This is a genomic window from Chelativorans petroleitrophicus (assembly GCF_025398195.1).
In the GTDB taxonomy this organism is placed as follows: Bacteria; Pseudomonadota; Alphaproteobacteria; order Rhizobiales; family Rhizobiaceae; genus Chelativorans; species Chelativorans petroleitrophicus.
Map to the genome: position 1 here is coordinate 1 of NZ_JAODNV010000001.1, position 109,604 is coordinate 109,604.

Here is a 109,604-nt window from a genome sequence, read left to right on the forward strand (position 1 = left end):
CTACAACATCACCCGATACGTCTGGCACGAGAAAAGAGCGGCGGCCGCATGATGCGGCACCGCGCTGAGGCCGTCCGGCCGTCGAAATCCAAAGTCGTCATCGCATCACAGCGCCGTCGTTCCGCTGAACATCATCTTTCAAGCCGACCTGGACCGGTAATTAGAGGTCTCCACCTGCTCATAGGAAAGGGCCGCCCCGACGGGGCGGCCCCGTGAATTCCATTCCTGCGGCGGCCAGCGGATTCGGCATCCGAGCCGCGCCGCGCGTCATGCGCTTTAGCCGAGAGGCTGCTCCCGGAAAAGGCAATCCGCCGAGGCCACGCTGGAATTGAAATCACTCGACATCGGATCACCTCCTTTCGGTTCGTTGAACATGGGCCCAGTGTGGATGGCGGGAGCCGATCATGCAAGGGCGCGGAGGCTTTTTTGTTCTCCAGCGTCTCGCGCGCGAGTGGGACATCCCGCCTACAAGCCGCGAATGTTAATCAGCTTGTTTCCTTTCGCCACCATCTGGCGAATATTGAGCTCAAGGGCGGCGGCCTCACTGTTGCGGACTGTCTGGTGAACTTGCCGCGGAAGATGCGCGAAGCGGATTCCTCAGCTTTGAGTGATACTGCTGATAAATTCCGCATCAGGTTCATTGTTGGGTACACCCCAGCCGGGTGATATTCCGTTCACCTTGGCAATGGGCTTTCCGGCTTTAACGAGAGTTTGCGCTCTTCCCGGCACTTTTGCTCCGCCGGTAGGTTTCCTGCCCCCGTTTTTCTTACCCATACCCGCCAGACCGAACCCTGCGTCTGCCCAATTGCCCTTAACGATGGACGAACCAATCTGCCACTTCTCCCCCCAATCGGGTATGGCAGCCATTGCTGTATCTATTGCCTCTAGGGTGCGTCCTTCCTCCAACAGTTTTATCGCGTCCGTAAACTGGCAGGCATTTCCAATGCCGGGGGAATTGTAATAGAATTCGGTAAGGTCACCCTCGCTAATGCCGTCGATCAGATCGGAGAGCAGATAAGGTATCCTCAGTAGCGCTCCGAACTTGCCAACTTTCGTAAACCAGTTGCGCAACTTATCCAGATTCTTGGCATGCTGGTAGGTGGGGCGGAGCCGTCTTATGATCTTCGCCTTGCTTCGCTCTATTTCTTCCATGGAAGGCGGTTTTCCGTCACGCCGTGACGTTTCGCGTGCGTCGGAGCGAGCGGCGGCTTGCACCCATGGGTTTGAGGGCAAGCTTTCTTCAAACTGCTTGCGTGCCTCCTCAAGGATCTCAAAGGGTTTCAGTTCTACCGTTTGTCCGTTCTTGTCCTTTACCGTCATGGTTCTGCTTGTGTAAGCAGTTCCCGCACGGCAGCATTTCAAGCTGCTTTTCCTTGGTGCGGAAGTAGTAGTCATCGCTACCATCTTCCGACGTTGCCAAAAACTCTTCGAGTATAGACGGCTCTATTTTCCATTGTCCTTTTAAAAAATTCCAATAATATATAGGATGTACCTGCGGACGCGGCGGCAGGTAGGTGGCGGATTTCCTGACTAACTCAGCGAAGCTAAGCGCCGTTTTCTCCATGAGGGTTTGCAACGCCACGATCTCCGCGACGAAGACGGGCTGCGGCGTCGTATCCATGCGCAGAGAGTCCTGGAAAGACGAGACCAGCTCATCCCTTGCCTTGACCGGATCATCAAGCTTCAGCTCTGGCCAGCCCTTTTCGATCCCGATGTACCACGCTGCATGGAGCTTCAACTCGTTGGCAGGAAATTCCCGGCTGAGGCTGGCGAATGTCTGCACCAGCTCGAGCACCTCCGATGTATCATATTGTTTGCCAGTAAGCCGCTTGACCACCGTCGACATCGCATGCAGAGAGCCGAAGGGGAACGCCGTATCTATGCCTAAGCGGTCATATGCAGATCGTATAAGCTCCTTGCGGCCGGCCTTGTCTTTTTCCGGGTAAAGCGTACTCATGTAATAGCTGTCGGCGATCTCCTCGAGCGAGAGTTCGCTAACCCGGATTGGTACTTTTGTAAGCGGGTCCAGATCGAAGCTTCGTGTTGCCTCTTCGAAAACGCGCTTCTCTTCTCGGAATCTCTCCGGGCTCTGAACCGACGTCAGCACATTGTTGATATCTTTCTCGAAAGCCTCCATTGGATCTTTTGGCAGCTCATGTCCGAAGACTTCATCGAAATCGGTGTCGGGAGTGCTCTTCGCCTGCAGCACGCCATATTTCGCCCTCAGGATCGATGCGGCTGCCTCGACATAAGGCCCCACCTTCTCGCCGTGCAGCCCTTTCGCGGCTGCGAGCTGCCTTGCCACCTCCTGGCAAGGATCCTCTCCTTCCGCCTCGCCGCTCTGCCAGGCAAGAGCCAGCCTCTTGAAGGCCAGCTTGAGTTGAAGTGTGTCGGTCTTTTCGAAGCTTTGTTGTGTTCTGTCCAGCACCACTGCAGCAACGACATCGTGTTCGACCTGATCTAGCAGGCTGCTGTGACTCTCGCCGGAGTGCCTCGCCGTTCTCACCCGCGCCTCAGTCCGCAAACGAGACGACTGCGAAAGTACAGCTTGCTCTTGCGGGCGCGCACGGGTTCCACCTGCCTTAAAGATCTGCGGCAATGGTGCGGGTAGTTCTCCCAGGCTCGATTTGCCGGGCTTACGCATAGGACTATTCGTCTGTCCTGACGGATGATCCGCGCTTTCAGTGAAATTTTCGGAACGCACCAGGCCTGCATACGCCCCGCTTATCATTGCTAGCAGCATGAGCGCCTTCAGCTGCGTCGTTGCGGATGCGGCCTGCTTGGCCCGGCGCGTGGAAAGGGTGGCGCCCGTTGGGCAGGAGAGGCGCGGGGCTGGAGCTTCGATAATGGGAAGAGGCATCTCAGACGCTGCCGGCATAGCCGGTTTGCCGCTTCCGGATGTGTGGAGCGGCTTTCGCGGTTTCCGATGAATTTTTGCCTCATATGTACCGGTGGATTTTCGCCACTCCTCCACCGGATTGAACTTTGTCCCACGTTGAATGTGGATGGAATACTTCGGCATAGGAAACCACGAACAACAAGAGAACAGAAAATTGCCCAGCGAATGAGCGTATAACAAGTCTTCCCTATGAAAGAATTGGTTCTGGTTATGCTGGTCTGTCGAGTGCCGCAAACTGAGAGGATGGTGTGGGGATCGTCGCTGCCGCCAGGTATGAAGACACGAAGTTTGGCGGCAGGGTGCGGAACGCGGAAGTGAAAAGCGGCCGTGACCGGCCGCTTTTCTGATCCTCGGTTCAGGTCTTTCTGAACTGGGAAATATCCGGCTTCCCGGAATGGCTCAGGCGAGCTCCTTCTTGTTCTGCCTGTTTCCGATCAGGTCTTCCACCACGCTTGGATCGGCCAATGTCGAGGTGTCGCCGAGGGACTGATAGTCGTCTTCGGCGATCTTGCGCAGGATGCGGCGCATGATCTTGCCCGAGCGTGTCTTGGGCAGGCCGGGTGCGAACTGGATCTTGTCCGGCGTGGCGATGGGGCCGATTTCCTTGCGCACGTGCTCGATCAGCTCCTTCTTCAGGGCCTCGGAACCCTTTTCCCCAGCCATCAGGGTCACATAGCAGTAGATGCCTTGGCCCTTGATGTCGTGCGGATAGCCGACGACGGCAGCCTCAGACACCTTCTCGTGCGAGACGAGAGCCGATTCCACCTCAGCCGTTCCTAGCCTGTGGCCGGAAACGTTGAGCACGTCATCGACGCGGCCCGTGATCCAGTAGTAGCCGTCCTCGTCGCGGCGGCAGCCGTCTCCGCTGAAATACTTGCCCTTGTAGGTGGAAAAGTAGGTTTCCACGAAGCGCTTGTGGTCGCCATAGACGGTGCGCATCTGCCCCGGCCAGGAATCGACGAGGCAGAGATTGCCGGCTCCCGGCCCGGTGATCTCGTTGCCCTGATCGTCCACGAGCTGTGGCTGAATGCCGAAGAATGGCTTGGTCGCCGAGCCCGCCTTGAGGTCGATGGCGCCGGGCAGAGGAGAGATGAGAATGCCGCCGGTTTCCGTCTGCCACCAGGTGTCGACGATCGGGCAGCGCTCCTCACCCACCACGCGGTAGTACCACTCCCATGCCTCCGGATTGATGGGCTCGCCCACCGTTCCAAGAACGCGCAGGGATTTGCGCGAGGCTTTCTTGACGAAATGGTCTCCCGCGCCCATCAGCGCGCGGATGGCGGTGGGGGCGGTGTAGAAGATGTTGACCTGATGCTTGTCCACCACCTCCCAGAAGCGGGCTGCATCGGGATAGTTGGGCACGCCCTCGAACATGAGCGTGATGGCGCCGTTGGCGAGCGGCCCGTAAACGATGTAGCTGTGGCCCGTCACCCACCCTACATCCGCCGTGCACCAGTAGATGTCGCCGTCGTGGTAGTCGAAGACATACTGGTGCGTCATGGAAGCAAAGACGAGATAACCGCCGGTTGTGTGGAGCACGCCCTTCGGCTTGCCGGTCGAACCGGAGGTGTAGAGGATGAAGAGCGGATCCTCCGCCTTCATCTTCTCCGGTTTGCAGTCGGGCTTCTGGTTCCTCGTTTCCTCGTGATACCAAAGGTCGCGGCCCTCGACCCAGTCGATCTTGCCGCCCGTACGGCGCACCACCAGAACGTGGCGCACCTTCGCGCCCGCCTTCTCGGCGATGGCGATGGCCTTGTCGGTGTTCTCCTTGAGCGGGATCTTGCGGCCGCCGCGCACGCCCTCGTCCGCGGTGATCACGAAATCGGATTCGCAGTCTTGGATGCGCCCCGCCAGCGAATCGGGCGAGAAGCCGCCGAAGACCACCGAATGGATGGCGCCGATGCGCGCGCAGGCGAGCATGGCGTAAGCCGCCTCGGGGATCATGGGCATATAGATGGTCACCCGGTCGCCCTTCTTGACGCCGCGCGCCTTCAGGGCATTGGCAAGCCGGCACACATGCTCATAGAGCTCCCGGTAGGTGATTTTCTTGTCGTCGTAGGGGTTGTCGCCTTCCCAGATGATGGCCGTCTGGTTACCGCGCTTTTTTAGGTGCCGGTCAATGCAGTTATAGGAAGCGTTGGTGACACCGTCCTCGAACCACTTGATCGAGACCTTGCCCGAAAAAGTCGTGTTCTTTACCTTGGTGTAGGGCTTGAACCAGTCGATGCGCTTGCCGTGCTTGCCCCAGAATCGGTCAGGGTTCTTGATGCTGTCCCTGTACCATTTCTCATACGTTTCGGCGTCGATCAGCGCGTGTTTCTTCCATGCAGGTTTCACGCGATGAACATAGGCATCGGACATGATTTCTCCTCCGACAAGAACCATTCGGAGCGTGGCTCCAGACTGCGGGGGCGGCCCCCTCATACCGCATGAATTACTATCACTCGGCCCGTAATCGCAACATTAGACGATGGGCGGCCTGCCGCAAAACTGGCAGCAGCCAGCGAAGAAGGCTGCTAATATCATGAAAACAAAGGAACTTTTGCATCTCGGAAGTATTTTCTCTCTGGACAATCGAGCCTTAAGGATACAGGCTTGAACGGCGCAACATTGGCTGGAAAGGACTGATATGCGCACCAGGGAAACGGAACTGATGCTGATGGGCTACGGCCTTACCACGGCGAAGGTCCTCTATCATCTTCCTGACCATCCGCATCTGCTGCAGACATTCATCTGGCAGCATTACGACATCGCGCCGCAATTTCCGGCTTTGCACCGCTTCATCGATTTCTGGCGCGAGAAAATTGACGGGCCGCTTCATTCGGTCACCTACACCCATCGCCGGCTGGTCTCGCCCACCGAATGGCGCAATGTGACCGGAGAGCTGGTGCTCCACTGAGCCGGGGCGACCTCAGCCCCGGCTGCCGAAGATCGCCGATCCCACTCGCACGCTGGTGGCGCCGAAGGCGATGGCCGTTTCGAAATCGGCCGACATGCCCATGGAAAGCTTGTCCACGTCCGCCTCCCGCGCAAGCTTTTCAAGCAGCGCGAAATGGGGGCCGGGATTCTCGTCGACAGGCGGAATGCACATCAGACCCTCGATGCTAAGTCCATGCGTCTCGCGGCAGCGGGCCACGAAGGCCACCGCCTTGCGCGGGTCGATACCGGCCTTCTGTGGTTCAAGCCCGGTATTCACCTGGACGTAAAGGCGCGGGCGCCGCCCTTGCTTCGCCATCTCCGCGGCGAGAGCGGTCGCGATCTTTTCGCGATCCACCGTCTCGATCACGTCGAAAAGGGCAACGGCATCTTTCGCCTTGTTGGATTGCAGCGGCCCGATGAGATGAAGCTCGATGTCGGGAAAGTCCCGTTTCAGGGCCGGCCACTTGGCCTGCGCTTCCTGCACGCGGTTTTCGCCAAAGACGCGCTGGCCCGCCTCGATGACCGGCAGAATGTCCTCCCGTCCGAAGGTTTTCGAGACGGCCACGAGCACTATGTCCTGCTCACTGCGGCCCGCCTCGCGCGCGGCCTGAAAAATTCTGTCTTTGACCATGCGCAGGTTTTCGGCGGCGGTGTTCATGGCTTGGGCAAAATCCTCCAGCATAGGGGTTCGCTCCGGCGAATCGTCGGCGTGCAGTTGACGGTCGCCGCAAACCGTGGTGAAGGTCCGCCGAAGCATTCTCCTTTCTATGTGAAAAACCGGGCATGGCAACCGAACGTTACAATCCGCGCGTATCCGAACCCCGCTGGCAGAAGGCCTGGGAGGAGGCGCGCCTGTTCGAAACCAGCAACGACGATGGGCGGCCGAGCTACTACGTGCTTGAGATGTTCCCCTATCCGTCGGGGCGCATCCACTTCGGCCATATCCGCAACTACACGATGGGCGACGTGGTGGCCCGCTACAAGCGCGCCAAGGGCTTCAATGTGCTGCACCCGATGGGGTGGGATGCGTTCGGCATGCCGGCCGAGAATGCGGCCATGCAGAACAAGGTCCACCCCAAGCAATGGACCTACGAGAACATCGCGGTGATGCGCGACCAGCTCAAGCGGATGGGCCTGTCGCTTGACTGGAGCCGAGAGTTCGCCACCTGCGACGTGGACTATTACCACCGCCAGCAGATGCTCTTCCTCGATTTTTACGAGAAGGGGCTGGTGACGCGGAAGACCTCCAAGGTCAACTGGGATCCGGTGGACCAGACCGTGCTCGCCAACGAGCAGGTGATCGACGGGCGGGGCTGGCGCTCCGGCGCTCTGGTGGAGCAGCGCGAGCTGGCGCAGTGGTTCTTCAAGATCACCGATTATGCGGAAGATCTGCTCACCGCGCTCGACGCGCTAGACGGGTGGCCGGACAAGGTGCGCCTCATGCAGCGGAACTGGATCGGCCGCTCCGAGGGCCTCCTGATCCGCTGGGCGCTGGTGGAGGACACCGCTCCTGAAGGCGAGCGGGAGCTGGAGGTCTACACGACGCGGCCGGATACGATCTTCGGCGCCTCTTTCATGGCCGTGGCTCCGGACCATCCGCTGGCCAGAAAGGCCGCTGAAAGGGATCCCGATCTCGCCGCGTTCGCGGCTGAATGCCGCCGCGTCGGTACCTCCGCCGCCGTGCTGGAGACCGTGGAGAAAAAGGGTTACGATACGGGAATCCGTGTCCGCCATCCCTTTGATCCTGAATGGACGCTGCCCGTCTATGTGGCCAATTTCGTCCTCATGGAATATGGCACCGGCGCCATTTTCGGCTGCCCCTCGGGCGACCAGAGGGACCTGGACTTCGCCAGGAAATACGGCCTACCGGTCATTCCGGTGGTCATGCCGGAAGGTGCCGACCCGGCCGCCTTCAGAATAGAGGACGAGGCCTATTCCGACGACGGCGTGATGATCAATTCACGCTTCCTCGACGGCATGTTCAACACGCAAGCCTTCGAGGAAGTGGCAGACAGGCTGGAGAAGGCGGAGCTGCACGGGCGGCCGGTAGCCCAGCGCAAGGTGAATTTCCGCCTGCGCGACTGGGGCATTTCGCGCCAGCGCTACTGGGGCTGCCCCATACCGGTGATCCACTGCGAGGCATGCGGCGTGGTGCCCGTGCCGAGAGAGGACTTGCCCGTCACGCTTCCGGACGATGTCGAGTTCGACACGCCCGGCAACCCGCTCGACCGCCATCCCACTTGGCGACATGTTAAGTGCCCGAAGTGCGGCGCTGACGCGCTGCGCGAGACGGACACGATGGACACCTTTGTCGATTCGTCATGGTATTTCGTGCGCTTCACCGAACCGCATGCCGACACGCCCACCGTGCGCGAGGCGGCGAAGAAATGGCTGCCCGTCGATCAGTATATCGGCGGCGTCGAGCATGCCATTCTGCACCTGCTCTATTCGCGCTTCTTTGCCCGCGCCATGCGCGATACCGGCCACCTGGATCTGGCGGAGCCCTTCAAGGGCCTGTTTACCCAGGGCATGGTCGTGCACGAGACCTATCGCGCGCGCGACGGCCGCTGGCTGACGCCGGCGGAAGTGCGCATCGAAGGCTCGGACAATGGACGCAGGGCCTTCGAGATCGCGACAGGCGAGGAGGTCGTCATCGGGCCGATCGAGAAGATGTCCAAGTCCAAGCGGAACACGGTGAGCCCGGAGGAGATCGTCGATTCCTTCGGGGCCGATACCGTCCGTTGGTTCATGCTCTCGGACTCGCCGCCCGAGCGTGACCTTGAATGGTCGGATGAGGGTGTTGCCGGTGCTCACCGCTTCGTGCAGCGGATCTGGCGGCTGGTGAACGATGCCGCGCCCGCGTTGAAAGGCGTGGCGCCGCGCCCCGCCCGCGAAGGCGCTCCGGCGGTTATTTCCAAGGCGGCGCACAAGGCGCTAAAAGTGGTTAGCGAAGACATCGAGCAGCTCGCTTTCAACCGTGCCATCGCGCGCATTCATGCGCTGGTGAATGATCTGCAGGCGCCCTGCGCGGCGCTGGCGGGTGCGGATGCGGCCACGCTGGCGGCCGCGCGCGATGCTGTGGAAATCCTGATCAGCCTCATCGCACCCTTCATGCCCCATCTTGCGGAGGAGTGCCGCGAAAAGATCGGCGCCGAAGGCTTCGTGGCGGCCAGCCGCTGGCCGGACTATGATGCGGAACTGGTGGTGGATGATCAGATCACCGTTCCGGTGCAGATCAATGGCAAGAGGCGCGGCGACTTGACCATCGCCCGCGAGGCGGACCAGGCTCAGGTGGAAAAGGCGGTGCTCGAACTCGATTTCGTGCAGAAGGCGCTGAACGGAGGAGCGCCCCGCAAGGTGATCGTTGTGCCGCAGCGGATCGTCAACGTGGTGGTGTGAGCGAGGGAAGCCGGTGATCCTGAAGATACGTGCCCTGATCGTCATCGCCACCGCCCTGGCCGCAGGGCTGGCGGCCGGATGCACCGTGCGCCCCCTGCTTGGCACCGAACCCGGAGAGGCGGGTGAGGAGATAGCCTCCACTCTCTCCTCCGTGTCTGTGAAACCTGTGGATACGCGCGAGGCCCAGGAGGTACGCAATCACCTCATTTTCCTGTTCCAGGGCGGCGATCCCCAGCCGGCCGATCCGACCCACACGCTGGATCTTGCGGTTTCGCGCCGTGTGACCTCAGCCGTTCAGGTCCAACGGGGCAACGAGAACGAGCCCACTGCCGGCACGGTTACGCTGATAGGCCAATACCGGCTAACCGATGCGGCCACCGGTGAAGTCGTTGCCCAGGGGCGGCGCGAGGTGAGCGCCGGATTCGATCGCCCGCGCCAAGAATATGCCGTGCTGCGCGCCCAGCGTGATGCGGAAGACCGTGCCGCGCGCGAGCTAGCGGAGCTGATCCGGCTCGCGGTGGCGCAGGATCTGGCACGGCTGGACGTACGTTAGTTTTGTTGTGCTATAATGTTTTCGTTGCACTTATTTGCTTAGGAACAAAGCACGCCGACCCGAACAGTCCGATCGTCATCGCGCCGTCACACTTTTCGGTGAAACAGCCGCCAACGGAGTGCTTCGCTGATGGACCTTCATACCACGCTCATTTCGGCTGCCGGAGTCGTGGCAAATCGCGTGTTGGGGCGTGGCGTTTCATCGGCGCAGGAACCTCCGCATATCGTCGATCAGCTGATCGCCGAGCGTACGACGCATCTGTCGCAGCATCCTTTGTGGCCGCTTGCGCGGCCTTTTCTGTTTCGCTTCCTTCACTACCGGCAGGCCGTGGCAATGGCCGATGCGATCGCCGAAATGCCGGGCCAGGAGGCGATGGCTTTCGTCAGCAACCTGCTGTCGCTTAATATCTCCGCGCGCGGGAATGAACGCATTCCGGCAAAGGGTTCCTTCATATTGGCGCCGAATCACCCGACCGGCATTGCGGACGGCATCGCTATCTTCGACCTGCTGAAGGATATCAGGCCCGATATGGCGATCTTCGCCAACCGGGACGCGCTGCGCGTAAATCCCAATTTCCGGGAGCTCATCATTCCGGTCGAGTGGCGGCCGCAGGAAAAATCGCACGCCAAGAGCCGCGATACGCTGGAGGCGACGGCCAAGGCCTTCGCGGAGGAAAGGGCGATCGTTCTTTTCCCGTCGGGCAGAATAGCCTACTGGCATGAGGACCGGCTGACGGAGCGGCCATGGCAGCCCTCCGTCGTGGCGCTGGCGCGGCGCTACGAGGTGCCGATCGTGCCGGTCAACATGTCCGCACGAAACTCGGGCCTGTTCTATCTATTATCCAAATACTCTACCGAACTGCGCGACATGACGCTATTCCACGAGCTCCTGAACAAGAAGGGCCGTGCCGTGCACATGATCGTCGGAAAGCCGATTGCGCCCGATCTTCTGGAGGGCGATCCGGCCGAGGTGGCGGCAAGACTTCAGATCCATACGGTGGAGCATCTGGCGGAGAACCCGGACGCGGAATTCTCCGCTTAGAAATCCGTCAATTCTGCCTGCCCTGTCCGGCAGAAGGTGGACGCGGCGTGTCAGGCTGCGCCGCCGCGCGCTCACCAGGTGCGTTCCCGGACCAGCTGATCCAGAATGATCGCCAACAATTTCTTGGAATGAAAACAAGGCTCCTTGGCGCTCGACACCGCGGTCCTCGCGTCGCAGAACGTCTAGTTGAACTAGCGGGTTTATCTGCGGTGCTCACGTCAGCGCCGAAAGAGGAGTTGAAATGGATATCTCGGATGAACGTCTTGCGCTGACACACAAGCTCTATGCCCTGACCATCGACTACTGGCACGACGTCGATACCAACTGGGGCCGGAACGCGCCAGAATACTATACGCCAGACGGTCTCTTCATTGGGCCTGCCGCAACCTATGCCGGCCGAGAGAAGATCCGCGCCTTCTACAAGTGGCGCGAGGACCGCGGCGCCCGCACGGTCGTGCACAGCGTCCATAATTTCCAGGCTCTGCCGGAGGGGCCGGACAAGGCCCGGTGCCATTGGTTCCTGATGCTTTACGCCGCCGACGGCAAGCCGGTGCTGCCCACCCATCCGCCGGTCCAGATCGCGTACATGACCGATCATCTCGTGCGCGATCCGAAGGAGGGCTGGCTGCTCACTTCGCGGAAGTTCGAGAACTGGTTCGTGGGCGGGACACCGACCACCAACCCCAATCTTGATGACGAGTGAGCCGACCAGGCTCCACGAACAGGAGATAAAGAGTTGAGTGAGCAATCTGCACGCAAGGCAAGCAAGGCCGTCTTTCACGAAATGTCGCCGCAGGAGGTTTCAGCGGACGGCAAGGCGAAGACCTGGATCACGCGCGGCGGAAACTTCGCCGTGTGCTATTCGGAGGTCGAGCCGGGCGCCGTTCTGGCCCGCGAGAATAACCCGGAAGAGTACATGGTCATCCTGCCGCCGGACGGAACGACTGCCACGATCGAGGCGGGGGAGGAGAAGGTGGAGGCGGGCAGTGAGTCGCTGACCATAGTGCCGCCGGGCCCAAGCCGCATCGTGGCGACGTCCAAGGGCGTTATTGCGCGAATCTTCTCGAAGGCGTCAGAAGACATCATGGTCAAGGCGTGGAACGCCGAAGTCTATGCCGATGGCGCGCCCGAGCTCGCTCCGCCACACCTGTGGCCGGAGCCGTATGACGGCTACAAGCTGCGGCACTATCCGCTGGCGCAATATGCCAAGCCCGGCGGAGAGCGCATCCAGCCGCGCGTGTTCCGTTCGACCAACATGCTCGTCAACATCTTCGCGCATTACTACACTCGGCGCGACACCACCGCGCTCAGCCCGCATTGGCACGACGATTTCGAGCAGGCCTCGCTCTGCCTCAACGGCCGCTGGATCCATCACCTGCGCTACAATTGGGGTTCCGACCTCTCCAAGTGGTGGCCCGACGATCATGAGGAGATGGACACGCCTTCCGTGATCATCATCCCGGCGCGCGCGATCCATACGAGCCGCGACGTTGGCCCCGACGGACCGGAATCGTCGCTTTATGACATCTTCTGCCCGCCGCGGCTCGATTTCGCCAGCAAGAAGGGCTTCGTCATCAATGAGGACGAATATCCGCTGCCGGAGAATGCGGACCAGCGCGAGGTCAAGACCGGCGGCACGCTCCTGAGCTGGCAGAAGCCGGCCTAAGCGCTCCTCGCCGGCAAGCAAACGCTCGACAGTGCTTTTGGCCATCACCGCCCGGTGGTGGCCGTGCGCGGACTCTACGCCGTGGAGGAGCTGGAGGAAACGGCGGCTGATCGCTCCGCTAGCGAAGAAAAGGTGCTGTCGGGTACTGTCAGCTCGTCGGCAGTGAAGACTGAAGCCGCTCAAGTAGCGCTTCGCGCCAGCCGAGCCCTTCTTCGACAGTGGCGGCTGGGCTGTATTCGCAACCGAACATTCCCCGGTAGCCACATGCCCGCATCACAGGGAGAAGCTCCGCATAGTCCACGCGCGAGGGCCAGGGTTCTGTTCGCGCCGGAACCGAGGCGATCTGCACATGGCCGACCGATGCGGCAACCTCGCGGAAGCGGGATGCCACGTCGCCATGCGCGCTTTCGATGTGGAAGCAATCGAAAAGGATTTTCAACCGCTCGTGGCCGACGTCGCCAATCACGCGCGTGGCAAGATCGAGGCTGTTCAGAAAATAGCCCGGCATGGCAGCGGTCGAGATCGGCTCGATGAGGATGGTGAGATCCGAGTTGCGAAGGGAGTGGCGCAACACGTCCAGATACTGGGTGTAGTCTCCTTCGCCTGCTGTTTTACCCGCGAGAACATGCACCGCGTGTGCACCGATCGCCTCGGCCACTGCGATCGCCGTATCGACGTCCTGTCGCGCCTGATCCCCCATGCCGGGGATCGCCGCGCAGCCGGCACTCGCGCCCATGCGCACATTGAGGCCCTGGACGGGAAGGTCTGCCCATGCCAGGGCCTCGCGCAGCGCATCGAGGTCGCAGGCCTGTGCATCGTCATGGAACTCTATCGCGTCGAAGCCGGCTGCCGCCGCCAGCCCTATGCGCTCCAAAAAGGGACGGTCCTTCCAGAGAAATCCCAGATTTGCGGAAAAGCGCCAGCTGCTGTCTTCCGTCATTGCAAGCTCCGGGGTTGCCGGCTCTGAAAGACCCTAAAAGCCGACGAGATCCCCGCCCTTGAGCTGCAGCATGGCGCGCGCTTCGGCGGGAGTCGCAACCTCGTAGCCCAGTTCCTCCACAAGCTGGCGAATTTTCGCCACCTGCTCGGCATTGCTCTTCGCCAGCCGCCCCTTGGCTATGTAGAGGCTGTCCTCCAGGCCGACGCGAATGTTCCCGCCCAACAGTGCGGCCTCCACGCCGAACGGCATCTGATGGCGCCCGGCCGCCAGCACCGACCAGCGATAGTCGGTGCCGAACAGGCGGTCAGCCGTCTCCTTCATGAACAGGAGATTGCGCAGGTCAGCGCCGATGCCGCCCAGAATGCCGAAAATCATCTGAATGAAGAAGGGAGGCTTGACGAGGCCGCGATCAACGAAATGGGCGAGGTTGTAAAGATGGCCCACATCGTAGCATTCATGCTCGAAGCGGGTGCCATGCTCATCGCCGAGCGTGCGAATCACGCGCTCGATGTCGAGGAAAGTGTTGCGGAAGATATAGTCCGTGGTCTGCCGCAAATAGGGCTCTTCCCAGTCATACTTCCACGTGTCGTATTTGTCGGCCATGCCGAAGATTCCGAAATTCATCGAGCCCATGTTGAGAGAGCACATTTCCGGCTTTGCAGCGAGCGGCGCTGCCAGCCGCTCTTCCAGCGTCATCTTCATGCCGCCCCCCGTCGTGATGTTCACGACAGCGTCGGTGGCCTGCTTGATGCGCGGCAGAAACTGCATGAAAACGGCAGGGTCCGGCGTCGGCCGGCCGGTTTGCGGGTCCCGCGCGTGAAGGTGCAGAATCGCCGCTCCGGCTTCGGCCGCCGCGATGGACTGCTCCGCGATTTCATCTGGCGTTACGGGCAGAGCTGGCGACATTGTGGGCGTGTGAACGCCGCCGGTAACCGCGCAGGTAATGATGATTTTGCTGTTTTCGGCAGCCATAGCATCCCTCCAAATACAATCCTACTTACAGCCTCGCCGGGATTGCGCGGAGGTGCTTTCGAATAAATTTCTCCTATCGAAAATGCCTTCACCGATGCTCGATCCCATTGGATACCGGCGTGAGAATGCTCCGTCACAACGCTGGAGACGATGGCCATGGACGGTGAACGCCCTTCCTTCCGCACCTTCCGGGAGCGGCTTGTCGCGCGCTCGAAGCTGATCGGAACATTCGTGAAGACGCCCACCACGCACGCGACCGAGATACTCGGGGAAGTGGGCTATGATTTCGTCGTTTTCGATCAGGAACACGCGCCGCTTGATGCCGGTGTGCTGGACATGATGATCCTCGGCGCGCGTGCTTCCAATGTTGCGAGCATCGTGCGCGTGCCTGCGGCCGACCCAGCCTTGATCCAGACCGCGCTGGACTGTGGCGCAACCGGCGTGATGGTGCCTCATGTCTCCTCGCCCGAGACGGCAAGGCTGATCGCGCGGGCCTGCCGCTATATGGGCGGCACAAGGGGGTTCGCCAACACCACGAGGGCCGGCGGCTTCGGTTCGGTGGGCTTTGCCGAACACAAGGCCAATCAGGACCGGCAGGTGACCTGCATTGCCATGATAGAGGATGTCGAGGCGGTGGATCGCATCGACGAGATTCTCAAGGTGGAAGGCCTGGACGCCATCTTCATCGGGCGCGGGGACCTCACCGCCGCCCTGAACGCCCCTTCCATGAACTCACCGGAAACGATGCGGATCGTCGAACCGATTATGGCTGCCGCCCGCGCGGCAAACGTCCCGATGGTCATGCTGTGCCCGGATCGCGCGGATGCCGAGCGCATGGCAGAGCTCGGCGCCTCGGCCTTCATGGTTCAGAGCGATCACGGATTCATGCGGCAGGCAGCCGCCGCCGCGCTCGCACAGCTCCGCAGCCTGTAGGCATGCGTTCCGCTGCGCGAAATAGCCTGCATCCATCCTTCCTCTTTTCGCAGCACGATTCCTATGATGCGGGATGCGAAGGATGAATATCGCGCAGGCTCCCAATGGAGAATGCCTCGCGGAGCGCCTTCCATGAGGAGGGAAACCCGTACCACGGTGGCCTGCCTGCAGAGTGAGGCTGCTATGACCGGGGCGGGAAGGAGGAGACATCATGAAAGCTGCCCCAACAATCGGGGGGGATAGCCGCGTTGCGAGAGTACCGGCTGCCCCGAAGATGCGTTGCCGGACGAATTCGCGGCGCGGCCTCACCGATCTTTCAGGTCCTTCCTATCCGCCGGTCGAGGCGGCCTGCCGGGTCCTCGAAGTACTTCGCGCCGTCAACGATCTGAGGATCGCGAAGATCAATGTGGTCCACGAGATCACGGGTATACCGAAGCCGACCGTGGTCAGGATGCTGGAGACGTTGATGGCGCAGGGCTACGTTGCGCGCGACAACATGTGCGGCGGCTATCGCGTGACGCACAAGGTGCAGGATCTGGCATCTGGCTACGATGGGGTGAACCGGGTAATCGAGACCGCCCGCCCCTTCTGCATCGACCTGACACGGCGGATCAATTGGCCGATCGGTCTCGGGGTGCCCGACGGGGACGCCGTAGCGATCAAGTTCTGGACGGGAACGATCAGCCCCTGGGCCCACACGAATACGGTGCTGGGGCTTCGCCCCGACTTTCACAACTCGGCAATGGGCCGGGCCTATCTCGCCTTTTGCAGCCGGGAGGAGCGGGAAAGGCGGATCGAAGCCTTGGTCAATGAATCCGGTGAGCCTTTCACGCCCCAGGAGAAGACGAGCCTCCGCACCATACTCGCTAGGGCCCGCATGGACGGCTTCGCCATCCGCAATCCGCGCACGCCGCCTTATCGCACCTCGACGATCGGTCTGCCGTTGCGCGAAAATGGGGAGGTTCGTGCTGTGATTTCAGTCAGCGTGTATCGCACGGCGATCCGTCCGCACGAGCTCTATCCAAAGGTGATTGAACCCGCTCTCAAGACGGTCGCCGATATCGAGGCTGCCCTCGCCTTCATCAATAATTCGAATCCGTCCCTCCCCAATGAAACGCGCGCGGAAATGGAGCCCGGATTCTGAAGCCCTGCGCGAGAGGCTGCGGATGCCGGTCCGGCGTTCCTGCAACGCGGGTCTGCTTGAAGTAGGTAGGAAAGAAATAGGCGATGAAGATCGAAGAAATACTTGGTAAGGGGTGGCGGCATTTCAATCTGTCCCTGGACAATAAGATCCTTACGGTTCAGATCGACACCAAGGGCTTTAAAAACAACGATTTTAACGCCGAAGTCATTGACGAGCTGAAAGAACTAGGGGTTCTTCTCCATCGTAACATTGACATCAACGTTGTTCTGCTCTGCGGCAGAAGCGACGTGTTTTCAGCCGGCAGCGACGCCAAGGCATTTGACCTTCGGTTTTCTGCTCCAACGCTCCTGGAACGGCGACGCGACGTTATGCCCGGAGCAGATATGGTCGAGGCCTGGAGCAAGATCGAAGCGATCACCATCGCCGCTATCGACGGGCGATGCAGGGGAGCGGCGAGCGTTCTTTCGGTGGCCTGCGACTTCAGGATCATGGGAGAAGGGGTCGAATTCTTCTTCCCCGAAGTCCCCAACAGGATGATCTTGGGTTGGGGCGCCATCCCGCGCCTCGTGGCACTGGCCGGCCCGTCCCGCACCAAGCAAATGGTGCTTTTCGGGGAGTTTCTGAACGCGGCGACCTGCGAGAAGTGGGGTCTTGCCGATGAGATTGCTCCCGCGGGAGAGGCGCTCACGGTCGCTCGCCGCTGGGCAGAGAAAATAACGAGCCTGCCTCCCCTCGCGGTGAGAATGACCAAGGAGGCCGTCGATGCGTACAGTACCGCGTTGCATGGAATGGCGGCCATCGCAGACAGGAGCAGGTACCTCCTGGCCGGGCATGTTCGAGCGGGTCTCATGGAATGAACCGGACCATGGCGATCTAAAAAGCTCGTGGGTGCTTCAGGTTAGGTAATCGCTTGTGGAGAAGAGACATCAGAAATACTTACGCTTTCTGAGAGGGTATTCGGTAACCATTACTTTTGTAATAGGATTATTATTGATTATACTAGTTGTAGTGATGAGATAGTACTGTGGAATGCTTGGGGTAAGAAATTTTGTGTTTGGACTGGCTGTTATAAGTCCCTGCGCACGAAGATCGCACAAGATCTGAAACGCAGGGACACGGGCGGGATCAAGTGAGGAGGAGACTGTGTCCGCATCTATATTTTTGCGCAAAATTGCCATCGCTTTGGCGATCGTCGGAGCGTGTGGGGCGGTGGTGGGATCGGCCGCCGCGAGCGAGTGGAAGTGCTACACCTATCAGGCTGCTCCTGCGAGCCCGGTGAATATCGGGCTTCAGAAAATGGCCGATAAGCTCAAGGAGATCACCGGCGGCGAAATCAACATGACCTGTAATGTCGGCGGGTCGCTACCGATCGACGCCAATTCGATTGCGCCTGCCATTAGCGATGGCGTCCTGGATTTCGGTTCGACTTCCACAATCTCAGGATATGTGCCGCTGGCTGCCATCGGCATTCTGCCCGGCATGTTCTCCAGCAATGCAGACTACGATGAGCGCGGGTGGCCTTTCCTAGAGGAGATCATCGAGGAAGAATTCGACAAGCGCAACATCAAGGTTCTTGGCATATACCACTATCCGCCGCAGGTGGTCCTTGGTTCCAAGAAGGCACCGCCGCTGAAATCGCTGTTTGACCTGAAGGGCAGGACCATCCGCGTCGGCAATCCCGAGGTGGCCGATCTTGCAAAGGCGCTCGGGGCCGTTCCGGTTACTTTGCCCACGCCTGACGTGTCTCCAGCGCTTCAACGCGGAACGGTGGAGTACGTGGTGACCGCGGTCGCGGCCGGCGGCCGGCTCTGGCATGACTTCTTCGGCTCCGCCATCATGGATCCCCTTTATGTTTCGGTCAGCTACATCATCATGAACAAGGATCGTTGGGAAAGCTTGACGCCGGACCAGCAGGAGGAATTCCAGGAGTTCGTCACTGAGACCAGCCGGTGGATCACCAGCTCCCAGGAGGAGGATGACGCTGTCGCTCTCAAGGAATTCCAGGAGAAGGATGGCTGGGCCGTTACTCCGGGGAATCCCGACTCCTACGCCCAAATCACCAAATTGATGGAGCCGATCTGGACCCAGTGGGCGGAGGAGCGCGGCCCCGAAGCCATAGAGCTCCTGGAAAAGCTGAAGGCGGAGCTCGGCCACAACTAGGCTCCGCCGAAAAGGGATGCCGCGGCCTTTATCCCGACCGCGGCTCCCCTTCCTGCGAACTCGAAATGGCAAGAAGGGAGCGATATGCGCGCGCTTAATGCTGCCCTGGACTGGCTGGTCCGGTTCAGCGCAATTCTCGCCTGCGTGGCGATCGCCGGCATGAGCCTTTTGATCGTGCTCGAGGTGATCCTCCGCTCGATGTTCTCGTCCACTCTATATTTTATCGAAGAATACTCGGGCTACATGGTGCTGGTGATAATGGCGCTCGGCCTGCCCTATTGCCGCGAGAGGAACGCTCTCCTCACCGTGGATTTTTTCATTTCGCGACTGGAAAAGGCGAACCGCAGGAAAGTGGAATTCGTCTACGGCCTCGTTTCAATCGCCTTCTGCATTCTGCTCGACTGGTACGTCATCGAACTGCTGATGAAGTCGATCCAGCGCGATCTGATGGCGCCGACGGTCACCAGAACCCCGCTTTGGATTCCCCAGATTTTCCTGCCGTTTGGGATAACCCTCCTGTGCCTGGTCATGATCCGCAAGCTGTTCAGGCCGGATCCCATGAAGGACGCTGACCTCAGCGAAGACGTGCTCGCCCACGAAATGGAGTAGGACGGGATGTACGAAATTATCACGGTTTCGCTTGGACTGGTCGTTTCGATATCCCTGCTCCTTGGCGGCATACCGATCGCCGTTGCAGTGGGGCTTGCTGGCGTTCTGACGCTTCTCCTGAACGAAGGTCTCGGCTCCCTCAACGCGATCAGCTTCATCATCTGGGGAAGCGTCAACAACGCATCGCTCAGCTCGCTCCCGCTCTTCATCCTCATGGCTGAATTCATGCTGCGATCCGGAGTGAGCGACTCCTACTATTCCGGAATGTCGCAGCTCATACGCAAGGCACCGGGCGGGCTGCTGCAGACCAATATCGCGAGCTGCTCTCTGTTCGCGGCCATAAGCGGGTCCAGCGTCGCGACGGCCGCCGCGATTGGCGGCGTGGCCATTCCACGTCAGCGCAAGGATGGATATGACCTTGCGATGGCGTGCGGATCTATCGCGGCTGGCGGGACATTGGGAATTCTGATCCCGCCCTCGATCGTCATGATCATCTATGCCACGTTCTCGGAGCTGTCCGTGGCCAAGCTCTTTGCGGCAGGCATGGTTCCCGGCCTGCTCCTCACGGTTATGTTCATGGTCTATATCGCCGCGCGTTGCATCATAGACCCGAGCCTGGCTCCCAAAATGCCACCGGCGGAGAAAGGTTGGCTCTGGAAGGGCATCAAGAACATCGCGCCGATGGCCGGCCTGATGGTCATTATTCTCGGCAGCATCTTTCTCGGAATTGCCACGCCGACCGAGGCGGCAGGCCTGGGCGCCTTCCTTGCCGCAGTCATCTCCTGGGTCGTCAGCCGCCCGCCGCTTCGCGCACTTGGTCAGGCGCTGATGAATACCATCGTCATCAGTTCTTCGATCCTCTTCATCGTCATCGGCGCGTTCATCTTCAATTACGCCATTCAGACGGCCGGCATCACGGCGCAACTGACGAATTGGGTCGTCACGCTTGATCTCAACGTCTACACGTTTCTCGTGCTGATGCTGATTTTCTACTTCATCCTGGGGTGTCTGGTGGATTCCATCGGCATGATCGTGATGACGGTGCCGCTGCTGCTGCCGATCCTGATCGCATATGGGATCGACCTGATCTGGTTCGGAGTCGTCCTGGTCATCGCAGTGGAGCTGGGGCAGATCACCCCTCCCGTGGGAATCAATCTTTACGTCGTCGATCAGATTTCGAAGGCCGGTATTGCGACGGTGATCCGCGGCGTCGCGCCCTACTTCGTTATCATCATCCTGTTCCTCGTGCTGCTTACCATCTTCCCCGATATCGCGACCTGGCTTCCATCGATGATGTGACAGCGGCGCGGCTGAGGCCGGGGTGAATGAAAACAAGAAAGTGGATGGAGAGGCGGTCGAAGCAGCTGGTCTGGGCACACGATCGTCTCACCGCAGCGGGAATCCCGAATGTGAACTGACCTAGGGAGGGAATTGTGACCAGCGGACTTGATGGCAAAGCGGCGCTCATTGTGGGCGGTTCGCGCGGAATCGGGGCCGAAGTGGCGCGGCGTTTCGCGCTTGCCGGGGCTAAGGTCGCAATAGGCTACCGCGCGGCAACAGACGAGGCCAACAAACTCGTCGCCGAGCTGCGGAAAGGTGGTGTCGAAGCAACCGCGATTGCAGGCAACATTGCGGTCCCAACCGAGGCGGAAGCCATCGTTCGGGGTGCCTATGATACGTTTGACAGGCTGGATATCCTCGTCAACACCGCCGGCGTCAGCCCGTATCTGCCCCTGGAGCAAATTGACCCGGAGCACATCCGGACAGTCCTGGACGTTAACGTGCTTGGGGCGATCATGCTGACGAAAGCTGCCGCGCCGCTCCTGCCTTCGCCCGGCGGGCGGATTATCCATTTCTCCTCAAGGCTGGCTTACAATCCGATACCGACGAGTTCGGTCTATTCAGCCTCAAAGGCTGCTGTGGCGACGCTGGTCCACGCATATGCACGCGAACTTGGCCCCAGGGGCATTACGGTCAACGCGGTTGCTCCGGGAGTCATCGAGACGGACATGACCACGGACATCATTCAGAAGCGCGGCGATCAGATACGTGCGGCGACGCCGCTGGGACGTATCGGGCAACCTTCCGACATCGCTGGCCTCGTCGAGTTTCTTGCCTCCCCCGATTCAGGGTGGATCACCGGCCGCACCATCATAGCCGATGGCGGCCTCAACTGATTGCCCGAGTCGCACACCAGCCAGCAGAAGCGGGCGAAGCTATCGGCCGCAATCAGTGGCAGATACAGCTCAGGTTTCAGATACTTACGGCACGAGGACAATCGTGCCGATGCTTTTCCCGGATTCCAGAAGCCGGTGAGCCGCCGCAGCTTCCGAAAGCGGCATTACGGTGCCGATCAAGGGGCGGATTGTGCCTGCTGCATAAAGGTCGAGCACTTCGTTCAGTGCGCGATGGTAGTCGTCCAGTTCTCTAACGTGGTCGCCCAGTGCAAATCTGCTGACGCTCAGCGAACCCTTTTTCGAAAGCGTGAGCAGATCGATGGCGGGGGGCGCGCCGGAGGCGTTGCCGTAATTGATCAGTCGGCCAAAGGAACGCAAACAGTCCAGCGAGGGTAGCAAAGTATCTTTTCCCACCCCGTCGTATACTGCATCCACTCCCTCAGGGCATAATTTGCGTACTTCTTCCACAAGGGGCAGTTCGCGATAGAGGATAGGGTGCTCGCAGCCATGCTTACTGGCAATGTCCGCCTTTTGCCCTGATCCGACCGTGCCGATTACTCGCGCTCCAAGGTGTCTGGCCCACTGACATAAGATAAGACCGACGCCGCTCGCGGCTGCATGTATGAGGACCGTATCGCCAGCTTGCGGCTTATGGAATCTGTTTATGAGCCCGGACGCAGTCAGTCCTTTCATCAGTAGGCCGGCGGCCTCTATGTCGCCCAGCTCGTCGGGAAGATGGATCAGACGAGCTGCCGGAACGGCGCGGTAGGTCGAATACGCGCCGGTGTTTTCGAAGAATGCTCCGCCCATTCCCACGTAGGCGACCCGATCTCCGACTTTGAAACCATGTACGTCATCCCCAAGCGCTACGATTTCGCCCATGCCCTCGTTGCCGGGGATGACGGCACCCGGCTCTCTTTGACCTCGATAAAACGTGCCGCTGCGCGCATTGGCGTCTGAGAAATTCACTCCAATCGCCGTATGGCGCAACAGGACTTCCCCCGGTAGGGGCAAAGGCACGGGCACGTTTTCACACCGCAAAACGTCGGGCCCGCCGAAGGCGCGATAGACTATTGCGGGTGCGGCGGAGGGCAGTCGTTTTACGGTGGCCATCTACCCACAGATAGGCTTAGTCGCGGGGTGATTGTGAGATCGCACCCCCATTTTACGAGCGTTCGCCCTGCCATTGCGGCTGAACACGCCAAAACAGCTGAAGCTGGGCCTGCGACGGCTGCAAGCCGTTCCTGCGTTGGTTTCGCTAGGAGAAATTGAGCGAGATCGGTAGCAAGAGCGGTAGAGTCATGCTGTAACAAAAACAGATGCATTGTTGCGCCTATCGTGCACGGGAGGAACGGTGTCGGAACAAAGAGCGTGGCCGCTCCTGCGACAGGGCAGGACGGGCTGGTGCGACGCTCCTGAGAACTCCTTCTGTATGCCCGCCAACTCCTGTGCCGAAGGAGCGTTCAGCTAGCCCATATGACAGCACGGGGGTCTGATCATGCACGATAGGGCGATCCTCGCGCGGCTTTCGCTTCCGGCAACCCATTCAGCTGGACCCGCCCGAAAACCTGGGTGGTTCCCACAAGCCGTCATCGCACCATTACGCCGGTTTCGGACGGCCTTCGCTGTCTGTGGACTTCTCGTCCGCCATACGTGCTGCCCCGGGCCGCCCGCCCGGCGAGGGTGACCGCCACGGGCAGCGAACACCAGAGAATTCCTATGAAGAATAGCTGAGGACATGCATGGCCGAGAATGGGTCTAACGAGCGCGATGCCGAGATCGCGGAACTGCTGAAAGGAGCTGTGGACCTGCACTGCCACAGCGGGCCGGCGGCGATGCCGCGCATCCTGGACCACCACGAAGCGCTGCTCGACGCGGCCGGTGCCGGCTTCCGGGCCCTCCTGTTCAAGGACCATTTCTATCTTGGCGTGTCGCACTGCGTGATACTGGAAAAATTGGTGCCGACCGACGTCAAGCTGTTTTCCGGCCTCGCGCTCAACAATGCCAGCGGCGGCATCAATCCGCACGCGGTGAACCATGCAATCAACATCGGCGCCAAGATCATCTGGCTGCCGACGCTCTCGGCACAGAACCACCTCGATCAGCTCGAGGGGCAGGGCAAGACCTTCCCGAAGACGGCAAAGCGGATGCTGCCGCCCGAGCCGCTCTCGGCGCTCGATGCCACCGGTAGGGTGAGCGACGCGACGAAGCAGGTCCTGGATCTTATCGCCGAGGGCGACATCATCCTTGCAGGCGGCCATCTGCCCGCCTCGGAGCTGATCATGGTTTTCGAGGAGGCCGGCAGACGCGGCGTCAAGAAACTGCTGGTCAATCACCCGACCTACATCGTCGGCTGTACCGACGACGACATGAAGGCGCTGGTTGAGCTGGGAGCCTATCTGGAGCACTCGATCGGCATGTTTGTCGAAGGTGCGGGAAAGATCTTCGGCCCCGACGAGCTCGCCCACTATATTCAGCTGGTCGGGCCGGAGCGCACGATATTGTCGTCCGATCTCGGTCTCAGGGGATCGCCCCGGCCGCTCGAAGGCTTCCGGCAGATCGTTGCGATGCTCTTGGATCTGCAGATTTCGCCGAAAGACATCCGCACAATGATCGGCGACAACGCGGCCAAGCTACTCAATCTCTAGCCGCCGGTGGCGGTGCTGCAGACGTGTTCTTGAACGGGAGGAAACAATGATCACCAGACGTTCGTTGATGAAGACCGGCGCCGCTGCTGCGGCGATGACCGTGGCGATGCCCTGGGTCTCCAGGGCCGAGCCGATGAAGGTGCGGCTCGCGCATGCCGCCAACGAGATCCATCCGGGCCACATCGCCACGCTCGAGTTCAAGAAGTCGCTCGAGGCGCTGGTGCCGGGCGCCTTCGATCTGACGATCTTCCCGAACCGCCAGCTGGGCGACGACCAGCAGAACGGCGAAAGCTGCGTCGCCGGCACGCTCGAATTCTGCGGTTGCTCGGGGGCCATCACATCGCTGGTGACGGGGACGAACACGCTGGACAGCTACCAGCTTCCGTTCCTGATCAAGAGCTACGACCATTTTGTCGAAATGGCGCTGAGCCCCGAGGCTGATGCCATCCATGAAAGCTTAACGGAGGGCGGTCTGCTTGGTCTTCAGACCACTGACATTGGACGGCGCCACTTCGCCACGATCGGGGAACCGGTTCGCAAGCTTGCCGACTTCCAAGGCCTCAAGACGCGGATTGTGCCTCTGGAGCTGCACAAGGTGATTTGGGAGACGGTCGGCGTGAATCCCGTCGGCCTGCCCTACGGCGAGGTCTACGGCGCGCTGGAGACAGGCACCATCGACGCGGTCGAGATCAATGTCTCGTCCATGCTGGCTGAAAATCTCTGGGAAGTTGCCAAGAACTTCACGCTGACCGGCCATTATCCCTGGCACAACACGATTTCTGTCAACCTCGCCTTCTACGAGAGCCTGCCCAAGGAGCTGCAGGACGCGATCAGGCAAGCTGGTAAGGATTCGGTCAAGCCTACTCTCGACTACACAGCCAAGCAGGATGAGGACGGCATGAACCAGATGGCGGAGCATGGCGTCCAGATATTCGAGCTTGAAGGGCTTGACGAAATGAGGGCCAAGGTGGCGCCGATCGTCGAGCAGTGGAGCGAGAAGTCGCCGTTGATCGCCAATTTCGTCAAGGCCGCGCAAGCCTGAAGAAACGGACGCCTCCATGCCTGACGCTGACGAAAACGTGGCGCCGCGTGCGTCCCGGAATGGGGTGCTCGCTCTTTACTTCCGCTTCATAGAAGGGTTCGCCGGCGTCACGCTGGGGGTGATTCTCGTTGTGATGGTGGTGCAGGTGGTCGCCCGCTATGTGTTCTCCGCCTCGCTGATCTGGGCCGAGGAACTGTGCCGGCACATCCTGATCTGGCAGACCTTCCTGCTGCTTGGGGTCGCTTATCGGCGCGGAGAATTCGTCGCGTTTGAAATCCTGCCGGTGATGCTGAAGCCGAAGGTCCGTCTGGTGCTGAAAACGGTAACAGCGGTGCCAATCCTCGTCTTCTTGGTGCTCATCGCCGTCTACGGCTGGCGCTATGCCGAGGTCGTTCAGCGGCAGACCATCCCCGCGCTGAATTTCATCTGGTCATCGCTGACCGGGCACAATCTCAATGTCTCGGTACGATGGGTCTATGTTGCGGTTCCCGTCGGTTCGGCGCTGCTGGGGCTGCATGTGCTGGCTGACCTGGTGGAGTCCTGGCAACGCCTGCGCCACCCTGAGCCGCAGCTCTTCCGGGCGAACCAAGGCGAGGTGCTGTGATGGCCGCCTTCTTCGGCATCTTCCTGCTTCTTCTCGCCACGGGCGTGCCCATTGCCCTCGCGCTGGGAATCGGCGGGGTCGCGTTCCTGTGGCTCTCTGGCAACGAGATGATGATCCTGCAGCTGCCGCAGCGGATGATGGCGGGAGTCAACCAGTTCGTGCTGCTCACCATACCGCTGTTCCTGCTGGCCGGTACGCTGATGAACGTGGCCGGGATAACGGACCGGATCGTCGGCTTCGCCCGCGCTACGGTCGGCCACCGGCGCGGCGGCATGTCCTCGGTCACGGTGCTCTCGGCGGGGTTTTTCGCCGGCATTTCCGGCAGCGCGAACGCGGAAGCGGCGGCACTCGGTTCGATCCTGATCCCGACGATGAGGAAGCAGGGAATTCCGGCGGCCTATGCCGCAGCACTGGTGGGCGTCTGTTCCATCGTTGGGCCGATCATCCCGCCGTCGATCACCATGATCATCTACGGCGTGCTATCGGGCACCTCGATCGGCCAGCTCTTCCTCGCCGGCGTCATTCCCGGGGTGCTGCTTATCGCCAGCTTTCTGGTATATGTCACATGGCGCGCACGCCGCGACGGCTTTCCGCTATCGGAGCGCGTACCTTGGGCCGAACGCCGGGGAGACGTTGTGCGGGCGCTGCCGGCGCTGTTCCTGCCTGTCATCATCATTGTCGGCATAAAGGCCGGCGTCTTCACGCCTACCGAAGCCGCCGCCGTCGCCGTCACCTACGCCCTCATTGTCGGGCTCGCCTATCGCGACCTCACTGTGGAGCGGATCTGGCATTCGCTGGTGATAACCGCGATCGTCTCGTCGGCAATCCTGTTCATCACCTCCGTGGCCTCCATCGTGGCCTTCGTCTTCACGCTCGAGCAGGTTCCGACCCGGATTACCGAGATGGTCCTTTCGATCACGGAGAACAAGCTCGCGATCCTTCTGCTTCTGAACCTTTTCCTGCTCCTGCTCGGAATGTTCCTGGAGCCGATCTCGATCCTGATCCTTGCGATGCCGGTCCTTCTGAAGATCGGCGCGCTTCTGGGCATGGACCCGGTGCATTTCGGAACGATGGTGGTGCTGAACGTGGTCATCGGAATGGCTACGCCCCCGGTGGGGATTCAGCTCTTCATCGTCGCAGCCGCATCGGGCGAGCCGCTCATCCGCATCGTCCGGGAGGCATTGCCCCTGATCGGCATATGCATCGTGGTGCTTGCGCTGGTCGCGTTAATACCGCCGCTGACGCTGTTCTTGCCGAATGCGTTTGTCCCGGTGAATTAGACGTTCAGCAACGGCATTGATGGCGCCGAGGGTTTAAGCCGAGGAAGCCTATCGGGCGCGGCGGCAGTACGCCACGGTATATGAGATCAGGCGAAGCGCCCAGCGGCCAGGAGGCGGCGAAAGTTGCCGAGAATCTCGTTGGTGATGCGCGCCTGGCTTGCCGGACTGCCGGCGCCGGAAAGATGCGCGGTCACCAGAAGATTCGGCGCCTTCCACAGCGGATAGTCCGGCGGCAGCGGCTCCGGCTCGGCCACGTCCAGTGCCGCCGCAGCAAGGTGGCCGCTTTCGAGCGCGCTGATTAGCGCCGGCTGGTCCACGACACCGCCGCGGGCAACGTTGACAAAGATCGCACCGGGCTTAAGAGCCGCAAAATAGGCAGCGTTGAACATCAGGGCGGTGTCCTTGGTGAGTGGCAGGGCAGCGATGACCACATCAAAACTGCCCAACGCGACGGCGGCATCGGCCGCTGCGATGACCTGGTCGAAGTCTTCGACCGCACTGCCGGAGCGCGACACGCCCACCACTTCGACGCCAAAAGGCCGTGCGCGGCGGGCTATCTCACGGCCGATCCGGCCGGTGCCGTAGATAGCCATGCGACGGCCTTCCAGGCTCTGCATCTTTGCCAGCAGGCTGCGGTCCCAGTTCGCCGCGGCCGTGGCCGCGGCGGCAGCCGGAATTTGGCGCAGCAGGGCCAGGAGGAGGGCTATTGCATGTTCCGCAACCACCGGAGAGACGCCAAGGCCGGGACCCGTTACCTCTACCCCCTCTGGCATGCCCGCAGCTTCGAATCCCTCGCAGCCGGCGGTGACGAATTGCATCCAGCGGAAGCTGTCGCGCGTAGCTTCGATCGCATCCAGAACGCGGCGGGCCTGATCGGGTGCTGTGTCCGCGAGGATGAGGCCGGCGGCTCCAGGCAGCTTGGCGATTGCTTCGTCGAGGCTTTCGGCCACCGTGAGGCGCACACCCGGTTCAGCCGACAGTTTTTCGATGATCAGCTTGCGCGCCAGCGGAATGCGAGGCCAATAGATGAGCGGAACTTCTACCATGAACCCTCAGCCCCTCGCAGGGGCTAGCGCCTCGTCCGGCACATAATTGCGCCAATTGCCGGTTCGCCGCGGCATCTCCATGAAGGTCTTGTGCTCGTCCGCCGCGCGGCCGATGATCGCCGCCGCATCCTCGCCGCGATCGCGGAAATAGGCGCTCACCTCCTCAACTGCACGGGCGAGCGCAGGGAAGCCCGCATACATGATGGAGGAGGCGATTTCGACCGCGGTGGCGCCAGCGAGCATCATTCGCAGCACGTCGCTGCCGGTTTGTGCGCCGTTGATGCCGATCAACGGCTTGTGGGGACCAACCGCTTTGCGCGTCATCGCCAGCCAGTGACAGGTAATCGGCAGGTGCCAAAACCCGCCGATACCGAGGCTTGTACCGAACAGCGGCTTCTGGGTCTCCGGATCGGGAAGAAAGCCCAGCAACCGGCCTGCCATGATCACCGCGTCGGCACCGCTGTCGAAGGCTGCGCTCGCCAGCGCCGGTACCCGTTCGCTCTGCCCGGAGGTCTTGACCCAAACCGGGATCTTTACTGCCCGGCGAATCGCCGCGACCTGATCGCGGATGCGATCGGTCGACAGTTCGGTGGTGACGTTTCCCTTGGCTGTCTGCGAGCCGTACGGCACGCCGACATTGAACTCCATCACCCGGATGCCGGCTTGTTCCACCTGCCGGGCCATCTCGACCGCAGGCTCGATCGCGCCGAGGATCAGGCTGGCCACGACATAGGAATCCTGCCTCTCTGCCTCGCGGTCCAACCGCGCCGTCTGCTCCAGCCATTGGTCAAACGGGAGCGGAGACATGCCCGACCGGCAGGCCAAAGTGACCGAACGCGGCGCTGCCTCATTCCAGGGCACTTGCCGCCAGTGCTCGTCGAGCAGCGTGTATTCCGACCGTTCAAGCTGGTCCTTGCTGCCCTCGACCTCGTTGTTCGACTTCACCACGACCGCACCGACGCCGGTGGCCAGAGCCGCACGGATGCCTTCCGCATGGATCAGATGTTCCGCTGCGCCAGCGATCACGGGATTCTTGAGCCGGAGGTTTCCGACCGAAACCGAAAGATCCACCGTCATCGCTGCCCTCCAAATTCGCCCATGCCAGGGCGTATGCCATCAGTTTCCGGCCCGCGTTCCATATCCAAGCGTGCGCGATATCCGCGAAGCCATTTCCCGCACCATTGCAAACAGCCCGTCGTCGGGATTTGCCGGCAGGTACTGGATCGATCCACACAAGGCTACGGCTCCCGCAAGCCGGCTGTCGCGGTCGAAGACAGGCACCGCCAGTGTGTTGATGCCCAAGAGCGCCTCTTCCGGTGCCGTGGCTACGCCGTTCTCACGGATCAAATTTACTTCGGACACTAGGCGATCGGGGTCAGTGATCGTATGTGGCGTCAAAGGCGGAAGGCCGAGCCGCAGCGTGCGCTCCATCAGCGCTGGCGGGCCGAACGCGAGCATGACCTTTCCCTGTGCGGAAGCATGAAAGGGCAGTTCACTGCCTTTCCTGACGCCGATTTCAATGGTGCGGTAACCGATGACGGTGTTCAGCACCAGCGCTCCCGATGTCGTGGGAGCCGACAGCACCGTCGTGATAGCGGTCCGGTCGCGAATATCCCGCATCGGACCTTCCGCTGCCGCAATCAGATCGTTCTCCGGAGGTGCGAGGCGGCCGATAAGCGATGCCTTCACTCCCAGCCGGTAACGCGATGTCTGCGGGTCCTGAGCGACAAATCCACGATCCACCAAACTCTGCAGATGCCGAAATATCGCCCCCTTGGATAATGAAAGCCGCTGCGCGATCTGCGTGACGCCCAGCGCCTCCTCGGCGAAGGCGATAGCCTCGAGCACCGCCAGCGTGGTGTCAGCAGAACGTACGATATCCTTGCGTTGAGCGTCCATGTCTACCTCTGTTCGCGAAGGTGGTACGAGGTTCGTCATTCTCTGTCAATTCGCGCACGCGTTTTCCTGAGCTTTTGTCGGAGCCTAAGAATCACCATGGTTCAGAATGGTTCAATTGACAGAGCCATAAGGCGCCTCTAGTGTGAATCGAAACGCTGTTCTCGGGAGGAGAACAAGACGGAGGAAGGCTTCTATGAACGCAGTGACACGAATCATCGCAATTGCCGGGATCGGTATCGGCGTTGGCGCCATAAGCATGGCCCATGCCCAGGATGTGACGCTGCGTCTCGCGCTGTCATCGTCCAAGCCGCATCCGTTCAACACTGCGGCTGATCTCTTCGCTGCGAAAGTGGATGAATTGTCAGGGGGAAATATCACCATTGAGATTTTCCCCGACCGCCAGCTTGGCGATGTGAAGGAACTTACGGAAGGTGTGCGCTTCGGCACAGTCGACATGACGATCAACTCGTCGTCGGCCATGGCCGATCAGCTCCCCGCCATTGAAGCTTTGCAGCTGCCGTTCCTGATCGACAGCTACGAGCAGTTTGCTGAGGCAGTAACCACTCCCGAGGCACAGGCGCTTTATGCCGATCTCGGCAGCAGCGGCGCCGTAGCGCTGACCATTTATGAGGGCGGCATGCGGCATTTCCTGACCGTCGATACCAAAATTGAATCGATGGACGATTTCCAGGGCTTGAAGACTCGCGTCGCGCCGGTGCGCCTGCACCTCGATATCTGGAACGCTGTTGGCGTGAACCCAACGCCGATGGCCTATGGCGAGGTCTACACCGCGCTTGAGACCCGTACGATCGATGCCGTGGAGACCAATATTAGCTCGATTGAGGCGGAAAAGTACAACGAGGTGGCCAAGGAAGTGCTGCTGACAGGCCATTACATGTGGCCGGGTCTTCTGATGATGAACAAGGCCAAGTACGACAGCCTGACACCGGAGCAGCAGGAAATCTTGGAGCGCGCCGCGCTCGAAACGGTAAAGCCGCAGATCGAGGCGCTGCAGAAGTTCGATGAGGATCTGATGGCGAAGCTCGAGAAGGAGGACGGGCTCAGCTTTGCCACCCCGACACCCGAACTGAAGGCCAAACTGCGCGAGGCGGTGGCCCCGGTCTATGAGAAATATGTCGGCAACCATCCGGCGATCCAGCCTTTCCTCGACGTCGTCGAGTCTCTGCGCGCCGGCGACTGACCGCGAGAAGGTAGCCTCGTGGCCGGCTCGCCCAGGCTGCCGGCCGGCTCAGCTCCTTGGATCCTTTTCATGAACGCCATAAGACGTTTCGCAAGAGGTTATGTCTGGCTGGTCGAAACCTTCGGCATCCTGTCGATGGCCGTCGTCGCCTTCATCGCAGTGCTGCAGGTGGTGTTCCGCTATGTGATCGGCGCTTCGCTCTACTGGTCCGAAGAGCTGATGCGCTACCTGACCATCTGGAGTGTCTTCGGCGTCGCGGGCCTGGCCTATTCCCGGGGCGAGATGCTAGGCTTCACCGTGCTGGTCGATGCCATGCCCCGCTTGCCCCGGCAGATGGTGAAGCTGGCGGTGCGGATCGTGATCGTGGTCTTCCTGACAGTCATCGCCTGGTACGGCTTCGACTTCGCCTGGCGCACCCACAACGATCTCGCCACCGCGCTGCGCATCTCGATGTTCTGGGTGCATCTCTCGATCCCGGTCGGCTGCGTCCTGATGGCGATCCATGTGATCGCGCAGCAATTCCTGCCCGAGCCCGAACCTCAATCCGAGCACATCGCCTTTCACTCCGGAGAGGCTCTCGAATGATCGCCCTTTTCGTCACCTTCGTCGTGCTGCTGGCGACGGGCGCTCCGGTGGTCTTCGTAATCGGCGTCAGCATGTTCGCCTATTTCGTCTGGACCGGGCAGTACATGTTCCTGCTAACGGTGCCGCAGCGCATGTTCGCCGGCGGTGATTCCTTCGTCCTCCTGGCAATCCCTCTGTTCATCTTGGCCGGGAATCTGATGGAGGCAGGCGGCCTGACCCATCGGCTGCTGCGTTTCGCCAAGGTCTGCGTGGGCCGCTTTTCCGGCGGTGTGTCTCTGACTGCGATCTGGGGCAGCATGCTGTTCGGCGGTGTCAGCGGCTCGGCCGCGGCGGATGCCGCTGCGCTGGGATCGGTGCTCATCCCCGAGATGAAGCGTGAGGGCTATGACACAAGCTATGCGGCCGCGCTGATGAGCATGTCCTCGCTGGCGGCACCGCTCATCCCGCCTTCGATCGCGCTGGTGATCTTCGGCGCGCTGTCACAGACGTCGATCGCTCGGCTGTTCATCGCCGGCATCGTCCCGGCTTTTCTCCTGGCCATTGGCCTGTCTATCTATGCCGTTTGGATCGCGAAGAAGCGCGACTATCCCCGCGCGGCTCCGCCGACCTGGCAGGAATTCGTTTCAGCCTGCTGGGAAGTAATTCCGGTCATGCTGCTGCCGATCATCATCGTCGGCGGCATCCGCGGTGGTGTATTCACCCCCACAGAGGCGGCCGCGGTGGCAGCGCTCTATGCGCTGCTGGTCGCAGGGCTGCTCTATCGTACGCTGAACCTGGAACGGATCAGGTCGGCACTGCTGAACACGGCGATGCTGACCGCGGCGATCTTCACCCTGGTTGCGATGGCCAATATCGCCTCGTTCATCTTCGCGATGGAGAGGCTGCCGCAGACCGTGGTGGCCGCACTTTATTCGATCTCGGAGAACCCGATCTTCGTGCTGATCATGGTCAACATCGTCCTGCTGTTCCTCGGTACGGTGCTCGAGGCCACGCCGACCTTGATCCTGACCGTGCCGGCGCTGGTCGGGATCGGGCAGGCGGTTGGGATGGATCAGGTGCAGCTTGGCGTGATGGTGGTCTTCAACATTCTGATCGGCTTCATCACGCCGCCCGTGGGTCTCTGCCTGTTCATAGTCTCGAACATCGCCAAGGCGCGCGTCGATCAGGTCGCCTGGCACGCGCTGCCGATGATCGGGATCGCTCTGACCGTGCTGATGATCATCACCTTCGTACCGCCAGTGACGCTATTTCTGCCGGAAATTCTGGTGAAATGACCCCCACGACCCTGAAGGAACTCCGTCCATGACGACCGAAACCCTGACCGAGCGGATCGACGCGCTGATGAAGGGAGCAGTGGACCTCCATGTGCACAGCGGCCCCTCGCTGCATCCGCGCAAGGTCGATCATTTCGAGGTCATGCGTCAGGCCGAGGCGGCCGGAATGCGCGCAGTCCTGCTCAAGGATCATTATTACCCGACCATGCCGATTGCCACGCTGATCAACAAGCATCTCGGGCTGAAGACGCAGTGCCTCGGTTCGATCGTGCTGAACAACCCGGTGGGAGGGCTGAATCCCTCGGCGGTGGACTATGCCCTGAAGCAGGGCGCGTGTATCGTCTGGATGGCGACGGCGCATTCCAAGAACCACATGGACCACGAGGCAAAGGAGGCCGGGTTCAAGGACAAGTTTCCAGTCAACACCAAGAAGACGGTGGCGGCAATCCCGGCAACGCTGACCGACGAGAAGGGCAAGGTCCGTGACGAGGTGAAGCTGATCCTCGATCTGATCGCCGAGAACGATGCCGCCGTTTCGGGCGGGCACCACCATATCTCGGAGCTCTATCCGTTCTACGAAGAGGCTAAGGCTCGCGGCGTCAAGCGGCTGTTCCTGAACCATCCCACCTATGTGAACGAGGCGACGTTCCAGGACATCGCCCAACTGGTGTCGATGGGTGTCGCGATCGAGCATTCAATCTGCATGTTCATCCCCTCGACCTACCAGATGTTTGACGATGCGCATCTGAAGGCGGCAATCGATGCCGCCGGGGTGGACAACACCTTCTTCGGCTCGGATCTGGGACAGAACAACAATCCCACGCCGGTGGAAGGTTTCCGCGCCATCATCGAGGTGCTGATCCGGCTGGGTTATGACGACGCCGCGATCCGCAAGATGACGGCCACCAATGCGGCGACCCTCGTGGGCCTTTAATATGACGAGTCCGACAACTTCATCATCGGCTCTATTCTATTGTGGTTCGAACCGACCGCGTTGCGGCCTCAGTGTGAATGCCCCGATAAAGGCGCCTCCTATGGCAGACAGGGCCGGCAGCGGTTTTTTTCAGCCTGGGCGGAGAGAGGCGCCGGCCGCTCCGCTTCTTTGATCCGTACGCGATGTCCTGCAAAGCAAAAGGGCGCCCGAAAGCGCCCCGGGGGATCGGCCCTGGTGCCACAGCCTACGCGGCCGCTTCCAGCTCCTGTTTCCACTCACCGCGCGCGGCGAGGGCGTTCATCCGCGCGCGATGGGCAAAGGCGCGCTGGCCGGCCGCCACATTCTCGTTCTTGCCGCCCCAGGCCTTGAGCGCGGCAGCCTGCAGCGCTCGGCCGTAGGAGAAGGTGAGCCGCCAGGGCGTGACATGGGCGGCATTCATGATCGACAGATGCGCCGTGGCTTCCTCGTCGCTCTGCCCGCCCGAGAGGAAGGCGATGCCGGGAACGGCAGCGGGAACGGTGGACTTCAGGCAGCGCACGGTCTTCTCCGCCACCTCCTCGCGCGAAGCCTTGCGCGCGTTCTTCCCGTCGATCACCATGTTAGGCTTCAGCACCATGCCCTCGAGCAGCACGCGGGCATCGTACAGCTCCTGGAACACAGTCTTCAGCACCCACTCCGTCACTTCGTAGCAGCGGTCGATCGAGTGGGTCGCCGGCTGGCCGTCCATCAGCACCTCGGGCTCGACGATCGGGACGATGCCGGCCTCCTGGCAGAGCGCCGCATAGCGCGCAAGCGCCTGCGCGTTCTGCTTCACCGCCGTCCATGTCGGCAGAGTGTCGGAGATGTCGATCACGGCGCGCCATTTGGCAAAGCGTGCGCCGAGCTCATAGTACTCGGCCAGCCGTCCACGCAGCCCGTCGAGACCTTCGGTGATCTTTTCGCCGGAAAAGCCCGCGAGCGGCTGTGCGCCCTTGTCCACCTTGATGCCGGGGACCGCGCCTGCCCGGGCGATCAGCTCGACCAGCGGCGTTCCATCCCTTGCCTTCTGGCGGAGGGTTTCGTCGTACAGAATGACACCGGAAATGTAGTTCCGCATGGCTTCATCGGCACGGAACAGCATTTCCCGGTAGTCGCGGCGGGTCTCTTCGGTCGACTCCACACCAATCGTATCCAGCCGCTTCTTGATGGTTCCCGTGCTTTCGTCCGCCGCCAGAATACCTTTGCCCTCGGCCGTCATCCTGGCAGCGATGTCTTCCAGCCGTTCGCTCATGGTCCACTCTCCTGTCACTATCTGAGATGCCGTTACCAGATGAATTGACAAGGCGGAAGGCAGGCCGGCGTTCCAAAATCGATTGAAAAATCTAGAATCTGGTGGGATCGGGGCGGCGTTGCAGAATAGCAGCTCTCGCGCGCTTCACGGGCGTGTCTGAAGCCGGCGCCGAGGGGTTCAGGGCCGGCTTCCAACCATCATCATCTTGCGTCCGCGGACAACGCCGCTACGCCCGGCAATGTCTTGCCTTCCATCCATTCGAGGAAGGCGCCGCCGGCGGTCGAGACATAGGTGAGGTCTTCGGCCACGCCAGCCTTGTTCAAGGCCGCCACCGTGTCCCCGCCGCCTGCGACGGAGACGAGCAGCCCCTCGCGTGTACGGTCGGCCGCATAGCGCGCTGCGGCAATCGTGGCGTTGTCGAAGGGCTCGACCTCGAAGGCGCCGAGAGGCCCGTTCCAGACGAGGGTGTGAGCGCGTCTGAGCCATTCCCTGACCTTCTCGACCGTTTTCGGCCCCACGTCGAGAATCATGGCGTCCTCCGGCACGGAATCAATATCCACCGTCCAACTCTCGGCGCCGGCCTCGAATGCCCTGGCCACCACCGCGTCGAGCGGCAGAATGACGGCGCAGCCAGCGGAAGCCGCATCGAGCAGGATCGCCTTGGCCGTGTCGGCAAGGTCGTGTTCGCACAGCGACTTGCCTACGGCTTTTCCCTGGGCGGCGAGGAAGGTGTTGGCCATGCCACCGCCGATCACCAGCGCATCCACCTTCTTCACGAGATTCGAAAGCAGGTCGATCTTGGTGGAAACCTTCGCGCCGCCGACGATGGCGAGCACTGGGCGCGCCGGATTGCCAAGCCCTTTTTCCAGCGCCTCCAGCTCGGCCTGCATGGTGCGCCCCGCATAGGCGGGCAGAAGGTGGGCCAGCCCCTCGGTCGAGGCATGCGCCCGGTGGGCGGCGGAAAAGGCGTCGTTGACATAGATATCGCCATTCTCCGCCAGCGCCTTGGCGAACGCGGGATCGTTCTTTTCCTCGCCGGGATGGAAGCGGGTGTTCTCAAGCAGCAGGATGTCGCCGTCTTCCATTTGGGCGACGGCGTTCTTCGCCGTTTCCCCTATGCAGTCCGGCGCGAAATGTACAGGCCGGTCAATCACGCTCTCCACGGCATAGGCGATCGGCTCGAGCGAGGCCTCAGGGTCCGGCTTGCCCTTGGGGCGGCCGAAATGCGCAAGAAGCACCACCCTGGCGCGTTTGTCGGAAAGTTCCGTAATGGTGGGCGCGACGCGCTCGATCCGTGTCGTATCGGTGACCGCGCCGTCTTTGACAGGCACGTTCAGATCCACCCGCACCAGCACGCGCTTTCCGGTGATGTCTGCGAGGTCGTCCAGCGTTCGAAATTGGGCCATTGGGTTGCTCCTTTCCCGGCGCGAAAATACAGCGCCGGATGAGACAGACAAGGCCGGTCACTCCTGAACCGGCTCGCCCGCCGCTTCCTCCGCTTCCACCGTTTTCTTTTTCCTGCGACGCAATTCCATCAGGAAATTCCACAGCCAGCTCAGCGCTTCGCCAATGCTGAGGAAGACTGGCACCTCCGCTGGCCGCGCCGGCGGATCGACCGAAAGGCCAATGCCGGTGATGCGCCCCTCATCGTCGACGTCGCGCACGATCAGTTCGATTTCGCCGAGCGCCAAGCGGTCGCCGTATTCGGCGCGCCCGCCGAGCCGCTTGCGTACGAACTCGGCGATGGTAAGCGCCTGGTCCTCCTCGCTCAGGCCCAGCGCATAGGCCGCTTCGATATCGGCCGCCGGGCGGGAGGGGTCGAGCGCGAAGGCGCCGAAGAACTCCGCGTCTTCGGGGTCCACCGCCGCGGGGCTTGCAAACAGCCGGTCGAGCAGGACGGGATAACGGTCCGGCACAAAAATGTAGACGCGGTCCCCGGCCATCAGCCGGCCAGCATATTGGTATGCCATGGAGCGTCCGTCGCGGACCACCAGCGATGGCCGCGCCCAGCGCGGGATGCGCTGTCCGCGCTCGACCGGACTGCCCGCGACGACGCGGTAGGCGAGCAGTTCATGGCGCGCTGATCCCGGCAGCTCCAGTTCGACCTTGTCAACGGGACCGATGCGCGCCGGCACCACCAGACCGAGCCGCCGCGCGAGCGGCGCCACGCTCCAGCCCTGGACCAGCAGCGACACCAGCACCATGATGAAGACGATGTTGAAGATCGTCCGGCCCTGGTCCAGCTCGTCGATCATCGGCAGGATGGCAAGCAGAACCGACACCGCGCCGCGCAGGCCCACCCAGGAGATGAAGGCCGTTTCCGCTCGTGTGAAATGGAACGGAAGCAGGCAGATCGTCACCGCCAGCGGGCGCGCGACGAAGATCAGGAACAGCCCGATGAGCACCGCCGGCAGGGCGATGTCGGTGAATTGAGACGGTGTCGCCAAAAGGCCGAGCACGAGAAACATGATGATCTGCGCCAGCCAGGTCATGCCGTCTTGGAACCGCTTCAGCATCGCCGTGGAGCGAAGTTGCGCATTGCCGGCGACGATGCCGGCCACATAGACGGCGATGAAGCCGGAACCGCCGAGCGCGCCTGCAAGCGCGAAGACGAGCAGGGAAAGGGCAAGCACGAAGATCGGAAGCAGGCCCCGGTCAAGATTGAGGCGCGTGACCAAGCGCACGATCATGTATCCCCCGGCCAAGCCCGCGGTCAGGCCGATGCCCATCTGCTGAAGAAAGCCGAGCGCGATATCGGCTGCCAGGTCTCCGGGCTCGACTTCAGCGCCCGAAGCAATCAGGCTGATGAGGGAGAGCGTAAGGAATATGGCAATCGGATCGTTTGAGCCTGACTCTACCTCGAGCGTGGAGCGGACCTTGTCACGCACGGAGATGTTGCCGACGCGCAGCAGGAAGAAGACGGCGGCCGCGTCAGTCGAGGCGATGGTGGCGCCGAGGAGAAAGGATTCGAGCCAGTTGAACCCCGCAATGAAGTATGTGGCGATCCCTACCAGCCCGGCGGTCAGCACCACGCCGAACGTTGCCAGCACCACGGCGGGCGCAGCCGCATTGCGCAGTGTGGCGAGGCTGGTGCCGAAGCCCGAATCGAACAGGATGACCGCGAGCGCTAGAGAACCCACGAAAAAGGCGAGTGAGGCATTGTCAAAATCAAGCCCGAGCCCGTCAGTACCGGCGGCAAGCCCGATACCGAGGAAGACGAGCAGCAGGGGTGCACCGAAACGGAAGGCGATCAGACTTGAAAACGCTGCGAAAAGAACGAGCGCGGTGGCAATCAGTGTTATCAGATAAATGGATTGGTCCATGACACCTCAATTTTAAATCGATTTACAGCGCTCCCTGCGAAATTGTCTTCCTTGCGTTTCATCCCTATCCCGCTGGCCCTCTCAGGCTCAAAGAAAAAGCATGAAAGTTGTACTGCGAGGTGACGGCATCTGGCAGAAAAAGAGCCTCCAGCGCCGTCCGTTTCAGCGTTTTTCAACACCGCCGCGTACTCGATTTAGCCTTCGAAAACTAAAGTGAGGTGAATGGCGGCTCAACGCAAGACGATCGGCAACAAAAAAATGCCCGGCCGGGGCCGGGCGCCGTTTGCGGGAAAAGGCCAGATCTCAGCCGAGCGTCTTGGCGATGACCGCTGTCACATCGGCCATGCGGTTCGAGAAGCCCCATTCATTGTCGTACCAGGACATCACCCGGACAAGGTCGCCCTCGATGACTTTGGTCTGGGGCAGCGCGAAGGTCGAGGAAGCCGGGCTATGCGAAAGGTCGATCGAGACCAGCGGCTCGTTGGTGCATTCGAGAATGCCCTTGAGCGGGCCCTCGCTCGCAGCCGCCACGAGCGCCTGATTGACCTCCTCGACCGTGACCTTGCGCTTCGCCACGAATTTAAAGTCGATCACCGACACATTGGGCACCGGCACGCGAATCGACACGCCGTCGAGCTTGCCCTTCAGCTCCGGCAGCACGAGGCCGACGGCGCGCGCGGCGCCGGTCGAGGTGGGAATCATCGACATCGCGGCGGCGCGGGCGCGGTAAAGGTCCTTGTGCATGGTGTCAAGCGTCGGCTGGTCGCCGGTATAGGCATGCACCGTTGTCATGAAGCCTTTCTCGATGCCGAAGGCCTCGTGCAGAACCTTGGCGACGGGCGCCAGGCAGTTCGTCGTGCAGGAGGCGTTGGAGATGACGACGTGGTCCTTCGTGATCTGCTCGTGATTGACGCCATAGACCACCGTCAGGTCGGCGCCGTCGGCCGGGGCCGAAACGAGCACGCGCTTCGCGCCGGCCCGAAGGTGTGCTGACGCCTTTTCCTTCGAGGTGAAGATGCCGGTGCATTCGAGCACGATATCGACGCCCAGGTCCTTCCACGGCAGGTTGGCCGGGTCGCGCTCGGCCAGCACCTTGAAGGCGCCGGAGCCTACGCGGATCGTGTCACCCTCCACCGTCACTTCGCCCGGGAAGCGTCCGTGCACGCTGTCGTAGCGCAGCAGATGCGCGTTGGTTTCCACGGGACCCAGATCATTGATCGCGACCACGTCGATATCCTTGCGGCCGGATTCATGAATGGCGCGCACGATGTTGCGGCCGATGCGGCCAAATCCGTTGATGGCTACCCTGACAGTCATGACCTACCTCCGGCGTGCTGGCGCCGCCGTAAGGGCGGCGCAATGATGAATTGCGGTCCAAGGCATTTCTGCTTCCCGCTCAGGAGGCAGAAAAGCTCTAAGGTTATCGTTGTAGCGCAATTTCGGACGGAAAACCGGTTCCCGAAATTGCTCCGAAACTGAAGAGCGCTAGCGCGTGGCCCTGAGGCGCGCCTCGGCCGCCTCCACAGCCGCTTCCGCCGTAATGCCGAAGTGCTTGTAGAGTGCCGCCGCCGGCGCGCTGGCGCCGAAGCCGCTCATACCGATGAACAGACCGTCCGTCCCGATAAAGCGGTCCCAGCCCTGACGGATACCCGCCTCGATGGCGATCCGGACCGGGGCGCTGCCGATGATGGCCTGCTGATAGTCCTGATCCTGCTGCTCGAACAGCTCGAAACAGGGAACGGAGACGACGCGCGTCGGATGGCCACGCTCCTCGAGCATGGCGCGCGCCTTCACCGCGATCTCCACTTCCGAGCCGCTGGCGAAGATGGTCACTTTCGCCTCGTCGCTGGCAGGCAGCAGCTCGTAGGCACCGCGTGCGCACAGATTGTCTTCCTCGAACTCCGTCCTCACCGGCTCCAGCTTCTGGCGAGTCAGGGCCAGGGTGGATGGGGCCTTGCGGGATTCGAGGGCGAGCTGCCAGCATTCGGCCGTCTCGGTGGCGTCCGCCGGGCGGAAGACGAGATGGTTTGGGATGGCGCGGAGGGCCGCGAGATGCTCTACGGGCTGATGGGTCGGTCCGTCCTCGCCGAGCCCGATCGAATCATGCGTCATCACGAAGATCGAGCGGATGCCCATGAGCGATGCAAGCCGCATCGCGGGCCGCGCATAGTCGGAGAAGGCCAGGAACGTGCCGCCATAGGGGATGAGTCCGCCATGCAGCGCGATGCCGTTCATGGCCGCCGCCATCGCATGCTCGCGGATGCCGTAATGAATGTAGCGGCCGGTGAAATCGTCCGGCGTCACGCTCGCCGTCTGGCTCGTCTTGGTGTTGTTCGAGCCGGTTAGATCGGCCGAGCCGCCGATGGTCTCCGTCAGGCAGTCATTGATGACTTCCAGCGCCATCTCCGAGGCGTTGCGTGTGGCAACCTTCGGGTTTTCCTTGGCGATCTTCTTCTTGTACTCGGCAATCACGCTCGGGAGCGCTTCGGGCAGATCGCCGCGCATGCGCCGCTCGAACTCGGCGCGTACGGTGCCGTCGGATTCAGCCAGGCGCTTTTCCCAGGCGACACGCTCCTTGGCGGAACGAAGGCCCGCCAGGCGCCAGTCGTCGAGAATATCGGACGGGATTACAAAAGGCGCTGCATCCCAGCCGAGCGCCTCCCTGGTCTTGGCGATTTCGTCGGCCCCAAGAGGCGAGCCATGCGCCTTGGCGGTGCCGGCCTTGGTAGGGGCGCCGCGGCCGATGGTGGTGCGGAAGGCAATGAAGGTCGGCCGGTCCGACTGGCGCGCCGCCTCGATCGCAGCGGCGATGGCTTCCGGATCGTGGCCGTCGGCGTGCATCGTGTTCCAGCCGGAAGCGGCGAAGCGCGCGCACTGGTCCGTGGAATCGGCGAGCGAGACTGGACCGTCGATGGAGATCCGGTTGTCGTCGAAAAGCACGATCAGCTTGTTGAGCTTGAGGTGCCCGGCGAGCGTCAGCGCCTCCTGGCTGATGCCTTCCATCAGGCAGCCGTCGCCGACAAGCGCATAGGTGTAGTGGTTGACGAGCTGGTCACCGAAGCGGGCGTTGAGAAGCCGCTCGGCAATCGCCATACCCACGGCATTGGCGAAACCCTGACCGAGCGGGCCGGTGGTGGTCTCGATCCCCGCCGCATGGCCATATTCGGGATGGCCGGCGGTGCGCGAGCCGAGCTGCCGGAAATTCTTGATTTCCTCGAGGGTGATATCCTCGTAGCCGAGCAGGTACAGGAGCGAATAGAGCAGCATGGAGCCGTGGCCAGCCGAAAGCACGAAGCGATCGCGGTCGGGCCAGTAGGGGTTCTTCGGATCGTGCTTCATGAAGCGCGTGAACAGCACTGTGGCGATGTCCGCAGCTCCCATGGGCAGGCCGGGATGGCCGGATTGCGCCTTCTCCACGGCGTCAATGGAAAGAAAGCGGATCGCATTCGCCATCCGGTCGTGTTTTTCGCGTGAGATCATGTCTGCTCGCTGGTCCAGTGCCGGGCTTCACGGGCGCGGGCGGCCCCTGCGCCCTTTCGAGAAAGCAGGCGACACATAGCAGGTGCGCTGTTCAAGTCAATAAACCCCGACCGGGCCGGAAGGTTCGCGAGGCTACCAATAAAGCTGGGACGGCTCAGCAAACAGGGGACGACGGGTCCGGGCATGTTGACGCCCCTTTAATCCGGAGCTTAATCTTTCATTTGTAAAATCTTCTGATCGCGGGCAATTCACAGGCGGGTGGGGCCGGGATAGTTGCTATGAGCGATGATGCCACTCTCCGTGAAGTGCTCGACCGTCTCGCCAGAGCCATTGACGCTCTGGAGGCCGCTGTCGATGCGCGGCTGGAGAAGGAGAGCGATTTTTCCGAAGCTGAGGCCGAGGTGCAGCGCATGGGCGCCGACCGGGCGCGCCTTGCGCAGGAGATCGACAAGGCCGAGGCGCGCGCGGAGCGGCTTGCGGAGGTCAATCGCGAAGTTTCGCGCAGGCTCGTTACGGCGATGGAGACGATCCGCGCCGTGCTGGATCGCTGAAGCACACGGACATGGCGGAAACAATGGCACAGGTCACGGTCATCATTGACGGCAAGACGTATCGCATGGCCTGCGACGAAGGCCAGGAAGAGCATCTAATTGACCTTGCGCAGCGTTTCGACCGCTATGTTGCGCATCTGAAGGATGCCTTCGGCGAAATCGGAGACCAGCGCATCACCGTCATGGCGGGCATCATGGTCATGGACGAACTGACCGAGCTGCAGAAGCGGGTGCATGGGCTCGAGACCGAAATTGCCACGCTGCGCAAGACGCGGGACGAGGCGCTTCTGCAGGCGGACAGGATCGATGCGGCGCTGACGGGCCAGCTGTCCGAGCTTGCGGGTCGCATCGAGGCGGTTGCGGCGAAACTGTCCGGCGCTTAAAGCCATGGCATGATCAGTTTGAGGCGCCCGCGGGCGCTGAGGCCAGGCGTTGACAAGGATCGATGGCAAAGCCCGGGAAACCCGTGCAGCTCGGCATCATCGGCGCGCCCTTCGGCGTGAGAGGTGAGTTGCGCGTCAAGACCTTTACCGAAGACCCGCTGGCGCTCGGCAGCTACGGTCCGCTTACGACCGGCTCGGGCCGTGTGCTTGAGGTGGCCGGCATCCGCCCCGCCAAAGGGGTTGCGATCGTCCGTTTCAAAGGCGTGGGGGATCGCAACACGGCCGAGGTGCTTCGGGGCGAGGCTCTGTTTGTCGACCGCGCGGCTCTGCCCGAGGCGCTGGAAGAGGAAGAATACTATCATGCGGACCTCATCGGCTTGCAGGTCGTTGACGAAAGCGGAAAGGAGGTCGGCAGGATCGTCGCGATTCACAATTTCGGCGCCGGAGACGTGCTGGAGGTTCAACCGGGCACGGGCAGCACGGTGATGATCTCCTTTACCCGCGACGCGGTGCCGCGCGTTGACGTGAAGGAGGGGACCGTAGGGATCGACCGCGCCGCCGCGGGGCTCGATGGAACGGCTGAGCGTGAAGCGCCGCAACGGTCCCGCCGTGCAAGGCCCGCGCGTAAGATGAAGTCGGCCGGAGGCGCTTCTTGAGCTTCCGCGCCACGGTTCTCACGCTTTACCCGGAAATGTTCCCCGGGCATCTCGGCCTGTCGCTTGCCGGCCGCGCGCTCGCGGTAGGCGCATGGTCGCTGGAGACGGTCCAGATCCGCGATTTCGCCCAGGACAAGCACCGCAGCGTGGACGATACGCCCGCGGGCGGCGGTGCGGGCATGGTGATGCGCGCGGACGTGCTGGCGCGCGCCATCGACAGTGCGGCGCCCGAGGATGACCCCCGCCCGAGGCTGCTCATGAGCCCGCGCGGTGCGCCGCTCACCCAGGCTCGCGTACGCGCGCTTGCTTCCGGCCCCGGCGCCGTCATTGTCTGCGGGCGCTTCGAGGGCGTGGACCAACGCGTGATCGAGGCGCGCTCGCTGGAAGAGGTTTCCATCGGCGACTACATCCTTTCAGGCGGCGAGCCGGCCGCGCTCGTCCTGCTCGATGCCGTCGTGCGGCTCCTTCCGGGGGTTATGGGCAACGAAAGTTCCGGGACGGAGGAGAGCTTCGAAAACGGGCTTCTGGAACATCCGCATTACACGAGGCCCCAACTTTTCGAGGGGCGGGAGATTCCGGCCGTGCTCACCTCCGGCAACCACAAGAAGATCGCCGAATGGCGGCGCGCGGAAGCGGAAAGGCTGACGCGCGAGCGGCGGCCCGATCTTTGGGCGCGGTACGAAAAGGCCGGAGAGGCGGAATGAAACGGCTTCTGCAGGCCGAAAATGCCGCGCTCCTCTTGGCGGCGCTCATCGCTTACCAGATGGCGGACGGCAGCTGGTGGCTGTTTCTCGTCCTCTTCCTCGCGCCCGACCTTTCCATGCTCGGCTATCTCGGGGGTCCGCGCGTGGGCGCCTGGTGCTACAACGCCGTCCATAACTGGTCCGCGCCGGTCATCCTCTATTTGGCGGCCCTTGCGGCGGATTCGGCCCTCTTCGTGCATCTGGCTCTCATTCTTGCGGCCCATATCGCCATGGATCGCGCGCTCGGCTACGGGCTGAAGCATGAAAGCGGCTTCAAGGACACGCATCTGGGCTGACGGGATCGCTATCGGTTGATTCCCCTGCCGATCTCGTGTATGTGCGCGGCCGGCTGGCATGGAAGGTCCATGGCCGGCATCTTAAGCAAGAACGTGCATTCGCTCTTGCGGCCTCCCCGGGGGAGCCGCACTCATCAGGCGGTCGGTGAACTGCCTGCGGGATGAGCGCTCTGACGGTTCGAGAAGAACAAAAGGACAAGACGATGGACCTTATCCGTCAGCTCGAGGCCGAGCAGGCCCAGAAGATCGCTTCCCAGCGCACGCTTCCCGACTTTTCGCCCGGTGACACCGTGCGCGTGCTCGTGCGCGTGACCGAGGGTTCCAGGACGCGCATCCAGGCCTTCGAGGGCGTGTGCATCGCGCGCTCCGGCTCGGGGCTCAACGAGAATTTCACCGTCCGCAAGATTTCCTATGGCGAGGGCGTGGAACGTGTCTTCCCGGTCTACTCGCCATTGGTGGAAGGTGTCGAGGTCGTACGACGCGGCAAGGTGCGGCGCGCCAAGCTCTACTATCTGCGTGACCGGCGCGGCAAATCCGCCCGCATCAGCGAAAATACCGGTGCCCGCGCCCGCAGGCTGAACGACGCGGCGCGTCAGGCGGCGGCGGACGAAAGGGCGCGCATCGAGGCCGAGAAGGTGGCTGCCGCGGAGGCGCTCGCCGCGGAGAAGGCCGCGGAAGAAGCAGCCGCCCAGGAGGCTGAAGCCGCAGCCGAGGCCAAGAGCGAGTAGGCCCGGACAAGACTTACAATGGATGATTGCGCCCGCGCATCGGCAACGGCGCATTCATCCATAGGGCTTCCGCAGAGGCCCGTTCATTCCATGCAGTTATAAATCTCACTCCTGAACGCGCAGGCGGGCGGCGAAGAAACCGTCCACGTCGCCGAGCTGTCCGGCCGTCTCCGGTACGGCCGGCGTGGTGCGCAGATAGCCCTCGCTGGTGATGAAATGCTCCGCGTCGGGCAGTTCGCTGGCCCTGACCGGGTAGAGCACCACCTCCCGGCGTTCAGCGAGCAGGCGGCCCACGAGCTCCTCGCCCTCGGCGGGATCGAGGGAGCAGTTGGCGAAGACGAGCACGCCGCCCGGCCGCAGCAGCATGAGCGCTCGCTCAAGCAGGCGACTCTGTAGCTCCGCCAGCCGCTGAATATCCTCCGGCCTCTTGGTCCAGGGCACATCCGGATGGCGGCGCACCGTGCCGGTGGAAGAGCATGGCGCGTCAAGCAAAACCGCATCGAACCGTTGGTCCGGCCGCCAAGCAAGCAGGTCGGCCTCGACCGTCTGTGCCGTCAGGCCCAACCGGTTGAGATTGACCTCGAGCCGTTGGAGCCGGCTAGCCGACAAGTCCACCGCCGTGACCATCGCACCGGCCTGTGCAAGCTGCGCCGTCTTGCCACCTGGGGCGGCACAGAGGTCGGCAACGGCGCGCCTGCGCACGTCACCGAGAAGCCGCGCTGGCAGGCTCGCAGCGGCATCCTGCACCCACCATTCGCCCTCCGCATAGCCGGGCAGTTCCGCTACCGGTGCTGGCAGCCGGTCCACCCGCACCGAGCCGTTGGGAAGAACGCGCCCGCCAAGCCGTACGGCCCAGCCATCGGGATCGGATTTCACTGTGAAATCGGTTGGCGGCTCCCGCCGGTGGGCGGCGAGGATGGCGTCTGCCGTCTCGCGGCCATAGGCACTTTCAAGATGCTCCATGAACCAGGCCGGCGCATCCCGCGTGCGGGCCAGGGCGCGCGGCAGCGCCTCGCCTCCGCCTCTTGCGAGGTTGCGCAGAACGGCGTTGACCAGACCGGAGAAGCGCGCTGTTCTCGGGTCCGTCTTGGCCTGCGCGACGGCGAGATCAACGGCCGCGCTGTCGGGAACATCGAGAAAGAGGATTTGCGCCGCGCCCACATGGAGGATGTGTGACAGGGCGCGCGCCTTTTCCGGGAGCGGCCGCTCCAGCGTTTCGCGGATGAGTGACTCGATCGTGCAGCGGTGGCGCAGCGCGCTCACAAGGATGGCACGGACCAGTGCCTTGTCGCGCGCGGAAAGCGCGAGAAACTGCGGGTGGCCGTGCTCGTTGTCCGTCAGCGCGTCAAGCGGCGTGCGGGCGTCGATCACGGCCGCAAGAAGGCGGACCGCCGCCCGCCGTGCGTCCAGACCAGGCTTGGAGTGGGGCTGCGCCGTGCTCTCTTTCCGGAGCGGATGCGCGCCTCCCGGCCTCACGACCAGGGGCCTTTGCGGGCGCGGCCCCAGGGGCCGCTGAAGCCTGCGGCAAAACCGACCGTGCCGCTCAGGCCGGCCTCACGGGCCATGGCCTGCAGGGCGGCGATGCGGTTTTCCGTATCCGGATGCGTCGAGAAGAGATTGTCCATCCTCTGCCCGGACAACGGGTTGATGATGAACAGGTGCGCCGTTGCCGGATTGCGCTCGGCATCTACATTGACGATCTGGCGCGCGCTTCGCGCGATTTTGGCGAGCGCGGAGGCGAGCCACAAGGGCTGACCGCAGATCTCCGCCCCGCGCCGGTCGGCCGCGTATTCGCGCGTACGGCTGATTGCCATCTGCACCAGCATCGCCGCGAGCGGCGCAACAATGGCGGCGATCAGGACGCCGATGATGCCCAGCGGATTGTTGTTGTCGTTGCGCCCGCCGCCGAAAAAGAACGCGAAATTGGCAAGCATCGAGATCGCACCGGCAAGTGTTGCCGTGATCGTCATGGTGAGCGTGTCGCGGTTCTGGATGTGCGCCAGCTCGTGCGCCATGACGCCCGCCACCTCTTCAGGGGTAAGGCGCTGCAGAAGCCCGGTGGTGGCGGCAACGGCCGCGTTCTCCGGGTTGCGGCCGGTGGCAAAGGCGTTGGGCTGCGGATTGTCGATGATATAGACGCGCGGCATGGGCAGGCCCGCCCGATGCGCGAGGTCCCGGACAATGCGATAAAACTCCGGCGCTGTCCGCTCGTCTACTTCGCGGGCATGGTGCATGCTCAGCACCATCTTGTCGGCGTTCCAGTAGCTGAACAGGTTCATGCCTGTGGCGATCAGGAAGGCGATCGTCATGCCTCCGCTGCCGCCAATCAGGTAGCCGACGCCCATAAAGAGCGCCGTCAGGAACGCCAGAAGCATTGCCGTGCGAATCATATTCATTGGCCCGAAGCTCCGTATCGCTGCGCCGTTGGGTCTGACGCGCGCGTTCGCATATATGATGGGAGCGAGACATTACATATTCAACAACAGGCCGTTCTTCAACGACGGCCGGAAAGCCGGTTTCCAGGGGATGAATGCCATGGATGAAAAGCAGCTAGAGGACGCCACCCCGCACCGCCCTGAGAAGAAGCTTCCGCCCGCCGCGCGGCGGGCGCTTCAGGAGGCGGAGGAAAGGCGCAGGCGAAAGGCCGCGGAACAGATCGCGGCACCGCGCGAGATCGGCGGGCGGAACGGGCCCAATCCCGTCCGCTTCGGGGATTGGGAGGTTAAGGGCATCGCTACGGACTTCTAGAGTATCGCGGCCTTATTGTTGAGGCCGCCGCACGAGTTCGTGGAAGTCCTCGCGTCGCCCCGGCACGTCCTCTTCTACGACGAGGGCAAGCTGGCGCTCGTCGAAGATGCGGAACCAGTCGTCCCATTCAATGATCTCCAGGCCGCCGATCTGATCCGCGCCTTCGTCCGTATCCAGGTAGGCATGCTGGCCGAAGGCGAAGCAGAGCACGGGTTCGGCCTGGCCCATGCCCAAAGCCGGCTGGCTCAGTGCCGGCTGGCCCGCACGGGCAGCCGCCCAATCGCGGATTGCATCGTGGTCGACGAGCGTTTTCGTATTAGCCATCAGAACCGCTCCCTGCGGTAGCCCAAACGCTCCGGAAGGAGAACGGGTTCCTCGCGCAGGCGTTTCTGCCCTAACAGGCCGAGGGGACCGGCACCTTGTTATCCGGGAGGCCATACATGTAGCTGCGCCCGCGCAGTAGCGTTCCGTAGCGGCAGCTCCGCAACTCGCGTAGATAGAGCCGGCCGCGCCGCTCCTCCAGATAGGCTACTTTCGGGTGCTCGGGTGTGCCATAGGCATGGCGTTCGGCCAGATAGCCCTTGCCGACAATGATTCGCTTGAAGCCAGCCGGGCTTTGAACGACGAGATTGCCGAACCTGTCGGCATAGGCAGTCTCGCCCGCGGATGCGGAAGAGGCGGCAATCGATAGGGCCAAAACGGCCAGGAGCGTTCCGGACGTAAGTTTCTTAAATGCAGGCATGATGCTGTTGCTCCTTCCCGGGAATCCCGGTGCCCAGGTTAACGGTTTCTTAACCATTGTCACCTGGGGCTTGCCCGTTGCCGTGGCGCTGCCAGATGTGTTCAATTCCGCAGAATGCTTTGTATCGGCGAAAAGGTCCGGAGCCATGAGCGAAAATCAGCAGGTCGACATCGCACCGTTGCGGCTCAGGGATGCGCGCGCGCTGGCGCCGCTCCTTGCCGCCTACACCCAATCGCTCAAGCGCGGCGCTCCACGCCGGCCCGATGAGTTCTACGCCGAAACACTGCTGCAGGATCGGGTGGTGGAGATCGTCGGCGCCCGGGTGAACGGCGAGCTGGTGGGTTTTGCCCTGTTTTTCGATCTCCCCGACCCGCTGACTGGGCTGCGCTACGGCCTTCTGGAGCATCTCTATGTGCATCACGAACACCGCGGCAAAGGCATCGCCAAGGCGCTCATCGATCTGGTGAGTGACCAGGCGGAGGATCGCGGCTGGGCGAAGCTTGTGCTGAATGCCCCGCGCCAGTCTCTGGAAGGCCGCAGGCTCTTCGAGCGGCTGGCGGCACCCTCTGACTGGACAAGCCATGTGATCCGTTACGACGCGCGGTAGCGCGGAGATCGCGGCGGCTCTAGCGAACGGTGGCAGAGTCCCGTGGCCGGCTAATGTCGGAATGCGCTTCTGTTATCCGTCCTTGGGGAACCTCACAGGGATTCAATTCACCGGGATTTCAAGGAGAGGACTCAAATGGCCAAGACCGCCGCAATTCTCATCGCCCGGCTCATCTTTGCTGGTGTTTTCGCCATGGCAGCGGGCTTCAAACTCGCTGGCATGGAGAACACCGCGACCCAGATAGCCTCCATCGGCTTCCCGGCCCCGTTGCTGTTCGCGTGGGTCGCAGCCCTGTTCGAAATCGCGCTCGTCATCGCCTTTCTGACCGGCGCCTTCTTTACGGAGGCGGCACTGCTTGCCGCGGCCTATGTCCTTTTTCTCGGTGTCGCCTTCTACGGGCCCTCGAAATGGACGGACGATCCGATGATGTTCGGGTTCTTTGTCGATCATTTCGTCTTCATCGCGGGCCTCTTGTACGCCGCCGTTCACGGACCCGGCGAGAGGCTGGCCGTCAGAAGGGGCCTGATATGGCGGCAGGAAACCGCTGGCGAAGCCTGACGCGCGTCAGGGCCCCGTCAGAACTTCAATCGATTCAAGCCAGCCCATGGCTTCCCTGCGGCTTTGACGCACTGCAAAAACCGCATTAGAAACCATCTGCCGGAGGCTTGGGAACGGCGCGGGTTCGACCCCGCCAACGCCGCTATCTCATCTCTTGGCCGTGAAATGGGGAAGCCATGAGCAAGTCCACAGCCACCCAGGCGAGACCGCTCTCGCCGCATTTGCAGATTTACCGCGTGACGCCCACCATGGCGATGTCCATCGTCCATCGTATCACCGGCGGCGCGCTTTATTTCGGAACCGTGCTTTTCGCCCTATGGCTGCTTGCGGCCGCCACGTCGCAGGCATGGTTCGATTTCGTGAACATGCTGTTCGGCTCGATTCTCGGCCGGCTCGTGCTTTTCGGCTACACTTGGACCCTCATCCACCACATGCTGGGCGGCATCCGCCATCTCATCTGGGACACGGGCCACGGCATCGAGAAGGAAACCTCCACCCGCATGGCCTGGGTTACGCTGATCGGCTCCGTCGCCCTCACTCTGGTGGTCTGGGTGGCGGGCTACGCGGTTAGGGGAGGGTTTTGATCATGGCAGACATGCGCACACCCCTGAGCCGCGTCCGCGGCCTCGGTGCGGCTCGCAGCGGCACGGAGCACTTCTGGCGCCAGCGGCTGACGGCGGTTTCAAATGTGCCGCTCACTCTCTTTCTCATCGGATTTGTGATCGCCTATAACGGCGCCTCCTATGAAGAGGTGCGCGGCGCCCTTTCCAGCCCGTTTGTCGCGCTTCCGATCGCCTTCGCCTTCCTGTCGGTGCTTTATCACATGCGGCTCGGCATGCAGGTGATCATCGAGGACTACGTCCACGATGACGGCTGGAAGGTGGCGCTCATCATCCTCAACACCTTCTTCCCAATTGTCGTCGGCGCGATCGCGCTCTTTTCTCTTCTAAAAATCATTTTCGGAGCCTGATTTCCGAATGGCGAATGCAAGCGAAAGAAAGGCCGTCAGGGCCTATGAGTATGTGGACCACGCCTTCGACGTGGTGGTGGTGGGGGCCGGCGGCGCAGGCCTGCGGGCCACGCTCGGCATGGCCGAGCAGGGGCTGAAGACGGCCTGCATCACCAAGGTGTTTCCGACGCGCTCGCACACGGTGGCCGCGCAGGGCGGCATTGCTGCCTCGCTCCAGAACATGGGGCCCGACCATTGGCAGTGGCACCTTTACGACACGGTGAAGGGCTCCGACTGGTTGGGCGACGTGGACGCGATGGAATATCTGGCGCGCGAGGCGCCGGCCGCCGTCTACGAGCTGGAGCACTACGGCGTGCCGTTCTCGCGCACCGAGGACGGCAAGATCTACCAGCGCCCCTTCGGCGGCCACATGCAGAATTTCGGCGAAGGCCCGCCCGTGCAGCGCACCTGTGCTGCCGCCGACCGTACGGGCCACGCCATCCTACACACGCTCTACGGCCAGTCGGTGAAGAACCACGCGCAGTTCTTCATCGAATATTTCGCGCTTGACCTCATCATGTCCGATGACGGCGTGTGCACGGGCGTCGTTGCCTGGAACTTGGAGGACGGCACCATCCACCGCTTCGCCGCCAAGATGGTGGTGCTGGCGACGGGCGGCTATGGACGCGCCTATTTCTCCTGCACGTCCGCACACACCTGCACGGGCGACGGCAACGGCATGATCGCGCGCGCGGGCCTGCCGCTGCAGGACATGGAGTTCGTGCAGTTCCACCCGACCGGCATCTATGGCGCCGGCTGCCTGATCACCGAGGGTGTGCGCGGCGAGGGCGGCTATCTCGTCAACTCCGAGGGCGAGCGCTTCATGGAGCGCTACGCGCCGTCGGCCAAGGACCTCGCCTCGCGCGACGTGGTCTCCCGCTGCATGATGCTGGAGATCCGCGAGGGCCGCGGCGTGGGCAAGAACAAGGACCACATCTACCTGCATCTCGACCACCTCGACCCGGCCGTGATCCACGAGCGCCTGCCCGGCATCGCCGAATCGGCGCGCATCTTCGCCGGCGTCGACGTGACGCGCGAGCCGATCCCGGTGCTACCGACGGTGCACTACAACATGGGTGGCATTCCTACAAACTATTGGGGCGAGGTGCTGAACCCGACGCCGGATGATCCGGACGCCGTGGCGCCGGGCCTGATGGCCGTGGGCGAGGCGGCCTGTGCCTCCGTGCACGGGGCGAACCGGCTCGGCTCTAACTCGCTGATCGATCTCGTGGTGTTCGGCCGCGCGGCCGCCATCCGTGCTGGCCAGGTGGTGGACCGTTCGTCCAAGGTTCCGCCGGTCAATCGTGCCGCCTGCGAGAAGATCATGGACCGCTTCGACCGCATCCGCCATGCCGATGGCGGCACGCCGACTGCGGTGCTGCGTGAGAAGATGCAGCGGGCGATGCAGGAGGATGCCGCCGTCTTCCGCACGCAGGAATCGCTTGAGCAGGGCTGCCGGCGTATTTCCGCGATCTGGCAGGAGCTTCCCGACATCAAGGTCCATGACCGGTCGATGATCTGGAACTCCGACCTCGTGGAGACGCTCGAACTCCATAACCTCATGGCGAACGCGATCACGACCGTCTATTCGGCTGAGGCGCGCAAGGAAAGCCGAGGCGCGCACGCGCGTGAGGATTTCACCGAGCGCGACGACGTCAACTGGCGCAAGCACACGCTTTCCTGGGTGGACGAGGCGGGCAGTGTGCGCCTCAGCTATCGTCCGGTGCATACCGAACCGCTGCTGAAGCCCGAGGAAGGCGGCATCGATCCGGCAAAGATCGCGCCGAAGAAGCGGGTGTACTGAGCAATGCTCCAGGGCTGTGAAGGAGCATTGGAGGCCCAGCGTGTCGCAGCACAACAATGCGCGATCCTGGTTATCAATCTGGACCGCGCGCCCGAGCGATTGGCCTTTCAGCGCGCCCAGGCCAAACATCTCGGAATAGACTTCGAACGGATACCGGCGGTGGATGGGGCGAAGCTCTCCGCTGAAACCTATCACCGATATGCTCGCCGATGGCAGCGTGTCCTGACGCGAAATGAAGTGGCCTGCCTTCTCAGCCATGCGAGATGTTGGGAGCACGTCATCGAACTTGGCTGCAACGCTCTTGTGTTGGAAGATGATGCAGTTCTGGCCGAAGAGCTCCCCGCCTTTCTGAATGAGGCGGCGGCCCTTGAAGGGTGTGTGGTCGTCAATATCGAAACCCGGTGCAGGCGAGCGTTTCTGGCTCGGGAACGTTCGGCATACTCCAGCACGGGTCTTTACGCGCTATTGCGGGCTGTTTCTGGCTCTGCCGGTTATCTGGTCACGCCTGAGGCCGCGGCAATGCTCTTGAAGGGGCTACCCCACAAGGCAGGTTTGGTGGACAATTACATCTGGGGAAAGCGGGATGTTAGGCGTTTGCAGGCAGACCCTGCATTCTGCATGGGGCTGGACGTGATGCAGGCGCATTTCCAATTGGAGAAGACTGCGCTTGCACGTTCCAACATCGCGAATAATGGGCGTTCCCGAGCAGAGAAAATATTGTCCTATTGTCGGCATCCGCTGACGGCTTGGAGAAGAGTGAAGGCGCAGGTCTCTCTTGGGCTTACCAAGATAATATTGCCATGGGTTGTCGCGTGGCGTGTGGTCGCCCCTTACCCATCCATACTAGCCAACTATCAGGCATTAAAAGGCGTGTGCAATGGTTGAGATCACCCTCCCCAAAAACTCCAAGATCCGGCAAGGCAAGGTGTGGCCGAAGCCCGAGGGCGCGACGAATCTGCGTGAATACCGCGTGTACCGCTGGTCGCCGGATGACGGCGAAAATCCGCGCGTCGACACCTACTATGTCGATATGGACGATTGCGGGCCGATGGTTCTCGACGGTCTCATCTGGATCAAGAACAAGATCGACCCGACACTCACCTTCCGCCGCTCCTGCCGCGAAGGCATCTGCGGTTCCTGCGCCATGAACATCGACGGCGCCAATACGCTCGCCTGTACCAAGGGCATGGACGATATTGACGGCGCCGTGAGGATCTACCCGCTCCCGCATATGCCGGTGGTGAAGGACCTGGTGCCGGACCTTTCAATTCCCTACGCGCAGCTTTCCTCCATCGAGCCCTGGCTGCAGACGGTCACGCCCGAGCCCGCCACGGAATGGAAGCAGAGCCGCGAGGACCGGGCCAAGCTTGACGGCCTTTATGAGTGCATTCTCTGCTTTTGCTGCCAGACCTCCTGCCCCAGCTACTGGTGGAACGGGGAGCGGTATCTGGGGCCGGCGGTGCTGCTTCAGGCCTACCGCTGGCTGATCGACAGCAGAGACGAGGCGACGGGCGAGCGCCTGGACAAGCTGGAGGACCCGTTCCGGCTCTACCGCTGCCACACCATCATGAACTGTACGCAGACCTGCCCGAAGGGGCTGAACCCTGCCAAGGCGATCGCTGAGATCAAGAAGATGATGGTGGAGCGGCGGGTCTGATCCGCCGCCCGGGCAGGATGGCGCCTGGCGTCAGATGGGTACGCGGGGCGGCTGCGATGCCGCCGCCTGCAGCCGCTTGAGCGCGATCTCAGCGGCAATGTCATTGGTCGGGCGCTTTTCAGCGTCGGCGGAAAATATCGGCAAGCACGGTCGGGATCGTCGCGACTCTGGACAGGGCCGCGTCCGGATCGTAGCCGCCCGGAGCCAGTTCGCCCGCCACATTGATGAGCCCGCCTGCATTGATGACGTAGTCGGGGGCATAGAGGATACCGCGCTCCATCAGAAGGCGCACATCCGCATGGTTCGCAAGCTGGTTGTTGGCCGAGCCCGCCACGATCGGGGTCTTGAGAAGCGGGATCGTCTTTTCCGAAAGCACGCCGCCCAGGGCGCAGGGCGCGAAAATGTCGGCATCGGCCGAGAGGATTTCCTCTGTGGCTAGGGCCGCAGCACCGAAATCCCTGCACGCCCTTCCACGCGCGCGGCGTCGATGTCGGCAACGGCGAGTGACGCTCCGGCCCGGTGCAGCTTCTCGCAGAGCGCTGAGCCCACCGCGCCCAGTCCTTGTACGGCCACCCTGCGGCCCGTCAGGTCATCCGTTCCGAAGCGATGCTTCGCCGCGGCCTTGATGCCGAGATAGACACCCTTAGCCGTTACGGGAGAGGGATTGCCACTGCCACCCCGCGTTGTGCCCGTCACATTTGGGGTGCGTGCGCGGAGGAAATCGGCGTCTGCGAGCGTCAGGCCCACATCCTCGCCGGTGATGAACTGGCCGTTGAGCGCGGCGAGCATCTCGGCATAGGCGGCGAGCAAGGCGGCGGTCTTGCCCGTCTTCGGATCAGCCATGATCACCGCCTTGCCGCCGCCCAGCGGCAGGTCGGCGATGGCCGCCTTGTATGTCATGCCGCACGAAAGACGCAGCGCATCGGCAAGCGCTTCCTCGAAACTCGCGTAAGGCCAGATGCGCGTTCCCCCGAGCGCCGGGCCGAGCGTGGTGTCGTGAATGGCGACGATGGCCCTCAGGCCACGCTTCTCATCGCGCCCGAGCCAGATGCTCTCGTGATTCTCGAAGGCGGGAAGTCTGGCCGCCTGAGCCGTAATGTCCATGATCGTGAGGCTGGAGGCACCGGCAGGTTGCCTGAGAGTCCTCGCTTCGTAAGCATGCAGCATGGCTTTCCTCCGAATAGCCTATCCGCATGTCTAATTTAGGCGGCCCTGCCGATCTTTGGTTGCGAAGACATGAAGCTCCGCGAACGTCCATTGCGTTCGCGGAGCGCTTTCATTGCGAAACTGTCACGGCGGAGGGGCCTCAGGCGAAGCGGGCCTCCAATGTGATAGGGATCGCCTTGAGCGCCGCCGAAACGGGGCAAATCTCCTTGGCCTTGGCCGCGATTTCCTTGAACTTGGCCTCTTCCATGCCCGGCACTGTGCCGTTGACGGTAAGTGCGCTGCCGCGGATCTCAAAACCGCCACCCTGCTTCGGCTGGAGATCGATCTCTGCCTTGACGTCGAGTGATTCCGCGGGCGTTCCGCCTTCGGCCAGCATGTGGGCGAGCTGCATGGAGAAGCACGCCGCGTGCGCAGCGGCGATCAGCTCCTCCGGGTTTGTGCCGGACCGGCCGGTTTCGTCTTCGAAGCGGGCCTTGAAGCTCAAAGGCAAGCCGCCCAGAGCGCCGCTCTGGGTGCTTTCGAGCCGGCCGGAGCCTTTGGTGAGAGAACCGTTCCAGATAACACTTGCGTGGCGCTTCATCCCTGTTTCTCCATGGGTTCGGTTGTTTGCGGGTTCATATGGCTTCGCCTCGCAGCAGCCGGGGCGTGGCACCGGAAAGCCCGGCCGCTTGACGGATGAAGAAATTCTTCATGCCCGGCATGCGATCGACCAGTCCAAGGCCAATGTCGCGGATCGCCCGAATCGGGGCGAAGTCGTTCGAGAAGAGGCGGTTCAGCACGTCCGTCGTGACGCCCATCTGCACCGTGTCGAAACGCCGCCAGCGTTCATATCGCTGCAGCACGTTGAGTGCGCCGATATCCTCGCCCAGCCGGTCCGCCTCCACCAGCACCTGGGCGAGTGCCGCCGCGTCCTTGAAGCCGAGATTGAGCCCCTGGCCGGCGATCGGGTGAATGCCATGGGCGGCGTCGCCCGCCAGCGCAAAGCGCGGGCGCACGAAATCCCGTGCGAGCGTCAGCCCCAGCGGCCAAGCCCGGCGCGGCCCCTCGACATGGATCTCGCCGAGCTTGAGCCCGAAGCGGATTTCCAGCTCGTGCTCGAAAACGAGGTCGTCTTCCTTGACCAGCCGTTCGGCATCTTCCGTCCGCTCCGTCCATACGATGGAGGAGCGGTTGCCCTTGAGCGGCAGGATGGCGAATGGCCCCGCCGGCAGGAAGTGCTCCTCCGCTCGGCCTTCGTGGGGGCGTTCGTGCGCAACGGTGCACACGATGCCGGACTGCCCGTATTCCCAGCGCACCACATGGATGCCCGCCATGTCGCGCAGTCTTGATTTCACCCCGTCGGCCGCCACAAGAAGGCGCGTGCGGCAGGATGTCTCGTCTGAAAGGCGGACGTCCACTGCGGCCGGCTCGATGTCAAAGGCCTCCGCCGCCACGCCTTGGACGATATCGATCCCGAGCTCCTTCGCCCGCCGGCGCAGGGCGCCGTTCAGATCCCGATTCATCACCATATGCGCGAAAGGTTCGCCGGGCGTGGCCTCACCGCCGAAGGTCAGGAACACGGGGCGGACCGGATCACTCGTGCGCGAATCGGTAATCACCATTTCCGTGATCGGCTGGGCCTCGGCTTCGATCTCTTCCCAGCAGCCCAGCTGCCGCAGCATGCGCACGGCCGCCGCCGCCACCGCCGAGGCGCGTCCGTCGCGCTGCCACACGCCCTCCGGCGCGGCATCGACAACCAGGATGCGCATGCCCGGTCGGGCCTGCCGCAGGGAGACTGCTATGGTGAGCCCCACATAGCCCGCGCCGGCAATCAGAACATCGAAAAGGCCCTGGACGCGCGACTCACCCTTTGTTTCAGCCATGGCTTCGAACTCCGTTCAACACGCCTGCCTTGACTTACAGCCAGTCCTCCGGTTTGTCGGAACGCTGTAAATCCACCGGAGGTCCTTCCCCATGCCGTCCCCGATGCAGGAACTTCTCGACATACTGAATCTGGAACGGCTGGAACACAACCTCTTTCGCGGCCTCAGCCCTCAGGTGGGCTGGCAGCGCGTCTTCGGCGGGCAGGTGATCGGGCAGGCACTGGTGGCTGCGCAGCGCACGGTGAGCGCGGATCGCCATGTGCATTCGCTGCATTGCTATTTCATACTGCCGGGCGATCCCACCGTTCCCATCATCTACGAAGTGGACCGCATCCGCGACGGCGGCAGCTTTACCACTAGGCGCGTGAACGCGATCCAGCACGGTCAGGCCATCTTTTCCCTTGCCGCATCCTTCCATATCGACGAGCCGGGCCTCGAGCATCAACTTCCCATGCCGGAGGGAGTTCCTCCGCCCGAAACCCTGCAGCCACAGCGGGCGTTTCTCACCGCCTTTGGCGACAAGGTGCCCGAGAAGATAAGGCGATACTGGCAGCGCGAGCGCCTGCTGGAAATCCGCCCGGTCAATGTCGAGCATTACACGACGCGGGATGCGCTTCCGCCCTTTCAGCAGGTCTGGATGAGAATGGCCGGTCCCCTTCCGGACGACCGCCATCTGCAGGCGGCGGTGCTTGCCTATCTGTCCGACATGACGCTGCTCGACACGGCCACCTTCCCGCATGGCCGTTCGCTGTTCGATCCGGAGCTGCAGATGGCGAGCCTCGACCATGCCATGTGGTTCCACCGGCCGCACTCGCTCTCCGGCTGGCTGCTTTACACCCAGGACAGCCCATCCACGCGCGGCGCGCGGGGCCTAACACGCGGCAGCATCTATTCGCAGGACGGCGTGCTCATCGCCTCGACGGCCCAAGAGGGGCTGATCCGGCTGCGCACAAAATAGGCAAATTTTGCACTTTGCACATTTTCTAATCACCTGGCCCAGTTGCGCTTCTAGACGCAGGCACGAAAGGTTGGAATTTAGGAAGTAATTTCAAGCAGTTGATTCAAGCATCAGGCATCTGGCACGGCGCTTGATTCCACCTCTGCGTTGCTGGCCGCCCAAGGTCGGGTGACCGGCGGCACATGCAACGCGGCGTGTCCGCCAAGCAGGGGTGAGACCTGATGAAACTTGTGATGGCAATCGTAAAGCCGTTCAAGCTCGAAGCCGTGCGCGAGGCACTGACGGAGCTTGGCATCCAGGGGCTGACCGTCACCGAGGTCAAGGGCTACGGACGGCAGAAGGGGCATACGGAAATCTATCGTGGCGCCGAATATGCCGTGAGCTTCCTTCCCAAGGTCAAGATCGAGGTCGCTGTCGCATCGGAGCTGGCCGAAAAGGCCGTCGATGCGATCGCCAGGGCCGCCAAGACCGGCCAGATCGGGGACGGCAAGATCTTTGTCTACAGCATCGAAAATGCCGTGCGCATCCGCACCGGCGAAACCGACGCCGACGCGCTGTGAGCGCAACCGGTACCTTTCAGGGAGAATGAGATGAGGTTTCCGAGAACCACTATCGCTAGGCTAGCGCCCGGTGCGGCTGCGCTCGCGCTTGGCACTTTAGCCGCGCTTCCTGCCCTGGCACAGGAGGAGAGCGCCGAAGCCGCCGCGGAGGTTGCGGCCGTCATGGACAAGGGCGACGTCGCCTGGATGATGACGGCGAGCCTCCTGGTGCTGTTCATGACCCTGCCGGGTCTGGCCCTCTTCTATGGCGGCCTCGTGCGCGCCAAGAACGCGCTGTCGGTGCTCATGCAGTGCACCATGATTGCGGCGGTGGTCATGGTCATATGGGTGCTGTGGGGCTATTCCTTCGCCTTCGGCGGCGGCACGGGCCCCTTCTGGGGAGGCTTCGGCAAGGTGTTCCTGTCCGGCGTGACGGCCGATTCGATGGCTTCGACCTTTACCGAAGGCGTCGTCATCCCCGAATACGTCTTCATCTGCTTCCAGATGACCTTTGCCGTCATTACGCCGGCGCTGATCGTGGGCGCCTTTGCCGAGCGGATCAAATTCTCGGCGGTGATTCTCTTCACCATCCTGTGGGTGACCTTCGTCTACTTCCCCATCGCCCACATGGTCTGGGATTCTTCGGGCTTCCTCTACAACCTCGGCGCGCTCGATTTCGCAGGCGGCACCGTGGTCCACATCAATGCGGGCATCGCCGCGCTGGTGGGCTGCATCATGGTGGGCAAGCGCACCGGCTACGGCAAGGAAATCCTCGCGCCGCATTCGATGACGCTCACCATGGTCGGTGCCTCGATCCTCTGGATCGGCTGGTTCGGCTTCAACGCCGGCTCCAATCTCGAGGCCACCGGCGGTGCGGCGCTGGCCATGATCAACACCTTCACCGCCACGGCCGGTGCGATCATCGCCTGGAGCGTGATTGAGGCACTGCACCGCGGCAAGGCGTCTATGCTGGGGGCGGCCTCGGGCATCATCGCCGGGCTCGTCGCCATTACTCCAGCCTGCGGCACAGTGGGTCCGGTGGGCGCCATCGTGCTGGGCGCGATCTCGAGCGCGGTTTGCTACTTCTTTGTGGCCGTGGTGAAGAACAAATTCGGCTATGACGACACGCTTGACGTGTTCGGCATTCACGGCATCGGGGGCATCGTCGGCGCACTCGGCACAGGCATCTTCACGGCGCCTTGGCTGGGCGGCACGGGCGGGGACGATTTCTCCATCGCCTCTCAGCTGTGGATTCAGATCGTGGCCGTTGTCGTAACCATTCTCTGGTGCGGAATCCTCTCGGCCATCCTCTACAAGATCGTCGATGCGGTGTTCGGCCTCAGGCCTTCGCCTGAAGATGAGACGCAGGGCCTCGATCTCACCTCGCATGGCGAGGCGGCCTACCACTACTCCTGAAACCGCGGCATCTCCCGCCCGACGGCGGAGGATGCGATTTGGGGCCTGGCGTTGTGCCGGGCCTCTTTTTTACAGTTGAGGGGGAGGCACAGCCGCGCCTCATGAAGCCGAGGCGCCTTCCGCCGGCACAAGGTCCTCTTCAGGCCATCTACTCCCATGGTTAATGCCGCCTTTACCATCACGGTTTTATCTTTCGCCCCGTCCAGGCGCTCTCAGGCGCGCCAACAGTACAGTCGGACGGGGAAATGCGTATGAGTTCCGGTACTTCCGCGGCGCTTGCTGTCTATGGCGGATTCGGTATGCGGCTCTTTCTGCGGCGGCAGGCTGCGCGCGGACTGGGGCTGGTTCTGCTGGTGCTGGCGGCATTCTGCCTGGCGGCGCTGGCCACCTGGAACGTGGCCGATCCAAGTTTCAGCCACGCGACCGACAATCCGGTCACCAATGCCATGGGCTACCCGGGGGCCGTCTTCTCCGACATCGCCATGCAGTTCTTTGGCCTTGCCTCGGTTGTCGGGCTGGTGCCCGCCGTCTTCTGGGGCCTCTTCCTTCTCGCGGCGCGCCCCATCGAGAGGCTGTGGCGGCGCGTCGGCGCGTGGTTTGGCGGCGCCGTTCTTTCGGCGGGCATTGCCGGCTGCGTCGTTCCGCCTGAAACCTGGCCGCTTCCGACTGGCCTTGGCGGTGTCTTCGGCGACATGGTGCTCGCCGCTCCCGCCCTGCTGTCGGGCGACTATCCGACCGGCCTGTTTGCTCTTGTCGTTGCGATGGTTCTTTTTGCGCCCGCCCTCTGGCTGACGCTTTACGGCGCCTGCATCTTTGCCCGTCCCGCCGAAGTCATCGCGCCCGGTCTGTCGGAAGACGACCTCGAAGAGGAAGAGGAGGACGACGAGGAAGAGGAAGACGGTGGCTTCGTTGCTCTGGGCTGGGTGGCGCACTGGTGGCTGTCGCTCAGAGGCTTTTGCCGCCGCCATTTCCTCCGCGCCGACGGCCATTTGGATGAGGAGTATGAGCTCTCCGCGCCCGCTCCCGTTGTCGCGGCGGCCCGTGCAGCCGACGAGCGCATGCGCATCGAGCCCGATTTCGACGAGCCGCAGGCCTATGTCGAGCCGCAGGTCGATGTGCCCGCGGTCCGTGAACCCGCACTCCGTGAGCCCGCGCCCATGCGGGTGGAAAATCCTGCGCCACGGCCTGCGCCCGGCGCGCGCGTGCGCCGCGAAGCGCAGCCCTCGTTCCTGGACTCGGGCGGCTTCACCCTGCCTCCGCTGCATCTTCTTGCCGAACCCAAGGCCACCAGCAAAGATCCGAGCCTCTCCAAGGAAGCGCTGGAGCAGAACGCGCGGCTTCTCGAGGGCGTGCTTGAGGATTTCGGCGTCAAGGGTGAGATCATCCATGTGCGCCCGGGGCCGGTCGTCACACTTTATGAGCTGGAGCCCGCGCCCGGCATCAAGTCCTCGCGCGTCATCGGTTTGGCCGACGACATCGCCCGCTCCATGAGCGCGATCGCCGCGCGCGTGGCGGTCGTGCCCGGCCGCAACGCCATTGGCATCGAACTGCCGAACGCGACCCGCGAAACGGTCTATCTGCGAGAGCTTCTGGCGAGCCGCGAGTTCGAAACCACCAAGGCGCGCCTGGCGCTGGCGCTCGGCAAGACGATCAACGGCGAGGCCGTGATCGCCGACCTCGCCAAGATGCCGCATCTGCTGGTGGCCGGCACCACCGGCTCCGGCAAGTCGGTGGCCATCAACACGATGATCCTGTCACTGCTCTACCGGATGACGCCGGAGGAGTGCCGCCTGATCATGATCGACCCCAAGATGCTGGAGCTTTCCGTCTATGACGGCATCCCGCACCTGCTCACCCCTGTCGTCACTGATCCCAAGAAGGCGGTCGTGGCGCTGAAATGGACCGTGCGGGAGATGGAGGAGCGCTACCGCAAGATGTCCAAGGTGGGCGTACGCAACATCGAGGGCTTCAATCAGCGCGTTCTCGCCGCCAAAAAGAAGGGCGAAAGGATCACGCGCACGGTGCAGACCGGATTCGACCGGGAGACGGGCGAGGCGATCTACGAGACCGAGGATCTCGATCTGGAGCCCATGCCCTGCATCGTCGTCATCATCGACGAGATGGCCGACCTGATGATGGTCGCCGGCAAGGACATCGAGGGTGCGGTGCAGCGGCTGGCCCAGATGGCGCGCGCGGCCGGCATCCACGTCATCATGGCGACGCAGCGGCCTTCGGTGGATGTCATCACCGGCACGATCAAGGCCAACTTCCCCACGCGCATCTCCTTCCAGGTCACCTCCAAGATCGACAGCCGCACGATTCTGGGCGAGCAGGGGGCCGAGCAGCTGCTCGGCATGGGTGACATGCTCTACATGGCGGGCGGCGGGCGTATCCAGCGCGTGCACGGCCCCTTCGTCTCCGATTCGGAGGTGGAGAAGATTGTCGCGCACCTGAAGGCGCAGGGTGTGCCGGATTATCTGGATGCCGTCACCGAAGACGATGGAGATGGGGACGATTCCGGCGGCTTCGCAAACGGTGCCGGCAATCTGGGCAATTCGGACGACCCCTACGATCAGGCGGTTGCCATTGTGCTGCGCCACGGCAAGGCTTCGACGAGCTACATCCAGCGCCGCTTGGGCATCGGCTACAATCGCGCGGCGTCCATCATCGAACGCATGGAGCAGGAGGGCATTGTCGGTCCGGCCAATCACGCGGGCAAACGCGAGATTCTGGTGCCTACCGAGCGGGATCAGGAATAGTTCGGATACGCATGCGGGGCGGGGTCTAATTTCAGCCCCGATGCCGCCCTATCTAATGACCGATGCCACAGATTCCGGAGACCAAGGACCTATGACCATTTTCGCCGAACGTCCCAGCGTTTTCCGCCGCGCGGTTCCGGCGTTCTTCGCTCTAGCCTTTGGTCTGATCGCTTCGGGTGCGGCGCATGCAGCCTCGGACGCCGTCCAGAGGATAGCCGACCATTTCTCCAACGTGCGCACCATGACGGGCGAGTTCGTGCAGTTCGGCCCGCGCGGCGAGCAGACGGGCGGCAAGTTCTATATCGAACGGCCCGGCAAGATTCGCTTCGACTACGAGCCTCCGGCGCGGTTCCGCGTCATCTCCGACGGCACGACCGTGGTTGTGGAAAACCGCAAGATGAACACGGCGGACATCTATCCTCTGTCCAAGACACCGCTGAAGCTCCTCCTGGGCGAGCGCATCGATCTATCCGCCGCGAACGTCCAGAGCGTGAGCGAGGAAGAGGATCTGACGACCGTGCGCCTTGTTGACCGTCAGCTCGGCGTGAATTCGACCATCACCATGATGTTCGATTCCGAGACCTATGATCTGCGCCAGTGGACCATCACCGACGCGCAGGGCAAGGACACGACGGTGATGCTGTTCAATGTGCAGCAAGGCGTTACTTTCGATCCCAGCGTCTTTGCGATCGACTACAGCCGCGTCAACAGGATGGCGCGCGGGGATTTCTGATCTCCTTTCGGTAGTATGGGTGCGGGACGCTTGCCACCGGCGCCGGTGGCAAGCTATGCCGGCTTTGACAAGAAAAGCCGGACGCCTGCCATGCCGTTCAAGATTGCCACCTGGAACATCAATTCCGTTCGACTGCGCCTGCCGATCGTGCAGCGCTTCCTGGAGGAATACCGTCCGGACGTCCTGTGCCTTCAGGAGACGAAGTGCCCGGATGACCAGTTTCCGACGGCTGCGTTCCGCAAGCTCGGCTACAACCACATCGCCATCCATGGGCAGAAGGGCTATCACGGCGTGGCTACCGTTTCGCGCATTCCCCTGGAGACGGTGGAAAAGCGCAGCTTCTGCGGCATCGTCGATTGCCGGCATCTCTTGACCCGGATGCGCGTGAACGGAGGGGACATTCTCCTGCACAATTTCTATGTGCCTGCGGGCGGGGACGAGCCGGACCCGGAGATAAACCCCAAGTTCCGCCACAAGCTCGACTTCATCGAGGAGATGCGTGCGGTTCGTCCGGCTGAGATGGAGAATACGGCGACGATCCTGGTCGGCGATCTCAACATCGCGCCCCTCGAAGCGGACGTCTGGTCTCACAAGCAGCTTCTCAATGTGGTCAGCCATACTCCGGTCGAAACAAGCGGCCTCGAAAGCATGCGCAGCTATTGCGGCTGGGTGGATCTGGTGCGCCGGCACATTCCGCCTGAACAAAAGCTCTTTACCTGGTGGAGCTATCGCGCGCGGGACTGGAATCTGTCCGATCGCGGGCGCAGGCTCGACCACATCTGGTCGTCACCGGGGCTGGCGCCCGCGCTGTCTCGCGTCGAGGTGCTTCGGGAGGCGCGCGGATGGGACCGGCCGTCCGACCATGTGCCGGTGATCGCCGAGTTCGGCTGAGGACGGGCGGTATGGACGAGCGCGCATCCTGCTTCCGTCAGACAAAGGATGGGCTCGAAATTTTCGTGCGCCTCACGCCCAGCTCGTCAAAAGACGCGGTAGAGGGGACCGAGCAGGGGTCGGACGGGCGCTCCTACCTCAAGGCGCGGGTGCGTGCTGTGCCTGAAGACGGCAAGGCGAACCGGGCGCTGGAAAAGCTGATGGCGAAAGGGCTGGGCGTGGCCCAGAGAGATGTCTCCGTCGTGTCCGGGACGACCTCGCGGCTGAAGACGGTGCTCGTTACCGGCAAGGCGCAGGATCTCGTCGCCGGACTAAATGCGATACTCGGTGAAAGCGCACGGGGCGGCGGGTCAGAGGAGGGAGATGTGCCGTGAGATATTTGCCGGTTCTTCTTCCGATCCTTGTTGCCGGAAATGTCGGCGCGGAGGAGATCAAGAGCGCCTATACGGAGTTTGATGCCGAGCGCGACTGCCTCATCGTCGATCATGAGGAAGGCGAGGATTGGGTCCACCTCGTCTGTTCGGGCTATAAGGGCTACCCGGTCTTCCTCTACTACAGCGACGTGCGTGAATCCGCCTTTTACGGCTTTCCGCCTCAGGACGACAGACCGGCATGGGAATCTTTTACGAGCTTCAACAATGCCGGCCAGGAGATCGAGTGGCGCATCGAGATCGATGACGGTCGCGAGATTCCCTTTGCCACCATCCATCGCTGGTTCGTGGCGACAGACCCGGAGAACCCGGCCGAAGACACGGAAGTGCTGGTGGTTCACAAGGTGGGCCAGATCGGAGAGTGGGAGGGCTGCGTCATCGGCCATGTCGTCGCGACCGGCAACAGGAGCGCCAACGAAAAGGCGCGGCAGATAGCCGACGAGCACGCGCGGGATTTCGAATGCGGAATGGATGAGCGGGTGGTCGTATCCGGCAGCGTTCCGCTGCCGGACTTCATCAGCCGATCAAACTGAAGATCGCTATGCCGCCGGCGCCGCCTTTGCCCTTTCGATCGCCTCGGCGATGATGCGCTTTGCCGCCGCGGCATCCATCCAGTCGCCGATCTTCACCCATTTGCCGGGCTCCAGATCCTTGTAGTGCTCGAAAAAGTGCTGGATCTGCTGCAGCGTGATTTCCGGCAGGTCGGTGAAGTTCGTCACATTTTCGTAGCGACGCGTGAGATGCGGGGAGGGCACCGCGATCACCTTCTCGTCCTGGCCGGAATTGTCCTCCATAATAAGGACGCCGATTGGCCGCACATTGATGACACAGCCGGGGACGAGCTGGCGCGTGTTGCAGACGAGCACGTCGATCGGATCGCCGTCGTCCGACAGGGTGTGCGGCACGAAACCGTAATTGCCGGGATAGGTCATGGGCGTGTAGAGGAAGCGATCCACCACCAGTGTGCCCGCTTTCTTATCCATCTCGTATTTGATTGGCTGCCCGCCTACGGGCACCTCGACGATGACGTTCACGTCCTCAGGCGGATTGTTGCCGATGGAAATGGCCTCTATGCGCATTGTCTTTCCGATTTCGGTTGAGCGTTGGCGGCTGCCTAAACGCTCCGCCCGCCGGATGCAATGCGGCGGATCGCCCGTTGAGTCGGCGGGCAAGTCAATCCCAGACGAAGGCGATCTTGCGCAGCGCCTTGCCGTCGAACACCTCCACGCCTTCGGCGGTGTCACGTCCGCCTGCGCGCTGGTAAAACGAGATGGCGCCGGTATTGTCCTCCAACGCCCAGACGACGAGGCCTTTAAGGCCGTGGGCGGCCAGCATCTCGCGCGCGGCATTGAACAGGCGGCGCCCGAAGCCGATGCCTTGATATTCGGGGCTGAGATAGAGCTCGTATATCTCGCCGGCCTGTTTGAGCTGGCGCGCGCGGTTGCGCCCGAGCGTGGCATAGCCCGCGATCTCTCCGCCGACTTCCAACACCAGCACGGTGGCCGAACGCCGGATCGCATTGGCCCACCAGCGGGCGCCCCTGCGGCCGACCATCGCGTTGAGCGCGCGGTAGGGAATGATCCCGGTATAGGCCCCGCGCCAGGAGCGGTCATGCACCGCTGCGATTGCTTCCGCGTCTTGCGGGTCCGCCCGCCTGATGTCGATCGAGAGCGTCTTCATGGTTCGTTAACCATAGCTGCGTCGCACCGCGCATGGCAAGCAGAAGCAGGACCGCGGCCGCAAATCGCGATCAGATTTCTGCGAGCCAAGCCGTGGCGGGCGGGACAATACATGAAATTTCCCCGGCGCTCTTCGGTGGCGTTGCGAATGATGCTATCGCTGGACAAGGATATGCCGCCGCTACGGGCCCGTGGGGATGAGCGACAGACGAAGCGATGAGGGACGGCGCGCCGAGTCCCGCCGGATATTGGAGCGTGTGGATCGCGACAGCGAATCGCTCCTCATGCGGTCGGCCGCGAAAGCGCGCGATCATTTCGCCGCGCGCGAGGCGGAGGGAGAGGACTGGACCGAGCTCTGGGGACGCCGCCTTGGCCGCGCACTTGCCGTCGTGTTCGCGATCTTCCTCCTTGCCTGGCTCTGGCTGACACTGAGGGGAGGGCATTCATGACGGGTGCGCGTGACAGCGTTAGGCAGGGCGGGCGCGTTCCCGCGGTCATCGTGGTCTCTAGCCATGTGGTGCGCGGGTCAGTCGGTAATCGCGTCTCCGTCTTCGCGCTCGAAACCATGGGATATCCGGTATGGGCGGTGCCAACCATCATCCTGCCGTGGCATCCGGGCCATGGCCGCGCCAACCGCATCGTGCCGGCCGCAGGAGATTTCGCTGCCCTGATGCACGACGTTGAAAACGCTCCCTGGCTTGGCGAGGTGGGGGCGGTGCTGTCCGGCTATCTGGGCGATGCCACGCAGGCCGATGCAATCGCCTCTCTGGTGAAGGCGGTGAAGCGCAGGAATCCGGACGCGATCTATCTGTGCGATCCCATCATGGGTGACCGGGACGGCCTCTATGTGCCGCAGGCCGTTGCGGCTGCGCAGCGGGATAGGCTGATGCCCATTGCCGACATAGCTACCCCGAACCGCTATGAGCTTGCCTGGATGGGGGGTGCCGAGCTCGACAGCCTTGATTCCATCGCATCCATCGCAGCCTTTGCGGCGAAGGCCGGCCCCCGGACCATGCTGGTCACATCGGCCCCCGGCGATGCGCCGCGCAGCATCGCCAATCTCCTGCTTACGCCGGAGGAGACATATATGGCGGAGCATCCGGCCATCGAAAATCCGCTCAGCGGGACGGGCGACGTTCTTGCCGCCCTGTTCCTCGCTTGGCTTCTCGGCGGTGCCGCGCCTTCCGAGGCTCTGCGGAAGGCCGCCGCCGCCGTGTACGAGGTGGTGACAAGCGCAGCAGGGCGCGGCGCGGACGAGCTGATGCTGGAAACGGATGTGGCAAGCTTCACTCAGCCTGGGGATGTCGTGACGCTGCGCAGGCTTGCGCGCGTGGTGTAGCGGCCCGTCGCGTCAATGCCGGAAGTGGCGCATACCGGTGAAGACCATGGCGATGCCATGCTCGTCGGCAGCCGCAATCACCTCCTCGTCGCGCATGGAGCCGCCCGGCTGGATAACGGCCGTGGCGCCGGCCTCGATCGCTGCAAGCAGCCCGTCCGCAAAGGGGAAGAAGGCATCCGAGGCGACAACCGAGCCCCTGGTGAGCAGTTCGTCGAGGCCGGCGGCCTTGGCGGCATCCTCCGCCTTGCGCGCCGCGATGCGCGATGAATCTAGGCGACTCATCTGCCCGGCGCCGACGCCAACCGTCGCCAGATCCTTTGCGTAGACAATGGCGTTCGACTTCACATGCTTGGCGACGCGAAAGGCGAATTTCAGATCCGCCAATTCCTTTTCGGTCGGAGCGCGTTTCGTCACCACCTTGAGCTCCAGGTCGTCCACGACGCCCGCATCCCGCGTCTGCACCAGCAGTCCGCCTGAGACGGTTTTGGCTGTCAGCCCGGGGGCGCGCGGGTCCGCCACGCCTCCCGTCAGCAGAAGGCGCAGGTTCTTCTTCGCCGCGATGAGTTCCTGTGCTTCCTCTGTCGCATCCGGCGCGATGATCACTTCGGTGAATATCTTCACCATCTCTTCCGCCGCTTCGGCGTCCAGCGTGCGGTTGAGCGCGATGATGCCGCCAAAGGCCGAGACAGGGTCGCAGGCGAGCGCCTTGCGGTAGGCTTCCGCAAGGGTCGGTGCTTCCGCCACGCCGCAGGGATTCGCATGCTTGATAATGGCGACGGCGGCGGTCCTTGCCGGATCGAACTCGCTCACCAGCTCGAACGCGGCATCCGTGTCATTGATATTGTTGTAGGAAAGCTGCTTGCCCTGCACCTGCCGGGCCGTGGCCACTCCAGGTCGCCGCTCCCCGGTGATGTAGAACCCCGCCCTCTGGTGCGGGTTCTCGCCATAGCGCATCACCTGCTGAAGCCGCCCGCCGAAGGCGCACCATTCCGGCCCCGAAATGGAAAGCGTTTCAGCGAACCATTGCGAGATCGCGGCGTCATAGGCCGCGGTGCGCGCAAAGGCCTTCGCGGCCAGCTCCTGTCGCAGGCGGTAGGACAACGCGCCGCCATGCTCTTCAAGCGCCGCCGTCACCCGGTCATAGTCCGCCGGGTCGGTAACGACGGCGACATAGGCATGATTCTTCGCCGCGGCGCGCAGCATGGCCGGACCGCCAATGTCGATGTTCTCCACCGTCGCGGCATAGTCCGCGCCGCTGAAGCGCACCTCCTCGAACGGATAGAGGTTGATGATGACGAGATCGATCGGCTGGATACCGTGCCTCTCCATCGCCGCCGCGTGCTCGGCGTCATCGCGGATGCCGAGAAGCCCTCCGTGAACAGACGGATGCAGCGTCTTCACCCGGCCATCCATGATCTCGGGAAAGCCTGTTAATTCCGAAACATCGCGGATGCGAAGCCCTTCCTTCGCAAGGGCGGCTGCAGTGCCGCCGGTGGAGACAAGTTCGATGCCTCGCTCGTCGAGTGCTTTGGCGAATGTAACGATGCCTGTCTTATCCGAGACTGAAATCAGGGCGCGCCGCACCGGGACGAGGTCGGGCGCGGGGATATTTTTAGCAGGAACGGCCATGGCTATCCTCGTTGGCAGGCTGCCGACCTAGCACAGCATCGTTTCAAATCAAGCCGTAGCCTTATGAAGGCATGTCGAGAATGCTGTGCGTGCGCACGAGCTGCCAATGGATTTCCTGCAGATCGGCGGCATCTAAATGCAGCACGATCTGGCGGCTGCGGCATGGGCCGGCCACGGCGGCGAAAAAGATCGATTCTTCCACGACCGGCTGCACCTCGCGGCAGGTGAAAACCCAGGTGTCAGTCGCATCGCCTGAAAGGATGAGCAGCCCCTCGTTGTCGCGGTAGAGATCGATGTCGGGATGAAGGTGAAAGCGCACGGCGATCGCGGCGCCGTTCGGACGCCGGCCGTCAGGCCTGCGGAAGCGGTCAGTGCCGCGCACCATGGTTCCTTCCTGCATGAGCACCAGCTCGCGCTCATGCACGATGCCGAATCGGGGAACGTAGCCGTCGTGACTCGCTACGAAGCCCAGTTTTCCGGTCGAGTCGATGCGTTCGCAGGTCACCTTGCGCGGACCGCCGATGAGCGGCGTGCCGACCCAATCGTCCCATCCGGCCGGCAGGGCGAAGCGCGCCTGCGACGTGTCCGCCACCGTGGCGGTGGAATGGGCGGCCGTTGCGCGCGCGAGCGGCCGGAAGGTTTCGGAGCCGAAACTGTCTGTCCCGCAGTTGACGATGAACTGGTGCCTGCCGGAGGAAAGCTCGAAGGAGAGGCAACCCGCATGGGCCATGCTGGAAAGCTCGGGCGGCGGCGGCGCGGCCGTGTCCGCGATGATGGTGGTGCTGCCCATGGTGAGTCGCTCGTAGCCCGAATGCGGCGCGTGCGACAACGGCGCTCCGCCCGTGTCGTCGTAGCGCAGGATCGCGGCCACCCGATCGTGGATGGTGATACCCATGCCGTTGAAGCGTGCCAGGCTTCCGTCGCGATGGCGGAAGAAGCGCAATGCGGGAAGCATCCGTTCCACCGCGCCGACAAGGGCATCGGGCGGCGATTGCGCCTGGTTGGCGTAGGTCTGCCTGAGGGGCAAGAGATCGGCCAGAAGCTCGATCACGGCGCACGGGTTGCGCGATACATGCCCGCCGTCCGGAAGGATCTGGCGTTCGAGCTCCGCCGAGAGATTCCGGGTCGCGCTGTTGAGCGCGGAGGCGGAAGAGGGAAGCGACAAGGCGGCAAAGGCGATGGCAATGCGTGCTCTCAGCCTCTCCTCACCGTCGGGCATTTCCGCCGCGATGGAGCGCAGATAGCGCACCTGAATCGCCAGCAGCTTAAGATACTGGCGGTAGAAGGCGAGGTCCGCCCCCTGAAGCACGACGGCGGAATGCTGAAGCCAGGCGATGATGCGCCGCGCCGTCACAGCCGGATTCCAGGCAATGCCGGCAATCCGCCGGCCATAAAGGCCGATCCAGTCGGACACCAGCGCGCGGGCATTCGCCGCCGCAAGCTCTGTCTGTGCCGCGTGCAGGTGCCTCAGCCAGCGAAAGCCGTGCAGGGCTTCGAGCCAGGCTTGGTTGCGCACATCCATGTGAAAGGGCGATTGGCCGCCGGTCTCCACAAGATGCCCGGCAAGCAGGAAGCGGCCGTGGTAGATTTCGCGCGCGATGGCCGGGTCGGCGTGCCGCAGGTCGGGCGGGGCGATCAGAACCCGCTCCGGCGTCCGCCCGGTATAACGCCAGCGATAGGCTGGGCCCGCGCGCAGCCTGCGCCGCAAACGCCGCCATGCCTGACGCGCCGCCAGATCCCAAAGAAGCGGACTGAAGCCGCTGGCTGCCATTGAATACCGCACCCGTGAACTCTGCTTTCCCGCGCCGCCCGCATCGCGAAAGCCATTTCTACGCGGAGACTAAATGATTCAACGGCTTGTGCGAAGGACAAATATCCCCGCCGGAACCCGGTTGCGCAGGTTGTCTGTCCGGTCATAGGGAACCCGCCGGTTCCGGCCGCGTTGCAGGCGGCATGCAGCCTCTGTTCGATGACTTCACGGTCGATACTGTCTTGCCCTGGCAGGTGATCGCAGTCCGGCTCGTGTTCGCCATCCTGCTGAGCGGCATCCTGGGCTTCGAGCGCGAGCTTACCGATCGTCCGGCCGGGCTTAGAACCCATATGCTCGTGTCGCTGGCCTCGGCCACCTTCGCGCTCGTGGCGGTGGAGATCATCTCCATGCAGGTCTTTGCCGACCAGCGGGTACAGACCGATCCTGTCCGCCTGGTGGAGGCGATTACGGCCGGCGTCGCTTTTCTTGCGGCCGGATTCATCATCTTCAAGCGCGGACAGGTGCGCGGCCTGACGACGGGCGCGGGCATGTGGCTTGCCGCGGCCATAGGGCTTTCCGTGGGCCTCGGGCTGTGGACGATCGCCGCTCTCTCCTGCCTTCTGGGCACCATCGTTCTTGCGCTGCTGCGCCGGCTCGAGGTGAAGCTTGCCATCAAGAAGCCAACGCCGGGCGCGGAAGAATAGCGACAATTCTGACGCGGCGGATTTGCAACGGGAGTTGACGCGGACGCGGCTGGCCGTATAGTCCGCGCCTGTCCGCCCGTTTCCGGCGCGGGCCCCTGTGGCGGAATTGGTAGACGCGACCGACTCAAAATCGGTTTCCGCAAGGAGTGCTGGTTCGAGTCCGGCCAGGGGCACCAACAGTCCACACGAAAGAACAGTTTTCCCAAACGGGCCCATGGGGCACCGACCGGCCTGATCTGGCGAGGTCAGGGGCTCGCATGTTGGCCGTTTTCTTAACCGCCTCGCTCCCGGCCGCCTTCAATGGCTTCTTCACTCGGTCCGGATATGACAAATAGTGGCAAACTCGGCGGTTGGGGGATCTACCGTGCCAATTCCAGATTACGAAACGTTGATGCTTCCTATCCTGCGCCTCTTCGCAGAGGGTGCACCAAATGTTGCGGCTTGCCTTCCCGCCCTTCAAAAGCAGTTCAACATATCCGATGAGGAAGCCGCCCAGCTTATTCCGAGCGGTCGTAATACCACCATCCTGCAAAGTCGGGCACATTGGGCGCGAACGTATCTCTCCAAGGCGGGCCTCCTTGTTTCCCCGCGCCGCAATTTGCACGTCATCACAGAGTTGGGACGACAGGTCCTCGCGTCCAATCCCGAACGTATCGACAATGAAACGCTTTCCCAGTTCCCGGGCTTCACAGAATGGATTGAGCAATCTCGGCAGGCAGAACATTCGGGGCGAAGCGCTGAACGTCCTGTTCGCGCTAAAGTGTCTGTAGACATCACGCCGATTGATGAGCGTCAGACTCCCTTGGACGCCTATGGAAGCCGCCTCGGCACTCCTCGACGCTGCTTTGCGCGACGAACTGATTTCCCTGCTCTACCAGCTTTCTCCGCAGCGGTTTGAACGGGTGATCCTCGACCTCCTTCTGGCAATGGGATACGGTGGGGGCGATCTTGCCAATGGCTTGATGACCAAAGCTACCGGTGACGGCGGGATTGACGGCATCATCCATGAGGATGCCCTCGGTCTTGATGCGGTCTACGTTCAGGCAAAGAGGTATGCAGCCGACAACAAAGTCAGCCGCCCGGACGTTCAACGATTTATCGGGTCGTTGACGGGGGAGGGAGCGACTAAGGGCGTCTTTGTCACCACCTCCGACTTCTCAAAGGAAGCCCACGAATATCTTCATCGGGTGCAGCACCGGGTCGTGCTTATCAATGGGCAACGGCTGGCACAGCTTATGATCCAGCATGGTGTAGGCGTTCGAGTTCGCCAGACATACAAAGTTCAAAGCGTGGACGAAGATTACTTCGGGGATGCTCTCGGGTAACGCTTGCCTCCCCATCGTTGCCGCCGCCACAATTGCCCTTATAGCCAGCACCGCACGAGGTCCACAACAGAGGAATGAGGCCAGCGAGGGTTTCGCGTCCATCTGATTGATATTCAAGGACGAAACCGGTCTCTTTAATGGTTTGATTTGGTGCCTACGACCCGGCTAGGGCACCATCCGCTGCAGCGGAACTCGCCGCCGCGGGATGTCCCGTCCGGCAGAGATAGGGAGTGCAACATGCGGATCGTCCGCGCTGCAGCGGCCTTCCTCCTGCCTTGCCTGCTTCTTGCCGGCTGCCAGATGGTGGAAAGCGATTCCGGCGGAAGCAGCGTCGCCGGTACGCCGCCCCAGGCAGAGGCTCCCTTCTTCGTCGGGCGCTGGGCCGCAGAGGAAAAACTTTGCCAGAGTGCCGCCTGGGAAATCACGGCGGAGAGGCTTTCGACCCCCGGTCACGTGGTGTGTGAGTTCAACGAGGTGCACGAGAGCGCGGCCGGCTACGAGATCGATGCCACGTGTATGGCGGAAGTTCCGCCCGCGCCCTATACGCTCGCTGTCTTCTATGCGCAGTCGGTTGGCGCTCTGCTCATTGAGGGCGGCCCCTTCGAGCCGGTCGGGCTCACAGCCTGCGAATAGTTCTCTCTTCGGTCAGGCACGTCCGATCCAGCGCCGCACGCGGCTGCGCAAGATGCGCATGACGTTACGCGCCTCGCGATGGAACTGGATCTGACCGGCGGCCTGATGGGCGAGCTTTTCGGACTGTGGCGTCAGGCCCACGACAAAGGTGCCGAAGATGCGCCGCTCCGACCACAATCGGCTCATCACCGGGTGGTCCGGCACGGCGCAGGAGTCGGTGACGTTGATGTTGGGATCTTCCAGATGGTTCTTCGTCACCTCGATCATGAGCAGCGTGCCGGGGGAATAGGCGGCGAAGGTCTCATCATAGGCCGTCTTCCAGGTATAGGCGACGGCTGACTCCACGAAGACGACCAGACAGGCTATGGGCCGGCTGTCCAGCGTGAGCGTATGGATGCGGCAAAGGTCGCGTTCGGCCAGCCGGTGCACGGCTTCGCGCGCGAAGGCGGCGCGATAGCGGTCCACCACCATTGCCGTGCCTTCGCGACCCTTCCAGCCGGAGGCCTCCAGCGTCAGGAACGTTTCGATGCCGTCACGAATCTCGTCCGCCCGACGGGCGATCACATGCTCCAGCCGGCCAAGCTCCGAAAGCCGCCGTTTGAGGCGCCGGAATTCGCGGTAGTGATGGGCGCGCAGGCTTTGCCGCAGATAGGCCTCGCCATCGAGTTCGCTTTCCAGGAACGGCCGCTCGACCTCGCCCACCGTGATCAGCGGCAGGTTGTGCGCTTCGGCCACCGCCTTCAGCGTGGCGGCAAAAGGCCCGTCGATGCGAGTTTCGGGGAAGGCGAAGATTTTGGGCAGCTTGAGATGCGGGCGCGCCAGCATAGCGAAGAAGTCTTCGAGCACGCCGGCCGGGTCGTCTCCGTCGATCAGTGGCGTTCCCAGCGGGCCGAAGGGATGAGCCCAGGCGCGCATGATGGGTGCGCCGATGGGAACGGGCGGCTTCTCGACCGAAAAGGGAACGAGCAGCCTGAGGCGGCTCCTCTCTTCGGTGCCGTCGCGGATAACGGCAAGCCGCACCTCGCGATCCTCGAGCCGCGGCATGGCCGGGGCCAGAAAGCGCGGATTGAAGAACACGTTTGGCTCGATCGCGCGGGCGGCGAGATAGTCGAGCTCCTCCACTAGGTCAAAACCGGCCGAGGCCGCGTAAATGGCGAGTTTGCGCGCCGGCCGGACGGAGGAGGCAAGCTCCATGTCGGCCTGTCCACCGGGCTCCGCGATACCGGCAAGATCACTGATGAGTGCGCCGGACGGGCTGCCGCCCATTTCCTCGATTAGGGGTGTGGAGACCATCACATTGCCTCCTTCTTCCAGGGAGCGGGAAGGAATACGGCCATGGCAATGCCCAGCTTGCGCCGGACAGTGAGCGAGAGCAACGTCGCCTCGAAAATCATCGCGATGGCTGTGGCGACGGCCGCACCCCACAACCCCAGCTGCGGGATCAGCACGACATCCAGCCCCACATTGATCGCGAGAGTGACCGCATAAACCGCGGCGCAGGCGTTCTGGTGGCCGCTCATGGTGAGCATGCTTTCGGCCGGTCCCACCGCGGAGCGAGCCACGACCGCTCCGACCAGCAGGAGGAGGAGCGGATAGCCGCTGTCGAAGTCCGGCCCGAACAGCATCAGGATCGGTTTGCCCAGAATGAGGACGACGGCGCCCATGGCGAGGGAGGGCCAGAAGGTCCAGGAGACCGTCTCGCGGGCGAAGCGCGCGAGCGCCGACCTTTCCCCCCCATGGATGAGGGCTGCATAGCGCTGGGCAACCCCGGCCTTCACGGCGAAATAGACGAAATGGACGAGCGCCAGCGTCTTGACCGTGGCGAAATAGACCGCAACGTGCATCGGCTCCATGAAAAGGCCGACCATCAACACGTCCGCGTTGGTGAGCAGAAAGAAGAAGCTTTCCACCAGGAAGATCGGAAGGGAGACGGCAATCCAGGTACGCGCCAGAAAGCGCGGGCGAGCTGGCGGCACGCTGGCCACGGCACGGCTGCTTACAGCCGTGAACTGAATGATGGTCGTAAGATAGGTGGCCAGAATCGCCGCGATGACCGCGCCTTTCGCATCGGGAGTAAAGCCGGCCGCGTGCAGGCCCCATAGAAAGAAAAGGATGAGCAAGGGGCGGATGAGATAGGTCGGCGCCATAGCCCACCAGGCAAGGGCATTGGCCCGGGCGATGCCCTGGAGCTGGTCGCCCAGCGCGATCATCGGCAGGCAGATGAGACCCAAATAGAAGGGCACCACATAGTAGCTCTCGATGAAAGGCTCGAACAGCCAGATGCCCAGCGCACCCAGCAGAGCCGCCACGGTAGAGAAGACAAGCACGAAGAGTCGACTCGCCAGCAGAATGCCGCGCAGCTCGGCAAAGCGCTTCTGGGTGCGATATTCCGGGATGAAGCGGATCACCGACGTGTGGAAGCCAAGGCACGAGATGTTGCCGAGGATGATCATCGTCACCCAGACGAGCACGAAGATCCCGTATTCGAAGCCGCCCATGTAGCGGGCAAGCAGAACCTGGCTCAGAAAGGCGATCGCTGCGTTGACGATGCGGGAGGCGAAGGCGATCAGCGACATGCGGCCGGCTTCGCTGCGCGCGTCGGTGGCCGATACTAGGGCGTCGAACCGCGTAGCCCAGGGCCGGGCACGGGTCGCCAGTCGCCCCGGCAGGAGACGTTTACCCGCCATTGCCGCGGAAAAGCGCACGTGAAAACACCCCCGCTTCATCTGTGTCGCGGGTGTTCTAGTGCAAAGTCTTTAAAAGCCCGTTGCGAAGGACGAGAGGATTGGAGAAGCCGCGCACCGTTGGGCGGCGACTCCGTACTCAGAGGGGCTCAGACGAACGCCCCGTGGCAGTGCTTGTACTTCTTGCCGGAGCCGCAGGGGCAAGGCTCGTTGCGGCCCACCTTGCCCCAGGTCGAGGGATCGTTCGGGTCTCGCTCTTCTGCGGGCACGATTCGGTTATCGGCCCTGATGAGCGTCATGGTGTCGCCGTCGGCAAACTCGTCCTGCCCGGTGCTGGCGTCCACATGCTGAGGCCGCATGGTCGCGGGCGTCTGCGGCGGCGGAGCCTCGGCCGCCTCGCGCACCAGCTCGACGCGCATGAGGTGCCGCGTCACTTCCTGCCGCAGATTGCCGAGCATGGCCTGGAACAGCTCGAAGGCTTCCGATTTGTACTCGTTGAGTGGATCGCGCTGGGCATAGCCGCGGAAGCCGATCACAGAACGCAGATGGTCGAGATTGACCAAATGCTCGCGCCACAGATGATCGAGCGTCTGCAGGAGGATCGACTTCTCCACATAGGCCATGATGTCTGGGCCGAAGCGCTCGGCGCGGTCGGCTGCCGCCTTGTTGGCGGCTTCCGTAATGCGGGTGCGGATGTCCTCCTCGTCGATGCCTTCTTCCTGCGCCCATTCCTCGATGGGCAGGTCGAGATTGAGATAGTGGCGCACACCTTCCTTCAGGCCCGCCACGTCCCACTGCTCGGGATAGGCCTTCTCGGGAATGTGACGGTCGACCAGATCGTCGATCACGTCCTGGCGCATTTCGGCGACCGTCTCCGACAGGTTCTCGCCGTCCATCAGCGCAAGACGCTGCTCGAAGACCACCTTGCGCTGGTCGTTCATCACGTCGTCGAACTTGAGCAGGTTCTTGCGGATGTCGAAGTTGCGCGCCTCGACCTTCTTCTGCGCCTTTTCCAGCGCCTTGTTGATCCAGGGATGGACGATCGCCTCGTCCTCCTTCAGCCCCAGCTTCTGCAGCATGCCGTCCATGCGGTCGGAGCCGAAGATGCGCATCAGGTCGTCCTGAAGCGACAGGAAGAATTTCGAGCGTCCGGGATCGCCCTGGCGGCCCGAGCGACCGCGGAGCTGGTTGTCGATGCGGCGGCTTTCGTGGCGCTCCGTGGCGAGCACATAAAGGCCGCCGGCGGCGATCGCCTGTTCCTTGAGCTTCTTCACATCCTCGCGGATGGCCTTTTCCTTGGCCTCCCGCTCCGGCCCGGGAGGCATGTCACCCAGCTCCTCCTGAATGCGCATGTCGGGATTGCCGCCGAGCTGAATGTCCGTGCCGCGGCCGGCCATGTTGGTGGCGATGGTGATGGCGCCGGGCTTGCCCGCCTGGGCGACGATGAATGCCTCGCGTTCATGGTGGCGAGCGTTCAGGACCTCGAAGTCCTTGATGCCTTCCTTGCGCAGGCGCTCGGCCAGGTATTCGGACTTCTCGATGGAGGTCGTCCCGACAAGGATCGGCTGGCCCTTGGCCCGAGCCTCCTTGATCTCCTTGACGATGGCCCGGTACTTCTCCTCGGCCGTCCGGTAGACCTCGTCATCCTCATCGATTCGCTGGACCGGAAGGTTGGTCGGAATCTCAACCACGTCCAGACCGTAAATGTTTGAGAACTCCTCCGCTTCCGTCGCCGCCGTGCCGGTCATGCCGGCAAGCTTGTCGTACATGCGGAAATAGTTCTGGAAGGTGATGGAGGCGAGCGTCTGGTTCTCCGGCTGGATCCTGACGTGCTCCTTGGCCTCCAGCGCCTGGTGAAGGCCTTCGGAATACCTGCGGCCGGGCATCATGCGGCCGGTGAACTCGTCGATGATGACGATTTCGCCGTTCCTGACGATGTAGTCCTTGTCACGCTGGAAGAGCTTGTGGGCCTTCAGCGCGTTGTTGAGGTGGTGGACGATGGCGACATTCTCGACGTCGTAGAGCGATTCCCCCTTGAAGAGGTTCGCCTCGCGCAGCATCTGCTCCACCTTCTCGGTGCCTTCCTCTGTGAAGGTGGCGGTGCGCTGCTTCTCATCGACCTCGTAGTCGCTCTCGTCCAGCTTCAGGATGAAGGTGTCGATGGTGTTGTAGAGCTCCGACCGGTCATCGAGCGGGCCGGAAATGATGAGCGGCGTGCGCGCCTCGTCGATGAGGATCGAGTCCACCTCGTCCACGATGGCGAAATTGTGCCCGCGCTGTACCATCTGCGCGCGCTCGTATTTCATGTTGTCGCGCAGATAGTCGAAGCCGAGCTCGTTGTTGGTGGCGTAGGTAATGTCACAGGCGTAAGCCGCCCGGCGCTCCTCGTCCGACAGGCCGTGAACGATGACGCCGGTGGTGAGCCCCAGGAACCCGTAGACCTTGCCCATCCATTCGGCGTCTCGGCGAGCGAGATAATCGTTGACGGTCACGACATGCACGCCTTTGCCCGCGAGCGCGTTCAGGTAGACGGGCAGCGTGGCGACCAGCGTCTTGCCCTCGCCGGTCTTCATCTCCGCGATCGCGCCCTCGTGCAGGACCATTCCGCCGATGAGCTGAACGTCGAAGGGGCGCAGGCCGAGCGTGCGCCGGGCCGCCTCGCGCACGACGGCGAATGCGGGCACCAGCAGGTCGTCAAGGCTGGCGCCGTTCGCCAGCTTCTGCCGGAATTCCTCGGTCTTCCCGCGCAGCGCCTCGTCGCTCAGCGCTTGCATTTCATCTTCGAGCGCGCCGATGGCCTCCACGCGGGGGCGGTAACTCTTGACGCGCCGGTCATTGGACGATCCGAAAATCTTGCGGGCAAGCCCGCCGAAACTGACCATTCCCGGTCCTTTCAAAATCGCGATGCGCCGGCTTGGAAACGCCGGATTGCCGCCACTGTCAAACCAAATCGGGCGAAGGAACGTCCGGAATGCTTCTGGACGCTGGATCGAAGGAGAGATAAGAGGGGCCACCACTCATGTCAACTTTGCGCGAGCCGCGCCGGAACCGCAAAAATCCGCCACACCGCGGTAGTTTCGAGGAAGGGTGAACCTATCTGCCGGGGCAAGGCCCGAATTTCACGACTGGAGATTTCCCGATGCACGACTTTGTCCGCCGCCTCCTTATTGCGCCCGCCCTGGCCGGCGCCGTTACCATGCTGCCCGCCGGGCTGCCAGCGCTCGCCCAGGAGGACGGCGTGGTCGCCACGCTCAACGGCGAGCCGATCACCGAGGCCGACATCGCCATGGCCGAGGCCGATCTTGACCCGCAATTCGGCCGCCTTCCCGAGGCGCAGCGCCGCGCGGCCGCCCTCTCCGCCGTGATCGACGTTCGGCTCTTTGCCGCCGAGGCGGAGAAGCAGTCGATTGATCAGAGCGAGGACTTTCAGCAGCGCATGGAATTTCTGCGCGAGCGGGCGCTGCATTCGGCCTATATCGACCAGAATGTTGTGCAGGGCATTACCGAGGAGGACCTGCGCGCCCGCTACGAGGAGGAAATCGCTAAGATCGAGCCGAAGGAAGAGGTGCGCGCACGCCATATCCTGGTTGAAACGGAGGAGGAAGCCGCCGAGATTATCAAGCAGCTGGATGAGGGCGCCGACTTCGCCACCATCGCCGGGGAGAAATCCACCGACGGGGCGGCCGCGCAGGGCGGCGATCTGGGCTCCTTCACCAGAGGCCGAATGGTACCGGAGTTCGAGGAGGCCGCTTTCGCGCTGGAGCCGGGCACCTATTCAAAGGAGCCTGTGAAGACCGCCTTCGGCTGGCACGTGATCAAGGTGGAAGACAAGCGCATGCAGGAGCCGCCCGCCTTTGAGCAGGTGGAAAACCAGATACGTTCCATGCTCATCCGTGACCGCTATCTCGAAACGGTTGCCTCGCTCAGGGGCGGTGCCGAGCTCGACATTCCGAACGAGGAGCTGAAGGCGGCGGTGGACCAGATGTTCCGTGCGCAGCTCGGCGAGCCCGCCGCGGATGAAGGGGACGCGCCGCAGGAGTAGCCCCGACATGGCCTGACAGGCCGGAAACTGGAAGACAGGGAGAAAGCCCCGGAGAGGCTTTCTTCTTTTTAGGCTCGTTCCGCCTTCGCGCCGCGGGCGATGAGCCGCAAGATGGCGCGAAGTTCAGCCTCCCCCGGCCATCGATGGGTGATGAGCTGGGTCCAGGCGAAGGAGATGACGAGCTCCGCCACCGCATGCGGATCGGTGTCGGAGGCCACTTCGCCACGGTCGCGCGCCCGCTTCACGATCCCTGCGATATGATCGCGGCGATCCAGGGCATAGTCCCTGACAGCTTCCGCTGCCGCCTCGTCGTTCTGGGCTTCGGCCAGTACGGAGCGGAAGATGTTTCCTGAAGGGGTAGTGCGCCAGTGCTCCAGAAGGGTCCCCACGAAGACCGTTAGGTCCTCTTCGAGATTGCCCGTGTCGGGTACCGGAATCTCCGGTTTCTGGCGGTGATAGGCGTCAAGCAGCAAATCCGCTTTGCCCCGCCACCATCGATAGATGGTCGGCTTGCCTGCCTTGGCGCGGCGGGCCACCGCCTCAATCGAAAAGCCCGCGTAGCCCGCCTCCTGGAGGATTTCCCCCGCAGCCTGCAGAATCGCTTCCTCCGCTTCGGCACTCCGCCGCGCGCCCGTCGAGCGGCGGGCCGGTTTTCGCTGGCTGCTGGACATTCGTTGCTCCTAAAAAATGTCAGCAACCATAGCATGCCCTCTTGACGAAACGAAACGGCTCGTTAATTAAAACGATACGTTTCGTTTCGGAAAGGGGAACCATGACTACCGCTACTTCCTCCGCCAGTGCTTCCCGCATAGCTCAAACTCGCTTTTCGCGTCCGCGGTTCGCGTTCATTCTCGTGTTCGGCGTTTATCCGCTGATCACGGGGCTTCTCTACCTGATCCTGCCGCTCACTGACGGCTGGGCGCTCTGGCAGCGCACGATGATTCTTGTCCCGATCATGGTGGTAGCCATGACGTGGGGGCTCATCCCTGCCGTGCAGAGGCTTTTCCGCAACTTTCTCAATCCACCCGTCAGGGGAGCCCGGGCCGGCTGACGCGGTTTCGGCTTGCGTCGGCTGCAAGCATGGGGCAGACGGAGGCCTTCGAGTCTCGCATTTCCGGGAAAGGCCTCATGTCCACTGCCGTGTCGCCGCTTGCGCCGAAACGCTATCCGAAGATGCCTGAAATAGAAGGCGTGCGCATCGCCGCCGCCGAGGCCGGCATCAAATACAAAGGCCGCAAAGACCTGATGGTCATGGTCTTCGATGAGGGCACGGAGGTTGCGGGCGTCTTCACCCGGTCGAAGTGCCCGTCCGCGCCGGTCGAGCTTTGCCGCAGGAACCTGCCCGGCGGCAAGGCGCGCATTCTGGTCGTCAACTCCGGCAATGCCAATGCCTTCACCGGCCGCAAGGGGCGCGAGGCCACCCAGATCACGGCAGAGGCCGCGGCAAAGGCGGTAGGGAGCTCCGAGACCGAGGTGTTCCTCGCCTCCACCGGCGTCATCGGCGAGCCGCTGGAGGCCGGCCGCTTCTCCCATCTGCTTGGCGACCTCGTATGGCGGGCCGATCCGGCAGGCTGGGAGGAGGCCGCCCGCGCCATCATGACCACCGATACCTATCCGAAATTCGTGACGGCGACGGCGCGGCTGGGCGAGACCGAGGTGATCATCAACGGCATTGCCAAGGGCGCGGGCATGATTGCGCCCGATATGGCGACCATGCTGTCTTTTGTGGCGACGGATGCGCCCATCGCCGCGCCGGTCCTGCAGACGCTCCTCTCGAGGGGCACCGCAACGACCTTTAACGCGATCACTGTCGACGGCGACACGTCCACATCCGACACGCTCATGCTGTTCGCCACCGGCCGGGCCGCAGCACGCGGCGCGCCGCGCATCACCGATGCGGGGGACCCGCGTCTGGTGCCGTTCCGGCGCGCGCTCGGCCGCGTGCTGAAGCAGCTCGCCCTGCAGGTGGTGCGCGACGGGGAGGGTGCGCGCAAGCAGGTGGAGGTGACGGTCACCGGCGCGAAATCGTCCCGCTCGGCCAAGCGCATCGCGCTCGCGATCGCCAATTCGCCGCTGGTCAAGACCGCGATCGCCGGCGAGGATGCCAACTGGGGCCGCATCGTGATGGCCGTCGGCAAGGCGGGCGAGCCCGCCGAACGCGATCTTCTGGCCATCTGGTTCGGCGATATCCGGGTCGCCCATGAGGGCGAGCGCGATCCGGACTATTCGGAAGAAGCGGTGTCGGCCTATATGAAGCGGGACGAGATCGCCATCCGCGTCGATCTCGGCCTCGGTCGCGGCAAGGCCACGGTCTGGACCTGCGACCTGACGAAGGAGTATGTCGCTATTAACGGTGACTACAGGAGCTGAATTTGAAACAGGTGGCGGCTGAGCGGCTGGCACAGATACGCCGGTTCGAGGCGGCGGGCTTCCGCGCCTGGCCGGCGACCTCGGTGCAGTATGACGGCACCTGGGCGATTCGGATGACCGCCAGCCATCCCTCCTGGCGTCTCAACTCGGTCAATCCGCTCGATCCCGCCGACGACCACCGCCTTGCCGAGCGCATCGAGAAGGCGGCGCGCAGGTTTCAGGCATATGGGCGGACGGTCACATTCCGTATCTCGCCGCTGTGCCCTCCTAAGCTCGTGGAACATTTCGACGCGCAAGGCTGGGCGAAGCTTAAATCATCCACGGTGATGCGGCTGAAGCTGAGCGAGGAGGTGACCGCCGGGGCGATGCACCAGATTCCGCTCAAGGACCTCAACCGCTTCGTTTCGGCCGCCTTCCAGGTGCATGGCTATGACGCGGATCTGAGGCCGGGCTTCACCGAGGTGGTGAGCTCCATCAAGCCCGAGGCCGGTCTTTTCATCCTCGAGCAGGACGATGTGCCCGTCTCCGCCGCGATCTGCGTGCAGGACGGGGCGCTGGCCGGTCTCTTCGAGGTGGCGACGGCAAAGGCCTACCGCTGCCAGGGCCATGGCCGGCGTATGCTGCTGTCGGCGCTCAAATGGGCGCATCTGCGAGGGGCGACCGAAGCCTGGCTGCAGGTCATGGACGACAACGAGGCTGCGGTCCGACTCTACCGCTCTCTCGGCTTCGAGAACGTCTACACTTACCATTATCGCCGTCCGCCGGCGGAGGCGTAAGAATGGATGCCGGAGCGAAGCCGGTAGTCCTGGTGGCTGCCTGTGCGCTGATCGACGCGGATGGACGGGTGCTCATCGCGCAGCGGCCGGAAGGCAAGCTGATGGCGGGCCTGTGGGAGTTTCCCGGCGGCAAGGTGGAAGCGGGCGAGACGCCCGAGGAAACGGTCATTCGCGAATTGCGCGAGGAGCTGAGTGTAGAAACGAAGGTTGCGTGCCTCGCTCCGCTCACCTTCGCCAGCCACACTTATGAAAGCTTTCACCTGCTCATGCCGCTATTTGTGTGCCGGCGCTTCTGGGGCACGCCGCACCCGAACGAGGGCCAGGCGATCAAGTGGGTGCGCCCGCTCAAGCTGCGCGACTACCCGATGCCCCCTGCCGACGCGCCGCTGATTCCCTTCCTCATCGACCTGCTCTGACCCGCCGGACGCCCAGCGTTAAGCGTTCCTTTAGGCGAATGTGAGAATTCGTCCTTCAAGGGACGGAACGGGGCATTCTGGAGGGCATGATGACGTCACGCTTCGAGGGACCTCCGCGGGGTGACGAGACCTGGACGCGTGTCGGCAACGCCGGGATCGGCCTTGTAAGGGTCGCGCTTCTGTTCGGTTCCGCCGCGATCGCGCTGGCGCTCGTTCTGGCACCCATTATGGAAAGGCGCACCCGAGAGGCGGCCTTCAAGGGCGTCGGCCTGGATTATATCGCAACGGGGTCGATCAACGGCGGTGGTCATATTTTCACGGTGCGGCGCAGCATTCTGCAGCCCGAACCCGTCTGCATCTTCCCCGGTGGCGAGAAGGAAGGGCAAACGTGCTGATCTCATTTCCACAGGTTCCGCGACTGCCATGAAAGGCCGGAAGACATTCGTCGCTGCGGCCGGATCGCAAGCTTGGCTGGCGGGGCGTTCGCCCCGTCGCAGGGAGGGCGCGGCCGCTGTCGAATACGCCTTGATCGCCGCCGTCATTCTTGTGGCGATCATCGTGGCCTCCGCCGAGCTCGGGCGGCAGGTGACCACCGTCTGGCACGACAATGCCGAAGAAACCCTCGCTGACTGAGCGGATCAGCCGGATTCCTCTGCTCCGGGCGAAAGGACGCTTTTCAGGGAGACCTGCGCGCTGCCGGGCCGCAAAGGTTTCTGCTGCGACTCGTGCGGTGCCCAGCCGGACATCCAGATAATGTCGAAGCTCGCGCGGATCCGCCCGTCGGGATCAGAAAAACGGTCCTGATAGATTTCTGCCGCGCGCATGAAAAGCCTGCGCGTCGCGGGGCGGCGGCTGCGTTCGATGAGGGCGCTCGCCGCACCCATGGCGCGAAGGTCCTGCATAAGATCGAACATGGTGGCGTAGCGGACGGTCACGCTCTCGATATCGGCCACTGGCAGGGCGAAACCTGCCCGCTGGAGAAGAGCGCCCGCATCGCGCACATCCGCGAAGGGATCGACTCGAGGCGCGGCACCGCCGGAGAGCTCGGTTTCCGCCTCGAGCAGGCTGTGACGCAGCTCCGCGAGCGTGCCCGCGCCCGCCATGGCAGCGAGGAACAGCCCGTCGGGTCGCAGCGCGCGGCGGATTTGCACGAGAAGGCCCGGCAAGTCGTTCACTTCGTGCAGTGTCATAAGCGAAACGGCAAGATCGATGCTTCCCGGTTCGAAGGGCACCGTCTCGGCAGGCGCGACGACGCCCTCATGCTCTCCTGAAAGCAGCCTTTCATCGGCTTCGACGCGCAGCACGTGATTGGCCTTGCCGCTGCGCGTGATCGCGTCGGCGGCGTGCGGCGTGAGGCAGAACAGGGCTACGGCCCGGTGAAAATGCCGCTCGACGGGGGCGAGCCGCTCCGCCAGATCGTCCGCCACATGGCGCATGAGAAAATCGGCCGGCTCGCCGCTCCTCAGGGCGCGCAGCTTGCGGGCGAGCGTCAGATCGCTGTCGAAGATGGGCTTCATGAGGCTCTTTCATTCCTGGCGGATGCGCAGTGCCACACAAATGCTATAATGGCAAAGGTGGGGTGCTTTTTGCGGGCGGGCAAGGATGAGGCTTTTGCGTCATGCGGGCAAAGTTGCGCGGGAGTGGCCGGTACGGCTCCTGTTTCCACCCACATGCCTCGGCTGCCACGATCTCGTGACATCGCCTGGGGCGCTTTGCCCGGAATGCTGGCCCCATACCCGCTTTCTGGAGCGGCCCTGGTGTCCGGTGATGGGCACGCCGTTCGACCACGACATGGGGCCGGATTTCCTTTCGGGCGAGGCGATTGCCGATCCGCCGCCCTTCCGCCGCGCGCGGGCGGCGGTGGTCTATAGTGGCGTGGCGCGCCGCATGGTGCAGGGGCTGAAATTCGCCGACCGAACGGACCTCGCGCCGTGGATGGCGCGCTGGATGCTGCGGGCGGCGGCAGAGCTGGTGGCCGATGCGGATATCGTCGTGCCGGTGCCGCTGCATCGCCGGCGCTTTTTCTCACGCCGCTTCAATCAATCGGCCGAGCTCGCCCGCGCATTGGTGCGGCTGACGGACCTTGGCTATGCCCCGGAGGCGCTTGTCCGCCAGCGCGTGACGCGCCAGCAGGTTGGGCTCGGCGCGCGCGAGCGCGAAGCCAATGTGCGCGGCGCCTTCACGGTGCCGCCGGAAAAGAAAGCGGTCGTCGAGGGCCGGAGCGTCATCCTCGTCGACGACGTCTATACCACGGGCGCCACCGCGAAGGCCGCCACGCGCGCCTTGCTGCGGGCGGGTGCCAGCGCCGTCGACGTCCTGACATTCGCGCGGGTTCTGCCGGGAGACTTTGCGTGCGGCGATCCTGCAATTATATAGCGCGCATGGGTAGCACGGACGGCACCATGGCGAACGTCACCATCTATACGCGCATCGCGTGCGGCTACTGCGCCGCGGCCAAGCGGCTGCTGGAGCGCAAGGGCATCGCCTATGTCGAGCACGATGCGAGCTTTTCCCCCGCGCTGCGGGAGGAAATGATAAGGAGGGCAGGCGGCCGCTCCACTTTCCCGCAGATCTTCATCGGTGACATTCACGTGGGCGGATCGGACGAACTGCACGCGCTCGAGCGCGAAGGGCGGCTCGAGGCCCTGCTGCAGGAGCAGGGCGTGCCGGGAGCGAAGGCATGAGCACGATACGCGTAGCGGCGCTGCAAATGCGCTCTGGCGAAAATCCGCAGGACAATCTCGCGACGTTCGAGGCTTTGGTTCGGGAGGCCGCGGGCAAGGGTGCTGCCTATGTGCAGAGCCCGGAGATGACCGGTATTCTCGTGCGCGGGCGCGAAAAGCTGGCCGAGCGCGTATATGCGCAATCGGACGATCCGCTGGTGCGGCGCGCGGGCGAACTCGCTCGGGAGCTTTCGCTTTTCGTGCATCTGGGCTCCACGGCTATCGCGCTCGAAGGCGGGAAGGTGGCCAACCGCTCCTTCCTGTTCGGGCCCAACGGCGCGCTGATCGCCACATACGACAAGATCCACATGTTCGATGTCGATCTGGACCATGGCGAGAGCTGGCGCGAGTCGGCGACCTATGAGCCTGGCACACGTGCCGTTGTGGCGGCATTGCCCTTTGCCCGGCTGGGCCTTGCGGTCTGCTACGACCTGCGGTTTCCGCAGCTTTTCCGCGCGCAGGCCCTGGCGGGCGCCGAGGTGCTGACCGTTCCCGCCGCCTTCACGCGCCAGACGGGTGAGGCGCACTGGCACGTGCTCATCAGGGCGCGCGCCATCGAAAACGGCGCTTGGGTCATTGCCGCTGCCCAGGGTGGTCTGCATGAGGACGGACGGGAAACCTTCGGGCATTCGCTCGTGGTCGATCCCTGGGGGCGCGTCATTGCGGAAGCAGACCATGATGAGCCGACCGTTATCGTCGCCGATATCCACCCTGCAGCCTCAGCCGAGGCGCGGCGCAAGATACCCAATCTTAAGAACGCACGTGATTTTACGGTGAACGAAGTGGTCTATGAACAAACCGGACCGGAAGAGGTGATGCCGTGATCCGCTTCGGCCTCATCTGCGAAAACGAGCACGAGTTCGAGGCGTGGTTCCGCAGCGGCGATGACTTCGAAGTCCAGAAGAGCAAGAAGCTCGTCGTCTGTCCCGTTTGTGGATCGCAGAAGATTGAAAAGGCCCTGATGGCGCCTGCGATCGCCACGAACCGCAGCAGCGAGCGCATCGCGCTTGCCATGAGCGAGGAGCAGAAGCAGGCGCTCGCACAGCTTCGCGCGCTGGCGAAGAAGGTGCGAGAGAACGCCGACTATGTGGGCGACAGGTTTCCCGAGGAGGCGCGCAAGATCCATTTCGGCGAGGTCGAGCCGCGCGGGATTTACGGCGAAGCCACGCCGGAGGAGGCCCGAAGCCTTGCCGAGGACGGCGTGGAATTTATGCCGCTTCCAATCTTCCCCGAAGATCGGAACTGACGCTCCGTCTCCGGAGCGCTGTTTGCGGAAGCCTCAGCTACGCTCCTCGGCCCTCGGCTTTTCAGCCAGAACGATGTAGTTGACGTCCATGTCGCGGGAGCGCTGCCAGCGGTCGGACAGAGGATTGTACACGACACCCGTCCGGTCAATGGTCACCAGGCCTGCTGCCGTGAGCGCCCGCTCAAGCTCTTCAGGGCGCACCAGCTTGCCGTACTGATGGGTGCCGCGCGGCAGCCAGCGCAGCACATATTCCGCGCCGATGATGGCGAGGCCCAGCGCCTTTAAGGTCCGGTTGATCGTGGCGATGAACATGATACCGCCGGGCCTCAGCATCTGGGCGCATTTTTCGATGAACAGGTTGATGTCGGCGACGTGCTCGACAACCTCCATGTTCAAGATCACGTCGAATGTCTCGCCCTGTTCGGCCAGAGATTCGGCGGTTTCGGCGCGATAATCCACCCGCACGCCGGCTTCCGCCGCATGAAGCTTCGCCACCTCAATGTTGGTCTCGGAGGCATCAGCGCCCACCACTTCGGCCCCGAGACGCGCCATCGGCTCGCACAGAAGGCCGCCGCCGCACCCGATATCGAGTATCCGCAGGCCCTTGAACGGTTCGGCCGCGCGCGGATCACGCCCGAACCGGGCCGCGACGTGGTCGCGGATATAGGCGAGGCGAACGGGATTGAACTTGTGCAGCGGGCGGAACTTGCCGTTCGGGTTCCACCATTCCCCCGCCAGTGCCGAAAAACGTTCAACCTCGCTGGCATCGATGGTGCTTCGTCGGACATCGGGCATGGTTTCGCCTGTTCTCCGTCTCACATTCGCGCGCCCGCCTTCCGGTCGGGGCTTTTCGCGCCGCCATGAAGTCGGGTGGAGGGGGGCAAATGTCAAGTTTGGATTTTTGAGCGTAATGCGGTCTTAAGCAGCAGGGTGCCTCGCGCACCAGGCGCGAAACCGTGATCTGCAGATCCGAAAAGCCGCGTTCAGCCGCAGGCCGGAGAGGCGCAGATGGTCAGGGATTCGGGCGAAAGGGTGGCCGTTTGGACCGGCGAATGATGATCAGTACGCCGGTTATGGCAAGCAGCGAGCCCACCGCCATGCGCGTGTCGAACGTGTCTCCGGTCACCAGAACGCCGAGGATGACGGTGAACACCGGCGACATCAGCATGAGCGAAGCTATAAGGCTGGCCTCGTATTTCTGCACGAACCGGTAATAAATCGTGTGTGCAGTGACCGAGACGATCAGGGCGGAAAAGACCACGGCGCCCACGAAAATCCAGCCTGCTGCCCGCACGCCTTCGATCTGATTCGTCTCGAACAGCATGGAAGCTGCGAACATGGGAAGAATTCCCGTAACGCCCACCCATGCCTGGAACTGCAACGGCTTCACCTCGGATATCTGCTTGAGCATAATGGCGCCGAACGAGCTGGCCACAGCGGCAACCGCGGCAAGCACCAGGCCGGGATCCAGTGACGCATGTTCGGGATGCCACATGACCAGAACCGCGCCTGCGAACGCCATGCAGATACCGGTCACGCGCCGCCAGCGGATGACCTCTCCGAGAATGAGAACGGAAAGCAGCGTCGTCACCGGAACGTTGAGCTGCTGCACGATAGCGACGCCGGACGGATCGGCCAGCGCGATGGCCGCGAAGGAAAGGCCGAAGGTGGCGCTGCCCATCAGAAAGGCGGCGGTGGCCATGCGCCAAAACCGGCGCGGCAGCGGGAACAGCCATGGGCTGACCGCCACGGCGATGAGGATGGAACGTATCGCCGCATAGAAAAGCGGCGGCGCGCCGGCCTCAAAGGCGAGCTTGCAGACGATCGCATTCGCGGCCCAGATCAGGCAGACCGTTGCGAGCAGCAGAAAATCACGATGCTGCATGATGCCTGCGATCCGTGATTTGTCTGCTGGTCTGCTTCCGCGCGGCCTCGGCTAAAGCCTGCATCGGGAGTGTCCGCCAAGCGGATGCATAGAGAAGAAATGTCTGCTGCACTCAGGAGACCGTCATCTGCTGGCGGATTCCTTGGGGCCGCCCAACCCCTCGAAGATAGCAAACGCCCGGTGGCGATTCCGTATCACCTATCAGCTTGCACACGACCTAAAAACCTTCATGACAGCACTGCCGCATCGTGGCTCATCGGAATTGTCGGCCATGTACCACTGTCCCGAATGATTTGACGCATAGGCCGGCCCGCTCGCCTTTGCGGCCTCATGCGTCGGGAATGGTGCGCACCGGTGAGGCATGGGCTGGTTCGGGCATCCGGCGCCAGAGGAGCCAGGACAGAATAGCCGTTGCGCCCATCGCCGGTACGACCGTGCTCATGGCGAGCACGGGCTCGCCGATCAGCGCGGCAACCGATCCGCCGAGCAGGCCCGCTCCCATCTGCATGAATCCGCCGAGCGAGGAGGCGGAACCGGCGATCCGCGGGAAAGGCGCCAGTGAGGCTGTCAGCATCGCTGGCATGACGAAGGCGATGCCATAGGCATAGACCCCGACGGGGCCCATCACGCTCAGGAAGCTCAGCGGAGCCGTGTTGAGAAGCAGAGGAACGAGCAGACTTCCTGCAGCGATGAATGACAGGCCGACGGGAACGAGCCGCCAGGCGCTGGTGCGGCGCATGAGAAAGCGCACGGATAGCGAGCCCGCGAAGAAAAGCCCGGTCTGCATCAGCATGCCGACGCCGAACTGGGACGGCGTAAGCCCCACATCGTCCATAAGGATGAAGGGCAGGATGGTGGCCTGGGTGTAGAGCGCACCGACGCTTCCGGCGACGATGAGGCCGCTGGTGACGAAATAGGGGGTCGCCAGAAGCGTGCCGTAGGAGCGCAGGAGGCTCCCCGGCCGTATGCGGGAAGGATCAGGCTCCACCGTCTCGTGCATGAAAATCTGCACTACGATAACGATGGCGAAGCCCGCCGTGAGCATGATGAGGAAAATTGCCTGCCACCCGGCCAGCTCCATGGTGAGCCCGCCGATGGTTGGCGCAAGCGCCGGGCCGGCCGCGAGAATCAATCCCGTCAGGTTCATGATGCGCGCGGATTGCTCGTTCGTGAAAAGGTCGCGCACCAGCGCGCGCGAGATGGCCACGCCCGCTGCCGCGCCAACGCCCTGGAAGAAGCGCGCGGCGATCAGCACCTCCACGGTGGGCGCCAGAACGGCGACGAGGCTCGCCACGGCATAGATGCCCATGAAGGCGAAGGTGACCGGCTTGCGCCCCAGCCCGTCCGACAGCGGCCCGCAAACGAGCTGCGCCACCGCGAAGCCCGCGAAATAGAGCGACAGCGTCATCTTGACCGCCGCCTCCGTCGTGCCGAAAGCTCTCACGATTTCGGGCATGGCCGGCGTGTAGAGCGCCATGGAGATCGGCCCGATCGCCACCAATATGGCGCCGAGAAGGCTCACCCGGCGCTCGCTCATGAGCGGTGCGGCACCGGCTCCATTGCGAATGTTCATGCAGGCCGGCCTTCGGTGTCCGAGTCCGTTTTTGGCGGCTGCGACCGCTTCTTCTCGCACAGCCCGGCCAAGTTCGCGCGCGCCTTTTTTAGAAGCCGGTTAAGCAGCTCCCATTCCTCTTCACTTATATCGCCGCGCGCGCAAGCCCGGACATCGCGCGTCACGCGCCGAATGGCTTCCAGCGCTGCATCGGCTTCCGGGGTGAGACACACGAGCTTTGCCCGCCGGTCGGTGGGGTCAGGCATGCGCCGCACCAGCCCCCGGTCCTCGAGCCGGTCGAGATAGGTGCTGAGCGTCATGGGCTCGAGACCCATGCGCTCGGCCAAAACGTTCTGGCGCACCTCGCCGGCTCGCGCTGCGTGCAGCAGCGTGCGCGCCTCGCCGGGCGTAAGGCCGATGCCTTCATCGACGATCCGCCTGTCGAGATCGGCCTTGATGAGACGCGAAAGATTAGTGATGAGGAAGCCGAACGTATCGGTGTCGAACCGGGAGCTCACGCGCGCCTCGGAGTAAATTATAAGAAATACTTACTAATTTACCCGGAGATACGCGCGGCGAGCTGGCAAGTCAAGGCCGCGGCTAAGTTCAGTGCTGCGGTGTGATGGGGATGCTGGGGCCCTTCTGATATTTTTCGCGCCATTCCTCATAGGGCATACCATAAATGATCTCGCGCGATTCTTCCTTCGAGAGGGGAATGCCGGCCTCCTCGGCCGCCTCCCGATACCAGTTGGCAAGGCAGTTGCGGCAGAAGCCGGCCAGATTCATAAGGTCGATGTTCTGCACGTCGGTGCGGTCACGCAGATGCGCCACAAGCCTGCGAAAGGCGGCGGCTTCCAGATCGCGCTTTTTCTCCTGCGAAAGTTCAGCCATGGCGGCCTCCCCTGAACGGTGTTAGACCGGCCCCGTTCGCGAGCCGAAAAATCGTACCTCATGCATATCGGCCTGCTGGTTGAGTGCGTCAAGCATCGGGGCGAGCCGTTCAGCCCATTCGGCGGCACCCGATTCGGCCACGATCAGATCCTGGCGGACCTCGATCAGGGCGTGGGCCAGGCCTGCCGATGTGCAGTGGCGATACATGGTGTCACCACGCAGCGCCCCGTCGTAAGGCTCGTTGTCGCCGACCACGAGGCCCGGCTCCCGGCGGAGCATCTCGATCAGCGGGCGGGGAGCGCGCCCATCGCGATCCCACAGGATGCCCACATGCCAGGGGCGCTCCCGGCCTTGCATGAACGGCGTGAAGGAATGCAGCGAGATCACGAGCGGGGCCTTGCCCGATTGCCCGGCCGCCGAGGCTATCATGGCCGAGACTGCTTGGTGATAGGGTTCGTAAAAGGTACCGATCCGCTTTTGCCGCTCCTCGGCGGTTATCGGATAATTGCCCGGCACGATGGTGCCGTCATAAAGTTGCCGGATCAGCGTGGGGTCGTCGGAACCGCGATTCGGGTCGATGAGGAGCCGGGAGAATCGGGCCATGACGGCGGGTATGCCCATGAGTGCGGCCAGCCTGCGCGTGAGGGCTTCTACGCCGATGTCGTAGGCGATGTGGCGCTCGAACTCCGCAGCCGGCAGCCCGAGATCGCCATATTCCTCCGGCAGTTCCCTGAAGGCGTGATCGGCGACGAGCACTAGTCCTTTTGTGCGGTCGCCTTCGATGATCTCGAAAGGTGCGAACGGGTTGGCGTGCGTCATGTCTTGCCGGAAATGAAACGAGGAGACCTCTTCCCATGAAGTGGAAAAGCATTCAATCCCGCTCTTTCCAGACGACCGGATGCCAGGTGCGCGTTGACAGGCACACGCGGTTTGCCGAAAAGGGACCCAGCGCGGATTCATCTGCATCGGACGTGGTCATGCGGCTGGCGGGGCGAGCGACATTTAAAAGCGGCATGCTTGCCATGGCCGCTGCCTTCTTGTGGCTCGCCGGGGGCACGCCGGCCGCGGCCGATTTTCGTGTCTGCAACGCCACGCAGAATTTGGTGGGTGTGGCGCTCGGCTACAGGGCCGAAAGCGGCTGGATCAGCGAAGGCTGGTGGCACATTGATGCGTCAAGCTGTGAGACCCTGATCGATAGGCCATTGCAGTCACGTTACTATTACTTGTATGCGGAGGACGCCACGCGGGGTGGCCGCTGGGAAGGGCCGGTCTTCATGTGCGTGGCGGATACGGAGTTCAAGATCACCGGTGTCAACGACTGTTTCGCGCGCGGTTATCAGCGCGCTGGTTTTCGGGAATACGACACCGGCGAGCAGGAGAATTGGATGGTGCAACTGACCGATGGCCCAGCGCCTGACGAGGCAGCCCCCGCCGTTACGGGGACGGCCGCTCCATGAGGCGGAACCGCAAGGTCAAGATACTGGCCACGCTGGGGCCGGCTTCCTCCGAGGAGGAAACCATCGCGCGGCTGCACGCGGCTGGTGCGGATGTGTTCCGTATCAATATGAGCCATGCCGACCATGAGCTGATGCGCACCCTTGTGGAGCGCATCCGCAACGTGGAGAGGCGGGCCGGCCGGCCCATCGGCATTCTCGCCGACCTGCAGGGGCCCAAGCTGCGTGTGGGCACCTTCGCCAACAGGAGCGTTGCGCTCCAGGTCGGCCAGGAATTCACGCTGGATGACGATTCCTCGCCGGGGGACGCCACGCGGGTGCACCTGCCGCATCCCGAGATTCTTGCGGCCGTTGAGCCGGGCCACCGCCTGCTGATTGATGACGGGCGCCTGCAGCTCGAGGCGTTGAGCAACGATGGAAAGGCGATCCGATGCCGGGTGATCGCGGGCAATGCCATCTCGGACCGTAAGGGCGTCAGCCTGCCCGATACCGAGCTGCCACTCGGCGCGCTCACCGAGAAGGACCGCCGCGACCTCGACGCGGTGCTTGCCACGGGCGTGGACTGGATCGCCCTTTCGTTCATCCAGCGGCCGCAGGACCTTGCGGAAGTGCGGAAGGTGGCGCGCGGGCGCGCCGCGCTCATGGCCAAGATCGAAAAGCCGCAGGCCGTCAAGCGTCTGAATGAAATCCTGGAGCTCTCTGACGGGCTGATGGTGGCGCGCGGCGATCTCGGCGTGGAGATGCCGCTCGAGGCCGTGCCGGGAATCCAGAAGCAGATTACGCGTGCTTGCCGCCGCGCCGGCAAGCCGGTTGTGGTAGCCACGCAAATGCTGGAATCCATGATTTCCGCACCGGTTCCCACCCGGGCGGAGGTCTCCGACGTCGCCACGGCCGTTTTCGAGGGCGCGGACGCGATCATGCTCTCGGCCGAATCGGCCGCCGGGCAATATCCGGTCGAAGCTGTGGCCACGATGAACGCCATCGCCCGCGAGGTGGAGCGGGATCCGAACTATCACGACGTGATCAATGCGCAGCGTACCCCGCCCGAACCAACCGGGGCGGATGCGATCTCGCTCGCCGCGCGCCAGATTGCCGAGACGCTGAACCTTTCGGCCATCATCACCTACACTTCCTCCGGGACGACAGGCCTGCGCGCCGCACGCGAGCGGCCGCGGGTGCCCATCATAGCGCTTTCGCCGGTGGTGGAGACGGCGCGGCGGCTCAGCCTCGTCTGGGGCACCCATTGCGTGGTGTCGGAGGACGCGAACGACCTCGACGATATGGTCGATCGCGCTTGCCGCATCGCCTATGAGGAACAGTTCGCCAAGCCAGGAGACCGGGTGATCATCACGGCCGGCGTGCCGCTCAGGACACCCGGCGCCACCAATATGCTGCGCATCGCCTACATCGGCTCGGACGGGCTGGGAGGGCTGTAGAAGCCTTAAAGGCTTGCCCTCTGACCATCTCAATCGAGGCGGGTGAGGCCGGCGGCGAAGCGACGCGCGTTCTCGACATAGTGATTGGATGTCCGCCGCATTTCGGCGATGTCCTCCTCGGTGAGCATGCGCACGACCTTGGCGGGCGCACCCAGCACGAGGGAATTGTCCGGAAATGTCTTGCCTTCGGTTACGAGAGCGCCGGCTCCCACTAGGCAGTTTCGGCCGATCACTGCACCGTTCAGGATGGTGGCCGACATGCCGATGAGCGCGCCATCCTCGATGGTACAGCCGTGTACCATCGCCTTGTGGCCGATGGTGCAGCCCGCGCCGATGGTCAGCGGGAAGCCCGGATCGGTATGCAGCACCGCGTTCTCCTGAATGTTGGTGCGCTCGCCGATGGTGATCGGTTCATTGTCGCCGCGCAGCGTGCATCCGAACCAGATGCTGACATTCCGGCCGAGGATGACATTGCCGATCACGTGAGCGGTGTCCGCGATCCAGACCGTCTCATCGGCAAGCTTCGGGGCCAGGCCGTCGAGTGCATAAAGGGCCATGGGGTCCTTCCCTCCTGAGGTGGCATCGGCCCTCTCTATCCGCTGCCTGCAGCTGCGGCAACCGCCGGGACAATGAATGCCGGAGAGTGAAATCCTGTCAAAGGTCGCTGTATGTATCGGGTGGTTTCTGCTCGATCCGAACCGTTGTGGCTCGGCGGAGCGATCGCTCCAGCCGAGGCCGCTCAAAGTCGGGCGTCGGTCTTTTCCTCGGTAAGGTGCTGAAGCGCGCGTTGGGCCTTGCGCTGCATGGGATAGATCTCCAGCGTCCGGCGATAGACCTCGATGGCCTCCTCGGTCCGGCCGGTGGCGCGCAGAATGCCCGCAAGCCCTGACAGGGCGCCGAAATGACGGGGCTCGATCGCCAGCACGCGCGCTAGATCGGCCATGGCGCGACTGTAGTCGGCCATCATGAGGTGGACGAGCGCCCGGCTGTTCCAGCCTTCCACATAGTCAGGATAAAGCACAACAACCTGATCGAGCAAGTCGAGGGCGACGTGGTACTTTTCGTCGGAAGCGGCCTTGCGCGCCCACTCGATCAAAAGGTCAGCGGTCGCACCGCCGGCCTCCGCCCATTGCTCCTCTATACGCTCGGCAATGCGGCGCGCCGCCCTCCCATTCGCTTCCCGCTTCAGTTCAGCAAAGAGCTGGTCGAGGCGGCTTTCGCTGGCGTTCGCCTGCTGTGCCATATCAGCCCCGACGGCAGCCGGAGCGGCAAGCAGGGCAAGTATCAGGAAGCCTGATCGAATAAACTGACGCATGCGAAAAGCCTAACGGCCTTTGCGCCGCAACGGAAGGCAAATCCGCGTGAATAACAGCAGAAAGAGGGGGCGGTCAGCCTTGGCGCGCCTTGTACCGCGGATTCTGCTTGTTGATGATGTAGATGCGGCCCTTGCGGCGAACCATGCGGTTCTCGCGATGCCTGCTCTTCAGCGCCTTGAGCGAATTCCTGATCTTCATCGTTCTGCCCGTCGTGGCCGTCAGGCCGAAAGGAGTGGCGGACCAGCGGCCCGAAACGAAAGACGCGCCTTTCCGGCGCGCCGAAATCGTGGGCGGAAATAGACGACAAGGGCCGCGTCTGTCAAGCTGCGATGCCGATTCTGTCGAGGGAGAATCCGCCATGCGCCATAGCACCCTGTTTACCCTGCTTGCCTTGTTGGTGGCCGCATCAGCCCCCGCCCGGGCGCTCGATTGTGCGAATGCCACAACGCAGGCTGAAATCAACGCCTGCGCCGCCGAGGAATATGAAGAGGCTGATGCCTCGCTCAACGCCGCCTACAAGGAGCTGATGGCGAGGCTTTCGGACGAGCGTGACATACAGTTGCTTCTGCGGAAGGCGCAGCGCGCTTGGATCGCCTATCGCGACGCCCAGTGCGATTTCGCCGCCGCCGGAACCTTGGGCGGCTCCATGTACCCGGCTTTGAGGGCCGGGTGTCTCGCGAAGATGACGGACCTGCGCACGCGGGAGCTGCGTAAACTTCTCGAATGCGAGGAAGGGGACCCTAGCTGCCCAGCTCCTTAGCTAGGGGCGGGGCCCCGGCGCTAAGCGGATAGAGCCGGGTGAAATGTCCCATCTTGCGCCCGGGCCGCGCCTCGGCCTTGCCGTAAAGATGCAGCAGGAGGTCGGGTTCGCTGAGCAGCGCGGAGGCCTTCTCCTGATCTGCCCCGAGAATGTTTTCCATGACACAGTCGTGGTGTCGCTCGGTGCTGCCGAGCGGCAGGCCCGCCACAGCCCTGATGTGCTGTTCGAATTGCGAGATGGTGCAGGCCGCTTCCGTCCAGTGGCCTGAATTGTGAACGCGGGGCGCCATCTCGTTGGCCAGCAATGTGCCGTCCTTCAGCACGAAGAACTCGATGCCGACGACGCCCACATAGCCGAGCGACTCAAGAATGGTGAATGCGGCTTGCCCTGCCGCTTCGGCCGTAGGTTGCCGAATGGCGGCCGGCACGGTGGAGCGCACGAGAATGCCGTTCCGGTGGACGTTCTCGGCGGGATCGTAGGCGGCAAACCTGCCGTCCGCGCCGCGGGCGGCGATGATGGAAATCTCCCGCTCGAAGGAAATGAGCCCTTCGAGAATGAGCCCGCCGCCGCCCATGGCGGCAACCGTGCCGCGCACCACAGTCTCGGTTGCCTGGTGGAAGACGCGCTGGCCCTTGCCGTCATAGCCCATGCGGCGCGTCTTGAGCACGCCATTGCCGCCGAACCGGGCAAGTCCCTGCACGAGATCGTCATCGCTTTCTACCGAGACGAAGGGCGCCGTCGCGATGCCGAGCGAGTTGAAAAAAATTTTCTCCGACAGCCGGTCCTGGGCCGTCTCCAGCGCCTCGGGGAGGGGATGGACGGGCACGCGGTCGGCAAGGGAGCGGGCCGTGACGCCGGGAATATTCTCGAATTCGTAGGTGATCACGTCGCTGGCGGCCGCAAGCTGCTCCAGCCCTCGGCTGTCCTCGTAGGGGGCTGCAATGTGGATGTTCGCAACCTGTCTGGCGGGGCAGTCGGGCTCCGGATCCAGCACCGCCGTGCGGTAGCCGAGCCGGGCTGCCGCCATGGCCAACATGCGGCCGAGCTGGCCGCCGCCGACAATTCCGATTGTTGCGCCGGGTGGAAGGGGTTTTATCATGTCGGCGTTGTCGGACGCTCCGGCACGTTCTGCGACTGGGCGGCACGCCAGGCTTCCAAGCGCGCCGCCAGCGCCTCGTCCGAGAGCGCCAGCACCGCCGCCGCCAGCAGTGCTGCGTTGACAGCGCCCGCCCGGCCTATCGCCAGCGTACCGACGGGAATGCCGGCGGGCATCTGCACGATGGAAAGGAGCGAATCCTGACCCGAAAGGGCGCGCGATTCCACCGGTACGCCGAACACGGGAAGCGGCGTGAGCGCCGCCGTCATGCCGGGCAGGTGAGCCGCCCCTCCCGCGCCGGCGATGATGACACGATAACCGGCCGCCTTCGCGCCCCTAGCGAATTCATAGAGTCTTTCGGGGGTACGGTGCGCGGAAACGATGCGCGCGTCGTGGGAGACCTCCAATGCGTCCAGAGTCTCGGCCGCGTGACGCATGGTCTCCCAGTCCGACTGGCTTCCCATGATAATTGCGACGTCGGCCTGGTCTACACCCATCGGAGAATCTTCCGCTTCGAGGAGATCGCTGTACCCAAAAGCGGCAGACACCGCAACTGTCCATCACGCGGCGTGTAGCCGGAACAGGAGCTCACTGGAATGCCGGCTCGGGCAAAAGGTTGTGCCCGAAAGGGCTTTCTCAGGATCAAGACACAGACATTGCTCGCGCCCTGGCAGGCAAGAGGCGGGAAACGTACCTATCATCCCGCAAAGGCGTTCAGGCGATAATGTCGGGGATGAGCCTGTCCTCCAGCTGCTGCAAGCGATCCTTAAGTGCCAGCTTCTTCTTCTTCATACGCTGGATTTGCAACGGATCGCAGCCCGATGCGATCATCGCATTGATGGCTGCGTCGAAGTCTGCATGATCCTGTTTCAAGCGGGCAAATTCCAGCCTGATTTCGGCCTGTTCCTGTTCGGATATCGTCACTTTCAGCCTGCTCTCCAGCAATGTTTCGGGCCGTATGGCGGCCGCGTTCCCGCATGCGGAAACGGCATATTTCATACCACATTTCCGCCTGCGGATAAATCTTTTCGCCCTTAGCCGATGGTTGCGGCCGTTTGCCGATCCGGCAGAAAGAGGCGGATTTGCTCGAAGACATAGCGCTTTGCGTTTTGCACACTTTCTTCCAGCGTCGCATTGCGGGCGAGGTTCGCGGCAATGGCGCTGGAGAGCATGCAGCCCGTTCCCCTCACACTGCCTGGAAGGCGGGGCGCTGCGAAGCGGGCGGGCGGGCGGCCCGGTCGGATCAGAAGATCGTCCGAACGCTCGCCAGCGGCATGCCCGCCCTTAACCAGCACCGCCTGCGCGCCGGCCTCCAGGAGGAAACCTGCCTGCCGCACGGCTTCATCCTCGTTCCGGGCCGGGGGCGTGTCTGCAAGGAGGGCGAGTTCGGGAAGGTTAGGCGTAACCAGTCGGCACAGGGGCAGCAGGCGGCGCTTCAGGGCAGCCGCCGCCCCTTCAGCCGTCAGAGAGGCTCCCGAACTTGCCGCCAGCACCGGGTCGAGCACTACGGGTACCAACGGATTGTCCGCAAGCACTGAGGCAACCGCTTCGGTGATTGCCGGATTGGGGAGCATACCCACCTTAACGGCCCGGACCGCATTCGCCTCTATCGCCGCGTGTATTTGAGCGACAACGAGGGTAGGAGGCATGGGCTCGATCTGCGTCACTGCATCATGCGTCTGGACAGTGACTGCAGTAACGGTGAGGCTGCTGCGCAGCCCGAAGGCGGCGATCGTCTCCACATCGCGCGCGATGCCTGCCCCGCCCGACGAATCGGAACCCGCCACGACCAGCACATGCGCGGACGGGTTCACCGCCATGGCGCCGTTGCCTCGATCCATTCGCGCGTACGCGCGTCGGGATCCGGGTTGCGCAGGATGTCCGTCACCACGGCCGCCGAATCCGCGCCATGCCCGAACACGCCGGGGATGCGCTCCGGCGTCAGCCCGCCGATGGCGACGAGCGGCAGCGGTGCCGCGTGCTCCTTCCATTCGGCGATCCGTTCAAGGCCCTGCGGCGCCCATTTCATCTTTTTGAGGATCGTCGGATAAATTGGCCCCAGCGCGACATAGTCAGGCTCGGCGGCAAGTGCCGTCGCAAGTTCGTTGTGATCATGTGTGCTCAGGCCCAGCTTCAGACCCGCTTGTCTGATCGCGGCGAGATCGGCGGCGGCAAGGTCCTCCTGGCCGAGATGGATGAAGTCGCAGCCTTCCTCGATGGCAATCCGCCAGTGATCGTTGACGATGAGCTGACTGCCATGGCGTGCGCAGGTTTCGCGCGCGCGGCGGATTTCCGCCCGCAGATCGGCTTCCTCCATCTCCTTGATGCGCAGTTGCACGAGCTTCACGCCGAGCGGCACGAGGCGATCGATCCATTGGGCGGAGTCGACGATGAGATAGAAAGGGTCGAGCTTCATGAGAAGACCGCCCGGCCGATAAGAGGCGTGGAAGGCACGGCCATGTCGCGAGGCTCCAGCGGACCCGCCTCGAAGGCGAGGCGCCCGGCTTCCACCGCCTGCGCGAAGGCCTCTGCCATCCTCACCGGATCGCCCGCCTTCGCTACCGCCGTGTTGAGCAACACCCCGTCGAAGCCGAGCTCCATGACGGCTGCGGCATGCGAGGGGCGGCCGAGCCCGGCATCGATGATGAGCGGGATGTCGGCAAAATGGGCGCGGTAGGCCTTGAGACCGTCGATATTGACTGGCCCTTTGGCCGAGCCGATCGGTGCGCACCAGGGCATCAGCACCTGGCACCCTGCTTCAAGCAGCCTTTCGCCGACGACGAGATCGTCCGTCGTGTAGGGGAAGACCGAGAACCCTTCCGCGGCGAGGAGCCGCGCCGCTTCCACGAGTCCGAAGACGTCCGGCTGCAGCGTGTCGTGATGGCCGATCACTTCAAGCTTGATCCAGTCGGTGCGGAAGACCTCGCGCGCCATCCGTGCCGTCGTCACGGCCTCCTTCACCGAATGGCAGCCGGCCGTGTTGGGCAGCACGCGCACGCCGAGCTCGCGGATGAGCGCCCAGAAGCGACCGCCGCTCTCGCCTCCCGCGCCCTCCCGCCTGAGTGATACGGTGACGATGCCAGCGCCCGAGGCCTTCACCGCCTCCGCCAGCACGGCGGGGGAGGGGTATTGCGCCGTACCCAGCATGAGGCGGGAGGAAAGCCCGGTTCCGTAGACGGCGAGCGCCATCTCAGCCTCCCTGCCTGGGTGTCAGGATCTCCACCCGGTCGCCTTCCGAAAGCCGTGCGGCGGCGCGCTCTGGGGCCGGCACGAACTCGCTGTTGAGCGCAGTGGCGTACCAGTCGCCCTCATAGCCGAGCTCGGCAAGCAGCTCGGCGAGGGTCGGGGCCTTTGCGTCAAGCGCTTGCCCGTTGACGATGAGCTTCATCGCTCTGTGTCTCCCTGGAGATGTCGGTGAGGATCACGCCCGCCGCCTGCCGTGCCAGCGCCGGCGCCAGCAGGAAGCCGTGGCGGTAAAAACCATTGACGAAGATTGTGCCGCCCTTCTCGGCCACCTTTGGCATGTTGTCGGGAAAGGCCGGCCGCACGCCCGCCCCGGCCTCGAGGATGCGCGCCTCGCCGAAGGCGGGGTGGAGTGCATAGGAGGCGTTGAGCAGCTCCATCATGGAGCGGGCGGTGACCGGTCCGCTGTCGGTGCTCTCGATCATCGTCGCCCCCACCATGAAGCGCCCCCCGCCCCGCGGCACGATGTAGAGCGGAAAGCGCGGATGGATGAGCCGCACGGGGCGGGAGAGTGTGACCTCCCGCGTCTCGAGATAGAGCATCTCGCCGCGCACGCCGCGCAGATCGGGCAGGGCGGAGGCGGCGGCAAAGCCGGTGCAGTCCACGATGCGGTCGAAGCGCTCGTTGCCCAGCGCCTCGGTGCGGTCGAAGAGGAAGCGCACGCCCATGGCTTCGAGCTTGGCTTGAAGCCGGGTCAGAGCCTTGCGCGGGTCAAGATGCGCTTCCGGGTCGAAGAAGAGGCCGGTGTGGAAGCGCCCTGCAAGGTCCGGCTCCAGAGCGGCGATCTCTTCGCCGTTGAGCCAGCGATATCCTTCCGTCCGCGAGGCGAAGCGGCGCAGCTCGGCGGTATCACGCGGTGGGGCGAGCACCAGCGTGCCGTTGAAGGTGACGGTGCCGGGAAGCGCCTCTTCCCACCAGCGGGCAGCATCGTGGCCGAGCCGGATCACGTCTGCTTCCGCGCTCTCCCGCTCGCACCAGGGCGCCAGCATCCCGCCGGCAAGCCACGAGGCTCCGCCGCCGACCGAGGCACTTTTCTCGATCACGGTGACATGGGCGCCGCGCGCGGCCAATTCATGCGCGACGGCCAGCCCCGCAACGCCCGCACCTTTGACGAGGACGTGCATCAGGGCTCTCCGCGACTCCGGTGAGCGCCGGTGTGTGGCAGACCCCCTCTCCTGCGATTTATAACACTTAGCCTTCGGCTAAGATGTTGAAATAGCTTTCTCCCCCACCAGGAGGGAGATAGGGGGCGGCGCCAGCGTTGCCACCAATCTGTAAGGGTTGAGATTAGCGGTTGCGTGGATGTAATGCACCAATCTCCCCACTGGTGGGGGAGAAAGCAAATTCTTGGGTTTGGCGAAGCCAAGCCCTTGGAATTTGCAATAGAGGGGGCCGTAAGCATTGTCCCCTGTCTCACTCCCCGCTCACCGGCACATACAGATCCCCGCTCTGGCGGAATTTCTCCGCCATGGCCGCCATGCCTTCCTTCTGCGCCTCGGCACGGATGTCGTGCGAAATACGCATGGAGCAGAATTTCGGGCCGCACATGGAGCAGAAATGCGCCACCTTGTGCGCCTCCTTGGGCAGCGTCTCGTCGTGCATGGAGCGCGCGGTGTCCGGGTCGAGCGAGAGGTTGAACTGGTCCTCCCAGCGGAACTCGAAGCGCGCGCGGGAGAGCGCGTCGTCGCGAATCTTCGCGGCCGGATGGCCCTTGGCGAGGTCCGCCGCATGCGCGGCGATCTTGTAGGTGATGACGCCGGTCTTCACGTCGTCGCGATCCGGCAGGCCCAGATGCTCCTTGGGCGTCACGTAGCAGAGCATGGCGGTGCCGAACCAGCCGATCATGGCCGCGCCGATGGCCGAGGTGATGTGGTCGTAGCCGGGCGCGATGTCGGTCGTGAGCGGCCCGAGCGTGTAGAACGGCGCCTCGCCGCAGATCGCAAGCTGCTTGTCCACATTCTCCTTGATCTTGTGCATGGGAATGTGGCCGGGCCCTTCGATCATCACCTGGCAGTCCTTCGCCCAGGCGATCTTCGTCAGTTCCCCAAGCGTCTCCAACTCAGCGAACTGCGCCGCATCGTTGGCGTCGGCGATCGATCCAGGGCGCAGCCCGTCGCCCAGCGAGAAGGAAACGTCGTAGGCGCGGCAGATGTCGCAGATCTCCTCGAAATGCTCGTAGAGGAAGCTCTCCTTGTGGTGGGCAAGGCACCACTTGGCCATGATCGAACCGCCACGCGAGACGATGCCGGTGACGCGGTTCACGGTCAGCGGCACGTAATGGAGCCGCACGCCCGCGTGGATCGTGAAATAGTCCACGCCCTGCTCTGCCTGCTCGATCAGCGTGTCGCGGAAGATCTCCCAGGTGAGCTCCTCGGCGATACCGCCCACTTTCTCGAGCGCCTGGTAGATCGGCACCGTGCCGATCGGCACGGGCGAATTGCGGATGATCCATTCGCGGATGTTGTGGATGTTGCGGCCGGTGGAAAGGTCCATCACCGTGTCCGCGCCCCAGCGCGTCGCCCACACGAGCTTCTCCACCTCCTCGGCCATGGAGGAGGTGACCGCGGAATTGCCGATATTGGCGTTGATCTTGGTGAGGAAGTTGCGGCCGATGATCATCGGCTCGGATTCGGGGTGGTTGATGTTGGCCGGGATGATGGCCCGCCCGCGCGCCACCTCGTCGCGCACGAACTCGGGCGTCACGTAATCGGGGATCGCCGCGCCGAAGCTCTCGCCATCGCGCGCGAGCTTCTCTTTCACCTTCTCGCGGCCGAGATTTTCGCGGATGGCGATGAACTCCATCTCCGGTGTGACGATGCCCGCGCGCGCATAGGCGAGCTGGGTGACGGCCTTGCCGGCCTTCGCCCTCAGGGGCTGGTGGCGCACGGGAAATTCCGGCGTAAGCCGGTCGCCTGATGCGAAACCGTTGTCCTCGGGTTTCACCACGCGGCCGTCGTATCGCTCCACGTCGCCGCGCGCCTCAATCCAGGTTTCGCGCAGCCGCGGCAGGCCCTTCTCGATATCGATGGCGACGTTCGTATCGGTGTAGGGGCCGGAGGAGTCGTAGACCGTCACTGGCGGCTCGCCTGCCGTCGGGTGCAGCTCGATCTCGCGCATCGGCACGCGAATATCCGGGTAGAGCGTGCCGGGCTTGTAGACCTTGCGCGAGGCAGGCAGCGGGCCTGTGGTAATTTCGGGCTTGGGGCTGTTCCGGGCATCCATGGCGAAACTCCTCATGCGTTCGCGTTGGAGACCCAGTTCTGCGGGAGAGGATTGGGGAAAGGGCTTTTCGGATTACAGACTTCTGAGCCTGAGGTTTGGACCGGAGAGGATCCTTCGAAAAGCCGTCGCACCATCCCTACGCCAGTACGAACTGGATCAGGTTCAAAGGGTCACCGCGCTGCTTGAAGCCAGCGGTATCTCAGCCCGTTGTCCGGGCCCCCCTGGTGATGGCTCTATCTAGAGGGATTGCGTTGCCAAATGTCAACCGGGAACGGGTCAGCTCATGGGCGGCGGCCACCTGCATTTGCTTGGTGGTCCGGGTGCTGCCTCGAACTTATGGCTCGCCGAGCATCGCGCCGAGCTTCGCCAGCACGAGGGCCCGTTCCCCGGCGCTCAGAACCTCGGTCCCGAAAAGCTTCTGGCAGCGAAGCCCCTCCAGCGCCAGAAAGAGCACCAGAACGGATGCGTCGTCCACCGAACCCTCCTTCATCCGGTCGAGCAGGCGTCGGTTGAACTGGCGAACGGGCGTGAGCAACTCCGGATCTTCCGCGAGCGCCGCAAGCAGGCCGGAAGGCGGCTGTTTAGCCTTTTCGAGCTCCTCCACCGCGAGCCGGAAATATTCCGCCGCCATTGGGCGGCTCTCGCCGGCCGCCACTCTCTCCTCAAGGGCCTGGCCGAAGCTCTCGATATGGTCCTGAACCAGCGCCTTCAGAAGCGCGGCCTTGGTCGGGAAATTGTAAAGAAGCCCGCCCTTCGAGATCCCGGCGCGCGCGGCTACCGCATCCAAAGACAGATGCGCCGAGCCCTCCGTTCGGGCGAGTTCGGCGGCCGCCTTCAGAATCTTGTCTCTGGTGTTCTTGCGCCGAGTCATCGTAGCATGTCTATTGCCGGGATTGACAATACCGTCCGGACGGTACAGTACGCGCGTCACCCCTACAAGGCTGGCCTGATCGGCGCGGCCTCAATGTGCCAACGACATCTCCACGGAACCGTTCCATGGTCCTGCGCTTCATCATCGCCTTTGTCCTCGTAGTCTTAATCGGCGGAGGGCTGGTGGGCTTCAACATCTTCCGCGACCGGGCGATCGAGCAGTATTTCGCCAATATGCCCACGCCGACGCTGACGGTGTCCACGACCACCGTCGAGCCCATCACCTGGAATCCCGGCATCGACGCCATAGGCACGGTGAGTGCCGCCAACGGGGTGGACTTGACGGTTGAGACCACCGGCATCGTGGAGGAAATTCTGTTTTCCGCGAACACCCGGGTCGAAAAGGGCGATGTGCTCGTGCGGCTCGATGACGAAATGCAGAGGGCGGATCTCGCCGCCGCGCGGACCCAGGCGGAACTCGACCGGCAGACGCTGGAGCGCGCACGCGAGCTTCAGCGGCGCGGCGTGGGGTCGCAGTCGACTCTGGATCAGGCCGAAGCAGCCGCTTCGGCGTCGGCCTCCCAGGTGGCGAAGCTGGAAGCGGCGCTGAACCAGAAGCAGCTTCGGGCGCCATTTTCCGGCGTGATCGGCATTCCGCGTATCGAGCTCGGCCAATATCTCTCGCCGGGCACGGTGGTAGCGACGCTGCAGGATCTGGACCATATGCGCGTGGACTTCACCGTGCCGGAGCAGCGGTTCGAAGAGCTCAAGATCGGCCAGCAGGTACGCGTGGGCCTCACCGGCGACGACATGCCCTTTACGGGAAGTATAATCGGCATCGACCCGAAGATCGATCCCTCCAGCCGGCTAGTCTCGGTGCGGGCGGAAGTTGAGAACGCCGAAGGCCGGCTCGTTCCGGGCCAGTTCGTGCGCGTGCGTGTGGAGCTTCCGGCCGAGGACGATGTGATCGCCGTGCCGCAAACCGCGCTCGTGACCAGCCTTTACGGCGACTACGTCTACCGTCTGCGGCCGCTGGAAAGCGCCGGGGATGCGGCGCCAGGCGCGGATCAGGCCGGGCAGGAAGGCGCGCAGGCTGCGGAGGCGCAGAATGAAGCCGGAAACGGCGAGGTGTTCGTGGCTGAACAGATGTTCGTGAAGGTCGGGAGACGCGCCAACGGCTCGGTCGAGATCGTTGAGGGTCTGTCCGCCGGGGACGTGGTGGTAGATGCCGGGCAGAACCGGCTTTCCAACGGCGCACGGGTGACCATCGACAACACCGTGCGGCCGATACAGGTGGGAGCGGAAGCCAGATGAACATCTCCGCACCCTTTATCCGGCGGCCGGTTCTCTCCACGGTTCTGGCGTTCATGATCCTGCTGCTCGGGCTGCAGGGCATGGCGAATCTTTCCGTCCGGCAATATCCGGAGGTGGAGGAGACGGTCATCACCATCACCACCACGTATCCCGGCGCAAGCCCGGAGCTCATCCAGGGCTTCATAACCTCGCCCATTGCCGCAGCCGTCTCCACGACGGAGAATATCGACTACGTCTCCTCCCAGAGCCGGCCCTCGGCCAGTGTGGTGACCGTGCAGATGCAACTCGGCTCCAACCCGGACATCGCCTTGACCGAGGTCATGTCCAAGGTGCAGCAGGTTCGCGGCCAGCTGCCCAGCGATGCGGAAGACCCGGTCATCGTCAAGGGGACAGGCATGCAGTTCGCGACAATGTACATCGCGCTGCAGAACCCGAACATGACGCCCGAGCAGCTCACCGAATACATCGAGCGGGTCATTCGCCCGCGCGTTTCGACCATCGAGGGTGTGGCTGAGGTGCAGATCATGGGAGCGGCCAACTACGCCATGCGCGTGTGGATTGATCCCATCCGGCTGGCCGCCCGCGGCATCACGGCTGCAGAGGTGGTGAACGCGGTCAATGCGGCGAACTTCCTGTCGGCTCCCGGCAAGACCAAGAACGAGTATGTCGCCTATCCGATCACGACGGAGACGACGCTGCGCACGCCCGAGGCGTTCGGGGCGCTGCCTCTTGCGTCGAACGGCGACGAGGTGGTGCGCCTGCGCGACGTGGCCGATGTCGAGCTGGCCGCCGAAAGCACCGAAATGATCGTCAACTTCAACGGCCAGCCTGGAACCTTCATCGGCATCTTCCCCACGCCCGCCGCGAACCCGCTTGATACGGCTGATGCGGTGCTTGCGGAAATGCCGGCCATCCAGGCAAGCCTGCCGGAAGGCATGACCATGGAGGTGGTCTACGACGCGACCGATTCGATCAGCGCGTCGATCGAGGAGGTGTTCAAGACGATCGCCGAGGCCGTGGTGATCGTGGTGCTGGTGATCCTCCTGTTCCTGGGCTCCTTCCGCTCGGTCCTGATGCCGATCGTGACCATTCCGCTCTCGCTCGTGGGCGTGTGCTTCCTCCTTTATCTCGTCGGCTTCTCGATCAACCTGCTCTCGCTGCTCGCCATGGTTCTCGCTATCGGTCTGGTGGTGGATGACGCCATCGTGGTGGTCGAAAACATCCACCGGCATATCGAAGAGGGCCTGTCACCGCTTCAGGCGGCATTCACCGGTATGAAGGAGATATCGACTGCCGTGATCGCCATGACGATCACGCTTGCCGCCGTCTTCGCGCCGCTTGCCTTCACCGGCGGGCTGACCGGATCGCTGTTCCGCGAGTTCGCTTTCACGCTGGCGGGCGCGGTGATCATCTCCGGCATCGTCGCGCTTACCATCACGCCGATGATGAGTGCGCGCATCCTGAAGACCGGCATGCACAGCCGCTTCCAGAACTTGGTAGACCGGACCTTCACGCGCGTCGAGAACCGCTATGAAAGGCTGGTGTCCGGCTCGCTCAAATACCGGCCGGTCACGCTGATGATCGTCCTCTCGCTCGTCGCTCTCGCAGGCTTCCTGTTCATGAAGACGTCGAGCGAGCTGGCGCCCGAGGAGGATCAGGGTGCGCTCTTCTCGCTCATTACGGCGCCGCGCTACGCCACGTCGGAATATACGAGTCTCTATACGGACCAGATTCGCGAGCTCACCAAGGATCTGCCTGAACTGACGACCAACTTCTCGGTCGTCGGCTTCGGTGGCCAGACCAACAGCGGCATCGCGCTCTGGGCCTTCGAGGACTGGTCCCAGCGCGAACGCTCGCAGAAGGAAATCCAGGCGGATATCCAGCAACGCCTTTCAAAGGTGGCGGGCGTGGAGGCGCTTGTCTTCGCGCCGCCCTCGCTGCCGGGGGCTGGCGGCGGGCTGCCGATCTCGGTCGTCATCCAGTCCACCGGCGATCCGAGCCAAGTCTACGAGG

116 protein-coding genes, 1 tRNA gene and 1 riboswitch (1 of these 118 running past the window's edge) are annotated in these 109,604 nt (G+C 63.0%); of the genes, 66 read left to right on the forward strand and 51 right to left on the reverse strand.

Annotated elements, in window-relative coordinates; genetic code table 11:
• Positions 1–597: 597 nt before the first annotated feature.
• The 3 genes from NYR54_RS00005 to acs form a co-directional block, all read right to left on the reverse strand.
• A complete protein-coding gene (locus NYR54_RS00005) occupies positions 598–1,320 on the reverse strand; it encodes a hypothetical protein (protein WP_261513277.1) in 723 nt (240 codons plus the stop codon).
• A complete protein-coding gene (locus NYR54_RS00010; RefSeq protein WP_261513278.1) occupies positions 1,271–2,860 on the reverse strand; it encodes a hypothetical protein in 1,590 nt (529 codons plus the stop codon). Before NYR54_RS00010 ends, NYR54_RS00005 begins: the two co-directional genes overlap by 50 nt.
• A 438-nt stretch (positions 2,861–3,298) precedes the next feature.
• Entirely contained in the window at positions 3,299–5,260 is a 1,962-nt protein-coding gene (gene acs / locus NYR54_RS00015) for an acetate--CoA ligase (protein ID WP_261513279.1), read from the reverse strand.
• A 268-nt stretch (positions 5,261–5,528) separates the two neighbouring features.
• On the opposite strand from acs, the gene NYR54_RS00020 reads away from it, so the two are divergent.
• Positions 5,529–5,798, forward strand: coding sequence for an usg protein (locus NYR54_RS00020; protein WP_261513280.1), 270 nt, complete (start codon positions 5,529–5,531; stop codon positions 5,796–5,798).
• A 12-nt stretch (positions 5,799–5,810) separates the two neighbouring features.
• On the opposite strand, the gene NYR54_RS00025 is transcribed toward NYR54_RS00020, so the two are convergent.
• Entirely contained in the window at positions 5,811–6,476 is a 666-nt protein-coding gene (locus NYR54_RS00025) for a YggS family pyridoxal phosphate-dependent enzyme (protein ID WP_261513471.1), read from the reverse strand.
• Between the two features lie 125 nt (positions 6,477–6,601).
• Here NYR54_RS00025 and leuS point away from each other — a divergent pair, with 125 nt between their 5' ends.
• The 5 genes from leuS to NYR54_RS00050 all read left to right on the forward strand — a co-directional run bounded on the left by leuS (position 6,602) and on the right by NYR54_RS00050 (position 12,477).
• Entirely contained in the window at positions 6,602–9,217 is a 2,616-nt protein-coding gene (gene leuS / locus NYR54_RS00030) for a leucine--tRNA ligase (RefSeq protein ID WP_261513281.1), read from the forward strand.
• A gap of 13 nt (positions 9,218–9,230) precedes the next feature.
• Positions 9,231–9,770 (forward strand): LPS assembly lipoprotein LptE, encoded by a 540-nt coding sequence (locus NYR54_RS00035; protein WP_261513282.1) that lies wholly within the window; start codon positions 9,231–9,233, stop codon positions 9,768–9,770.
• Positions 9,771–9,899: 129 nt separating this feature from the next.
• Positions 9,900–10,811, forward strand: coding sequence for a GNAT family N-acetyltransferase (locus NYR54_RS00040; RefSeq protein WP_261513283.1), 912 nt, complete (start codon positions 9,900–9,902; stop codon positions 10,809–10,811).
• Between the two features lie 241 nt (positions 10,812–11,052).
• Positions 11,053–11,514, forward strand: a complete 462-nt coding sequence (locus NYR54_RS00045) for a nuclear transport factor 2 family protein (protein WP_261513284.1) — start codon at positions 11,053–11,055, stop codon at positions 11,512–11,514.
• Between the two features lie 33 nt (positions 11,515–11,547).
• Positions 11,548–12,477, forward strand: coding sequence for a hypothetical protein (locus NYR54_RS00050; protein ID WP_261513286.1), 930 nt, complete (start codon positions 11,548–11,550; stop codon positions 12,475–12,477).
• A 148-nt stretch (positions 12,478–12,625) separates the two neighbouring features.
• Here the strand turns inward: NYR54_RS00050 and NYR54_RS00055 are convergent, their stop codons facing one another.
• Both NYR54_RS00055 and kce read right to left on the reverse strand, forming a co-directional pair.
• The gene (locus tag NYR54_RS00055) at positions 12,626–13,417 is read right to left on the reverse strand and encodes a hydroxypyruvate isomerase family protein (RefSeq protein WP_261513288.1); all 792 of its coding nucleotides are present in this window, start codon (positions 13,415–13,417) and stop codon (positions 12,626–12,628) included.
• 33 nt (positions 13,418–13,450) lie between these two features.
• On the reverse strand, positions 13,451–14,389 hold the full coding sequence (kce, locus tag NYR54_RS00060; RefSeq protein ID WP_261513289.1) for a 3,5-dioxohexanoate:acetyl-CoA acetone transferase: 939 nt from the start codon (positions 14,387–14,389) through the stop codon (positions 13,451–13,453).
• Between the two features lie 156 nt (positions 14,390–14,545).
• Between kce and NYR54_RS00065 the strand changes: the two genes are divergently transcribed.
• From NYR54_RS00065 to NYR54_RS00095, 7 genes are all read left to right on the forward strand, one after another.
• Entirely contained in the window at positions 14,546–15,322 is a 777-nt protein-coding gene (locus tag NYR54_RS00065) for an HpcH/HpaI aldolase family protein (RefSeq protein ID WP_261513290.1), read from the forward strand.
• Between the two features lie 211 nt (positions 15,323–15,533).
• Positions 15,534–16,466 (forward strand): IclR family transcriptional regulator domain-containing protein, encoded by a 933-nt coding sequence (locus NYR54_RS00070; protein ID WP_261513291.1) that lies wholly within the window; start codon positions 15,534–15,536, stop codon positions 16,464–16,466.
• Positions 16,467–16,549: 83 nt separating this feature from the next.
• Positions 16,550–17,323 (forward strand): enoyl-CoA hydratase/isomerase family protein, encoded by a 774-nt coding sequence (locus NYR54_RS00075; RefSeq protein WP_261513292.1) that lies wholly within the window; start codon positions 16,550–16,552, stop codon positions 17,321–17,323.
• Positions 17,324–17,609: 286 nt separating this feature from the next.
• Positions 17,610–18,626 carry a TRAP transporter substrate-binding protein gene (locus tag NYR54_RS00080; protein WP_261513293.1) on the forward strand — a complete coding sequence of 339 codons (1,017 nt, stop codon included), beginning with the start codon at positions 17,610–17,612 and terminating at the stop codon, positions 18,624–18,626.
• An 84-nt stretch (positions 18,627–18,710) separates the two neighbouring features.
• Positions 18,711–19,235: a TRAP transporter small permease gene (locus NYR54_RS00085; protein WP_261513295.1), complete on the forward strand. Its 525-nt coding sequence runs from the start codon at positions 18,711–18,713 to the stop codon at positions 19,233–19,235.
• 6 nt (positions 19,236–19,241) lie between these two features.
• Positions 19,242–20,534: a TRAP transporter large permease gene (locus tag NYR54_RS00090; RefSeq protein ID WP_261513296.1), complete on the forward strand. Its 1,293-nt coding sequence runs from the start codon at positions 19,242–19,244 to the stop codon at positions 20,532–20,534.
• A 134-nt stretch (positions 20,535–20,668) separates the two neighbouring features.
• Complete coding sequence (locus tag NYR54_RS00095) at positions 20,669–21,412, forward strand: SDR family NAD(P)-dependent oxidoreductase (RefSeq protein ID WP_261513297.1); 744 nt, start codon at positions 20,669–20,671, stop codon at positions 21,410–21,412.
• Positions 21,413–21,496: 84 nt separating this feature from the next.
• Here NYR54_RS00095 and NYR54_RS00100 read toward each other — a convergent pair whose 3' ends face one another.
• Positions 21,497–22,525 (reverse strand): quinone oxidoreductase family protein, encoded by a 1,029-nt coding sequence (locus tag NYR54_RS00100; protein WP_261513299.1) that lies wholly within the window; start codon positions 22,523–22,525, stop codon positions 21,497–21,499.
• 629 nt (positions 22,526–23,154) lie between these two features.
• Here NYR54_RS00100 and NYR54_RS00105 point away from each other — a divergent pair.
• Genes NYR54_RS00105 through NYR54_RS00120 form a run of 4 tightly spaced genes read left to right on the forward strand, consistent with a single transcriptional unit; the run spans position 23,155 to position 26,986 of the window.
• On the forward strand, positions 23,155–24,060 hold the full coding sequence (locus NYR54_RS00105; protein WP_261513301.1) for a DUF6282 family protein: 906 nt from the start codon (positions 23,155–23,157) through the stop codon (positions 24,058–24,060).
• A 46-nt stretch (positions 24,061–24,106) separates the two neighbouring features.
• Positions 24,107–25,102 carry a TRAP transporter substrate-binding protein gene (locus NYR54_RS00110; RefSeq protein ID WP_261513302.1) on the forward strand — a complete coding sequence of 332 codons (996 nt, stop codon included), beginning with the start codon at positions 24,107–24,109 and terminating at the stop codon, positions 25,100–25,102.
• Between the two features lie 16 nt (positions 25,103–25,118).
• Positions 25,119–25,706, forward strand: coding sequence for a TRAP transporter small permease (locus NYR54_RS00115; protein ID WP_261513303.1), 588 nt, complete (start codon positions 25,119–25,121; stop codon positions 25,704–25,706).
• Positions 25,706–26,986 (forward strand): TRAP transporter large permease, encoded by a 1,281-nt coding sequence (locus NYR54_RS00120; protein ID WP_261513304.1) that lies wholly within the window; start codon positions 25,706–25,708, stop codon positions 26,984–26,986. The genes NYR54_RS00115 and NYR54_RS00120 overlap by 1 nt, the downstream gene beginning before the upstream one ends.
• Before the next feature lie 86 nt (positions 26,987–27,072).
• Here the strand turns inward: NYR54_RS00120 and NYR54_RS00125 are convergent, their stop codons facing one another.
• The 3 genes from NYR54_RS00125 to NYR54_RS00135 are packed head-to-tail and all read right to left on the reverse strand — an operon-like array spanning position 27,073 to position 29,931.
• Positions 27,073–28,032: an NAD(P)-dependent oxidoreductase gene (locus tag NYR54_RS00125; RefSeq protein WP_261513305.1), complete on the reverse strand. Its 960-nt coding sequence runs from the start codon at positions 28,030–28,032 to the stop codon at positions 27,073–27,075.
• A 6-nt stretch (positions 28,033–28,038) separates the two neighbouring features.
• Complete coding sequence (locus NYR54_RS00130) at positions 28,039–29,109, reverse strand: tRNA-dihydrouridine synthase (RefSeq protein ID WP_261513306.1); 1,071 nt, start codon at positions 29,107–29,109, stop codon at positions 28,039–28,041.
• Between the two features lie 39 nt (positions 29,110–29,148).
• Entirely contained in the window at positions 29,149–29,931 is a 783-nt protein-coding gene (locus tag NYR54_RS00135; protein ID WP_261513308.1) for an IclR family transcriptional regulator, read from the reverse strand.
• Between the two features lie 202 nt (positions 29,932–30,133).
• Between NYR54_RS00135 and NYR54_RS00140 the strand changes: the two genes are divergently transcribed.
• The 4 genes from NYR54_RS00140 (at position 30,134) to NYR54_RS00155 (ending at position 33,925) form a co-directional block, all read left to right on the forward strand.
• Positions 30,134–31,132, forward strand: a complete 999-nt coding sequence (locus NYR54_RS00140) for a TRAP transporter substrate-binding protein (protein ID WP_261513309.1) — start codon at positions 30,134–30,136, stop codon at positions 31,130–31,132.
• Positions 31,133–31,201: 69 nt separating this feature from the next.
• The gene (locus NYR54_RS00145) at positions 31,202–31,717 is read left to right on the forward strand and encodes a TRAP transporter small permease (RefSeq protein ID WP_261513311.1); all 516 of its coding nucleotides are present in this window, start codon (positions 31,202–31,204) and stop codon (positions 31,715–31,717) included.
• Positions 31,714–32,991 carry a TRAP transporter large permease gene (locus NYR54_RS00150; RefSeq protein ID WP_261513312.1) on the forward strand — a complete coding sequence of 426 codons (1,278 nt, stop codon included), beginning with the start codon at positions 31,714–31,716 and terminating at the stop codon, positions 32,989–32,991. Before NYR54_RS00145 ends, NYR54_RS00150 begins: the two co-directional genes overlap by 4 nt.
• 28 nt (positions 32,992–33,019) lie before the next feature.
• Positions 33,020–33,925 carry a DUF6282 family protein gene (locus NYR54_RS00155; protein WP_261513313.1) on the forward strand — a complete coding sequence of 302 codons (906 nt, stop codon included), beginning with the start codon at positions 33,020–33,022 and terminating at the stop codon, positions 33,923–33,925.
• A 244-nt stretch (positions 33,926–34,169) separates the two neighbouring features.
• On the opposite strand, the gene NYR54_RS00160 is transcribed toward NYR54_RS00155, so the two are convergent.
• The 5 genes from NYR54_RS00160 to tkt form a co-directional block, all read right to left on the reverse strand.
• Positions 34,170–35,195, reverse strand: a complete 1,026-nt coding sequence (locus tag NYR54_RS00160; RefSeq protein WP_261513314.1) for a class I fructose-bisphosphate aldolase — start codon at positions 35,193–35,195, stop codon at positions 34,170–34,172.
• Positions 35,196–35,395: 200 nt separating this feature from the next.
• Positions 35,396–36,601, reverse strand: coding sequence for a phosphoglycerate kinase (locus tag NYR54_RS00165; protein ID WP_261513316.1), 1,206 nt, complete (start codon positions 36,599–36,601; stop codon positions 35,396–35,398).
• A 57-nt stretch (positions 36,602–36,658) separates the two neighbouring features.
• Positions 36,659–38,518, reverse strand: a complete 1,860-nt coding sequence (locus NYR54_RS00170) for a potassium/proton antiporter (protein WP_261513317.1) — start codon at positions 38,516–38,518, stop codon at positions 36,659–36,661.
• A gap of 303 nt (positions 38,519–38,821) precedes the next feature.
• Positions 38,822–39,835, reverse strand: coding sequence for a type I glyceraldehyde-3-phosphate dehydrogenase (gene gap, locus NYR54_RS00175; protein WP_261513318.1), 1,014 nt, complete (start codon positions 39,833–39,835; stop codon positions 38,822–38,824).
• 168 nt (positions 39,836–40,003) lie between these two features.
• Complete coding sequence (tkt, locus tag NYR54_RS00180; protein ID WP_261513319.1) at positions 40,004–41,998, reverse strand: transketolase; 1,995 nt, start codon at positions 41,996–41,998, stop codon at positions 40,004–40,006.
• Between the two features lie 278 nt (positions 41,999–42,276).
• Between tkt and NYR54_RS00185 the strand changes: the two genes are divergently transcribed.
• The 6 genes from NYR54_RS00185 to rplS all read left to right on the forward strand — a co-directional run bounded on the left by NYR54_RS00185 (position 42,277) and on the right by rplS (position 45,355).
• Complete coding sequence (locus NYR54_RS00185) at positions 42,277–42,549, forward strand: DUF4164 domain-containing protein (RefSeq protein ID WP_261513320.1); 273 nt, start codon at positions 42,277–42,279, stop codon at positions 42,547–42,549.
• Positions 42,550–42,572: 23 nt separating this feature from the next.
• Positions 42,573–42,932, forward strand: coding sequence for a cell division protein ZapA (locus NYR54_RS00190; RefSeq protein ID WP_261513321.1), 360 nt, complete (start codon positions 42,573–42,575; stop codon positions 42,930–42,932).
• A 62-nt stretch (positions 42,933–42,994) separates the two neighbouring features.
• Positions 42,995–43,588, forward strand: a complete 594-nt coding sequence (rimM, locus tag NYR54_RS00195) for a ribosome maturation factor RimM (RefSeq protein ID WP_261513322.1) — start codon at positions 42,995–42,997, stop codon at positions 43,586–43,588.
• On the forward strand, positions 43,585–44,292 hold the full coding sequence (gene trmD / locus NYR54_RS00200) for a tRNA (guanosine(37)-N1)-methyltransferase TrmD (RefSeq protein WP_261513324.1): 708 nt from the start codon (positions 43,585–43,587) through the stop codon (positions 44,290–44,292). The genes rimM and trmD overlap by 4 nt, the downstream gene beginning before the upstream one ends.
• Complete coding sequence (locus tag NYR54_RS00205) at positions 44,289–44,627, forward strand: DUF4260 domain-containing protein (protein ID WP_261513325.1); 339 nt, start codon at positions 44,289–44,291, stop codon at positions 44,625–44,627. Before trmD ends, NYR54_RS00205 begins: the two co-directional genes overlap by 4 nt.
• A 203-nt stretch (positions 44,628–44,830) precedes the next feature.
• The gene (gene rplS / locus NYR54_RS00210) at positions 44,831–45,355 is read left to right on the forward strand and encodes a 50S ribosomal protein L19 (RefSeq protein WP_261513326.1); all 525 of its coding nucleotides are present in this window, start codon (positions 44,831–44,833) and stop codon (positions 45,353–45,355) included.
• A gap of 105 nt (positions 45,356–45,460) precedes the next feature.
• Here the strand turns inward: rplS and NYR54_RS00215 are convergent, their stop codons facing one another.
• The gene (locus tag NYR54_RS00215) at positions 45,461–46,837 is read right to left on the reverse strand and encodes an RsmB/NOP family class I SAM-dependent RNA methyltransferase (RefSeq protein WP_279327356.1); all 1,377 of its coding nucleotides are present in this window, start codon (positions 46,835–46,837) and stop codon (positions 45,461–45,463) included.
• On the reverse strand, positions 46,828–47,751 hold the full coding sequence (gene htpX / locus NYR54_RS00220) for a zinc metalloprotease HtpX (RefSeq protein WP_261513328.1): 924 nt from the start codon (positions 47,749–47,751) through the stop codon (positions 46,828–46,830). The genes NYR54_RS00215 and htpX overlap by 10 nt, the downstream gene beginning before the upstream one ends.
• 139 nt (positions 47,752–47,890) lie before the next feature.
• On the opposite strand from htpX, the gene NYR54_RS00225 reads away from it, so the two are divergent.
• On the forward strand, positions 47,891–48,103 hold the full coding sequence (locus NYR54_RS00225) for a DUF1674 domain-containing protein (protein WP_261513329.1): 213 nt from the start codon (positions 47,891–47,893) through the stop codon (positions 48,101–48,103).
• 12 nt (positions 48,104–48,115) lie between these two features.
• Here NYR54_RS00225 and NYR54_RS00230 read toward each other — a convergent pair whose 3' ends face one another.
• Both NYR54_RS00230 and NYR54_RS00235 read right to left on the reverse strand, forming a co-directional pair.
• Entirely contained in the window at positions 48,116–48,427 is a 312-nt protein-coding gene (locus NYR54_RS00230) for a hypothetical protein (protein ID WP_261513330.1), read from the reverse strand.
• A 70-nt stretch (positions 48,428–48,497) separates the two neighbouring features.
• The gene (locus tag NYR54_RS00235; RefSeq protein ID WP_261513332.1) at positions 48,498–48,845 is read right to left on the reverse strand and encodes a hypothetical protein; all 348 of its coding nucleotides are present in this window, start codon (positions 48,843–48,845) and stop codon (positions 48,498–48,500) included.
• Positions 48,846–48,990: 145 nt separating this feature from the next.
• On the opposite strand from NYR54_RS00235, the gene NYR54_RS00240 reads away from it, so the two are divergent.
• The 7 genes from NYR54_RS00240 to NYR54_RS00270 all read left to right on the forward strand — a co-directional run bounded on the left by NYR54_RS00240 (position 48,991) and on the right by NYR54_RS00270 (position 54,480).
• Positions 48,991–49,452, forward strand: a complete 462-nt coding sequence (locus NYR54_RS00240) for a GNAT family N-acetyltransferase (protein WP_261513333.1) — start codon at positions 48,991–48,993, stop codon at positions 49,450–49,452.
• A 135-nt stretch (positions 49,453–49,587) separates the two neighbouring features.
• Complete coding sequence (locus tag NYR54_RS00245; protein WP_261513334.1) at positions 49,588–50,010, forward strand: DoxX family protein; 423 nt, start codon at positions 49,588–49,590, stop codon at positions 50,008–50,010.
• A gap of 176 nt (positions 50,011–50,186) precedes the next feature.
• Positions 50,187–50,594, forward strand: a complete 408-nt coding sequence (sdhC, locus tag NYR54_RS00250; RefSeq protein ID WP_261513335.1) for a succinate dehydrogenase, cytochrome b556 subunit — start codon at positions 50,187–50,189, stop codon at positions 50,592–50,594.
• A 2-nt stretch (positions 50,595–50,596) separates the two neighbouring features.
• The gene (sdhD, locus tag NYR54_RS00255) at positions 50,597–50,980 is read left to right on the forward strand and encodes a succinate dehydrogenase, hydrophobic membrane anchor protein (RefSeq protein ID WP_261513336.1); all 384 of its coding nucleotides are present in this window, start codon (positions 50,597–50,599) and stop codon (positions 50,978–50,980) included.
• 7 nt (positions 50,981–50,987) lie between these two features.
• Positions 50,988–52,823, forward strand: a complete 1,836-nt coding sequence (gene sdhA, locus NYR54_RS00260; RefSeq protein ID WP_261513337.1) for a succinate dehydrogenase flavoprotein subunit — start codon at positions 50,988–50,990, stop codon at positions 52,821–52,823.
• 27 nt (positions 52,824–52,850) lie between these two features.
• A complete protein-coding gene (locus NYR54_RS00265) occupies positions 52,851–53,708 on the forward strand; it encodes a glycosyltransferase family 25 protein (RefSeq protein ID WP_261513338.1) in 858 nt (285 codons plus the stop codon).
• A complete protein-coding gene (locus tag NYR54_RS00270; protein ID WP_261513339.1) occupies positions 53,701–54,480 on the forward strand; it encodes a succinate dehydrogenase iron-sulfur subunit in 780 nt (259 codons plus the stop codon). The genes NYR54_RS00265 and NYR54_RS00270 overlap by 8 nt, the downstream gene beginning before the upstream one ends.
• A 118-nt stretch (positions 54,481–54,598) precedes the next feature.
• Here the strand turns inward: NYR54_RS00270 and NYR54_RS19235 are convergent, their stop codons facing one another.
• The 4 genes from NYR54_RS19235 to NYR54_RS00290 form a co-directional block, all read right to left on the reverse strand.
• A complete protein-coding gene (locus NYR54_RS19235) occupies positions 54,599–55,015 on the reverse strand; it encodes a Rossmann-fold NAD(P)-binding domain-containing protein (protein WP_341484272.1) in 417 nt (138 codons plus the stop codon).
• Positions 54,916–55,647, reverse strand: coding sequence for a Glu/Leu/Phe/Val dehydrogenase dimerization domain-containing protein (locus NYR54_RS00280; RefSeq protein WP_261513340.1), 732 nt, complete (start codon positions 55,645–55,647; stop codon positions 54,916–54,918). The genes NYR54_RS19235 and NYR54_RS00280 overlap by 100 nt, the downstream gene beginning before the upstream one ends.
• Positions 55,648–55,786: 139 nt before the next feature.
• On the reverse strand, positions 55,787–56,227 hold the full coding sequence (locus NYR54_RS00285) for an OsmC family protein (protein WP_261513342.1): 441 nt from the start codon (positions 56,225–56,227) through the stop codon (positions 55,787–55,789).
• A gap of 34 nt (positions 56,228–56,261) precedes the next feature.
• Entirely contained in the window at positions 56,262–57,509 is a 1,248-nt protein-coding gene (locus NYR54_RS00290) for a ubiquinone biosynthesis hydroxylase (protein ID WP_261513343.1), read from the reverse strand.
• 91 nt (positions 57,510–57,600) lie between these two features.
• On the opposite strand from NYR54_RS00290, the gene tesB reads away from it, so the two are divergent.
• The 8 genes from tesB (at position 57,601) to NYR54_RS00330 (ending at position 65,769) form a co-directional block, all read left to right on the forward strand.
• Complete coding sequence (gene tesB, locus NYR54_RS00295; RefSeq protein WP_261513344.1) at positions 57,601–58,467, forward strand: acyl-CoA thioesterase II; 867 nt, start codon at positions 57,601–57,603, stop codon at positions 58,465–58,467.
• Between the two features lie 221 nt (positions 58,468–58,688).
• Positions 58,689–59,027 (forward strand): P-II family nitrogen regulator, encoded by a 339-nt coding sequence (locus NYR54_RS00300; RefSeq protein WP_261513346.1) that lies wholly within the window; start codon positions 58,689–58,691, stop codon positions 59,025–59,027.
• Positions 59,028–59,057: 30 nt separating this feature from the next.
• On the forward strand, positions 59,058–60,422 hold the full coding sequence (locus tag NYR54_RS00305; RefSeq protein ID WP_261513347.1) for an ammonium transporter: 1,365 nt from the start codon (positions 59,058–59,060) through the stop codon (positions 60,420–60,422).
• Positions 60,423–60,673: 251 nt separating this feature from the next.
• The gene (locus NYR54_RS00310) at positions 60,674–63,181 is read left to right on the forward strand and encodes a DNA translocase FtsK (RefSeq protein WP_261513348.1); all 2,508 of its coding nucleotides are present in this window, start codon (positions 60,674–60,676) and stop codon (positions 63,179–63,181) included.
• A 91-nt stretch (positions 63,182–63,272) separates the two neighbouring features.
• Complete coding sequence (locus NYR54_RS00315) at positions 63,273–63,914, forward strand: LolA family protein (protein WP_261513349.1); 642 nt, start codon at positions 63,273–63,275, stop codon at positions 63,912–63,914.
• 90 nt (positions 63,915–64,004) lie between these two features.
• Positions 64,005–64,805 carry an exodeoxyribonuclease III gene (locus NYR54_RS00320; RefSeq protein ID WP_261513350.1) on the forward strand — a complete coding sequence of 267 codons (801 nt, stop codon included), beginning with the start codon at positions 64,005–64,007 and terminating at the stop codon, positions 64,803–64,805.
• Positions 64,806–64,816: 11 nt separating this feature from the next.
• Positions 64,817–65,179: a DUF167 family protein gene (locus NYR54_RS00325; RefSeq protein ID WP_261513352.1), complete on the forward strand. Its 363-nt coding sequence runs from the start codon at positions 64,817–64,819 to the stop codon at positions 65,177–65,179.
• Positions 65,176–65,769, forward strand: a complete 594-nt coding sequence (locus tag NYR54_RS00330; RefSeq protein WP_261513353.1) for a hypothetical protein — start codon at positions 65,176–65,178, stop codon at positions 65,767–65,769. The genes NYR54_RS00325 and NYR54_RS00330 overlap by 4 nt, the downstream gene beginning before the upstream one ends.
• 6 nt (positions 65,770–65,775) lie before the next feature.
• Here NYR54_RS00330 and ppa read toward each other — a convergent pair whose 3' ends face one another.
• Together ppa and NYR54_RS00340 are read right to left on the reverse strand one after the other, a co-directional pair.
• Positions 65,776–66,315 carry an inorganic diphosphatase gene (ppa, locus tag NYR54_RS00335; protein WP_261513354.1) on the reverse strand — a complete coding sequence of 180 codons (540 nt, stop codon included), beginning with the start codon at positions 66,313–66,315 and terminating at the stop codon, positions 65,776–65,778.
• A 94-nt stretch (positions 66,316–66,409) separates the two neighbouring features.
• Positions 66,410–66,916 carry a GNAT family N-acetyltransferase gene (locus tag NYR54_RS00340; RefSeq protein ID WP_261513355.1) on the reverse strand — a complete coding sequence of 169 codons (507 nt, stop codon included), beginning with the start codon at positions 66,914–66,916 and terminating at the stop codon, positions 66,410–66,412.
• 196 nt (positions 66,917–67,112) lie between these two features.
• Between NYR54_RS00340 and NYR54_RS00345 the strand changes: the two genes are divergently transcribed.
• On the forward strand, positions 67,113–67,364 hold the full coding sequence (locus NYR54_RS00345; protein WP_261513357.1) for a hypothetical protein: 252 nt from the start codon (positions 67,113–67,115) through the stop codon (positions 67,362–67,364).
• Entirely contained in the window at positions 67,361–68,254 is an 894-nt protein-coding gene (gene pdxY, locus NYR54_RS00350; protein WP_261513358.1) for a pyridoxal kinase PdxY, read from the forward strand. The genes NYR54_RS00345 and pdxY overlap by 4 nt, the downstream gene beginning before the upstream one ends.
• 12 nt (positions 68,255–68,266) lie before the next feature.
• On the opposite strand, the gene purH is transcribed toward pdxY, so the two are convergent.
• Both purH and NYR54_RS00360 read right to left on the reverse strand, forming a co-directional pair.
• On the reverse strand, positions 68,267–69,883 hold the full coding sequence (purH, locus tag NYR54_RS00355; RefSeq protein WP_261513359.1) for a bifunctional phosphoribosylaminoimidazolecarboxamide formyltransferase/IMP cyclohydrolase: 1,617 nt from the start codon (positions 69,881–69,883) through the stop codon (positions 68,267–68,269).
• A 61-nt stretch (positions 69,884–69,944) separates the two neighbouring features.
• A complete protein-coding gene (locus tag NYR54_RS00360) occupies positions 69,945–71,654 on the reverse strand; it encodes a heparinase II/III family protein (RefSeq protein ID WP_261513360.1) in 1,710 nt (569 codons plus the stop codon).
• A gap of 182 nt (positions 71,655–71,836) precedes the next feature.
• On the opposite strand from NYR54_RS00360, the gene NYR54_RS00365 reads away from it, so the two are divergent.
• The 5 genes from NYR54_RS00365 to NYR54_RS00380 all read left to right on the forward strand — a co-directional run bounded on the left by NYR54_RS00365 (position 71,837) and on the right by NYR54_RS00380 (position 74,295).
• A complete protein-coding gene (locus NYR54_RS00365) occupies positions 71,837–72,337 on the forward strand; it encodes an MgtC/SapB family protein (RefSeq protein ID WP_261513361.1) in 501 nt (166 codons plus the stop codon).
• A gap of 91 nt (positions 72,338–72,428) precedes the next feature.
• Positions 72,429–72,513, forward strand: a tRNA-Leu gene (locus NYR54_RS00370).
• Positions 72,514–72,728: 215 nt separating this feature from the next.
• Positions 72,729–73,235, forward strand: coding sequence for a winged helix-turn-helix domain-containing protein (locus NYR54_RS19335; protein WP_423738546.1), 507 nt, complete (start codon positions 72,729–72,731; stop codon positions 73,233–73,235).
• The gene (locus NYR54_RS00375; protein WP_261513362.1) at positions 73,150–73,662 is read left to right on the forward strand and encodes a restriction endonuclease; all 513 of its coding nucleotides are present in this window, start codon (positions 73,150–73,152) and stop codon (positions 73,660–73,662) included. The genes NYR54_RS19335 and NYR54_RS00375 overlap by 86 nt, the downstream gene beginning before the upstream one ends.
• Positions 73,663–73,899: 237 nt before the next feature.
• Positions 73,900–74,295 carry a hypothetical protein gene (locus NYR54_RS00380; RefSeq protein WP_261513363.1) on the forward strand — a complete coding sequence of 132 codons (396 nt, stop codon included), beginning with the start codon at positions 73,900–73,902 and terminating at the stop codon, positions 74,293–74,295.
• Between the two features lie 12 nt (positions 74,296–74,307).
• Here NYR54_RS00380 and NYR54_RS00385 read toward each other — a convergent pair whose 3' ends face one another.
• From NYR54_RS00385 to secA, 3 genes are all read right to left on the reverse strand, one after another.
• Positions 74,308–75,588 carry a GNAT family N-acetyltransferase gene (locus tag NYR54_RS00385; protein WP_261513365.1) on the reverse strand — a complete coding sequence of 427 codons (1,281 nt, stop codon included), beginning with the start codon at positions 75,586–75,588 and terminating at the stop codon, positions 74,308–74,310.
• On the reverse strand, positions 75,588–77,000 hold the full coding sequence (locus NYR54_RS00390; RefSeq protein ID WP_261513366.1) for an oligosaccharide flippase family protein: 1,413 nt from the start codon (positions 76,998–77,000) through the stop codon (positions 75,588–75,590). The genes NYR54_RS00385 and NYR54_RS00390 overlap by 1 nt, the downstream gene beginning before the upstream one ends.
• Positions 77,001–77,128: 128 nt before the next feature.
• The gene (secA, locus tag NYR54_RS00395) at positions 77,129–79,861 is read right to left on the reverse strand and encodes a preprotein translocase subunit SecA (RefSeq protein ID WP_261513368.1); all 2,733 of its coding nucleotides are present in this window, start codon (positions 79,859–79,861) and stop codon (positions 77,129–77,131) included.
• Between the two features lie 257 nt (positions 79,862–80,118).
• Here secA and NYR54_RS00400 point away from each other — a divergent pair, with 257 nt between their 5' ends.
• Entirely contained in the window at positions 80,119–81,021 is a 903-nt protein-coding gene (locus NYR54_RS00400; protein WP_261513370.1) for a peptidylprolyl isomerase, read from the forward strand.
• A 68-nt stretch (positions 81,022–81,089) separates the two neighbouring features.
• Here NYR54_RS00400 and NYR54_RS00405 read toward each other — a convergent pair whose 3' ends face one another.
• The gene (locus NYR54_RS00405; protein WP_261513371.1) at positions 81,090–81,692 is read right to left on the reverse strand and encodes a TetR/AcrR family transcriptional regulator; all 603 of its coding nucleotides are present in this window, start codon (positions 81,690–81,692) and stop codon (positions 81,090–81,092) included.
• A gap of 101 nt (positions 81,693–81,793) precedes the next feature.
• On the opposite strand from NYR54_RS00405, the gene NYR54_RS00410 reads away from it, so the two are divergent.
• The 6 genes from NYR54_RS00410 (at position 81,794) to NYR54_RS00435 (ending at position 85,216) form a co-directional block, all read left to right on the forward strand.
• On the forward strand, positions 81,794–82,072 hold the full coding sequence (locus tag NYR54_RS00410) for a putative antibiotic biosynthesis monooxygenase (protein ID WP_261513372.1): 279 nt from the start codon (positions 81,794–81,796) through the stop codon (positions 82,070–82,072).
• A 77-nt stretch (positions 82,073–82,149) separates the two neighbouring features.
• On the forward strand, positions 82,150–83,391 hold the full coding sequence (gene argJ / locus NYR54_RS00415) for a bifunctional glutamate N-acetyltransferase/amino-acid acetyltransferase ArgJ (protein WP_261513373.1): 1,242 nt from the start codon (positions 82,150–82,152) through the stop codon (positions 83,389–83,391).
• Positions 83,392–83,393: 2 nt separating this feature from the next.
• Positions 83,394–84,167: a GNAT family N-acetyltransferase gene (locus NYR54_RS00420; RefSeq protein ID WP_261513374.1), complete on the forward strand. Its 774-nt coding sequence runs from the start codon at positions 83,394–83,396 to the stop codon at positions 84,165–84,167.
• A 2-nt stretch (positions 84,168–84,169) separates the two neighbouring features.
• Positions 84,170–84,583, forward strand: a complete 414-nt coding sequence (locus NYR54_RS00425; RefSeq protein ID WP_261513375.1) for a (deoxy)nucleoside triphosphate pyrophosphohydrolase — start codon at positions 84,170–84,172, stop codon at positions 84,581–84,583.
• An 89-nt stretch (positions 84,584–84,672) separates the two neighbouring features.
• The gene (locus NYR54_RS00430; RefSeq protein WP_261513376.1) at positions 84,673–84,978 is read left to right on the forward strand and encodes a hypothetical protein; all 306 of its coding nucleotides are present in this window, start codon (positions 84,673–84,675) and stop codon (positions 84,976–84,978) included.
• A 28-nt stretch (positions 84,979–85,006) separates the two neighbouring features.
• Complete coding sequence (locus NYR54_RS00435) at positions 85,007–85,216, forward strand: Flp family type IVb pilin (protein WP_261513378.1); 210 nt, start codon at positions 85,007–85,009, stop codon at positions 85,214–85,216.
• Positions 85,217–85,221: 5 nt separating this feature from the next.
• Here the strand turns inward: NYR54_RS00435 and NYR54_RS00440 are convergent, their stop codons facing one another.
• Positions 85,222–86,100 (reverse strand): methyltransferase domain-containing protein, encoded by an 879-nt coding sequence (locus NYR54_RS00440; protein WP_261513380.1) that lies wholly within the window; start codon positions 86,098–86,100, stop codon positions 85,222–85,224.
• 85 nt (positions 86,101–86,185) lie between these two features.
• On the opposite strand from NYR54_RS00440, the gene NYR54_RS00445 reads away from it, so the two are divergent.
• The 4 genes from NYR54_RS00445 to NYR54_RS00460 are packed head-to-tail and all read left to right on the forward strand — an operon-like array spanning position 86,186 to position 88,552.
• Positions 86,186–86,959, forward strand: coding sequence for a ComF family protein (locus NYR54_RS00445; protein ID WP_261513381.1), 774 nt, complete (start codon positions 86,186–86,188; stop codon positions 86,957–86,959).
• A 26-nt stretch (positions 86,960–86,985) separates the two neighbouring features.
• The gene (grxC, locus tag NYR54_RS00450; RefSeq protein ID WP_261513382.1) at positions 86,986–87,267 is read left to right on the forward strand and encodes a glutaredoxin 3; all 282 of its coding nucleotides are present in this window, start codon (positions 86,986–86,988) and stop codon (positions 87,265–87,267) included.
• Positions 87,264–88,130: a carbon-nitrogen hydrolase family protein gene (locus NYR54_RS00455; RefSeq protein WP_261513383.1), complete on the forward strand. Its 867-nt coding sequence runs from the start codon at positions 87,264–87,266 to the stop codon at positions 88,128–88,130. The genes grxC and NYR54_RS00455 overlap by 4 nt, the downstream gene beginning before the upstream one ends.
• Complete coding sequence (locus tag NYR54_RS00460) at positions 88,127–88,552, forward strand: DUF1178 family protein (protein ID WP_261513384.1); 426 nt, start codon at positions 88,127–88,129, stop codon at positions 88,550–88,552. Before NYR54_RS00455 ends, NYR54_RS00460 begins: the two co-directional genes overlap by 4 nt.
• 33 nt (positions 88,553–88,585) lie before the next feature.
• On the opposite strand, the gene ubiG is transcribed toward NYR54_RS00460, so the two are convergent.
• The 6 genes from ubiG to NYR54_RS00490 all read right to left on the reverse strand — a co-directional run bounded on the left by ubiG (position 88,586) and on the right by NYR54_RS00490 (position 93,699).
• Positions 88,586–89,347, reverse strand: coding sequence for a bifunctional 2-polyprenyl-6-hydroxyphenol methylase/3-demethylubiquinol 3-O-methyltransferase UbiG (ubiG, locus tag NYR54_RS00465; protein ID WP_261513385.1), 762 nt, complete (start codon positions 89,345–89,347; stop codon positions 88,586–88,588).
• Between the two features lie 217 nt (positions 89,348–89,564).
• On the reverse strand, positions 89,565–90,437 hold the full coding sequence (locus NYR54_RS00470; protein ID WP_261513386.1) for a DMT family transporter: 873 nt from the start codon (positions 90,435–90,437) through the stop codon (positions 89,565–89,567).
• 328 nt (positions 90,438–90,765) lie between these two features.
• The gene (locus NYR54_RS00475) at positions 90,766–92,010 is read right to left on the reverse strand and encodes a multidrug effflux MFS transporter (RefSeq protein WP_261513387.1); all 1,245 of its coding nucleotides are present in this window, start codon (positions 92,008–92,010) and stop codon (positions 90,766–90,768) included.
• Positions 92,007–92,507 carry a MarR family winged helix-turn-helix transcriptional regulator gene (locus NYR54_RS00480; RefSeq protein ID WP_261513388.1) on the reverse strand — a complete coding sequence of 167 codons (501 nt, stop codon included), beginning with the start codon at positions 92,505–92,507 and terminating at the stop codon, positions 92,007–92,009. The genes NYR54_RS00475 and NYR54_RS00480 overlap by 4 nt, the downstream gene beginning before the upstream one ends.
• An 88-nt stretch (positions 92,508–92,595) precedes the next feature.
• Positions 92,596–92,880: a DUF1244 domain-containing protein gene (locus tag NYR54_RS00485; protein ID WP_261513389.1), complete on the reverse strand. Its 285-nt coding sequence runs from the start codon at positions 92,878–92,880 to the stop codon at positions 92,596–92,598.
• Between the two features lie 21 nt (positions 92,881–92,901).
• The gene (locus NYR54_RS00490; protein ID WP_261513390.1) at positions 92,902–93,699 is read right to left on the reverse strand and encodes an N-formylglutamate amidohydrolase; all 798 of its coding nucleotides are present in this window, start codon (positions 93,697–93,699) and stop codon (positions 92,902–92,904) included.
• Between the two features lie 194 nt (positions 93,700–93,893).
• Here NYR54_RS00490 and NYR54_RS00495 point away from each other — a divergent pair, with 194 nt between their 5' ends.
• Together NYR54_RS00495 and pyk are read left to right on the forward strand one after the other, a co-directional pair.
• The gene (locus NYR54_RS00495) at positions 93,894–94,337 is read left to right on the forward strand and encodes a DUF1036 domain-containing protein (protein WP_261513473.1); all 444 of its coding nucleotides are present in this window, start codon (positions 93,894–93,896) and stop codon (positions 94,335–94,337) included.
• The gene (gene pyk / locus NYR54_RS00500) at positions 94,334–95,770 is read left to right on the forward strand and encodes a pyruvate kinase (protein WP_261513392.1); all 1,437 of its coding nucleotides are present in this window, start codon (positions 94,334–94,336) and stop codon (positions 95,768–95,770) included. The genes NYR54_RS00495 and pyk overlap by 4 nt, the downstream gene beginning before the upstream one ends.
• Positions 95,771–95,799: 29 nt before the next feature.
• Here the strand turns inward: pyk and NYR54_RS00505 are convergent, their stop codons facing one another.
• The 3 genes from NYR54_RS00505 to ykgO form a co-directional block, all read right to left on the reverse strand.
• Positions 95,800–96,327, reverse strand: a complete 528-nt coding sequence (locus tag NYR54_RS00505) for a gamma carbonic anhydrase family protein (protein WP_261513394.1) — start codon at positions 96,325–96,327, stop codon at positions 95,800–95,802.
• Between the two features lie 182 nt (positions 96,328–96,509).
• On the reverse strand, positions 96,510–97,085 hold the full coding sequence (locus NYR54_RS00510; protein ID WP_261513395.1) for a tetratricopeptide repeat protein: 576 nt from the start codon (positions 97,083–97,085) through the stop codon (positions 96,510–96,512).
• Between the two features lie 73 nt (positions 97,086–97,158).
• Entirely contained in the window at positions 97,159–97,284 is a 126-nt protein-coding gene (ykgO, locus tag NYR54_RS00515; RefSeq protein ID WP_261513396.1) for a type B 50S ribosomal protein L36, read from the reverse strand.
• Positions 97,285–97,444: 160 nt separating this feature from the next.
• Here ykgO and NYR54_RS00520 point away from each other — a divergent pair, with 160 nt between their 5' ends.
• The gene (locus NYR54_RS00520; RefSeq protein WP_261513397.1) at positions 97,445–97,846 is read left to right on the forward strand and encodes a lysozyme inhibitor LprI family protein; all 402 of its coding nucleotides are present in this window, start codon (positions 97,445–97,447) and stop codon (positions 97,844–97,846) included.
• On the opposite strand, the gene NYR54_RS00525 is transcribed toward NYR54_RS00520, so the two are convergent.
• The 10 genes from NYR54_RS00525 to NYR54_RS00570 form a co-directional block, all read right to left on the reverse strand.
• Positions 97,827–98,945 carry a 5-(carboxyamino)imidazole ribonucleotide synthase gene (locus NYR54_RS00525; RefSeq protein WP_261513398.1) on the reverse strand — a complete coding sequence of 373 codons (1,119 nt, stop codon included), beginning with the start codon at positions 98,943–98,945 and terminating at the stop codon, positions 97,827–97,829. The genes NYR54_RS00520 and NYR54_RS00525 overlap by 20 nt on opposite strands.
• Positions 98,942–99,439, reverse strand: coding sequence for a 5-(carboxyamino)imidazole ribonucleotide mutase (gene purE / locus NYR54_RS00530; RefSeq protein ID WP_261513400.1), 498 nt, complete (start codon positions 99,437–99,439; stop codon positions 98,942–98,944). Before purE ends, NYR54_RS00525 begins: the two co-directional genes overlap by 4 nt.
• A gap of 217 nt (positions 99,440–99,656) precedes the next feature.
• Positions 99,657–99,860: a YdcH family protein gene (locus NYR54_RS00535; RefSeq protein ID WP_261513475.1), complete on the reverse strand. Its 204-nt coding sequence runs from the start codon at positions 99,858–99,860 to the stop codon at positions 99,657–99,659.
• A 116-nt stretch (positions 99,861–99,976) separates the two neighbouring features.
• The gene (gene thiD, locus NYR54_RS00540; protein ID WP_261513401.1) at positions 99,977–100,762 is read right to left on the reverse strand and encodes a bifunctional hydroxymethylpyrimidine kinase/phosphomethylpyrimidine kinase; all 786 of its coding nucleotides are present in this window, start codon (positions 100,760–100,762) and stop codon (positions 99,977–99,979) included.
• Entirely contained in the window at positions 100,753–101,358 is a 606-nt protein-coding gene (locus NYR54_RS00545; protein WP_261513402.1) for a thiamine phosphate synthase, read from the reverse strand. The genes thiD and NYR54_RS00545 overlap by 10 nt, the downstream gene beginning before the upstream one ends.
• Positions 101,355–102,131 (reverse strand): thiazole synthase, encoded by a 777-nt coding sequence (locus NYR54_RS00550; protein ID WP_261513403.1) that lies wholly within the window; start codon positions 102,129–102,131, stop codon positions 101,355–101,357. The genes NYR54_RS00545 and NYR54_RS00550 overlap by 4 nt, the downstream gene beginning before the upstream one ends.
• A gap of 1 nt (position 102,132) precedes the next feature.
• Positions 102,133–102,330: a sulfur carrier protein ThiS gene (thiS, locus tag NYR54_RS00555; RefSeq protein WP_261513405.1), complete on the reverse strand. Its 198-nt coding sequence runs from the start codon at positions 102,328–102,330 to the stop codon at positions 102,133–102,135.
• Positions 102,299–103,309 (reverse strand): glycine oxidase ThiO, encoded by a 1,011-nt coding sequence (gene thiO, locus NYR54_RS00560; RefSeq protein WP_261513406.1) that lies wholly within the window; start codon positions 103,307–103,309, stop codon positions 102,299–102,301. Before thiO ends, thiS begins: the two co-directional genes overlap by 32 nt.
• A 289-nt stretch (positions 103,310–103,598) precedes the next feature.
• Complete coding sequence (gene thiC / locus NYR54_RS00565) at positions 103,599–105,407, reverse strand: phosphomethylpyrimidine synthase ThiC (protein WP_261513408.1); 1,809 nt, start codon at positions 105,405–105,407, stop codon at positions 103,599–103,601.
• Between the two features lie 115 nt (positions 105,408–105,522).
• A riboswitch (TPP riboswitch) is annotated at positions 105,523–105,640 on the reverse strand.
• 101 nt (positions 105,641–105,741) lie between these two features.
• Positions 105,742–106,278, reverse strand: coding sequence for a TetR/AcrR family transcriptional regulator (locus NYR54_RS00570; protein ID WP_261513410.1), 537 nt, complete (start codon positions 106,276–106,278; stop codon positions 105,742–105,744).
• Between the two features lie 125 nt (positions 106,279–106,403).
• Between NYR54_RS00570 and NYR54_RS00575 the strand changes: the two genes are divergently transcribed.
• The gene (locus NYR54_RS00575) at positions 106,404–107,591 is read left to right on the forward strand and encodes an efflux RND transporter periplasmic adaptor subunit (protein ID WP_261513411.1); all 1,188 of its coding nucleotides are present in this window, start codon (positions 106,404–106,406) and stop codon (positions 107,589–107,591) included.
• Positions 107,588–109,604, forward strand: partial view of an efflux RND transporter permease subunit gene (locus tag NYR54_RS00580; RefSeq protein ID WP_261513412.1) — the 5' portion only. It continues 1,055 nt past the right edge of the window; 2,017 of the gene's 3,072 nt are visible here — the first part of the coding sequence; its start codon is at positions 107,588–107,590; the stop codon falls past the right edge of the window. Before NYR54_RS00575 ends, NYR54_RS00580 begins: the two co-directional genes overlap by 4 nt.

Excerpts from the sequence above, each read along its gene's own strand:
- NYR54_RS00005 (WP_261513277.1), bottom strand. The coding sequence starts at position 1,320 with ATGACGGTAAAGGACAAGAACGGACAAACGGTAGAACTGAAACCCTTT.
- NYR54_RS00040 (WP_261513283.1), top strand. The coding sequence starts at position 9,900 with ATGGACCTTCATACCACGCTCATTTCGGCTGCCGGAGTCGTGGCAAAT.
- pdxY (WP_261513358.1), top strand. The coding sequence starts at position 67,361 with ATGACGGGTGCGCGTGACAGCGTTAGGCAGGGCGGGCGCGTTCCCGCG.
- NYR54_RS00300 (WP_261513346.1), top strand. The coding sequence starts at position 58,689 with ATGAAACTTGTGATGGCAATCGTAAAGCCGTTCAAGCTCGAAGCCGTG.
- NYR54_RS00120 (WP_261513304.1), top strand. The coding sequence starts at position 25,706 with ATGGCCGCCTTCTTCGGCATCTTCCTGCTTCTTCTCGCCACGGGCGTG.
- NYR54_RS00150 (WP_261513312.1), top strand. The coding sequence starts at position 31,714 with ATGATCGCCCTTTTCGTCACCTTCGTCGTGCTGCTGGCGACGGGCGCT.
- rplS (WP_261513326.1), top strand. The coding sequence starts at position 44,831 with ATGGACCTTATCCGTCAGCTCGAGGCCGAGCAGGCCCAGAAGATCGCT.
- NYR54_RS00105 (WP_261513301.1), top strand. The coding sequence starts at position 23,155 with ATGGCCGAGAATGGGTCTAACGAGCGCGATGCCGAGATCGCGGAACTG.
- ykgO (WP_261513396.1), bottom strand. The coding sequence starts at position 97,284 with ATGAAGATCAGGAATTCGCTCAAGGCGCTGAAGAGCAGGCATCGCGAG.
- NYR54_RS00055 (WP_261513288.1), bottom strand. The coding sequence starts at position 13,417 with ATGACGGAAGACAGCAGCTGGCGCTTTTCCGCAAATCTGGGATTTCTC.
- NYR54_RS00445 (WP_261513381.1), top strand. The coding sequence starts at position 86,186 with ATGAGGCTTTTGCGTCATGCGGGCAAAGTTGCGCGGGAGTGGCCGGTA.
- thiC (WP_261513408.1), bottom strand. The coding sequence starts at position 105,407 with ATGGATGCCCGGAACAGCCCCAAGCCCGAAATTACCACAGGCCCGCTG.
- NYR54_RS00305 (WP_261513347.1), top strand. The coding sequence starts at position 59,058 with ATGAGGTTTCCGAGAACCACTATCGCTAGGCTAGCGCCCGGTGCGGCT.
- NYR54_RS00065 (WP_261513290.1), top strand. The coding sequence starts at position 14,546 with ATGGACGGTGAACGCCCTTCCTTCCGCACCTTCCGGGAGCGGCTTGTC.
- NYR54_RS00290 (WP_261513343.1), bottom strand. The coding sequence starts at position 57,509 with ATGGCTGAAACAAAGGGTGAGTCGCGCGTCCAGGGCCTTTTCGATGTT.
- NYR54_RS00020 (WP_261513280.1), top strand. The coding sequence starts at position 5,529 with ATGCGCACCAGGGAAACGGAACTGATGCTGATGGGCTACGGCCTTACC.
- NYR54_RS00315 (WP_261513349.1), top strand. The coding sequence starts at position 63,273 with ATGACCATTTTCGCCGAACGTCCCAGCGTTTTCCGCCGCGCGGTTCCG.
- NYR54_RS00325 (WP_261513352.1), top strand. The coding sequence starts at position 64,817 with ATGGACGAGCGCGCATCCTGCTTCCGTCAGACAAAGGATGGGCTCGAA.
- NYR54_RS00425 (WP_261513375.1), top strand. The coding sequence starts at position 84,170 with ATGGATGCCGGAGCGAAGCCGGTAGTCCTGGTGGCTGCCTGTGCGCTG.
- tesB (WP_261513344.1), top strand. The coding sequence starts at position 57,601 with ATGCCGTCCCCGATGCAGGAACTTCTCGACATACTGAATCTGGAACGG.
- NYR54_RS00075 (WP_261513292.1), top strand. The coding sequence starts at position 16,550 with ATGAAGATCGAAGAAATACTTGGTAAGGGGTGGCGGCATTTCAATCTG.
- NYR54_RS00320 (WP_261513350.1), top strand. The coding sequence starts at position 64,005 with ATGCCGTTCAAGATTGCCACCTGGAACATCAATTCCGTTCGACTGCGC.
- purH (WP_261513359.1), bottom strand. The coding sequence starts at position 69,883 with ATGGCCGTTCCTGCTAAAAATATCCCCGCGCCCGACCTCGTCCCGGTG.
- NYR54_RS00575 (WP_261513411.1), top strand. The coding sequence starts at position 106,404 with ATGGTCCTGCGCTTCATCATCGCCTTTGTCCTCGTAGTCTTAATCGGC.
- NYR54_RS00160 (WP_261513314.1), bottom strand. The coding sequence starts at position 35,195 with ATGAGCGAACGGCTGGAAGACATCGCTGCCAGGATGACGGCCGAGGGC.
- NYR54_RS00490 (WP_261513390.1), bottom strand. The coding sequence starts at position 93,699 with ATGACGCACGCCAACCCGTTCGCACCTTTCGAGATCATCGAAGGCGAC.
- sdhA (WP_261513337.1), top strand. The coding sequence starts at position 50,988 with ATGGCGAATGCAAGCGAAAGAAAGGCCGTCAGGGCCTATGAGTATGTG.
- thiS (WP_261513405.1), bottom strand. The coding sequence starts at position 102,330 with ATGAAGCTCATCGTCAACGGGCAAGCGCTTGACGCAAAGGCCCCGACC.
- NYR54_RS00225 (WP_261513329.1), top strand. The coding sequence starts at position 47,891 with ATGGATGAAAAGCAGCTAGAGGACGCCACCCCGCACCGCCCTGAGAAG.
- purE (WP_261513400.1), bottom strand. The coding sequence starts at position 99,439 with ATGGGTGTAGACCAGGCCGACGTCGCAATTATCATGGGAAGCCAGTCG.
- grxC (WP_261513382.1), top strand. The coding sequence starts at position 86,986 with ATGGCGAACGTCACCATCTATACGCGCATCGCGTGCGGCTACTGCGCC.
- thiD (WP_261513401.1), bottom strand. The coding sequence starts at position 100,762 with ATGGCGGTGAACCCGTCCGCGCATGTGCTGGTCGTGGCGGGTTCCGAT.
- acs (WP_261513279.1), bottom strand. The coding sequence starts at position 5,260 with ATGTCCGATGCCTATGTTCATCGCGTGAAACCTGCATGGAAGAAACAC.
- kce (WP_261513289.1), bottom strand. The coding sequence starts at position 14,389 with ATGGCTGCCGAAAACAGCAAAATCATCATTACCTGCGCGGTTACCGGC.
- NYR54_RS00110 (WP_261513302.1), top strand. The coding sequence starts at position 24,107 with ATGATCACCAGACGTTCGTTGATGAAGACCGGCGCCGCTGCTGCGGCG.
- NYR54_RS00520 (WP_261513397.1), top strand. The coding sequence starts at position 97,445 with ATGCGCCATAGCACCCTGTTTACCCTGCTTGCCTTGTTGGTGGCCGCA.
- leuS (WP_261513281.1), top strand. The coding sequence starts at position 6,602 with ATGGCAACCGAACGTTACAATCCGCGCGTATCCGAACCCCGCTGGCAG.
- gap (WP_261513318.1), bottom strand. The coding sequence starts at position 39,835 with ATGACTGTCAGGGTAGCCATCAACGGATTTGGCCGCATCGGCCGCAAC.
- NYR54_RS00505 (WP_261513394.1), bottom strand. The coding sequence starts at position 96,327 with ATGGCCCTTTATGCACTCGACGGCCTGGCCCCGAAGCTTGCCGATGAG.
- NYR54_RS00235 (WP_261513332.1), bottom strand. The coding sequence starts at position 48,845 with ATGCCTGCATTTAAGAAACTTACGTCCGGAACGCTCCTGGCCGTTTTG.
- NYR54_RS00025 (WP_261513471.1), bottom strand. The coding sequence starts at position 6,476 with ATGAACACCGCCGCCGAAAACCTGCGCATGGTCAAAGACAGAATTTTT.
- pyk (WP_261513392.1), top strand. The coding sequence starts at position 94,334 with ATGAGGCGGAACCGCAAGGTCAAGATACTGGCCACGCTGGGGCCGGCT.
- NYR54_RS00240 (WP_261513333.1), top strand. The coding sequence starts at position 48,991 with ATGAGCGAAAATCAGCAGGTCGACATCGCACCGTTGCGGCTCAGGGAT.
- NYR54_RS00205 (WP_261513325.1), top strand. The coding sequence starts at position 44,289 with ATGAAACGGCTTCTGCAGGCCGAAAATGCCGCGCTCCTCTTGGCGGCG.
- NYR54_RS00135 (WP_261513308.1), bottom strand. The coding sequence starts at position 29,931 with ATGGACGCTCAACGCAAGGATATCGTACGTTCTGCTGACACCACGCTG.
- NYR54_RS00470 (WP_261513386.1), bottom strand. The coding sequence starts at position 90,437 with ATGCAGCATCGTGATTTTCTGCTGCTCGCAACGGTCTGCCTGATCTGG.
- NYR54_RS00190 (WP_261513321.1), top strand. The coding sequence starts at position 42,573 with ATGGCACAGGTCACGGTCATCATTGACGGCAAGACGTATCGCATGGCC.
- NYR54_RS00155 (WP_261513313.1), top strand. The coding sequence starts at position 33,020 with ATGACGACCGAAACCCTGACCGAGCGGATCGACGCGCTGATGAAGGGA.
- NYR54_RS00410 (WP_261513372.1), top strand. The coding sequence starts at position 81,794 with ATGACTACCGCTACTTCCTCCGCCAGTGCTTCCCGCATAGCTCAAACT.
- NYR54_RS00085 (WP_261513295.1), top strand. The coding sequence starts at position 18,711 with ATGCGCGCGCTTAATGCTGCCCTGGACTGGCTGGTCCGGTTCAGCGCA.
- NYR54_RS00385 (WP_261513365.1), bottom strand. The coding sequence starts at position 75,588 with ATGGTCTCCACACCCCTAATCGAGGAAATGGGCGGCAGCCCGTCCGGC.
- NYR54_RS00550 (WP_261513403.1), bottom strand. The coding sequence starts at position 102,131 with ATGGCGCTCGCCGTCTACGGAACCGGGCTTTCCTCCCGCCTCATGCTG.
- sdhC (WP_261513335.1), top strand. The coding sequence starts at position 50,187 with ATGAGCAAGTCCACAGCCACCCAGGCGAGACCGCTCTCGCCGCATTTG.
- NYR54_RS00545 (WP_261513402.1), bottom strand. The coding sequence starts at position 101,358 with ATGAAGCTCGACCCTTTCTATCTCATCGTCGACTCCGCCCAATGGATC.
- NYR54_RS00510 (WP_261513395.1), bottom strand. The coding sequence starts at position 97,085 with ATGCGTCAGTTTATTCGATCAGGCTTCCTGATACTTGCCCTGCTTGCC.
- NYR54_RS00365 (WP_261513361.1), top strand. The coding sequence starts at position 71,837 with ATGCAGCCTCTGTTCGATGACTTCACGGTCGATACTGTCTTGCCCTGG.
- NYR54_RS00440 (WP_261513380.1), bottom strand. The coding sequence starts at position 86,100 with ATGAAGCCCATCTTCGACAGCGATCTGACGCTCGCCCGCAAGCTGCGC.
- NYR54_RS00285 (WP_261513342.1), bottom strand. The coding sequence starts at position 56,227 with ATGAAGCGCCACGCAAGTGTTATCTGGAACGGTTCTCTCACCAAAGGC.
- NYR54_RS00165 (WP_261513316.1), bottom strand. The coding sequence starts at position 36,601 with ATGGCCCAATTTCGAACGCTGGACGACCTCGCAGACATCACCGGAAAG.
- NYR54_RS00090 (WP_261513296.1), top strand. The coding sequence starts at position 19,242 with ATGTACGAAATTATCACGGTTTCGCTTGGACTGGTCGTTTCGATATCC.
- NYR54_RS00340 (WP_261513355.1), bottom strand. The coding sequence starts at position 66,916 with ATGAAGACGCTCTCGATCGACATCAGGCGGGCGGACCCGCAAGACGCG.
- NYR54_RS00010 (WP_261513278.1), bottom strand. The coding sequence starts at position 2,860 with ATGCCTCTTCCCATTATCGAAGCTCCAGCCCCGCGCCTCTCCTGCCCA.
- NYR54_RS00245 (WP_261513334.1), top strand. The coding sequence starts at position 49,588 with ATGGCCAAGACCGCCGCAATTCTCATCGCCCGGCTCATCTTTGCTGGT.
- NYR54_RS00345 (WP_261513357.1), top strand. The coding sequence starts at position 67,113 with ATGAGCGACAGACGAAGCGATGAGGGACGGCGCGCCGAGTCCCGCCGG.
- NYR54_RS00170 (WP_261513317.1), bottom strand. The coding sequence starts at position 38,518 with ATGGACCAATCCATTTATCTGATAACACTGATTGCCACCGCGCTCGTT.
- NYR54_RS00485 (WP_261513389.1), bottom strand. The coding sequence starts at position 92,880 with ATGGCTGAACTTTCGCAGGAGAAAAAGCGCGATCTGGAAGCCGCCGCC.
- NYR54_RS00570 (WP_261513410.1), bottom strand. The coding sequence starts at position 106,278 with ATGACTCGGCGCAAGAACACCAGAGACAAGATTCTGAAGGCGGCCGCC.
- NYR54_RS00125 (WP_261513305.1), bottom strand. The coding sequence starts at position 28,032 with ATGGTAGAAGTTCCGCTCATCTATTGGCCTCGCATTCCGCTGGCGCGC.
- NYR54_RS00400 (WP_261513370.1), top strand. The coding sequence starts at position 80,119 with ATGCACGACTTTGTCCGCCGCCTCCTTATTGCGCCCGCCCTGGCCGGC.
- NYR54_RS00495 (WP_261513473.1), top strand. The coding sequence starts at position 93,894 with ATGCTTGCCATGGCCGCTGCCTTCTTGTGGCTCGCCGGGGGCACGCCG.
- NYR54_RS00360 (WP_261513360.1), bottom strand. The coding sequence starts at position 71,654 with ATGGCAGCCAGCGGCTTCAGTCCGCTTCTTTGGGATCTGGCGGCGCGT.
- NYR54_RS00405 (WP_261513371.1), bottom strand. The coding sequence starts at position 81,692 with ATGTCCAGCAGCCAGCGAAAACCGGCCCGCCGCTCGACGGGCGCGCGG.
- secA (WP_261513368.1), bottom strand. The coding sequence starts at position 79,861 with ATGGTCAGTTTCGGCGGGCTTGCCCGCAAGATTTTCGGATCGTCCAAT.
- rimM (WP_261513322.1), top strand. The coding sequence starts at position 42,995 with ATGGCAAAGCCCGGGAAACCCGTGCAGCTCGGCATCATCGGCGCGCCC.
- NYR54_RS00310 (WP_261513348.1), top strand. The coding sequence starts at position 60,674 with ATGAGTTCCGGTACTTCCGCGGCGCTTGCTGTCTATGGCGGATTCGGT.
- NYR54_RS00525 (WP_261513398.1), bottom strand. The coding sequence starts at position 98,945 with ATGATAAAACCCCTTCCACCCGGCGCAACAATCGGAATTGTCGGCGGC.
- tkt (WP_261513319.1), bottom strand. The coding sequence starts at position 41,998 with ATGATCTCACGCGAAAAACACGACCGGATGGCGAATGCGATCCGCTTT.
- NYR54_RS00100 (WP_261513299.1), bottom strand. The coding sequence starts at position 22,525 with ATGGCCACCGTAAAACGACTGCCCTCCGCCGCACCCGCAATAGTCTAT.
- NYR54_RS00115 (WP_261513303.1), top strand. The coding sequence starts at position 25,119 with ATGCCTGACGCTGACGAAAACGTGGCGCCGCGTGCGTCCCGGAATGGG.
- NYR54_RS00375 (WP_261513362.1), top strand. The coding sequence starts at position 73,150 with ATGGAAGCCGCCTCGGCACTCCTCGACGCTGCTTTGCGCGACGAACTG.
- NYR54_RS00145 (WP_261513311.1), top strand. The coding sequence starts at position 31,202 with ATGAACGCCATAAGACGTTTCGCAAGAGGTTATGTCTGGCTGGTCGAA.
- NYR54_RS00230 (WP_261513330.1), bottom strand. The coding sequence starts at position 48,427 with ATGGCTAATACGAAAACGCTCGTCGACCACGATGCAATCCGCGATTGG.
- sdhD (WP_261513336.1), top strand. The coding sequence starts at position 50,597 with ATGGCAGACATGCGCACACCCCTGAGCCGCGTCCGCGGCCTCGGTGCG.
- ubiG (WP_261513385.1), bottom strand. The coding sequence starts at position 89,347 with ATGCCCGATGTCCGACGAAGCACCATCGATGCCAGCGAGGTTGAACGT.
- NYR54_RS00130 (WP_261513306.1), bottom strand. The coding sequence starts at position 29,109 with ATGACGGTGGATCTTTCGGTTTCGGTCGGAAACCTCCGGCTCAAGAAT.
- NYR54_RS00280 (WP_261513340.1), bottom strand. The coding sequence starts at position 55,647 with ATGCTGCATGCTTACGAAGCGAGGACTCTCAGGCAACCTGCCGGTGCC.
- NYR54_RS00430 (WP_261513376.1), top strand. The coding sequence starts at position 84,673 with ATGACGTCACGCTTCGAGGGACCTCCGCGGGGTGACGAGACCTGGACG.
- NYR54_RS00475 (WP_261513387.1), bottom strand. The coding sequence starts at position 92,010 with ATGAACATTCGCAATGGAGCCGGTGCCGCACCGCTCATGAGCGAGCGC.
- NYR54_RS19335 (WP_423738546.1), top strand. The coding sequence starts at position 72,729 with ATGCTTCCTATCCTGCGCCTCTTCGCAGAGGGTGCACCAAATGTTGCG.
- NYR54_RS00435 (WP_261513378.1), top strand. The coding sequence starts at position 85,007 with ATGAAAGGCCGGAAGACATTCGTCGCTGCGGCCGGATCGCAAGCTTGG.
- thiO (WP_261513406.1), bottom strand. The coding sequence starts at position 103,309 with ATGCACGTCCTCGTCAAAGGTGCGGGCGTTGCGGGGCTGGCCGTCGCG.
- NYR54_RS00070 (WP_261513291.1), top strand. The coding sequence starts at position 15,534 with ATGAAAGCTGCCCCAACAATCGGGGGGGATAGCCGCGTTGCGAGAGTA.
- NYR54_RS00455 (WP_261513383.1), top strand. The coding sequence starts at position 87,264 with ATGAGCACGATACGCGTAGCGGCGCTGCAAATGCGCTCTGGCGAAAAT.
- NYR54_RS00045 (WP_261513284.1), top strand. The coding sequence starts at position 11,053 with ATGGATATCTCGGATGAACGTCTTGCGCTGACACACAAGCTCTATGCC.
- NYR54_RS00270 (WP_261513339.1), top strand. The coding sequence starts at position 53,701 with ATGGTTGAGATCACCCTCCCCAAAAACTCCAAGATCCGGCAAGGCAAG.
- NYR54_RS00380 (WP_261513363.1), top strand. The coding sequence starts at position 73,900 with ATGCGGATCGTCCGCGCTGCAGCGGCCTTCCTCCTGCCTTGCCTGCTT.
- NYR54_RS00185 (WP_261513320.1), top strand. The coding sequence starts at position 42,277 with ATGAGCGATGATGCCACTCTCCGTGAAGTGCTCGACCGTCTCGCCAGA.
- ppa (WP_261513354.1), bottom strand. The coding sequence starts at position 66,315 with ATGCGCATAGAGGCCATTTCCATCGGCAACAATCCGCCTGAGGACGTG.
- htpX (WP_261513328.1), bottom strand. The coding sequence starts at position 47,751 with ATGAATATGATTCGCACGGCAATGCTTCTGGCGTTCCTGACGGCGCTC.
- argJ (WP_261513373.1), top strand. The coding sequence starts at position 82,150 with ATGTCCACTGCCGTGTCGCCGCTTGCGCCGAAACGCTATCCGAAGATG.